The following is a 115,022-nucleotide window of genomic DNA, read 5'->3' as shown; positions in this document are numbered from 1 at the left end:
CCCGCTCGCCCGTGACTTCACCCGCGAGGCGCTGTACGCGTGGGGCTGGCTGCCCTCCGCCACCGCGGACCAGCGGGCCGCCGCCGAGGACGTACTGCTCGTGGTGTCCGAGCTGGTCACCAACGCCTGTCTGCACGCCGAGGGACCGGACGAGCTGCGGATCACCTGTGAGAAGAAGGTGATCCGGGTGGAGGTATCCGACCGCGGTACCGGCCAGCCGGCGCCGCGCACCCCGCACCGGGCCGGAAGGCCCGGCGGACACGGCATGTTCATCGTGCAGCGGCTGTGCCTGGACTGGGGCGTCGTACGGACACCGGGGGTGGCCGGCAAGCGGGTGTGGGCGGAGCTGGGCGCACCGGCCTAGTCCGGGTTCGTTTTTCCCCCGCCGGCGCTCGCCCTGTCCCGGTCCGGGATCGCGACGCCCGCCGGTGCGTCGCTGCGGCCGTAGTGGTGGGTCGTGAACATGTACAGGAGACCCACCGCCAGCACGATGCCGCCGCTGAGCAGCACGATCCAGTTGTCGTACCAGGGCACGTCCGGCGTGCGCGGCCAGGAGATGTTGATGATGGCGAAGAGGCCGTAGGCGAGCGCCCCGACGTTCACCAGCATCCCCCAGCGACCCATCCGGAACTCCCCGCCCGGCCGCCAGCCCTTGAGCCGGGCCCGCAGCGCGGCGAGGACGACCATCTGGAACGCCGCGTAGATGCCGAGGATCGCGAACGAGACGATCTTGGTGAGGGCGTCCTCGGAGATCAGCGAACCCACCGCGATCAGCGCCGGGATGACGGCGGCGAGCAGCAGCGCGTACTCGGGCACCGCGCGCTTCGGTGAGAACGTCCGCAGCAGCTTGTGGCCGATGATCATCTCGTCCCGGGCGTACGAGTAGATCAGCCGCCCCGCCGCGGCCTGGAGGCTGATCGTGCAGGACAGGAACGAGATCAGCACCACGGCCATCACCAGCCGCGCGCCGGCCTCCCCGAGGGCGTCGAACAGCACCCGGACCACCGGGTCGGAGTCCTCGCCCGAGATCACCGCCCGGTAGTCCACGACCGCCAGCAGCAGCGTCAGACAGGTGAACGTCGCCGCCGCCCCGCCGACGTAGATGGTGCGCCGCATCGCCTTGGGGATGACCTTGCCGGGATGCGCCACCTCCTCGGCGACGTCCCCGCACGCCTCGAAACCGTAGTACTGGTAGAAGCCGATGATCGCCGCCCCCAGGAAGACGGGCAGGTAGGAGCCGTCGCCGGCGGCGCCGTAGTCGTCGAAGAGGACGCCGAGCCCGTGGAAGCGGTGCGTGGTGAGCAGGATGATGCCGACGGCGAGCGCGCCGATCAGCTCCGCGCTGAAGCCGATCAGCGCGGCCCACGACAGGGCCTTGGTGCCGGCGTAGTTGATGAGCACGGCGATGACGATCAGGGCGATCGTGCACAGCACCGTGGTGTGCACGGTGGCGTCGTAGCCGAGCAGGATGGCGATGTAGGGCCCGGCACCGTAGGCGACCGAGGTGATCGTGACGAGCAGCGCCCAGAGGTACACCCACCCGGTCATCCACGCCCAGCGCTTGCCCCACAGCCGCCGCGCCCACGGGTAGACGCCGCCCGCGATCGGGTACTGCGCGACGACCTCGCCGAAGACCAGGGCGACGAGGAACTGACCGCAGCCCGCCAGCACGAACGCCCAGATCATCGGCGGGCCGCCGTCGGCGAGGGCCGTGCCGAACAGGGTGTACGTGCTCACGACCGGGGACAGATAGGTGAAGCCGAGGGCGAAGTTCGCCCACGGGCCCATCTCCTTGCGGAACTCCGACTCGCCCTCCTGGGGGCCGGATTCCGCGGCGCCGCCCGGCGTCGCCGGCTGGGTCACCGCTCCTGTCCTTCCGTCGTCAGCGGACGCGGGGCGGGCCGGGCGGTGATGAGGTCCGCCGCGCGCTCGGCGGCCAGCAGCACCGTGATCATCGGGTTGATCGTCGGCATCGTGGGGAAGACGGACGCGTCCACGACCCGCAGCCCGTCGTGCCCGCGCAGCCTGAGCTGCGGATCGAGCACCGCGAGCGGATCGTCGTCGGCGCCCATCCGGCAGGTCCCCGCCGGGTGGTACACGGTGTGCGCGGCGCGGCGCCCGTACTCGGAGAGGTCCGCGTCCGACGTCACGTCCGGGCCGGGGGCCACCTCGCGCAGCAGCCAGTCGCTGAGCGGGGCGGTGGCCGCCACCTCGCGGGCGATCCGCAGACCGTCGACGACGGTGCGCTCGTCGTGTCCGTCCGGGTCGGTGAAGTAGCGGAAGTCCAGCGCCGGTTTGACCTCCGGGTCGGCGCTGGTCAGCCACATGCGGCCGACGGAGCGGGCGCGCGGCACGTTCGGCGTCATGCAGACGCCGTGCTGCGGGGCCGGGTAGCCAAGCCGTTCGGTGTTGACCGTGAACGGCACCTGGTAGAAGTGGAACATCAGGTCCGGGCGGGGGCCGCCCGCCGGGTCGCGGCGTACGAAGAGGCCGGCGTCGGAGTCCATGGCCGAGTTGGGCGGCAGCGGTCCGCGGGTCTCCCACACGATCACCGACTCGGCGTGGTCCAGCAGGTTCTCGCCCACCCCGGGCAGGTCCGCGCGGACCTCGATGCCCAGGTCGCGCAGGTGGTCGGCGGGGCCGATGCCGGAGAGCATGAGCAGCCGCGGCGTGTCGATGGCCCCGGCGCACAGCAGGACCTCCGCCTCGGCCTCCAGGGTCGACAGGGAGCCGTCGGGGTTGCGGACCTGGACGCGGGTGAAGCGGCCCTCGCCGTCGGGCAGCAGCCGGTACGCCCAGGTCTCCAGACGCAGCGTCAGGTTGGGCCGGTTCAGGACGGGGTGCAGGTAGGCGACCGAGGCCGAGGAGCGGATGTTGGTCTCCGGGTCGTACGCCAGGGAGAAGAAGCCGGTGCCGTCGGTGAACGGACGGGCGTTGAAGTCCTCCACGACCGGGACACCGAGCCGCGCGGCGGCGGCGGTGACGAAGTCCTGGGCGATCGGATTGCGGTCGGCGGCGCCGACGGGAACGATCGTGTTCTGCAGCCGCTGCCGGTACGGCAGGATCGTCTCGGGCCCCCAGCCGTCGCAGCCGCGGGCCGCCCACTCGTCGAGGTCCTCGGGGAACGGCAGGAAGCTGATCAGCGTGTTGTGCGAGGAGCAGCCGCCGAGCACGCGGGCGCGGGAGTGCAGGATGTGCGAGTTGCCGCGCGGCTGTTCCACGGTGGTGTAGCCGTAGTCGAACTCGGAGCCGAGCAGGTTGATCCAGTTGCGCAGCCGCAGGATGCGCTCGTCGCCGACGTCGCTGGGACCTCCCTCCACCACGCAGACCCGGCAGGCCGGGTCCTCGCTCAGTCGCGCGGCCAGCACCGAGCCCGCCGTGCCGCCACCGATGATCACGTAGTCGTAGGTCGTCGTCTCGTCGTCCATGCGTCGCCCTCTCTCGCCCTGTCCGGTCAGCCCTTGAACCAGCCGGAAGGGGCCGGCCGCAGGTTCTGGTAGATGTGCTTGGCCTCCTGGTACTCGCGCAGCCCGGTGGGTCCCAGCTCCCGGCCGATGCCGGAGCGGCCGAAGCCGCCCCACTCCGCCTGGGGCAGGTAGGGGTGGAAGTCGTTGATCCAGACGGTGCCGTGCCGCAGCCGTCCGGCGACCCGCTGGGCGCGGGACGCGTCGCTCGTCCAGACGCCGCCGGCCAGCCCGTACCGCGTGTCGTTGGCGAGTTCCACGGCCTCGTCCTCGGTGCGGAAGCGTTCCACCGTGACGACGGGCCCGAAGACCTCCTCCTGCACGATGCGCATGGAGCGGTCGCAGTCGGCGTAGATCGTGGGCAGCAGGAAGAAGCCGCGGGAGAGTTCCGGGTCGTCCGGCCGGGTGCCGCCGCAGACCAGGCGGGCGCCCTCGTCGCGGGCGATCTCCAGGTAGCTCTCCACCTTCGCGCGGTGCTCCGCCGAACTGAGCGGCCCGCTCTCGGTCGCCGGGTCGAGGCCGCTGCCCAGCCGGATGGTCCGCGCGCGGGCGGCCAGCCGCTCCACGAACCGGTCGTGCAGCTCGTCCTGCACGATCAGCCGCGACCCGGCCGAGCAGACCTGCCCCGAGTGCAGGAACGCGGCGTCGAGCGCGTAGTCGAGGGCGGCGTCGAAGTCGCAGTCGGCGAAGACCACGTTGGGGTTCTTGCCGCCCAGCTCCAGCGCGAGGTTCTTCACGCCCGGCGCGCACGCCTCCATGATCCGGCGCCCGGTGGCCAGGCCGCCGGTGAAGGAGACCAGGTCCACGTCCTCGTGGGCGGACATCGCCGCGCCCACGGTGGAGCCCGGGCCGAGCACCAGGTTGGCGACGCCGGGCGGGGCCCCCGCCTCGGCGATCAGGCGGACCATGTGGATGGTGGACAGCGGGGTCGTCTCGCTGGGCTTGAGCACGAAGGTGTTGCCCGCGGCCAGGGCCGGGGCGACCTTCCAGGACGCCTGGAGCATCGGGTAGTTCCACGGCGCGATCAGCGCGCAGACCCCGATGGGCTGGTAGACGACCCGGCTGAGCACGTCGGGGCCCACGTCCACGATCCGGCCGCCGTCCTTGTCGGCGATCTCGGCGAAGTAGCGGAACGCGTTGGAGACGTCCTCCACGTCGATCCGCGCCTCTTTGAGGGTCTTGCCGGTGTCCAGCGACTCGACGTGGGCGATCTCCTCCTGGTCGCGCAGCAGGAACTGCGCCACCCTGAGCAGCACGTCGGCCCGCTCGCGGGTGGGCGCCGACGACCAGTCGCCCCGGTCGAAGGCCCGCCGGGCGGCCCGTACGGCGAGGTCGACGTCGGCCTCGTCCGCCTCGGCGACCTGCTGCACGACGGACGCGTCGAACGGGTTGACCACGTCCCGCCGCGCCCCGCCCACGGCGCCGGTCCACTCTCCGTCGACGAACAGTTCCGACATCGCGGCTCCCTCGCTCTCGTACCCGTCCGGTGCCGCACCGCCAAACCGGCGCGGCACACGCCGCCCACCAACATCGTCCGTACGGCTCACATCGGCCACGTGGACGCACCGGGGGAGGGAGGGGCGGGCGGGGATCAGACCTGGTTGGGCTAGAGAGAGGGGGCCGGGGCGGCCGTCGGGCGCCCGGCCGCGGTCGCCCGGCGAGCGCCTCAGGACCGCGCCGGCACCACCGGCCGGTGCCGCAGGGTCACGACGCCGTCGCGACGGGGTTGGCCTCGCCGCCGGAGACGATGTGGCGCAGGCAGGACAGGTCCAGGGACGTGCCGGACGGCCCGTCGTCGATGATCTTGTTGAGCCGGCCGAGCAGGAAGTCCGGCGTGAACGTCGTCGTCGCCTGGTGGGCGTCGATCAGCTCCAGGAAGCGCAGCGGGGCGGCGAGCAGTCTCCGGCGAGGTCAGCAGCAGGACGGCTCCGACGGAGAGCGGAAGCAGGTGTGCTTCGAGAAGCGCGGCGACGTGGTCGTACGAGATCCAGTTGAGGGTGATGTCCCGCGAGGTCAGCGACTGTGTGCCTCCCGCGAGGTCAGCGACTGCGTGCCGGCCTTCGCGGCCATGGAGGCCAGCAGATTGCCGTGGGTGAGCCGGACGGCCTTGGCGGCGCTGGTGGAACCGGAGGTGAGGACGAGGAGGGCGACGTCGTCGGGGGCGGCCGGGGCGAGCGGAACCGTGCCCGGGCCGGCGTCCGTGGCGGTGCCCGTGTCGTCCGGTGCCAGGTCCTCCAGGGTGACGACCGACAGGTCCCGCACGGCGGGCAGTTCCTCGCGGGTCGGGGCGTCGGTGACGAGGAGCGGCCCGTCGAGCAGGGTGTCGACAAGGCCGAGTCGGGCCGCCCGGCGCTGCGGATCGCTGCGCAGGGGGACCGGCGGACACACCGTGATCCCGCCGAGCAGGCACGCCCACAGGGCCGGGAGGAAGTCCTCGGGCCGCTCGAGGAGCAGCGCGACGGTCCGGTCCCTGGTCACTCCGGACTTCCGCAGCCGGGCGAGCAGCCGCAGCGACTACCGCAACAGCTCCGGATACGTCTGGAGCCGGAAGTCGAGCGGCCGGTCCGCGGAACCGTAGCGCACCCCGTGCTCCGGGAACCGCGCCGCGGCCCCGGTCAGCAGTGCTCCCAGGCCGGTCGTCATCGTGCCCCCTCCAGTGCGGCGACGTTCCGGGTCACCCAGGCGGCGATGGAGCGGGTGGGCGAACCGGGGGTGAAGAGTGCGGCCACGCCCATCTCGCGCAGTGCCGGGATGTCGGCCTCCGGGATGATCCCGCCGCCGAAGACGGTGATGTCCCGCGCGCCGGCCTCGTCGAGGAGCCTGAGGACCTCGGCGAAGAGCGTCATGTGAGCGCCGGAGAGCACCGACAGGCCGATGCCGGCGGCGTCCTCCTGAATGGCGGTGTCCACGATCTGGCGCGGGGTCTGGTGGAGCCCCGTGTAGATGACCTCGACGCCCGCGTCCCGCAAGGCGCGAGCGATGACCTTCGCTCCTCGGTCGTGCCCGTCGAGGCCGGGCTTGGCGATCACGACCCGGATCGGCGTGTCCATCGGATTCCCCCTGTCTTCTGCTGTGCGGTGCGATGCCTCAGGTGGTCGCGGGGCGGTAGGTGCCCCAGATCTCGCGGAGCGCGTTGCAGACCTCGCCCACGGTGGCGCGGGCCCTGAGTGCGTCCTTCATCGGGTAGAGGACGTTGTCGGTGCCTTCCGCGGCCTTCTTCAGCGCGGCCAGCGCCGTATCGACCGCTTCCTGGTCGCGTTCGGCGCGGAGTTTGGCGAGGCGTTCGGCCTGCTGCGCCTCGATGGCCGGGTCGACGCGGAGGGGCTCGTACGGCTCCTCCTCGTCGAGCTGGAAGCGGTTGACGCCGACGACGACGCGCTCGCCGGAGTCGGTCTCCTGGGCGACCCGGTACGCGGAGCGCTCGATCTCGCCCTTCTGGAAGCCGTGCTCGATGGCGTTGACCGCGCCGCCGAGCTCCTCCACCTTGGCCATCAGCTCCAGGACGGCGTCCTCGACGTCGTCGGTCATCTTCTCCACGACGTAGGAGCCGGCGAAGGGGTCCACGGTGGCGGTCACGTCGGTCTCGTAGGCGAGGACCTGCTGGGTGCGCAGGGCCAGGCGCGCCGACTTGTCGGTGGGCAGCGCGATGGCCTCGTCGAAGGAGTTGGTGTGCAGCGACTGCGTACCGCCCAGAACCGCGGCGAGTCCCTGCACGGCGACGCGGACCAGGTTGACCTCGGGCTGCTGGGCGGTCAGCTGCACACCCGCCGTCTGCGTGTGGAAACGCAGCATCAGCGACTTCGGATCACGCGCGCCGAACTCCTCGCGCATCACCCGCGCCCAGATCCGGCGGGCCGCGCGGAACTTGGCGACCTCCTCCAGGATCGTCGTACGCGCCACGAAGAAGAACGACAGACGGGGCGCGAAGTCGTCCACGTCCATCCCGGCCGCGACCGCCGTGCGCACGTACTCGATACCGTCCGCCAGCGTGAACGCGATCTCCTGCGCGGGCGAGGCACCCGCCTCCGCCATGTGGTAGCCGGAGATCGAGATCGTGTTCCACTTCGGGATCTCGGCCCGGCAGTACTTGAAGATGTCCGCGATCAGCCGCAGCGACGGCTTCGGCGGGAAGATGTGCGTCCCCCGCGCGATGTACTCCTTCAGCACGTCGTTCTGGATCGTGCCGGTCAGCCGGTCCGCACTCACCCCCTGCTCCTCCGCCACCAGTTGGTACAGCAGGAGCAGCAGCGCGGCCGGGGCGTTGATCGTCATCGACGTCGACACCCGGTCCAGCGGGATGCCGCCGAACAGCACCCGCATGTCGTCCACCGAGTCGACCGCCACACCGACCTTGCCGACCTCACCGTGCGCGATCGGCGCGTCGGAGTCGTGACCCATCTGGGTGGGCAGATCGAAGGCCACCGACAGACCCATGGTGCCGTTGGCGATCAACTGCTGGTAACGGGCGTTCGACTCCGTCGCCGTACCGAAACCCGCGTACTGACGCATCGTCCACGGCCGGCCCGTGTACATCGACGGGTACACACCCCGGGTGAAGGGGTACCTCCCCGGCTCGCCCAGCCGCTCGGCCGGGTCCCAGCCCTCCTGGGCGTCGGGCCCGTAGACCGGTTCGATGGGCAGTCCGCTCTCGGTGGACCGAGCACTGCCCGACTCGCGCGACATACGTGATTCCCCGTCCGCTACCGACTGTCTGCTGGCCGTGGCCCGGTCAGGACCGGACATCGAGGACGTACTTGCCCGTGGACGCCCGTGTCTCCAGGAGTTCGTGCGCGCGTACCGCGTCGGCCAGCGGCAGCACGGTCACGTCCACGCGGACACTGCCCTGGGCGACCTGAGCCAGAGACTGCTCCAGGTGGGCGCGGAGCAGCTCCGGCGCGCGTCCGGCTACGCCGCCCAGGTTGTATCCGGCGAGGGAACTGTTGGTGTACCAGGGGTGGTTGCCCTCGAAGGTGACGTCCTCCGCCGCCGCGTTGCCGAAGACGACGTGCCGGCCGAAGGCGGCCAGCAGCCCGGTCACGGACGACCGGAACGCGCCACCGACGGAGTCGAGGACCAGGTCCGCGCCCGCGCCGCCGGTGCGCTCGGCGACCTCCTGCTCCAGCTCTTCGTACGACACGACGCTGTCGTAGCCGAAGCCGCGCGCGTACTCCGCCTTCGCGGGGGAGCTCGTCACGCCGATGACCGTGCCCGCGCCGAGCGAGCGGGCCAGTTGAGCCGCGGCCGTACCGACGCCGCCCGCCGCGGCGAGGACGACCACGGTCTCCCCCTTGGCCAGGTGCCCGGCGGAGGTGAGCACACCGAGGGCCGTGGTGACGTTGCACAGGGCGCCGGCCGCGACGGCTCCGTCCAGACCGGCGAGCTGCCCGTCGAGGCGGATCACGTGCTCGGCGCCGACGGCGACCACCTCGGCGTTGCCGCCGCCGCCCAGGGTGAGCGCGGCGACCCGCTCGCCGGGCTCGAAGCCGGTGACGCCCTCGCCCACGGCGCGTACCGTGCCGACCGCCTCGAGGCCGGGGAAGTGCGGCAGGCCGACCGGGAACTGGCCCCGCCGGAACATCACTTCGGCGAAGTTCACGCCCGCGTACTGGACGTCGACGGTGACCTGTCCGGCCTCGGGGGCGGGCGCGTCGACCTCACCGACGGTGAGGACGGACGGGGCGCCGAAGGCGTCGAAGCGGACGGTGCGCATACGGCTGCTGGAGGCCGTGGGGGTCGGGGCGGTGTTCGTCATCGGATTCCCGTCTGGCTGAGGTGGGTGGTGGGGCCGTGGCCGGTGAGCAACCGGGTGTCGTCCGGGCAGAGCCCGGTGACCATGCGGAGGGAGCCCGCCATGCTGGTGGGGCTCGCGGTCGGCGCGTCCGCGCGTCCCGGGCCGTCGGCGAGCAGGGTGTCGCCGGTGGCGAGCAGGGGATCGTCACCGCCGTCGAAGCGGAACATCACCGAGCCGCTGGTGTGGCCCGGGGTGTGCAGCACCGTGACGGTGCCGGCGGAGAAGGTCAGTTCACCGCCCGATTCGGGGAGTTCGCGGACCTCGTCGGGCTCCTGGTCGGGGTGGCCGACGAGCAGCTCGCGGGGGAACGAGTCGGGCAGTCCCTTGGCGGGAGCGCCGAGTTGGTAGCGGTCGGCCGGGTGGATCCAGGCCGGGACGCCGTAGTGCCGGGCGAGTGGCACGGCGTCCCAGGTGTGGTCCATGTGGCCGTGCGTGATCAGGATGGCCTCGGGTTCGAGGCGGTGGGCGCGGACGGCCTCGAGGACCGCCCCGCGGGAGTCGTGTCCGGGGTCGACGACGAGGCAGGGATGTCCCGGTCCCGCGGCGACGATGTGGACGTTCGTTCCGAACTTGCCGGTGGCGGCGGACAGCACGAGCATGCCGAGACTCTGACTGAGTCTTCGGTCATATGTCAATCGTCATAGGTGTCACAGAACTCTGGCTCAAGTCTGCCCTATAGTGGCGACGGCCGCCCGCCGCCCCCACTCGGGGACCGGCGTCGGCCGCCCGTACATCCGTTGTCCCGACAGGGGGTTCGTCCGTGAAGGCCATCGCCGTCCAGCGCTACGGAGGACCGGAGGTCCTGGAACTCATGGACCTCCCCGAACCGCGTCTCGGCCCGGACGTCGTTCTCGTCCGGGTGCGGTACGCGGGCGTGAACCCCGCCGACTGGAAGATCCGCGAGGGCTACATCGACGACTGGTTCGAGTCCCACTTCCCCATGGTGATGGGGTGCGACCTGTCCGGCGTGGTCGAACGGACCGGCCTCGGCGTCACCGAATTCGCCCCCGGCGACGAGGTGGTCGGCTACGTCCGCGCCGACCACATGCAGCGTGGTACCTACGGCGAACTCGTGGCCGCGCCCGTCCGGACCCTCGCGCACGCGCCGCGCTCCCTCGACGCGCGGGAGGCGGCCGGGCTGCCGGCTGCCGGCCTCACCGCGTACCAGGCGCTCCGCCGCCACCTGGAGATCGCCGCCGGCGACGTGCTGCTCGTCCACGCGGCGGCCGGCGGGGTCGGCTCGCTCGCCGTCCAGATCGGCCGCGCCCTCGGAGCCCGCGTCATCGGCACGGCCTCCGAGCGCAATCACGACTTCCTCCGGTCGCTCGGCGCGGAGCCGGTGACCTACGGCCCGGGGCTCGCCGACCGGGTGCGCGCGCTGGCCCCGGAGGGTGTCGACGCCGTCTTCGACCTCATGGGCGGGGACACCCTCGCCGGTTCGCCGGCGCTGCTGCGGCCGGGCGGGCGGCTCGCCTCCATCTCCGGTGACGTGACGGGCCTCGGCGGACGCTACGTCTTCGTCCGCCCCGACCCGCGTGATCTGGCCGAGCTGGTGGCGATGGCGGACCGCGGCGAGGTGCGGGTCCACGTGAGCGCCGAGTTCCCGCTCGCCGACGCGGCCCGGGCCCATGAACTCGTGCAGACCGGTCATGTGCGCGGCAAGGTCGTCCTCGCGGTCGAAACGACCTGAACCGGCGCGCTGCGCCCACCGAAAGAAGGCCGCCCCCGACCGGGGGCGGCCTTCTCGTGTGTCCGGCGGCCTCGCGCCGGTGTCCGGGGACCACGCGGCCGGTCTTCAGCCAATCTTCAGCGGCTCTCAAGCCGACCACACGCGAGACCTCGGTCGGCTGCCCCGTCGTTCGCAGTTGAAACCCCAGAGGCGGCTGTGAAGGTTGATTCATGCCCCCAGGGGCCCGCCGAAACAGACCCACGGACGAACGGAACCGGGCATGACCCTTGCTGAGCAGGAGCCGACGGAAGCGGCCCCGGCCGCGGCCGAATTCGCCTACCAGCGGCCCATGGACCGCGTCCTGGTGCACCGCCGGGCCGTCATGGAGGTCTTCGTCACCGATGCCGTGCGGCGCGGCGACGACGCCTTCGCCGTGGCGGTCCAGGCGCCCCGCGCGCACAGCTACTACAACGACCACACGCAACGGCCGGCGCTGCTCGACCCGCTGTTCCTCCTGGAGGCCGCCCGCCAGGCGGTCACCGTCGTGGCGCACCAGTGGCTGGACGTCACCCATGACACCTCCTTCCTGATCAGCGACTGGACCACCGAGTTCACCGACCTCGAGGCGCTGCGGGCCCGCGGCGACGCTCCGGACGAACTCGTCGTCGAGGTCACCACCCGCGACCTCAAGCGGCGCGGCACCAGGCTGCTGGCCGCCACCCTCGAGTGCGTGTTCCTGGTGGGCGGCCGGCGGGCCGGGACGAGCGTCGTCGTGGCCGGATACCTCAGCCGCGACGGCTACACCGCCCACCGCGCCAAGAGCCGCGGCACCGTCCCGCCGCTCTCCTCCGACATGCCGTCCACCCGCACCGGTACGCCCGTCGAGCCCGCCCTGGTGGGCCGCGAGCGGACGGAGAACGTCGTCCTCACCGACGCGGCACGGCACCCCGACGGCACGACCGCACTGCGCGCCGTACTCGACGTCCCGGTGCGGCACGCGGCCATGTACGACCACCCCCTGGACCACATACCGGCGATGGCCCTGATGGAGGCGGCGCGCCAAGCCGCGGTCCTCGCCACGGGCGGCCCCGGCGAACGGCGCTACGCCCGCGCCTTCGGCGCCACGTTCCACCGCTTCGTGGAGTTGGACAGCCCGGTCACGGTCTCCGTCACGCCCTCCGGCGGCGAGCGCCTCACCGTCGACTTCCGGCAGGACGGGGAATCCGTCTGCACGGCCGGCGTCGAGGTCGCGGCCCTCCCGGTGCCCGACACGGACGGCAGGTGACGGACCGTGCGACTGGACGCACCCCTGGGTCTGTCGGCGACGGCCTGGTACCCGGACGGCATCCAGACGGCCGAGGAGGCCGTGGCCGCGGGTGACATCGACGCCCGGACCGCCCGCGAACTCGGCTACACCTCACTCCCGGTCAGCGAGGACACCGCACCACCGGACATGGCCGTCCAGGCCGCGACCCGGCTCTTCACGCTCTCCGGCGCCCGCCCCGACACGCTCTCCCTGGTGCTGCACGCGAGCGTCCACCATCAGGGCCACGACGCCTGGTCCGCCCCGCACTACATCGCCCGCCGGATCGGCGCCGAACACGCCGTACCGATCGGGCTGCTCCAGCAGTGCAACGGCGGTGCCATCGGCATCGAACTGGCCGCGAGCCGGCTCCAGGGCGACGCGGCCGCCGGTCCCGCCCTGGTCACGACCGCCGACCGGTTCCTGATGCCGAGCTGGCACCGCTGGCTCAGCGACTACGGGATGGCGGCCGGAGACGCGGCCACCGCCGTTCTCGTCCACCGCACCGCCCGCGCGACGGAACCCGGATCGGCCCACGCCTTCGCCCCCGACCTGCTGCTGCACTCGCTGGCCACCCGGACGGCCGCCGAACTGGAGGTGATGCACCGTGGCGACGACGAGCTCAACGCGACGCCGATGGGGCACAGCCCGATGATCGACGTGCGGCGCACCAAGCGCGCCTTCATCAAGGCGTACGGCGTCGAGTTCTTCGTGGAGACGGCCGCCGACCGCATCCGGGCCGTCGTCGGGGAGGCGCTGGCCGACGCCGGACTCACCGGCGACGATTCGCGGCTGCACTACGCCGTCATCCCCCGCCTGGGCACCAAGGCGATGAACGAGGCCTACCTCCCGCCGCTGAAGGACGTCACCTCCGCGGAGGTGCTCGACCTGGGCCGGGCCACCGGGCACGTGGGCGCCGGCGACCTGAACGCGTCCCTCGCCGACCTGGCCCGCTCGGACCTGCTCAGACCCGGTGCATACGCCCTCGTGCTCAACGGCGGTGGCGGATTCACCTTCACCGCGGCCGTGGTCAGCAAGCGCTGACCTCCCGCACCCGTACCGCTCCACTCCGCTCCACTCCACGACATTCCGATATTCCCAAGGAGAACCACCATGTCCGCGTTCCAGGACCGTCTCTTCGCCCTCGTCTCCGAGAAGCTCGGCATGACCCCCGAGGAACTCGACACCACCTCCACCTTCGACCAGCTCGACCTGGACTCGCTCGCGCTGATCGAGCTGAGCGTCATCGTCCAGAAGGAGTTCGGGGTCCAGATCGACGAGACGGCGCTGACCTCGGAGAACACCTTCGCCGACATCCTCGCCGAGATCGACGGCAAGGTCGCGGTGGCCTGATGACCGGCATACCGACCCAGCGCCCGGGCGGGCGCACGAAACGCTTCGACGTGGCGGTCACCGGCGTCGGGCTGGTCACGCCGGCCGGCCTCGGCGTCGAGGCCAACTTCGCGCGGGTCTGGTCGGGTGAGTCCACCGCGGCCACCGACCCCGGCCTCGCCGGTCTGCCCGTCGACTTCGCCTGCCGCGTACCGGACTTCGACGCGGGCGCCCTCCTCGGGCGGCGCAGCGCCGTCCGCATGGACCCGATCAGTCACTTCGGCGTGGTCGCCGCCCGGCAGGCCGTCGAGGACGCCGGGCTGGACCCGGCCGCGTGGGACGGACCCCGCGTCGGTGTGGTGGTCGGCACCTCGCTCGGTGGCTGGTCCACCGTCGAACGCGAGAAGGGCAACCACCTCGCCGACGGACCCGAGTTCGTCTCACCGCTGCTCATGGTGATGGGCCCGGTCAACATGACCGCCGGCTACATCGCCATGGACCTGAAGGCCCTCGGTCCCAACCAGGTCGTGTCGACCGCCTGCGCCTCCGGCAACACGGCGATCGGGTACGCCCGCTCGCTCCTGGAGTCGGGCGTCTGCGACATCGTCCTGGCCGGCGGTGCCGAGGCCGCGATGTCCCCGACCGCCATGGCCAGCCTCGCCCGGGCGGGCGCGCTGTCCACCCGGCGCGACGACCCGGCGTCCGCATCCCGCCCCTTCGACGCCGACCGCGACGGGTTCGTCGCCGGCGAGGGCGCGGCGATGCTCGTCCTGGAGCGGGTCGAGGACGCGCGGGCGCGCGGCGCCCGCACGAGAGCGCTGGTCTCCGGCTTCGGCGCCTCCGCCGACGGCCACCACGCGTCGGCGCCCGACCCGACCGGCGGCGGCGCCGAGCGGGCCATCCGGGCGGCGCTCGCCGACGCCCTGGTCGACACCTCCGAGGTCGACCACGTCAACGCGCACGGCACGTCGACCCCGCTCAACGACATCACCGAGGCCGGGATGCTCCGCCGGGTCTTCGGCGAGAAGCCCGCCGTCACCTCCACCAAGGGGGTCGTCGGCCATCTGCTGGGCGCCGCCGGAGCCGCCGAGGCGGTGTACACGGTGCTCGCCGTGGAGCGGCGCCTCGTTCCGCCGACGGCCAACCTGAGCAGCCTGGACCCGGGCATCGGGGTGGACGTGGTGGCCAAGGAGGCCCGGCCGATGGAGATCGGCGCGGCGGTGAACGACTCGTTCGGCTTCGGCGGTCAGAACGCCGTGATCGTGGTGACGCCGGCATGACGGGTACTCCCGGCCCCTCGGGCCGCTCCGTCCTCGTCACCGGCGGCAACCGCGGCATCGGCCTGGCCGTCGCCCGGTCGCTGGCCGCGCGCGGCGACCGGGTGGCCGTCACCCACCGCACCGGCGAGCCTCCCGAGGGGCTGCTGGGGGTGCGCTGCGACGTCACCGACGAGGCCCAGGTGGAACGCGCCTTCAAGGAGGTCGCGGCCGCCCAGGGCACCGTGGAGGTGCTCGTCGCCAACGCCGGCATCACCCGGGACGGACTGCTGCTCGCCCTCGACGACAACGACGTCGACGCCGTCCTCGACACCAACCTTCGGTCGGTCATCCGGGTCGCCAAGCACGCGGCCCGGGGCATGCTCGGCGGGCGCTGGGGCCGGCTGGTGCTGATCTCCTCGGCCGTGGCGTTCACCGGCTCGCCGGGCCAGACGAACTACACCGCCGCCAAGGCCGGCCTGGTCGGTCTCGCCCGCTCCCTCGCCTGGGAGCTCGGCAGCCGCTCCATCACCGTCAACGTCGTCGCCCCCGGGCTCGTCCAGACGGACATGCTGCGCGACGTACGGCCGGCCCGCATGGACCAGTACCTGGCGATGACGCCGCTGGGCCGGGCCGGCACCGCCGACGAAGTGGCCGCCGCCGTGCGGTTCCTCACCGGCGAGGAGGCGTCGTACATCACCGGCGCCGTGCTGCCGGTCAGCGGTGGGCTCGGCATGGGGCACTGAGGCCCCACGCCGCACGCGTCCACCACCACTCACGTAGCGCAGGAAAGGTGAACCATGCCCGTCGGTGTCCTGTCGATCGGCTCCCACACACCCGACAAGGTGATCGACAACCAGCAGATCAGTGCCTGGACGGGGATGCCCGAGTCCTGGGTGAGCGAACGGACCGGCGTCCTCACGCGGCGGTACGCCGAGCCCGGTACGGCCACGTCCGACCTCGCCCTGCACGCGGCCCGGGAGGCGCTGGACGGTGTCTCGGACGAGGTCCGCGAGCGGCTCGGCGCGCTGGTCGTGGCCACCAGCACCCCGGACGTGCCGCAGCCGTCGACCGCGGCAATCCTCCAGCACAAGCTGGGGCTCTCCATCCTGCCCGCCTTCGACATCAACGCCGTCTGCAGCGGCTTCCTCTACGGCCTCTCGGTCGCCGAGGGACTGCTGAAGGCCGGCCGGCACGGCGAGTACGTGCTCCTGGTCGGCGCCGACATGTTCTCCACGATCATGGACAGGACCGACCGGCGCACCGTGAGCCTCTTCGGCGACGGCGCGGGCGCGGCCCTGCTCGGTGAGGTGCCCGAGGGCTACGGTCTGCAGTCGGTGCGCCTGGTCACCGACGGGGAGTTCCACCACTACGTGGGCGTGGAGGGCGGCGGTACCCGGACACCGCTCGACGCCGAGGCCCGCGAGGCCGGCAAGCACTACTTCCGGATGGACGGCCGCGCGGTGCGTGACTACGCCCTCTCGGTGCTGGCCAAGCTGACCGCCATGACGCTCGACGACTGCGGGCTCGCCCTGGAGGACGTCGACCGGTTCGTCTTCCACCAGGCCAACACCAGGCTTCTGGAGACCTTCGTGGCGGACGCGGGCATCGACCCGGACCGTGTCGCGTACACCGCGCCGCACCTGGGCAACACGGTCGCCGCCTCGGTGCCGCTCACCCTGCACGCCACGCACCGCGAGCGCCCGCTGCGGCGCGGTGAACGGGTCCTGATGGCGTCGGTCGGCGGCGGCATGACCGCGGGCGCGGCCCTCCTGACCTGGTACTGACGGTCCGACCCCCACACGCACACCACACGCAGCATCGGATGGAGAAGCATGAGGCTCGACGGACAGACGGCCGTCATCACCGGCGGCACGCGGGGCCTGGGGCGGGCGATCGCCGAGGCCTTCCTCGCGGAGGGGGCGTCGGTCGTGGTCGCCGCGCGCAACCCGTACGACATCAAGGAACTCGCCGACGACCACGAGGGCCGGCTCCTCTTCCACCACACCGACGTCACCGACGAGACCTCGGTGGCCGAGCTGACCGCCGCCGCGGTCGAGACGTTCGGCGGTGTCGACGTCCTCGTCAACAACGCCGGTGTCAGCCGCGACGGCAAGATCGCCCGGCTGTCGGTGGCGGACTGGAACACCACGCTCGCCACCAACCTGACCGGTGTCTTCCTCTGCACCCGCGCGGTGATCGGCCCCATGGTCGCCCGTCGCGAGGCGACCGGCGTCGGCGGCCGCATCATCAACGTGTCGTCCTGTGTCGCCGGCCGGGCGGCGATCGGTGCCGCCGCCTACAGCGCGAGCAAGGCCGCCGTGGAGATGTTCACCCGGACCTCCGCCGCCGAACTCGCTCCCAAGGGCATCACCGTCAACTGCCTCTCGCCCGGCTACATCGACGAGGGCATGGGCAAGGAGCTGGCCTCCAACGAGCGCGCCTGGGAGAGCTACCGCGGCCGTCTGCTCTCCGGGCGCCTCGGCCGTCCCTCGGAGATCGGGGCCACCGCCGTGTTCCTCGCCTCGCAGGACAGCTCGTACGTCAACGGCAGCGTGGTCGAGGTCAACGGAGGTCTGATGTGGGCGGCCTGACGGACGCGCGGGCCGGCCGGCCCGTCCTCGTCGTCGGCGCCGGCCCCGTCGGCCTGGTCGTCGCCTGCGAACTGCTCCAGCAGGGAATCCCGGTACGCGTCGTGGACGCCGGCCGCGGACGCACCGCGCACTCCCGCGCGAACGTCATCTGGCCGCGCAACCTCGAACTGCTCGACCGGATCGGGGTCACCGAGGAGCTGCTCGACACCGGGCACCGCCTGGCGGGCACCGCCTTCTACTCGCGTGGCCGCCGCCTGGCGACCGCGTGGATGAGCAGACTGCCCGACTCCCCCTACCCGTTCGCGCTCACCCTCTCCCAGAACGACACCGAGGCGGTGCTGCGCCGGCGGCTCGCCGCGCTCGGCGGGCAGGTCGAGCAGGGCGTCCGGCTGACCGCCCTCCACAACGCGGCGGACGGTCCCGCCGTCAAGCTGGAGCACGAGGACGGCCGGACCGAGGAACTGGAGCCGGGCCGGCTCGTCGGCGCGGACGGCGCGCACAGCACCGTCCGCAAGGAGCTGGGTATCGGCTACGACGGGCCGCCGGTCGACGTGTCGTTCGCGATCACCGACGCCCGGCTGACCACCACGCTCTCCGAGGACCTGTCGCACTACTGCTACGCGCCGAGCGGCGCCATGGTGCTCGGCCCGATGGGTGACGGCGTCCACCGCATCGCACTGAGCGTGCCGCACGACGCGTACGACGAGGACAGCCCGCCGCCCCGCGAGATGTTCCAGCAGGTCGTCGACGACCGCGCGGCGGGCCGCAGCCGCGTCGAGGAGCTGCTGTGGAGCGGGTCCTTCAGGGTGCGGGTCCGGATCGCCTCCGCCTTCCGCGACGGCCGTTGCTTCCTCGTGGGCGACGCCGCCCATGTGATCAGCCCGGCGGGCGGGCAGGGCATGAACACCGGCATGCAGGACGCGTTCAACCTGGCGTGGAAGCTGTCCGGCGTCCTCCGGGGGGAGTTCGGGGAGCCGATCCTCGACTCGTACGACTCCGAACGCCGCGCCGTCTCCCACGAGGTGGCCCGTTCGACGGCGCTGCTGACCAAGGCGGGCCTGGTCAACACGCCCGCGAAGGTGGCGCTGCGGGACGCGGCGTTCACGGCCGCCGACCGGACCGGTCTCTTCCAGCGCAAGCTCGCTCCGCAGCTGAGCCAGACGGCCGTCAGCTACGACGGCGGCCGCCATCCCCGACTGCCGCTGAGGGTCTCGTCCGGCCCGCAGGCGGCCCCGCGTCTGGACGGCGGCGGCTGGCCCACGGTCGACCGGGACCGCCACACCGTGCTGCTGTGGCCCGGCACCCGGACCCCGCCGGCGGACTGGCGGGGGACCCGCGACCGGATCCGCCGGGAGCTTCCCGAGGGAACCCCGGTACTCGATCTGACCCGTGCCGTGCCCCGGGGTCTGGCCCGGGCGCTCGGACCGGGGCCCGCCGTGGCGGTCGTGCGCCCCGACGGCCATCTGCTCGCACGGGTGGGCGCCGAAGGAAACCAGGACATCACGCGACTGCTCACCCGAGCGGCACACCTCAGGAGCCGGTCTTGACCACGTCCCCCGCCCTGCCTCCCCTCACCACCGACCCTTCCCGCCCGGTGGTGGCGTTCTTCGATGCCGACGAGACGCTCATCGCCATGAAGACACCGTTCTCGCTGCTGCGGCATCGGATGAAGCGGGAGGGAGACGTCACCGGCGCCGCGTACGAGCGGCTGGTGGAGCCGCTGCGACGGCTGGCGGCGACGGGGGTGACACCGGTCGAGGTGGTGTCGAAGTTCTACGAGCTGTACGCCGGGGTCCCCTGGGACGACGTGGTCTCCGAGGCGCGGGAGTGGTACGCGCACCTGCGCGAGCGCGGGGCGCCGTTCATCGAGCCGACGATCACCCGGCTCCGCCGCCACCAGGAGGCGGGCCACCACATCGTGGTCATCTCGGGCTCCTGGCCGGCGACGCTCCATCCGATCACCGACGATCTGGGCGTCGACCTGGTCCTGTGCACGGAGCCGGAACTGGACGCGGACCGGCGGATGACGGGTGCGATCCGGCACGCGATGTTCGGCCCGGCGAAGGCGGACGCGGTCCGGGAGGCGCTGGCGAAGTTCGGCGCGGACCCCGCCGACTGCCACGCGTACGGCGACGACCCGGGGGACCTGACCATGCTGAGCATGGTGGGCCACCCGGCGGTCGTCGGCGCGCATCCGCGGATGACGGCCCACGCGGCCGAGAAGGGCTGGCCGGTCGTCCCGGCCACCCTGATGGCCGGGACGCGCCGCCAGCCGGTGTAGTCGTCGGGCGGGCACGAAGGGGGCGCCTCGGACGAGGCGCCCCCTTCGGCACTGCGCCGGGGTGGGGGGTCAGCGGGCGCCGACCGCCTCCGGCAGGGCGGCGAGCTCGGCGAGGGCCTCCGGCGGGAGGGCCAGGGAGCCGGCCCGCACGTTGTCCTCCAGGTAGCGGCGGGTCTTGGTGCCGGGGATGACGCCCACGTGCTCGCCCTGGGCCAGCACCCAGGCGATCGCCACCTGCGCGACGGTCGCCCCGAGGCCGTCGGCGACGCGCCGCATCCGGTCGACGATGGCCTGGTTGGCGCTGATGGCCTCGGGCTGGAACCGCGGGATCCGGTGCCGGCCGTCGACCTCCGGCAGGTCCCGCGGGGTGCTGATCCGGCCGGACAGGAAGCCGCGGCCGAGCGGGGCGAACGCGATGAACGCGATGCCTTCGCGCCCGCAGTACTCCACCACGCCGTCCTTCAGGGCCTCCCGGCTCCACAGCGACAGCTCGCTCTGCACGGAGGCGACCGGGTGGACCGCGTGCGCCCGGCCGATCTCCTCCACCGACGCCTCGGAGAGGCCGATCGTGCCGAGCTTGCCCTCCTCGACCAGCTCCGCGAGCGCGCCCCAGCTCTCCTCGACCGGCACCTCCGGGTCGATGCGGTGCAGCTGGTACAGGTCGATGTGGTCCACGCCGAGCCGCCGCAGGCTCGCGTCGACGGCGGCGCGCAGGTACTCCGGCCGGCCGTCCCGGTGGCTCTTGTAGGTGGCCGGGTCGTCCACGACGAGGCCGCCCTTGGTGGCGAGCAGCGCGTCGTCGCGACGGCCCCGCAGCGCCTTGCCGACCAGTGCTTCGTTGGTGAACGGGCCGTACTGGTCGGCCGTGTCGACCAGGTCGGCGCCGAGGTCGAGCGCGTGCCGGATGACCGCGATGGACTCGCTCTCGTCCCGGCCCAGCTCGTCGTACCCCCACGACATGCCCATGCAGCCGATGCCGACGGCCGCGAACGTCCGCTGTGAGCCGCCCAGTTGGATCCTGCGCATGTTCGTGCGCACCTCTCTCCCGTTGTCCCCGTGGAGTCCTGCCCCCGATTTCTGTGACAGGCCCTCGCCTCCATGCAGAACTCTGCCATACGGCATTGACATGTTCTATAGTCAGCCCACTAATCTATGCCAGGGTTCTTACACATGACTGTCAATGACATAGAACAGAACAGGGGTGATTCACCGTGTCCACCGGCAACCCGCGCGCGACACTCGCCGCGGCGTGCGTCGTCGGCCCGCTGATGACCTTGGTCGTGACCGGCCCGTCCGTGGCCGTACCCGACATCGGCGCCGACCTGCACAGCTCCCTCGCCGCTGCCCAGTGGGTGGTCGACGGATACATGCTGACCGCGTCCAGCAGCCTCGCGGCGATGGGCTCGCTCGCGGACCGCGTGGGCCACCGCAGGATGTTCACCTGGGGCATGGCCTTCTTCGCGTTCTGGATGGCCGTCTCCGGCCTCTCCAACAACATCCTGCTGCTCGACGTCTCGCGCGCCGTCTCCGGCTTCGGCAGCGGTGCGGCCCTCGCCTCCATCACCGCGATCGTGGCCCAGGCCTTCGACGGCCCCGCCCGGGCGAAGGCGTTCGGACTGTTCGGCACCTTCCTCGGCGCGGGTCTCGCCTTCGGGCCGATGTTCGGCGGCGTCCTGGTCAACCTGTGGGGCTGGCGCTCGGTGTTCCTCGTGCTCGCCGGGGTCGCCGTCCTCGTCCTGCTGAGCACGCCGATGCTGCCCCGTACGGAACCGAACCGCGGACCCCGCTTCGACTGGGCGGGTACCTTCCTCTTCGGCTTCGGCGTCGCCCTGTTCGTCCTCGCCCTGGTCGAGGGGCCGGGCCGCGGCTGGACCGACGCGATCGTGCTCGCCTCGGCCGCCGGCTGCCTGGTCCTGCTCGCCGCCTTCGTGAGGGTGGAGCGCCGCTCCGAGAACCCGATGTTCGACCTGGCCCTCTTCGCCCGCCCGCAGTTCCTCGCGGTCTGCCTGGTGCCGCTGGTGCTGGCGTTCAGCTTCGTCGCGCTCGTCATCGTGCTGCCGCCGTACCTGACCTCCACGAGCGGCCTGTCGGCCGTCCGGATCGGCCTGGTCCTGCTGCTGCTGACCGGACCCTCCCTGGTGATGCCCGCCGTCACCGGCGTCCTCGCGCAGAAGGTCTCGCAGCGCGCCCTGTTCGTGGTGCTGCTCGCCTTCTCCGCCGTCGGCGCCGCCTGGCTGACCATGGTCGAGCCGGGTGCCTCGGCCGTCGCGCTGGCCGGCCCGCTGCTCTTCCTGGGCGTCGGTTACGGCATCTCGCTGGGCATCCTGGACGGCGCGGCCGTGTCGGCCGTCGAGCCGGAGCGGATGGGCATGGCCGCGGGCATGTTCAACACGGTGCGGCTGACCTCGGACGCGGTCTCCATGGCCGGTCTCGGCGCTCTCGTCACGGCGCTGACCAAGAGCGCCCTCGACACCGACGCGGTCTCCGCCTACGACGGCGGTGCCGAGGCGCTGGCCTCGCGCGCCCTGCAGGGCGGTCTCACCGAGGCCGCCGAGACCCTGCCCGCGGGTGAGGTCCGGGACCGGGCGGTGACCGCGATGGCCGACGCCTACGCCGCCGGCCTGCACACCACCATGTGGATCGTCGCGGCGGCCTGCGCGGTCACCGCCGTGGTCGTCGGCAGCCTGCTGAAGGGCGGCAAGCCGTCGGCCGACACGGCGGACGAAGCCGTCGGCGAGCCGTCCGCGGCGTCGTCGCCCGAGCCCGCTTCCGCGCGCTGAGGGGGCAGGTCATGACACAGACCGCCCTCGGACCCGTCGAGGTCCTGCCCCCCTATGCCGACGAGCAGCTGGTGGAGCGCCTCGGCATCGAGATCGAGGTCTGCGAGCCGGACCTGGTGATCGGCACCATGCCGGTGGCGGGCAACCGCCAGCCGATCGGCCTGCTGCACGGCGGGGCCAACGCCGTGCTGGCCGAGACGCTCGGGTCGCTCGCGGCCTGGACGCACGCGGGCGCCGACCGGATCATCGTCGGGCAGGAGCTGTCCTGCACCCACCACGGAGGGGCGCGGTCGGGCCGGGTCACCGGTGAGTGCCGGCCGCTGCACGTGGGCACGCACACCGCCACCTACGAGATCGTCATCCGTGACGAGCGGGGCCGGCGCACCTGCACCGCCCGGCTGACCTGTGCGATCCCGCCGGCCAGGCGCCGGACGATCCGGTGACCGTACGCGGCCCGGGGCACGACGGTCCGTCGGCCCGGCCGAGGCAACGCACGACTACTGCTTCGTCTTCTGTCGTATGCAAGACTATTGATATGGCGAAGACGACGACGGAGACGGTCGCCGCAGGCAGGCTCGGGCACACGATCAAGCGAGCCGAGCAGGCTCTGATCGGGCGCAAGACCGACGTGCTGCGAGAGTTCGGCCTGACGGTGCCCCAGTACTCGGTCCTGCTGTTGCTGTCGGTCTCGGACGGAATGTCCGCGGCCCAGCTCGCGCGCGAGTGCATGGTCACGCCACAGACGATGGCGACGGTTCTGACCAACCTGGAGAAGGCCGACCTGGTGTTCCGCGAACCTTCGGAGCTGCATCAGAAGGTCGTGGTCAACCGGGCGACCCGGGCGGGCCGTGCCATCGCGAAGCAGGCCGACAAGGCGGCCCTTCGCGTCGAGGCTTCGCTGGGTGCCGAATTCACGCCCGAGGAAAGGGCACGGTTCGAGGAGTACCTGGAACGGACCATCGCCGTTCTTGGTTCACTTAAATAACCCCTCGGGATAAGCCAGTAGTACGGAAAGACCACGTTGATTTCGTTGATCACGAAATTAACGTGGCTTTCTTTTTCCTGCTAGGATGCGATAGCGACCCGTGCCTGGTCACGCCGGTACGGGGGGCAAGGGTGAGAACATCTCGCTGCAGAGTGGGATGGTTGTACCAATAAGGGGGAATGGTGCAGATTCATGTCCTGGGGCCGATGACGATATTCGGCGATGACCTGGAGCCGGTCGTTCTGGCTCCCAAGCCGCGTCGTCTGCTCGCTTTGCTCGCTGTCAATGCCGACAGTGCGGTATCCATCAATGCACTTGTGCAGGAGTTGTGGGGGGACAGCCCGCCGCGCACTGCCACCGCAACGATACAGACATACATCGGGCAGGTCCGTCGCACTCTCGCGGAAGCCCTGAATAAGAGCGCAAACGAAATCGCCGAGGAAATCCTCATCACCGAGGGCGGCAGTTATGTGCTCTCCACTCGCGGGGTCGCGCTCGACATCACCGAGTACGAGATGCTGACCGCCGCCGGAAACGCCGCGGTCCAGCGCGGCGAATTCGTCGAGGGCTCCGACCTGCTCCACCAGGCCGTGGCATTGTGGCGCGGCCCGGCACTCGTCAACGTGGAGGCCGGGGAACTGCTCGGTGCCCGGATCGTCCACCTGGACGAGTCCCTACTGTGCACGCTGGAGCACCGGATCTACGCCGACCTCCAGCGCGGCGCCCATCACACCCTGGTTCCCGAGATCACCGAGCTCACCGCCCGCCACCCGCTCCACGAGAACTTCCACCGGCACCTGATGCTCGCGCTCTACCGCTGTGGCCGGCGAGCGGAGGCGCTCGCGGTGATGCGGCGGCTGCGGGCCCGGCTGGTGGAGGAGCTGGGCCTGGAGCCCTCGCCGTTCCTGGTCCAGATGGAGCAGGACATCCTGCGCGGCGCGCCGTCGCTCGACACGCATCAGCGCAGGTCGGCCAAGCGGACCACCGTCGTACGGCAGCAGGACCGCTGGAGCATGGGCAGCATGATGACAGCCTGACGCCGGGCCCCGGGCGGCTACCGACCCGGGCGGATCACACAGGGCGCCCGGCCGGGAGACCGGCCGGGCGCCCTGCGTGGACGGCCGTCGGGCTCAGGCCCCACTGACCAGCAGGCACGACCAGGTGAACCCGGCACCCGCGCTCACCACCAGCGCGTACTCGCCGGGGCCCAGCATCCGGCCGGCGCACAGCTCCGCCAGGCTGGCCGCGGCATCACCGGCTCCCAGGTGTCCGGTGTCGTCGCCGGGCCGCAGCAGTGGTGCCCCGGTGAGCTTGGTCAGCACCGGCGCGTAGGCCAGGTCGATGGTCTTGCGGCCGAGCCGCGGCGCCACCACGTAACGCAGCGGCGCGTCGCCCGTCGCGGACAGCCCCGCACCCGCGAGGCACGACTCCACCGCCGACCGCAGCGCCGCGGCGCTGGTCCCGGTGAACGCCTCCATGCCCTCCGCCTGGAGGAACGCCTTCTTCGTCCGGCGGATGTCCACCGTCGGCCCGAGCGAGCGGGCGGCCGGGCCGAACGGGTCGTCGCCGCGGTGCATGCGCTCCAGCCGGGGCGCGGCGACCGTGGCGACCGAGTGCAGGATCAGATCGGCCGGCCGGCCGCCCTCGCTCCCCGGCAGGTGGTGCAGGACGAGGGCGGTGGCCCCGTCGCCGTATCCGATGCCGTAGTCCCCGCTCCAGCGGTCGAAGCCGGGCGCCAGGAACGCGTCGGCGGTGGTGATCAGGGCGTGCCCGAGGCCGGGTTCGACGAGGAGCCGGGCGGCGGCCATTTCCACGGCCGCCGCCCCGCCGTTGCACACCTGCTGGACGCCGAGCGGCACGGCGCCGGCGGCGCCCAGCCGGTCGGCGACGAAGTGCGCGGGGGACCACAGGTCGTGCCCCTGGTAGTGGATCCAGGCATGCAGCAGGAGGCCCACGGCGCCGGGGCCGACCCCGGCCGCGGTGAGCGCCCCGCGGCCGGCCTCGACCGCCATCTCCGGTGCGGCCAGGTCGGCCACCGGCAGACCGGCGTAGCCGAGTTCGCCGGCGGTCTCGGCGTCGACCAGCTCACGCGCGACCGCCTCCGCCGCGCTCTGCCGGCCCCGCGGGAGCCAGAGTGTGGGGCCCGAGATGCCCAACGGGTACGGCAGGCGCATTACTTCGCCTCTGCTCTCGGGCTCTTCGGGGCTCCCGCGTCGATGTCGCACCCCGGGTCCGGGGCGGGCGTGCTCGGCGAGGCCGCCGTCGTGGGGATGATGTCGACGACGTACAACTCGACCGGCTCGGTGCCCCTGTTGATGCCCATGTGCACGGTGTTCGGGCCCACGGGCTCCACGAGCGACTCGCCCGGGCCGTACTCCTCCACCGAGCAGTCCGCCCCGTCGATCCGGGTGAACGTACCGGAGTTGATGACGGCGATCTCCTCGCCCACGTGGTAGTGCCAGCCCGTGGAGGCGCCCGGCTGCACGACCGCCTTGCGGTAGAGGACCTTGCGGTCGTCCTGCGCCTTGATCTTGAAGGGCTCCGAGGTGACTCCCTCGGTCAGGGTGACCGAGCTGACCGGGGGGACCTCGGCCGTGGCGTCGGCCTGGGCGACGGGCTGGGTGGCGAATCCGACGCCGAGCGCCACCGCGGCGCCCACGGCGGCGGTTACGAGTCTGTTCTTCTTGACCACGGGAAGTCCTCTGCTCACGGGAAACCGACCGCAGTCATATGTATCAGAGCATTGCCACTGAGTTGAGGTCTGTCTTGACTTCCTGTCCTGGTCTTGTGCGGGGCTTCAGTCGTTCTCTTGCCGGTCCGGGGCGAGCGGGATCCGTGGGCCGCTCAGCCCGCGTCGACCAGCGAGATCCTGCCCTTCCGCTCGTCCCGCCGCAGCAGTTCGGCGACCTTCTCGCGGGTCTCCGTACCGGCCCGCGCCATGTGCAGCATCAGCCGGATCCCGGGCCGGTCCGGGATCTCGAGCACCGAGTGATCGAAGATCAGCAGTCCCGCCCGCGGGTGCTCGATCGCCTTCGTGCCCTGGTTCGTCGCCGTGAGCTCGTACCGCGACCACAGGTCCGCGAACTCCTCGCTCTCCTGTGTCAGCCGGCTCGAGATCGCGGTGAACCGAGGCTCCGCCGGGTAACGGGCGGCGTCCCTGCGGAACTCGGAGACCAGGCCGGGAGCGACCTCCGCCCAGTACCGGTGGCGGGCCCGGAACGCCGGATTGGTGAAGAAGGACACCAGGCAGTTGGTGTCCCGCTCGCCGAACCCGAAGACGATCCCGGCCGCACGGTTGAGCCCCACGATGTCCCAGCACCGGTCGATCACGTACGCCGGGCTCGGCATCCAGCCCTCCACGAGGGTCGTCAACTGCCCGGTGTCCGCGCAGTCGTCGGCCGCGCGCTGCGGCGGGTTCATCCCCACCAGCCGGTACAGATGGTCCCGTTCGACGGCGTCCAGCAGCAGCGCCCGGCTGATCGCGTCCACGACCTGGTCCGACACCTTGATGTCCCGGCCCTGTTCGAGCCACGTGTACCAGGAGGCGCCGATGCCCGCCAGCATCGCGACCTCCTCCCGGCGCAGCCCCGGCGTGCGCCGACGCGCGCCCGGCGGAAACCCCACGTCCTCGGGCCTGAGCCGTTCCCGGCGCGCGCGCAGGAAGTGCCTGAGTTCCTCGCGTCGACGGGGCTCCCGTACTGCGTTGAGGTTCGTGGTGGTCATGGACCCAGGATAGATTCGGGCTCCCCACCGCATGGCGATAATTGCCAGCCTTCTGCCATGACTTCCGACTCCGTCACTCAGCAGACCGGCAAAGTGCCGTTCACCACACGCCAGTGGCTCATCATCGCCCTGCTGTGCGGTACGCAGTTCATGCTCGCCCTCGACTTCTCCATCCTCAGCGTCGCGCTCCCCGTCCTCGGTGAGGACCTCGGCTTCAAGCTGAGCGACCTGCAGTGGGTGGTCACCGCGTTCGCCCTGCCGTCCGGCGGCCTGCTGCTGCTCTTCGGCCGGGCCGCCGACCTCTACGGCCGGCGCAACTGGTTCATCGTGGGCATGGTCCTCTTCACGGTCGCCTCCCTCGCCGGCGGCCTCGCCCCCACCCCCGGCTTCCTGCTCGCGGCCCGCGCCGCCCAGGGCGTCGCGGCCGCCATGCTCACCCCGGCGGCGATGTCCCTGCTCACCACCAGCTTCGCCGAGGGCTCGCAGCGCGACCGCGCGCTCGGCATCAACGGCGCCCTGCTCTCGCTCGGCTTCCTGTCCGGCGTGGTCCTCGGCGGGGTCATCACCGACTTCACCAGCTGGCGCGTGACGCTCTTCATCAGCGTCCCCGTCGGCGTCGTCGCCGCCATCGCCGCCCCGATCCTCATCAAGGAGAGCCGCAACGAGCAGACCCCGAAGCTGGACCTCCTCGGTGCCGTCACCGTCACCGGCGGCCTCCTCTCGGTGATCTTCGGTATCACCTCGGCCGAGCGCAACGGCTGGAGCTCCACCACCACCCTGCTCTCCCTGGCCGCCGGGCTCGTGCTCCTCATCGCCTTCTTCGCCGTCGAGTCGCGGGTCGCCGCGCCCCTCGTCGACCTGAAGGTGCTGCGCCGCCGCACCGTGAGCTGGGGCAACGCCACCGGCCTGGTCACGTTCGCGATGATGACCGGCATGGTGTTCCTGCTGACCCTGTACTTGCAGCAGGTGCGCGGCATGAGCCCGCTCAACGCCGGCTTCACCTTCGCCTCCCTCGGCGTCGCCGCCGTCGTCGGCGGTGCCTTCGCCGCCCGCATCATCGGCGCGATCGGCGTCCACCGGGCCCTCGTCTACGGTCTGCTGCTGCAGGCGGCGAGCACCGCCGCGCTCTACTTCCTCGACGCCGCCGGCAGCATGCCGCTGCTCCTCATCGCCACCGCCACCGGCGGATTCGGCCACCTCCTCGCGGTCGTCGGCTACATGATCACCGCTACCTCGGGCCTGCCGGACCACGAGCAGGGCCTGGCCACCGGCCTCGCGTACACGGGTCAGCAGCTCGGCGTCACCGTCGGCACCCCGGTCCTCGCCACCGTCGCCGCGGCCGGCATCGACTCCGCGGGCGGCAGCGGCTCCGCCGCCGTCCTCAACGGCGTACAGGAAGGGCTGCTGGTCGCCGCCGGCGCGCTGCTCCTCGCCGGCCTCGCCGCCATGGCCTTCCTTCGGCCCGACCGGACCCCGGCGGCCGAGACCCCGGCGGCCGAGACCCCGGCGGCCGAGTCCCCGGCGCCCGGCGACAAGGTCTCCGTCGAGGCGCGCTAGGGACCGAGGAACGCACCGAGACTCTGAGGGGAACGATTCACATGCGCATGCGCTACCTGGGCCGCACCGGCCTCCAGGTCTCCGAGATCTGCCTCGGCACCATGACGTTCGGCGGACGCCACGGATTCCAGCACATGGGCCGGCTCAACACCATCGAGGCCCGGCAACTGGTCCACACGAGCATGGACGCGGGCGTCAACTTCTTCGACACCGCCGACATGTACTCCGCCGGACAGTCCGAGGAAGTCCTCGGCGCCGCCCTCGGCACCCGTCGCGACGACGTGATCATCGCGACGAAGGTGCGCTGGCAGATGCCCGACGGCGGCGGTGGTCCGAACGACCGAGGACTCTCCCGTCACCACATCGTGCGCTCGGTGGAGGCCAGTCTGCGCCGACTGGGCACCGACTACATCGACCTCTACCAGACGCACGGCTGGGACGGCCGCACCCCGTGGGAGGAGACCCTGCGGGCCCTGGACGACCTCGTCCGGGCGGGCAAGGTCCGCTACGTCGGCGCGTCCAACCTGACGTCCTGGCAGCTCACCCGCGCCCTCGCCACCAGCGAGCGGTCCGGCCTCGAGCGATTCGCCTCGCACCAGATCCAGTACAGCCTGGCCGCCCGCGAGGTCGAGTGGGAACTGCTGCCCATGGCCGAGGCCGAAGGCGTGGGCGTCATGGTGTGGAGCCCGCTCGCCGGGGGGCTGCTCAGCGGCCACCAGGAGCGCGGCGCGACGCCGCCCGCGGGAACGCGGCGGGCGGTGGGCTGGTTCGAGCCCGTGGACCCCGAGCGCACCTTCGACACCATCGACGTACTGCGCAAGATCGCACAGGAGCGGGAGGTGAGTCCGGCCCAGGTGGCGCTGCGCTGGGCGCTGGAGGCGAAGGGAGTCACCTCGGTGGTCATCGGTGCCCGCAACGAACGTCAGCTCACCGACAACCTGGCCGCGACGGCCTGGTCGCTGACCCCCGAGGAGCGCGCCGCCCTCGACGAGGTCAGTGCCCCCCGGCTGCCGTACCCGTACTGGCACCAGGAGTACAGCGACGCGGAACGCGTCCGGGAGCCGGACGAGCACTGACGTGCGCGGGAAAGCCGGAAGGGTCACCGCGTCCACCCGGGACGCGGTGACCCTTCCGAGGAGTGCCTGGGCCGGCGAGCCTCAGCGCACGTCGCCCATGAGCTCCTTGACGCGCTTGCGGTACATCCAGATCGCCAGGCCGGCGACGACCGCGAGGGTCGCCTCCGCGGCCACGATGCCCGTCTTGTTCAGGTCGACGCCCGCGATGGAGAGCAGGCCGGTCGTGGCGTCACCGGCGGTGACGGCCAGGAACCAGACGCCCATCATCTGCGAGGCGTACTTCACGGGCGCCATCTTCGTGGTGACCGACAGGCCGACCGGGGAGAGCAGCAGCTCACCGCAGGTCTGGACGAAGTAGATCGCCACCAGCCACAGGGCCGCCGCCTTGTGTCCGCCGTCCGCGATGGCCAGCGGGGCCAGGAAGAGGAAGAAGGACGCGCCGACCAGGACCAGGCCGAACGAGAACTTCACGATGGTGCTCGGCTCCTTGCCGCGGCGGGCGAGCGCCAGCCACAGCATGGCGAAGACCGGGGCCAGGGCCATGATGATGACCGGGTTGACCGACTGGTACCAGGAGACCGGGAAGTCCCAGCCGAGGACGCTGTTCTCGGCCGAGGAGTCGGCGAACAGCGACAGCGTCGAGCCGCCCTGGTCGTAGATCATCCAGAACACGGCCGCGGCGACGAAGAACCAGATGTACGCCGACATCTTGGACTGCTCGGCACGGTCCAGGGACTTGTCGCGCTTGATGTTGGTCAGCACCAGCACCGGGATGATCACGCCGAGCAGGGTCAGCGGGACCAGGATCCAGTTCAGGGTGTAGGCGCCGGAGAAGCCGACGATCGCGTAGAACACGACGGCGAGCGCGGCCCAGAACGCGGCCTTGCGCAGCGTCGAGGCCTTCTCCTCGGCCGACAGCGGCTTGGGGACCACGCTGGAGTGGGGCGCCAGGTGGCGGCTGCCGAGCAGGAACTGGATCACGCCCAGGCCCATGCCGACCGCGGCGAGCGCGAAGCCCAGGTGCCAGTTGACGTTCTCGCCGATGGTGCCGATGACCAGCGGCGCCGCGAAGGCACCGAGGTTGATGCCCATGTAGAAGACGGTGAAGCCACCGTCGCGGCGCGGGTCGTCGGGGCCGTCGTAGAGCTGGCCGACCATCGTCGAGATGTTGGCCTTCAGCAAACCCGAGCCTATGGCGACCAGGCCGAGGCCCGCGTAGAACGTGCCGGAGGACGGCAGCGCCAGGGTGAGGTGGCCGAGCATGATCACGCCGCCGGCGACGGCGACGGTCTTGCGGGGACCCCAGACGCGGTCGCCGAACCAGCCGCCGGGCATGGTCAGCAGGTACACCAGGGAGAGGTACACCGAGTAGATCGCGGTCGCGGTGCCGGCGCCGAGGCCGAGGCCACCCGGGGCGACGAGGTACAGCGGGAGCAGAGCCCTCATGCCGTAGTAGGAGAAACGCTCCCACATCTCGGTCATGAAGAGTGTGGCCAGTCCGCGGGGGTGGCCGAAGAAGGTCTTCTCGGAGCCGGGGGTGCCCGGTGTGACCGAGTCCTTCGTCAGGCTGGACGCCATGGTCGATCCTTGCTGGTCGGGACGCGCTCATGAGGCGATGCGCGCCCGGTGGGGGGCGGCCGGCACCGGCGGCCTTCACTCGCCCACCCCACGCCTGAGGGATTCCGCTCCGGATCACGGAGCGGTGGACGGCGGCCACCGGGATCCACGCCTCCCCGCGCGTCACCGCACGCTTCGAGGCCCGGCCACAGGTCATTCCTTTCGAGGCCGGCCCCTGGGGCCGGCCCGCACACAAAAGAGACCTTCAGCGTCGAACTGTCGCCAAAGGTCCCCTGGGTGCTACAGGCGCTGATTCACCATACGGCAGGACACCGCCCGGTATGGAAGGACTTGAGACACGGATCACAGGTGATTCCGGAACCGCGAACGATCATTCGAAGGTCCATTCCAGGATGGCACCCCGCAGCCGCAGGGCGGAGCCGGGGGTGCGTGGAGCCGCCGCGCACCGGGGTGTCCGGCTTGTCCCTGGGTAAGAGTCCCGGGCGGCGATCACGCCCCGGGCGTTGCTCCGAGCGGTCTACCATCAGCTCATGACCCGTGTACTGCTCGCCGAGGACGACGCGTCCATCTCGGAGCCGCTGGCCCGCGCCCTGCGCCGGGAAGGGTACGAGGTCGAGGTGCGTGAGGACGGACCCACCGCACTCGACGCCGGGCTCCAGGGCGGCGTCGACCTGGTCGTGCTGGACCTGGGCCTGCCGGGCATGGACGGCCTGGAGGTCGCCCGGCGGCTGCGCTCGGAGGGCCACGCCGTACCGATCCTGATCCTGACCGCGCGCGCCGACGAGGTGGACACCGTGGTCGGCCTGGACGCGGGCGCCGACGACTACGTCACCAAGCCCTTCCGCCTCGCCGAGCTGCTCGCCCGGGTCCGGGCCCTGCTGCGGCGCGGCGCCGTCGAGCCCCCGCAGCCGCCCGCCACGCACGGCGTGCGGATCGACGTCGAGTCGCACCGGGCCTGGATGGGCGAGGAGGAGCTCCAGCTCACCGCCAAGGAGTTCGACCTGCTGCGGGTGCTGGTGCGCGACGCCGGCCGGGTCGTCACCCGCGACCAGCTGATGCGCGAGGTCTGGGACACCACCTGGTGGTCGTCGACCAAGACCCTGGACATGCACATCTCCTGGCTGCGTAAGAAGCTGGGCGACGACGCGGCGAACCCCCGTTACATCGCCACCGTGCGCGGTGTGGGTTTCCGTTTCGAGAAGAACTGAGCCCCCGCAGGGCCTGCCCGGGTAAGAGGACATGCGCCGCCGACTGATCCAGTCCACGCTCGCCGTGGTGCTCGTCGTGATCGCCGTCTTCGGCGTCTCCCTCGTGATCGTGGAGACCCGGACGATCAGCAGCACCGCGCAGGAACGCGTCGACCTGGAGGCGGTGCGGCTGGCCAGCATCGTGGACAGCCGGCTGATCGGCACCGGTTCCGTCGACGCGCGGTTCCTGCGGGAGCAGATCCGGGACGCGCGGTACGCCGTGATCCGCATCCCGGGCGAACCGGTCATCGAGGTCGGCAGCAAGCCGACGGGTGAGGTGCTGAGGGGCACGGCCACCGGTGAGGAGGGCGAGACCGTCCTGGTCGAGGAGCCCAGTTCCTCGGTGACCCGGGAGGTCGGCCGCACCCTGCTGATCATCGGCCTGGTGGCGCTGCTCGCCGTGGTCGCCGCCGTCCTGCTGGCGATCCGGCAGGCCAACCGCCTCGCCTCCCCGCTCACCGACCTCGCCGAGACCGCCGAGCGCCTCGGCTCCGGCGATCCGCGCCCGCGGCACAAGCGGTACGGCGTCCCCGAGCTGGACCGGGTCGCGGACGTGCTGGACTCCTCCGCCGAGCGCATCGCCCGGATGCTCACCGCCGAGCGCCGCCTGGCCGCCGACGCCTCCCACCAACTGCGTACGCCGCTGACCGCGCTGTCCATGCGGCTGGAGGAGATCACCCTCACCGACGAGCCGGAGACGGTGAAGGAGGAGGCGACGATCGCGCTGTCGCAGGTGGAGCGGCTGACGGATGTCGTGGACCGGCTGCTGACCAACTCGCGCGACCCGCGCAGCGGCTCCGCCGTCACCTTCGAGCTGGACGACGTCATCCAGCAGCAGATCGCCGAGTGGCGTCCCGCCTACCGCAGCGAGGGCCGGGCGATCGTCAGCTCGGGCAAGCGGCACCTGACGGCCGTGGGCACGCCGGGCGCCGTGGCGCAGGTGCTGGCCGCGCTGATCGAGAACTCCCTGATGCACGGCGGCGGCACGGTGGCCCTGCGGACCCGGGTGACCGGCAACCAGGCGGTCGTGGAGGTCACCGACGAGGGCCCCGGCGTCCCGGGCGACCTGGGGGCGCGGATCTTCGAGCGCGCGATCAGCGGCCGGAACTCGACGGGCATCGGTCTCGCCGTCGCCCGCGACCTGGCCGAGGCGGACGGCGGCCGCCTGGAACTGCTCCAGGGGCGCCCCCCGGTCTTCGGACTGTTCCTGTCCCGCACCCCGCCCCCGAAGAAGTCGTCCGGGGACGCGGGCGCCACGGTGCGCTAGCCGGCGCTCAGCGGTGGGCCGCGGGGGTGCCGTCGGAGGTGGGCACCGGGGCCGGGTGCCCGGGCCCCCGGAAGGTGTCCGCGCGGGTCACCGGCGGACGGGCGGGCAGCGTGCGGAAGACCCAGGTGCGGTACGACCAGAAGCGGAAGAGCGTGCCGAGCCCGATGCCGAGGAACTTGAAGATGTTGCTCTGCAGCGGGCTGTCCCAGCCGAAGCCGTACGTCGCCGTGTAGAGCACACCGTTCTCGATGACCAGTCCCACCGCGCTGAACAGCAGGAACAGCGACATCTCGCGGGTCCGGTGGCCCTTGTCGCGGTCGCGGTAGGTGAAGTAGCGGAAGCCCACGTAGTTGAAGACGATCGCGGCGATCGTCGCCACGATGCTGGCCCGCACCACCTGGAGGTCGGACACGTGCCGCACGAAGTTGAAGACGAGGAGGTTGACCAGCACTCCCGCGCCGCCCACCGCGCCGAACTTCACGACCTCACGCACCAGCCGGTCGATCCGCTCCCGCAGCGCGCCGCGGGGCGCGAGAGGAGCGGGGGGAGCCATGTGAGCACCCGAGGAACCATGTTCCATGGTCGTGCAGGCCCCCGTCCTTCGGTTGGCGTCAATCTGTTCATGCTAACCACCCGGACGCGCGATCTTCCTGCCGAGAGGCGGGCGGGGGTCCGGAACGGGCGGCCGGAGGGGCGGGAAACGGCCGGTAAACAGGTGGGCTCCGCGCGGCCGATACGCTAGGGGCGTGACGTTCCCCGTAGTCGGCATGGTCGGCGGTGGCCAGCTCGCTCGTATGACACACGAGGCGGGCATCCCGTTGGGCATCAGGTTCAAGCTTCTCAGTGACACACCTCAGGACTCTGCGGCGCAGGTCGTGAACGAAGTCGTCATCGGCGACTATCGCGATCTGGACACGCTGCGCGAGTTCGCGCGCGGCTGTGACGTGATCACCTTCGATCACGAGCACGTGCCGACCGAGCACCTCAGGGCCCTGGAGGCGGACGGCATCCCCGTCCGTCCGGGCCCCGACGCGCTCGTGCACGCCCAGGACAAGGGCGTGATGCGCGCGAGGCTCGACGCGATCGGCGTGCCCTGCCCGCGGCACCGGATCGTGCGCGATCCGGACGACGTGGCCGCCTTCGCGGCGGAGGGCGACGGCTTCCCCGTCGTCCTCAAAACGGTGCGCGGCGGATACGACGGCAAGGGTGTGTGGGTCGTGGACTCCGTCGAGGAGGCCGCCGACCCCTTCCGCGCCGGTGTGCCGGTGCTGGCGGAGGAGAAGGTCGACTTCGTCCGCGAGCTGGCCGCCAACGTGGTCCGCTCCCCGCACGGCCAGGCGGTGGCCTATCCGGTCGTCGAGTCCCAGCAGGTCAAGGGCGTCTGCGACACGGTGATCGCGCCCGCCCCCGACCTCGACGAGGCCCTGGCCCTGCACGCCGAGGAGATGGCGCTCAGCATCGCCAAGGAACTCGGCGTCGTCGGCCACCTCGCCGTCGAGCTGTTCCAGACCCGCGACGGCCGCGTCCTCGTCAACGAGCTGGCGATGCGCCCGCACAACTCCGGCCACTGGACGATGGACGGCGCGATCACCTCGCAGTTCGCCAACCACGTCCGCGCCGTCCTCGACCTCCCCCTCGGCGACCCGCGCCCGCGCGCGAAGTGGACCGTGATGGTCAACGTCCTCGGCGGCGACTACCCGGACATGTACTCCGCGTACCTGCACTGCATGGCCCGCGACCCCCAGCTGAAGATCCACATGTACGGCAAGGACGTGAAGCCCGGCCGCAAGGTCGGCCACGTGAACACCTACGGCGACGACCTCGACGACGTGCTGGAGCGCGCCCGTCACGCTGCCGGCTACCTGAGAGGGACGATCACCGAATGAGCCCAGTTGTCGGCATCGTCATGGGGTCGGACTCCGACTGGCCCGTCATGGAGGCCGCCGCGAAGGCCCTCGACGAGTTCGAGATCGCCTACGAGGTCGACGTCGTCTCGGCGCACCGCATGCCGCACGAGATGATCGCGTACGGCGAGCAGGCCGCCGGCCGCGGACTCAAGGCGATCATCGCCGGAGCCGGGGGCGCCGCCCACCTGCCCGGCATGCTCGCCTCCGTCACCCCGCTGCCGGTCATCGGCGTCCCGGTGCCGCTGAAGTACCTGGACGGCATGGACAGCCTCCTGTCCATCGTGCAGATGCCGGCCGGCGTCCCCGTCGCCACCGTCTCCGTGGGCGGCGCCCGCAACGCCGGTCTGCTGGCCGCCCGCATCCTCGCCGCGCACGACGAGGAACTGCAGGGCCGCATGCGCGAGTTCCAGCAGGAACTGAACGACCAGGCCACCGAGAAGGGCAAGCGGCTGCGCAGCAAGGTCGAGGGCGCCGCGGCCGGCTTCGGATTCGGAAAGTGACGGACGGACAGTGACCGAAGGGACGCGGATGACCTCGCCGGACCAGGCCCGGGAACTGCTGCGCGAGTTCCCCGTCGTCGACGGGCACAACGACCTGCCCTGGGCGCTGCGCGAGCAGGTCCGCTACGACCTCGACGCCCGCGACATCGCCTCCGACCAGTCCGCCCACCTGCACACCGACCTGGCCCGGCTGCGGGCCGGCGGCGTCGGCGCGCAGTACTGGTCGGTGTACGTCCGCTCCGACCTGCCGGGCGCGGTGACGGCGACGCTGGAGCAGATCGACTGCGTACGACGGCTGATCGACCGCCACCCCGAGGACCTGCGGGCGGCGCTCACCGCCGCCGACATGGAGGCGGCCCGCGCCGAGGGCCGGATCGCCTCGCTGATGGGCGCCGAGGGCGGCCACTCCATCGACAATTCGCTGGCCACCCTGCGCGCCCTGTACGCGCTCGGGGTGCGTTACATGACGCTCACCCACAACGACAACGTCGCGTGGGCGGACTCGGCGACCGACGAGCCCGGCGTCGGCGGCCTGTCGGCCTTCGGCCGCGAGGTCGTGCGGGAGATGAACCGCGAGGGCATGCTGGTCGACCTCTCGCACGTCGCGGCGACGACGATGCGCGACGCGCTGGACGCCTCGACCGCGCCGGTGATCTTCTCGCACTCCTCGTCCCGCGCCGTCTGCGACCACCCGCGCAACATCCCGGACGACGTCCTGGAGCGGCTGCCCGCCAACGGCGGCATGGCGATGGTGACGTTCGTGCCGAAGTTCGTGCTCCAGGCGGCCGTGGACTGGACCGCCGAGGCCGACGAGAACATGCGCGCGCACGGCTTCCACCACCTCGACTCCAGCCCCGAGGCGATGAAGGTGCACGCCGCCTTCGAGGAGCGCGTCCCGCGTCCCGTCGCGACGGTCTCCACGGTCGCCGACCACCTCGACCACATGCGCGAGGTCGCCGGCGTCGACCACCTCGGCATCGGCGGCGACTACGACGGCACGCCCTTCACCCCGGAGGGCCTCGGCGACGTCGCGGGCTACCCGAACCTCATCGCCGAACTGCTCGACCGCGGCTGGTCCAAGGCCGACCTGTCCAAGGTGACCTGGAAGAACGCGGTCCGGGTGCTGGGCGACGCCGAGGACGTGGCCCGGGGGCTTCAGGCCACCGGGGAGCCGTCCAACGCGTCGCTGGAGGAACTCGACGGCTGAGCCGTCACCTCTCCGAGGGCGGGGTAGTCGGTGTATCCGGTCGCCCCGCCCACGTACATCAGGTACCGGCCCCGTACGGGGTTCAGCGGCGCGCCCAGCCGCAGCCTCGCCACCAGGTCCGGGTTGGCGAGGAAGGGCCGGCCGAGCGCGATCAGGTCGGCCCCGGCGGCCAGCAGCCGGGCGGAGGCCTGCCGTACGGCCTCCGTGGCGGGGGATTCGGGCAGGACCGGGTTGGCGATCAGCACCCCGGGCCACCCGGCGCGGAGCCTGCCGAACAGCGGGGCGTCCGGGTCGGCGTGCACGAGGTGCAGATAGGCGAGACCCAGCCCGCCGAGACGCTCCAGGAGGGCCGGATACAGCGCGTCGGTCTCGCCCTCCGCGATGCCGTTGACGGTGTTGCCGGGGGAGACGCGCAGGCCGACCCGCTCGGCGCCGATCTCGGCGGCCACCGCCTCCACCACCTCGGCCGTGAACCGGATCCGCGCGGCGACGGAGCCGCCGTGGCCGTCGGTGCGCAGGTTGGTGTTGGCGGCCAGGAACTGGTGCAGCAGGTGACCGTTGGCGGAGTGCACCTCCACCCCCTCGAAACCGGCGTCCAGCGCGTTGCGGGCGGCCCGCGCGAAGTCGGCGACGGTGGTCCGGATGTCCTCGGTGGTCATCTCCCTGGGGACGACGGCCGGCCGGTGTCCGTCGGGCGTGAAGACCGTCTCGGGCAGCGGCACGGGCGAGGGCGCGACCGGCGTCAGGCCGCTGGTGGCCGGATGGCCGACCCGGCCGCCGTGCTGGAGCTGGAGGAACATCCGGCCCCCCGCCTCCCGCACGGCGTCGGTGACCAGCCGCCAGCCCGCCACGTGCCGGGCGCTGTGCACGGCGGTGATGTTCGGGTACGTCTGCCCGGCCGCGTTCGGCGTCGCGGCCTCGGCGACGATCAGCCCGGCGGTCGCGCGCTGGGCGTAGTAGGTCGCCATGAGCGGGGTCGGCGTGCCGTCGGCCTCCGCCCGGTTCCGGGTGAGGGGGGCCATCACGAGGCGGTTGGGCAGCGTGAGCGGGCCGAGCGGGGCGGATGCGAAGAGGTCTGTTGTGTTCGTCATGCCCGTACGCTAAAACTTGACACCGGTGTCAGAATCAAGCCCGGAGCGGGAGGTACGGCGGATGCGGATCGGCGAACTGGCCCGGCGTACGGGCGTCAGCGAGCGCTCGCTGCGCTACTACGAGACGCAGGGGCTGCTCGCGGCCGGGCGTACGCCCGGCGGGCACCGCGACTACGCGGAGGCGGCCGTCGACCGGGTCGTCCGCATCCAGGAGCTGTACGCGGCCGGGCTGTGCAGCAGCAAGATCGCGCAGTTGCTGCCGTGCATGCGCGACGGCGACGGCGGCCCCTCGGCCGTGGCGACGCCGAAGCTGGTCGCCGACCTCACCGCCGAGCGCGCCCGCATCGACCGGACCATCGCCGACCTGCTCCGCTCCCGGGACACCCTGGACGAGGTGATCGACGCGGCCGGGGGCTGAGCCGCGTACCCCCGAACGCCCCACCCACCAGGAAGCCCTTTCCGCTCCGTGCGACGGTGGCCGTACCTCACGAACGAGCGTACGGAGCGCGTCATGGCAGACCTCCAGGACGACCTGCACACCGGTACCGAGGCCGGCGGGCTCGGCGACCTGTCCGAGCCGCTCGCCGCGCAGGCCTTCCCGCCGGAGCCCTACACGCCCGTGTCCGACCCCGACGACGAGCCGCTGACCCGGGCGCACGCCGTCCTGGCCACCCACCCCGTCGCCGACGGCTACAGCGGGCTGCCCTGGGCGCTCAAGCACCTGCCCTGGTACGACCTGGAGCTGGGGGAGAGCGCCGTCGACACCGATGTGCCGCGGCTGCGCGAGGGCCACGTGGGCGCGCTGCTGTGGTCGCTGCATCTGCCGGAATCCATCGACGGGGACCGCGCGGTCGGCGCCACGCTGGAGCAGCTGGACCTGGTCAAGATGGTCGTGCGGGCCCACCCCGAGGGGCTGCGCCTGGCCTACGACGCCGGGCAGGCCATCGACGCCCGCAACTGCGGCCGGGTCGCCGTGGTGCCGGGTCCCGCGGGCGCCCCCGCCCTCGGCGACTGCCTCGGCATCCTGCGGTCGCTGCACGCCCTCGGCCTGCGCGTGCTGACGCTGTCCGGGGTGACCTGGGCGAGCGAGGCGGGGCTGACCCGGTTCGGCGAGGAGGTCGTCCGGGAGATGAACCGGCTCGGCGTGCTCGCCGACCTCTCCGGCGCCTCCGCCGAGACCATCCGCCGCACCTTCGCCGTCTCCAAGGCGCCGGCCGTGTGCACCCGCTCCGCCGCCCGCGCCCTGCGCCCGCACCCCGCCAACCTGCCCGACGACCTGCTGGTCGAGCTGGGCGCGGCCGGGGGGCTGTGCATGGTGCCGCTGACCGCCGAGCAGACCGGCCCGACCGTCCGCGACGTCGCCGACCATCTCGACCACGTCCGCACGGTGGCCGGGCCGGAGAGCGTCGGCCTGTCCGGCACCTACGACTCGGGCGCCGCCCACCCGCTGGAGCTGGGCGACGCCTCCTGCTACCCGCGGCTCATCGCCGAGCTGCTGCGCCGTGGCTGGGACGAGGCGGACGTGGCCCTGCTGACCTGGGGCAACGTCCAGCGCGTACTGCGCGGCGCGGCCTTCACCGCCCGTGCGGTGCAGCAGCGCCGGGAGCCGTCGACGGCGACGATCGCCGAACTGGACGGCTGAGCGCCGGGCCGGTCAGGGGTGCTCGATCCGGCACAGGCAGAAGGGGTGCCCGGCCGGGTCGGCGTACACCATGAAGCCCTTCGTCTCCCGGTCCTCCAGGTCCAGCGGCCGGGCACCCAGGGCGAGCACCCGCTCGTGTGCCGCGTCCATCTCGGCCCAGGTCGACCCGCCGATGAAGTCGAGGTGGAACTGCTGGGCGTTGCGGTCGGAGCGCGGCCACTCCGGAGGGGTGAGGCCCGGGGCCCGCTGGAAGGACAGCCGCGGACCGCCGGGCACGTGGAGCACCACCCAGTCCGGGTCCTCCTCGTCGGGCGTCCCGCCGCCGACCTCTGCGTAGAACCGGGCCAGCTCACGCGGCTCGGGGCAGTCGACGACGACGGAGCGGAAGCGTGCGACGGGTGTCGTGGCCATGCGGGGGCCTCCCGGTTCGGTGGGTTCCTTGCTCAGCAGGCGCAGAGGCAGAACGGGTGCCCGGCCGGGTCGGCGTAGACCCGGAAGGTACGGGCGCGGTCCTCCGCGTCCAGCGGGCGCGCGCCCAGCTCCAGCACGGCCTTCTCGGCCGCGTCGAGGTCCTTCACGTCGAGGTCGAGGTGGAACTGCTGGGCGCCGTCGGGCCCGGGCCACTGCGGCGGCACGTAGCCGGGGGAGCCCTGGAAGGCCAGCGTCTGTCCGCCGGGCAGGTTCAGGTCGACCCACTCGTCGTGGTCGTCGCTCTTGTCCTCGACGGTTCCGCCGAGCACGCCGGCGTAGAAGCGGGCCAGTGCGTGCGGGTCGGGACAGTCCAGGACGACGACGCCCAGTTCGGCGACAGCCATGACTTCCTCCTTGAGGTCCGCGGTGGTCGCTGCGGCGGTTACCTGCATAAGCCGGGTAACCGGTAACGGTTACCTCATGCTCCCGCATTGGCGGTAACGTCGCAAGCATGAGTGTGAGATCGCCCGCGCCGGGAGGTCTGGAGCTGGTCCGGGCCCTGGTGAACACGCTGGACGTCGAGACGGGCGCCGACTCGCTGGACACGCCGGAGAACCGGGCGCGGTTCGGCCTGGCGGAGGACGCCGTAGCCGACGCCCGCGAACTGCGCGAGTCCCTGCGCGTGACGCTGCTGGCCCACGCCGGTCATCCGCCGCACCGCGCGGTGACCCCGCTGGGCGAGCTGCTGGCCGCGGCTCCGCTGGTGGTGACGGTCGACGACGCCGACGGCTCCGCCGCCCTCGCCCCGGCCCGGGAGGGCCTGCTGGCCGCACGCGTCGCCGCCGCCGTCGCCGAGGCGCTGGTCGCCGGCACCTGGAGCCGGCTGAAGGCCTGCGAGGCCGTCGACTGCCTCTGGGCGTACTACGACCGCAGCCCGGCCGGACGCGGCCGCTGGTGCTCGATGCAGGTGTGCGGGGCGCGCGCCAAGATGCGCAGGTACCGGGCCAAGGAGGCGTGAACCACACGGGGTTCACCGGCCCCCGGGCCGCGCGATGGGGCAGAATGCGGACGGCGCCGGTTCGGCCGACTGAGCCTCGGCCGAACCGGCGCCGCCCCGCACCAGAGGTGGGTCAGGCCGTGGGGCGGCCCATCGCCCGGTAGGTCCAGCCGGCCTTGCGCCAGATCTGCGGGTCCAGCGCGTTGCGCCCGTCCAGGATCACCCGGGCCGCCGCGGCCTCGCCCAGCGTCCCGGGGTCCAGCTCGCGGAACTCCCGCCACTCCGTCAGGTGCAGCACCACGTCGGCACCCCGCACCGCCTCCAGCGCGGAGTCGGCGTACCCGAGGGTCGGGAAGAGCCGCCGCGCGTTCGCCATGCCCTTGGGGTCGTACACCGTCACCTGGGCGCCCTGGAGGTGGACCTGCCCGGCGACGTTCAGCGCGGGGGAGTCCCGCACGTCGTCCGAGTCGGGCTTGAAGGTGGCGCCGAGCACCGCGATCCGCTTGCCGAGGAACGGGCCGCCGCCCAGCGCCTGCCGGGTCAGCTCCACCATCTGGCCACGCTGGCGCATGTTGATCGAGTCGATCTCGCGCAGGAAGGTGAGCGCCTGGTCCGCGCCCAGCTCACCGGCGCGCGCCATGAACGCCCGGATGTCCTTGGGCAGACAGCCGCCGCCGAAGCCGATGCCGGCCCGCAGGAACTTCCGGCCGATCCGGTCGTCGTACCCGATCGCCTCGGCCAGCTTGGCGACGTCGCCGTCGGCCGCCTCGCACACCTCCGCCATCGCGTTGATGAAGGAGATCTTGGTGGCCAGGAAGGAGTTCGCGGAGGTCTTCACCAGCTCGGCGGTCGGGAAGTCCGTGACGACGAAGGGCGATCCCTCGGCGATCGGTGTGGCGTACACCTCGCGCAGCAGCTTCTCCGCCCGCTCACTGCGGACACCGACCACGAGCCGGTCGGGACGCAGCGTGTCCTGGACGGCGAAGCCCTCGCGCAGGAACTCCGGGTTCCAGGCCAGTTCGGCGTCCCCGCCGGCCGGCGCGTGCTCGGCGAGGTAGGCGGCCAGCCGGTCGGCGGAGCCCACGGGCACCGTCGACTTCCCGACGACCAGCGCCGGGCCCGTCAGATGGGGCGCGAGCGAGGCGATCGCCGAGTCGACGTACGACATGTCGCAGGCGTACTCGCCGTGCTTCTGCGGCGTGTTCACGCACAGGAAGTGCACGTCGCCGAAGGCCGCGACCTCCGCGAAGTCGGTGGTGAAGCGCAGCCGCCCGGTGGCGCCCTCGATCCCGGCGACGTGCTTGCGCAGCAACTCCTCCAGACCGGGCTCGTACATGGGCACCTGGCCCCGCTTGAGCATCTCGATCTTCTCGGGCACCACGTCCAGGCCCAGCACCTCGAAACCGAGCTCGGCCATCGCCGCCGCGTGGGTCGCGCCGAGATAGCCGGTACCGATCACGGTGATCTTGAGGGCCATGGGTGCTCCAGAGGTGTACGGCGGGGTGCGCGCCCGAGCATAACGGGGGTGCGGGGCGGCCTCGTCGGTCGGCTGTCGCCAAGCTCACCTATCCATGACCCCGGCCAGGGCTCTAAAATTTGGGTTACTTAACGGTAGTTAGCGTGCCCAGCATCACAGCGTTTTGGAGCGTGAGACACCTTGGCCGGATCGGCTGACTTCGACCTGTACCGCCCGTCCGAGGAGCACGACATGCTCCGCGACGCCGTCCGTGCGCTGGCCGAGGCGAAGATCGCGCCGCACGCCGCGGCGGTGGACGAGGAGGCCCGCTTCCCGCGCGAGGCCCTCACCGCCCTGACCGCGAACGACCTGCACGCGGTGCACGTCCCCGAGGAGTACGGCGGCGCGGGCGCCGACGCGCTCGCCACGGTGATCGTGATCGAGGAGGTCGCCCGCGTCTGCGCCAGCTCCTCCCTCATCCCGGCGGTGAACAAGCTGGGCTCCCTGCCGGTCATACTCTCCGGCTCCGAGGAGCTGAAGAAGAAGTACATGACCCCGCTCGCCCAGGGCGAGGGCATGTTCTCCTACTGCCTCTCCGAGCCCGACGCGGGCTCGGACGCGGCCGGCATGAAGACCAAGGCCGTCCGCGACGGCGACCACTGGATCCTCAACGGCGTCAAGCGCTGGATCACCAACGCCGGCGAGTCCGAGTACTACACGGTCATGGCGGTCACCGACCCCACCAAGCGCTCCAAGGGCATCTCCGCCTTCGTCGTCGAGAAGTCCGACGAGGGCGTCTCCTTCGGCGCCCCGGAGAAGAAGCTCGGCATCAAGGGCTCGCCCACGCGCGAGGTGTACCTCGACAACGTCCGCATCCCCGCCGACCGCATGATCGGCGAGGAGGGCACCGGCTTCGCCACCGCGATGAAGACGCTGGACCACACCCGCATCACCATCGCCGCCCAGGCCCTCGGCATCGCCCAGGGCGCCCTCGACTACGCCAAGGGCTACGTCAAGGAGCGCAAGCAGTTCGGCAAGCCGATCGCCGACTTCCAGGGCATCCAGTTCATGCTCGCCGACATGGCCATGAAGATCGAGGCCGCCCGGCAGCTGACGTACGCCGCCGCCGCGAAGTCGGAGCGCGGTGACAGCGACCTGACCTTCCAGGGGGCCGCGGCCAAGTGCTTCGCCTCCGACGTCGCGATGGAGGTCACCACCGACGCCGTCCAGCTCCTCGGCGGCTACGGCTACACCCGTGACTACCCGGTGGAGCGCATGATGCGCGACGCCAAGATCACGCAGATCTACGAGGGCACCAACCAGGTCCAGCGCATCGTCATGGCGCGCAACCTGCCGTAACGGACGGGCGCGCGCCCGGGGGCTCAGTCCTGGTACCCCTCCGCCACCCGCCGCTCCCGCAGCTCCATGATGGCGCGGCGGCGGGCCAGGCGGTGGGTGCGGCGGATCTGGGCCTCCTGGTAGCGCCGCTTGTCCTTCTCCGTCTCCGGCAGCACCGGCGGGACCGTGCGCGGCTTGCCGTCCGCGTCGACGGCGGCGAAGACCAGGTACGCCGAGCCGACCTGGGTGGCCGGGGCCGACTCGTTCCAGCGTTCCGCCATGACCCGGACGCCGACCTCCATGGAGCTGCGGCCGGTCCAGTTGACCTGGGCCTTCACATGGACGAGGTCGCCGACGCGGACCGGTTCGAGGAACGCCATCTCGTCCATGGACGCGGTGACCGCCGGCCCGCCGGAGTGCCGTCCCGCCACGGCGCCGGCCGCGTCGTCGACCAGTTTCATGATCACGCCGCCGTGCACGGTGCCCAGAAGGTTGGTGTCGCCGTGCGTCATGATGTGGCTCAGGGTGGTGCGGGAGGCCGAGGTCGGCTTGCCCGGGATCTCCGGTGGCGCGGACCGCGCGGCCGAGGCCTGTTCTGCCTGGTCTGTCATGGCCTCCACCTTATGCCGCGGCGACACCGGCGTATTTTTGTGTCAGCTTCGCAACAGCGCTGACCCTATTTTCCGACGACCCTTGTATGGCCCACAGCGGGTACCTGCACACTGGTGCGCATGAATGATTGGCCCGAGGGATGGTCCGGTGACAACCGCGGCCGGTACGGACGTGGCAGCGGCAGCGCACAGCCCGAGAGCGCACGCGTGATGCGCCAGGTCCGCCGCGGCGCGGCCCCGCCGCCCGGCCCGGGCCCGTCGGCCCCGCCGTACGGCGGCGGGGTGCCGCAGCAGCCGTCCTACGTCGACGGCCAGGGGCACGGCGGCGACGGCTACGACAGCGGTTACAACACCGGCCAGGTCTACGGCAGCCCCGGCGGCCACGGGCCGGGACAGGACCGCGGCGGGGCCGGACGGCCCGCCCCGGACTGGCGCAGACGGATCAAGTGGACCGCGATCACCGTCGTGACCGCACTGGTCGTCACCACCGTCGGCACCTACTTCTGGGCCGACTCCAAGCTCAACCGCGAGGTCGACCTGTCCAAGGTCATCGAGCGGCCCGGGGCCGGCGAGGGCACGAACTACCTGATCGTCGGCTCCGACAGCCGCGAGGGCATGACCGACGACCAGAAGAAGGACCTGCACACCGGCTCCGCCGAGGGCAAGCGCACCGACTCCATGATGATCCTGCACACCGGGGACAACGGGTCGACGCTCATCTCGCTGCCCCGCGACTCGGATGTGGAGATCCCCTCCTTCGTCGGCTCCGACTCCGGCAAGACGTACCCGGGCACCGGCCGGCACACGAAGCTGAACGCCGCGTACGCCGAGGACGGCCCCGAGCTGCTGGTGCGCACCGTCGAGCACAACACCGGGCTGCGCCTGGACCACTACGTGGAGATCGGCTTCGCCGGCTTCGCGAACATCGTGGACGCGGTCGGCGGCGTCGAGATGGACATCCCGCAGGACATCAAGGACAAGAAGTCCGGCGCCGACCTCAAGAAGGGCAAGCAGACCCTGAACGGCGAGGAGGCCCTCGCCTTCGTCCGCACCCGGTACGCGCTGGCCGGCTCCGACCTGGACCGCACGAAGAACCAGCAGAAGTTCCTGTCGGCGCTGGCGAGCCAGGTGGCCACCCCCTCGACGATCCTCAACCCGTTCAAGCTGTACCCGACGATGGGCGCCGGCCTGGACTCCCTCATCGTCGACAAGGACATGGGCCTCTTCGACCTGGCGAGCATGTTCTGGGCGATGAAGAGCGTCAGCGGCGGCGAGGGCACCTCGATGAACATGCCGATCTCCGGCAGCGTCGGCGGGAACCTCAAGTGGGACGACGCCAAGGTGAAGCAGCTCGTCCAGGAGCTGAAGAACGACGAGAAGGTCACCGTCTCCGGCAACTGAGCCGGGGCCGGGCGGCCGGGCCCCTCACTCCTGGCCGCAGACCACCTCGTCGCCCCGCACCACCGTGCCCGACTCCTGCGGCGGATCGGCCGGCCGCACCTTGACGGCCTGCCGGAAGTCGGAGCCCGCGATCACCTTCAGCAGCGCCCCCTGCCCCTTGACGGGCCGCAGCTCGCTGCCGGGCAGGGCGGCGGCCAGCGACTTCGCCGACTGGTCCCAGCGGGGGTCGTAGGCGACCACGGTGCGCTCGACGGCGCGGTCGGTGGCGTTCCGCGGCGCCCGGGTGGTGCGGAACCCGGTCGCGGCCAGCGCGTCGTCCACCCGCCTTCCCAGGCCCGCGGTGCGGGTGCCGTTCTCCACCTGGACCCGGATCTGCTTCGGGTCCACCGGAACCCGCACCGGCGCCGGACCCGTGGGCTTCGGCCGGGGTGCCGCCAGCGGCTTGTCCTCGCGCAGGGCGTCGAAGATCCGCTCGGACTTCACCGGGTCCCACTTCAGCGTCGAACCGACGCCCTTCACGGCGTACCCCATCCTCCCGATGGGCACGGTGGTGAACTCGGAGGAGGACGGCGAGAAGTTCCGCATCGCCCGCCCCAGCGCCAGCAGCTCGTCGGTGCCGAAGCCCTTGTCGGCCCGCACCGACCCCAGCACGGCCCGGGTGACGTCACGGAACTTGAGCGGGTTCAGCAGGATGCCCGAGGACGTCGCCCGGTCGATCAGGGCGGCCAGGAAGCGCTGCTGGCGCTTCATCCGGCTCAGGTCCGAGGCCCCGTCGAGGTGGCGGGCCCGGACGTACTGGAGCGCCTGCCCGCCCATCAGGGTGTGGTCGCCGGCCGCGAGGTCGAGCCCGGTGTAGCTGTCCTTCAGCGGCTGGACGGTGCAGATCTTCACACCGCCGAGGACGTCCACGGTCTTCATGAAGCTGGTGAAGTCGACCTCCAGATAGTGGTCGATCTTCACGTGGGTCATGTTCTCCACGGTGCGGATGGTCAGCTGCGGGCCGCCCTCGGCGTACGCCGCGTTCAGCTTCAGCGGGTGCCCCTTGTGCTGCTCCCCGGTGGTGCGGTCGGTGTGGCCGGGCGTCTCGGCGTACGAGTCGCGCGGCAGGCTCACTACGCTCGCCCGCTCCCGGTCCTCCGAGATGTGCACGATCATGACGGTGTCGGTGCAGTGGCAGGGGGCGCCGCCCAGTCTGTACCTGCGCCGCTCCGCCTCGCTGATCCGGTCCCGGCCGTCGGTGCCGACCATCAGCACGTTCATGCCGTCGCCCGCCTTCGGGCGGTTCTTCATGTCCTTGAAGGGGTCGACGCGCGAGATGTCCGCGTCCAGCCCCGAGAGCACCATGTGACCGATGCCCGCGGAGGCGAGCACCACCACCGACAGCGCGGTCACCGCCCGCATGGCCCAGCGCGGCCTCTTCCGCCTTACGGGGGGCCTCGGCGGGCGCCCGGAGGGGCGGGGGCCGCGGCGCTGCGGCGGAGGACCGCCCCGGGGGGACGAGGCCGGGACCCGGGGGGAGCGGGGCGGCGTGGGCAAGGTGACACCTCCGCGAGGACGGGCCCTTGGCTGCGGACCGTGAGGCCGGACGTGGGATCCGTGAGCACCGTAGGCCCATACGATCTGCTGCTCGCGGCTGTGACCCCCGCGGCGCGCACCCGTGTCCCCCGTTCGCGGTAACGTGAGCACCGATGAACGCCAAGTCCGACGTGCGGCCGCCCGCCGTTTCCGTGATCATGCCCGTCCTCAACGAGGAGCGGCACCTGCGCGGCGCCGTCCGCGCCATCCTCGCCCAGGAGTACGCCGGCGAGATGGAGGTCGTGATCGCCCTCGGTCCCTCGACGGACCGTACGGACGAGATCGCCGCCGCACTCGTCGCCGAGGATCCGCGCGTGCACACCGTGCCGAATCCCACCGGCCGTACGCCCGCCGCGCTGAACGCCGCCATCAAGGCCTCCCGCCATCCCGTCGTCGTCCGCGTCGACGGCCACGGCATCCTGTCGCCCGGCTACATCGCCACGGCCGTACGGCTGCTGGAGGAGACCGGCGCGCACAACGTCGGCGGCATCATGCACGCCGAGGGCGAGAACGCCTGGGAGGACGCCGTCGCCGCCGCGATGACGTCGAAGATCGGCGTGGGCAACGCCGCCTTCCACACCGGCGGCGAGGCCGCCCCCGCCGAGACCGTGTACCTGGGCGTCTTCCGCCGCGAGGCGCTGGAGCGGCAGGGCGGGTACAACGAGGAGTTCATCCGCGCCCAGGACTGGGAGCTGAACTTCCGCATCCGCGAGGCCGGCGGCCTGATCTGGTTCTCGCCCGAGCTGCGGGTCTCCTACCGCCCCCGGCCGAGCGTGCGCGCTCTGGCCAAGCAGTACAAGGACTACGGCCGCTGGCGGCACGTCGTCGCCCGCTACCACTCCGGCTCCATCAACCTGCGCTACCTCGCCCCGCCGACCGCCGTGTGCGCCATCGCGGCCGGTGTCGTGGTGGGCGCCGCGCTGACCCCTTGGGGCTTCGTCGTGCCGGGCGCCTACCTGGCCGCGATCGCCGCGGGCTCGGTCCCGGCGGGCAAGGGGCTGGGGCTGAAGGCGCGGGCCCGGATCCCGGTGGCGCTGGCGACCATGCACATGTCGTGGGGGTGGGGCTTTTTGACCAGCCCCAAGTCGCTGGCCAGGAAGGTCATCGCCTCGCGGCGTCCGGCCGTCCAGGCCGACACCGGGACCGCCGACGCCGCCGGAGCGCGCTGACGTCCGTCAGGGGCTGAACGCCGGGTCCACCTTCATGCAGGCGTTCTTGTCGGCGCCGTTGAGGGCCTCGGCCGACTCCGGGGTGCGGTCGTCGGACTCGGGCTCCCGGTACGCCTTGCCCTCGCGCCAGTCGGCGCCCACGACGAGGGTGACCCCCGAGACGTCGGTCGACCGCTGCACCGAACTCGCCGGTATCCCAAGGGCCTTGGCCACGCGCCGGGCGTCGCCCTCCAGGTCGGCGCTCGGATAGCGGACGAGCGTGCGGTCCTCGCTCGGCAGTACCGAGGGGTCCGCGACGGCCCTGGTGAAGCCCCGCTCCACCAGCAGACCGGCGACCGTGTTCGCGCGTCCGCCGGCCGCGCCGAGGCGGTCCGTGCGGGTGCCGTTGCGGACCTGGACCGCGATCTCGCCGTCGGAGGCGGCGGGGTCGTCCGGCTCCTCCGGCTCCGCCTCGGGCTTCTTCTTCGCGTCCTTGCCGTCCAGCGCGATGTCCTCGCGCACCAGCCGGAAGAGCTGTTCGGCGTCCTCGGTCGGCTCCACGCGCGCGCCCACGTACCGGTTGGGCATCGTGGTCATGGTGATGCGCTCCGGCTTCACCCGGCGCAGCTCGTCGCTGAGGTCGTACAGCTTCTTGACGGTGTCCAGGCCCGGGTCGACGGTGAGCGCCGAGGTGGCCTCCTCGGCCAGCCTGCGCAGCTTGTTCGGGTTGTCGAGGGTCGCGTTCTCGCGCAGCGTCCGGACCATCGAGTTGAGGTACATGTGCTGGGCCTTCGCCCGTGCCAGGTCGCTGCCGTCCTCGAACCCGTAGCGGGTGCGCAGCCACTGCAGGGCCTGCTCGCCCTTGACCGGGTGCGTGCCCTTCTCCAGCTTCAGCCCCGAGCCGTGACCCTCGCTGTCGCGTGAGTGGATGTCGGCGTCCACACACACCGGGACGCCGCCGACGGCGTCCGCCATCGAGACCACGCCCGCGAAGTCCACCATCACGAAGTGGTCGATGTGGATGCCGGTCAGCTCCTGCCAGGTGGCCACCGTGCAGCCGGGGCCGCCGTGCCCGAGGCTCTGGTTGGTCATCATCCGGCCGCCGCTCGCCGGGTACACCTTCCCGTCGTCCGGGTCGGTGCACTTGGGTATCTCGACCAGGGTGTCGCGCGGCATGCTCACCACCGACATGTTGCTGCGGTCGGCGGACAGGTGCACCAGCATCTGCACGTCCGCCAGCGGCGTGGAGCCGAACGTCTCGCGGGCGCCGCCCAGTTGCTGGTTCTCCTCGCTGTCCCGGGCGTCCGAGCCGATCACGAGGATGTTCAGCGGGGTCTGCCCGGCCGCGTTCGGCGTCGGCGCGGCCACCTTGCCGTCCCCCAGGTTCAGGGGGTCCTTCTTGAGGTTGCCGTTGAGGTGCTCGTAGTAGAGGTAACCGGCACCGGCCGTGCCGGCCAGGACCACGGCGAGCACCACCGCGCTCCAGCGCAGCGCCCGGCGGGCACGCCGCGGACGGCGTCCGCCGGTCCCGTCACTCTCCTGGACGTCCGGGACGGTCTCCCGTCTGTCCTCCTCCTGCACACCGCTCCGCGTCACTTGCGCGTCCCTCCCCACCCCCGCGCCACCGCGCGGACCCGTCGCCGCCATGTGAGACGTACGACAGGCCCGTCAGGTCAACTGGCGCACTGCTTCTGGTCGGCCGTGGACTTGTCCAGGTCCGGCGTCTCGATGGACTTGGCGTCGAGCTTCACTCCGGCGCCCTTGAAGTCCTTGCCGAGGGTGAGGGTCATGGTGGGCAGGCCCTGGGAGTTGGTGACGCTCTCGCCGGGTTTCATGGCGGCGCCGGACAGGCCGAGGATCTCGGCGAGGGCGCGGGCCTGGTCGGCCTGGTCGGGGGCGTACTCCAGGGTGGTCTTGGCGACTTCCGCGGGGGCGTTGCCGGCGTTCTCGGACTTGGTGACGCCGGCGTCCGTCTGGAGGTAGGAGAGTTCCTGCTGGGCGCTGCCGGCGGGGGCGCCGCCGTTCATGACGCGGACGCGGACCTCGGAGGGCTCGGACTGCTCGCCCTTGAGCCGGGCGGCGACCGCGGCCGCCTCCTTCTTCTCCTTCTGCTTGACCTCGGTGAAGGAGATGTCGTTCCTGATCATGTCGAAGACCTGGGGGCCCGTGGTCTCGTTCACCACCACCGTCGCCTTGACCTTCTCGGCGGGGTTGTCGATCACCGGCACCGTGGTGAAGGTGATGTTCTTCGGAGGCACCTTCTTCAGCTCCAGGGCCAGGTCCTTGAGCGTGCCCACGTTGCCGATGGCCTTGTCCACGGTCAGGGCATTGGTGGCGGCCTCGGCGAGCTTCACCAGCTTGGTGGGGCTGGTGAGGGTGTCGCTGGAGGACATCTTCCGCATGAGCGAGCCCAGGAACTGCTGCTGCACCTTGATGCGGTCCAGGTCGCCCTCGTTGCCGAAGGCGTGTCGGGTGCGGACGAAGGCCAGCGCCTGCTCGCCCTCCACCTTCGACTCGCCCGCGGGCAGCTTGAGATGGGACTTGGGGTCGTCCACGGCCTTCTCCACGCACACGTCGACGCCGCCGACCGCGGTGGTCAGCGTCTTGACCGCGTTGAAGTCGGCCATCATGAAGTGGTGCGGCTGGATCCCGGTCGCCTCCTTCACCGTGCGCATGGTGCAGCCCGCGTCCCGGCCGCTCTCGCCGAGGCTGGTGTTGAAGCGGACGTTCGAGGTGCCGGGGATGATCTTCTTCGTGCCGTCCTCCTGCACGGTCTCGCAGTCGGGGACGTCGACGATCAGGTCGCGCGGGATGCTGAGGGCGGTGGCGTTGGAGCGGTCCTCGGAGACGTGCAGCAGTATGTTCGTGTCCGCGTGCCCGACGCTGCCCTTGTCGCCGTAGCCCTCGTTGCCCTCACCGGTGCGCTTGTCGGTGCCGATGATGAGGATGTTGAAGGCCTCGTCCTTCTTGAAGCTGCTGCTTCCGGCGCTGCCGACGTCCGTCGTCGAGACGTTGCCCTCGAGGTGCTTGAGGTAGACGTAGCCGCCGACCCCGGCCACGAGGACGACGAAGGCCGTGCTGCCCCCGACCCAGAGCAGGGCGCGCTTGCCCTTCGACTTCTTCTCCGGCCGGCGTCCGCGCCGCCCCGGTACCGGCTCCTCGGTCGCGGGCCTGCGCCGTCGCTGCGGCGGGACCTCGCGGCCGGGCGCGGCCGTACGGCGACGGGCCGTGCCCGCCGTGTTCCCGCCGGCGTCGCCGGAGCGGGGTGCGCCCCGGCGGGGGCCCGGAACGGACGACTGCGGTGCGGAAGGGGACAGTCGCAGTTCGTATTCGCCGGTGCGTGGATTCAGTACCCACTGGTCTGCGGGATCGACATCGTCTGCCCGCCCACGTCCTTGCGCGTCCACGGTCTCCCAATCCTCCGTCGGGGGCCACGCGGCGCCTTCTCAGGAAGGCGCACGATGAAGGGTCAACTAGTGCACGACGCCAGGGCCGGCCTCGCGGCAGGGGCACTGGAGCGCTCACACTATCCGTCCAGTTCAGCGTCGAACGACTCCGGTGTCACATTCGACTCCCCTACAACAGGGCAATCCCTCCTATTTTCGTGAACTCCTACCATCGGTAGGGCTTGTAGACGTCCATGCACTTGCCGGTGTCCGAGCCGTTGAGGGCGTCGCTGTCGTCCGGCAGGTCTCCCGCCTCGGGCGTCTTCTGCTTCGGATAGGACGTGCCCGAGCGCCAGTCAGCTCCCACGGCGAGCGTGATCCCGGACACGTCGGTGGACTTGCGCACCGCGCTCGCCGGGATGCCCAGCGCATCGGCGACGCGTTGTGCGTCGCCGGCCAACTCGTCGCTCGGGTATCGGACCAGCGTCCGCTCCTCGGAGAGGGCGGCGGAGGTGTCGGCCGCCGCCCTGGAGAAGCCCTTCTGCACCAGCGTCCCGGCGACGGCGCCCGCCCGTCCGCTGACCGGGCCGAGCGAGTCGGAGCGGGTGGCGTTCTGGACCAGGACGCCGATGTCGGAGTCGGCGGCGGGCTCGTCGGAGGGCTTCCCGGTGGCGCCCTCGGCGTCCTTCGGGTCCTTCGCGTCCTTGCCGCTCCCGCCGCCCTTGCCGTCCTTGCCGCCCTTGTCGTCGAAGGACACGTCGTCGCGGAGCATCGCCCACATCTGGTCCGCCCCGGCGGCCGGCAGCAGGTGGTTGGCGTCCTGGTCGTCCGCCACGGTGGGGATCGTCGTCATGGTGATGCGGTCCGTGGGCACCGTCTTGAGCTGCATGCCCAGGTCGTACAGCTTCTTGACCGTGCCGATCTCCTCGGAGACGGTCAGGGACTTGGTGGCGGCCTCGGCCAGGTTCATCAGCCGGCCGGTGTCGGTGAAGACGTTCTGCTGCTTCAGCGTGCGGATCATCGAGTTCATGTACATGTGCTGGGCGCGGGCCCGCAGCGGGTCGCTGCCCCAGGCGTGCCGGGTGCGCAGCCACTGGAGCGCCTCCTCGCCCTGCACCTTGGTGCGGCCGGCCTCCATCTTCAGGCCCGAGCCGCCGGGTACGCCGGGCAGCGGCCGGTCCCACACGTTCTGGTTCACACAGACCTCGACGCCGCCGACGGCGTCCGCCATCGAGACCACGCCCGCGAAGTCGATCGTCATCCAGTGGTCGATGTAGACCCCGGTGAGGTTCTCCCAGGCGGCCAGGGTGCAGCCGGCGCCGCCGCGGGCCAGCGTCTCGTTGATGATGGCGTTGGTCGCGGGGAACTTCTCCCCGGTCTCCGCGTTCTCGCACGCGGGGATGTCCACGCGGGTGTCACGGGGGATGCTCACCACCGCCGCGCTCTTGCGGTCCGCGGCCAGGTGGATCAGCATCTGCACGTCGGCCAGCGGCGGGTTGTCGCGGTGGTTCTTGCCGCCGCCCAGCGCCACGTTGGCCTCGGAGGCGCGGCTGTCGGAACCGATCAGCAGGATGTTCAGGGGAGTCTGGCCGGCCGCGTTCGGCTCGGTGCGGTGCGCCTTGGAGTCGCCGTTGCTCCGCGCGCCCTTCTCGATGTTGCCGTTCAGGTGCTGGTAGTAGAGGTATCCGGCGCCCGCCGTGCCGAGTATCAGCACCGCGAGGACCGTCGCCGACCAGCGCAGCGCCCGGCGCCGGCGTCCGGGGCGCCGCCGCCCGGACCGGCGGCGGTTCCCGTCCCTCCGGCCCGGCGGTCCCGCCGTGCCGGTGCCGCCCCCGTCCTCGGCGCCGGTGTCCCCGCCGTGAGCCTGCCGGATCGCGCCCGGTCGCGTTCCCTCCCCGTGCACACTGCCCTGCGTCATGTCCCTCTCCCACCCTCGGGCCCACGAACGTGCCCCTGCGCGCGACCTGTTCGCACAGTTGGACGTACGGAGCCCCTCGTTGGCTGTACGGCGGCCCCGACGGATTGCGGGCGCCCCGCGGGGCCGCTGCCGTCCCGGCCGTCCCCCGGCGTACCGATGGACTGTCGTACTGTCAGACGGGTTTGGAGGCCGTCAGGTCACTTCGCGCACTCGACCTTGTCCGCGGTGGACTTCTGGAGGTCCTCCGGGGCCTTCGCGGAGGTGGCGTCGAGTTTGACTCCGGCGCCCTTGAAGTCCTTGCCGAGGGTGAGGGTCATGGTGGGCAGGCCCTGGGAGTTGGTGACGCTCTCGCCGGGTTTCATGGCGGCGCCGGACAGGCCGAGGATCTCGGCGAGGGCGCGGGCCTGGTCGGCCTGGTCGGGGGCGTACTCCAGGGTGGTCTTGGCGACTTCCGCGGGGGCGTTGCCGGCGTTCTCGGACTTGGTGACGCCGGCGTCCGTCTGGAGGTAGGAGAGTTCCTGCTGGGCGCTGCCGGCGGGGGCGCCGCCGTTCATGACGCGGACGCGGACCTCGGAGGGCTCGGACTGCTCGCCCTTGAGCCGGGCGGCGACCGCGGCCGCCTCCTTCTTCTCCTTCTCCGACTCCTTCTTCTTGACCTCGGTGAAGGAGACGTCGTTCTGCATCATGTCGAAGACCTGCTGGGCGGGCCCCTCCTTCAGCACGACCGTCGCCTTGACCTTCTCGGCCGGGTTGTCGATCACCGGCACCGTGGTGAAGGTCAGGTTCTTGGTGTTGAGCTTGCCCAGCTCCAGGCCGAGGTCCTTCAGCTTGCCGATGCTGTCCAGCTTGGAGTCGACGGTCAGCGCCTCGGTCCCCGCCTCGGCCAGCTTCAGCATCTTCGACGGGCTGGTCAGCGTGTCGTTGGACTTCAGCTTGCGCATCAGCGCGCTGAGGAACTGCTGCTGGATCTCGATACGGCTCAGGTCGCCGCCGAAGCCCACGGAGTGCCGGGTGCGGACGAAGGCCAGTGCCTGCTCGCCCTCCACGGTGTGCTCGCCGGCCGGAAGCTTCAGGTGCGAGTCCGGGTCGTCGATGTCCTTCGCCAGGCACACGTCGACGCCGCCGACGGCCGAGGTCAGCGTCTTGACCGCGTTGAAGTCGGCCACCATGAAGTTGTCCGGCGTCACCCCGGTCAGCTCGGTGACGGTCCGCATGGTGCAGCTCGGGGTTCGGCCGTCCTGGCCGAGGCTGGTGTTGAAGCGGACGCCGCTGGAGCCGGGGATGACCTTCTGCGTCCCGTCCTCCTGCGTGGTGGGGCAGTCGGGGACGTCGACTATCAGGTCGCGGGGGATGCTGAGCGCGGTGGCGTTGGAGCGGTCCTTGGACACGTGCAGCAGGATCGTGGTGTCGGCGTGGCCGGCGCTCCCGGTGTCGCCGTAGCCCTCGTTGCCGCTGCCGGTGCGCTTGTCGGTGCCGATCAGCAGGATGTTGATGGCCTTGTCCTTCTGGAAGCCACCGGTGCTCGCGCCGTCGTCGGAGACGGACTGGATGTTGCCGTTCAGGTGCTGGAGGTAGAGGTACCCGGCGGTGCCGCCGGCGAGGACGACGAACGCCATGGTGCCGCCCGTCCACAGCAGGACGCGCTTGCCCCTCGACTTCTTCTTCGCCGGCCGCCGGCGCCCGGCCCGCCCCGGCGGCGGTTCCTCAGGAGCCGAACGACGTCTGCGCTGCGGGGGGACCTGACGGTCCGGTGCCGGGGCGGGCGCGGCGCCCCGGGGGCCCGGTACCGGTGACTGCGCTGCGGAAGGGGGCAGTCGCAGTTCGTATTCGCCGGTGTCCGGATTGAGTACCCACTGGTCTGCGGGGTCGATGTCGCCCGCCCGTCCACGGCCTTGCGCGTCCACGGTTGTCCGAATCCTCCGTCAGGGCCACGCGGCGCCCTCCCCTCCGGGCGCCCGGTCTCGCTCACTCGGTGCGCGGCCTCGGGCTGAGCCTCGGGGCCGGGCACACCGGATCGCTCACACTAACCGCCCGGTTCGGCTCGGGGCGATGGCAGTGACGCATGCCACGAAACTTACAACTGGGCAATCCAGCGCATTTCTTGGACAATTGTCCGTACTTTCATGCGTGCCTTGCACCCGTCTTGCCGCGACTTTGAACGCGCTTTACTCGCAGACGTCTTCGTCGGCGGTGTTCCCGCTGAACGTCGGCGCCGGAGAATCGGCGTCACCGGGCTCGCCGGGGGCCGGCGCCGCGATCGTCACCGGGTCGTCCGTCCGCAGCCGGGTGAAGAGCTGCTCGGCGTCGGGCTGCACGAGCTGGTCCCGATTGGCGTCGCCCGTGTAGGACTCCCGGGGGACGGTCAGGAACTGCACGCGCTCGGTGGGAATGTCGCGCAGTCCGCGCACGAGGTCGTACAGGCCGCGCAGACTCGCCAGATTCGGGTCCGTGGTCAGTGACGACGTGGCCGCGTCGAGAACCGGGTACAGCTTCACCGGATTCAGCAGTACGCCATTGCTCTGCACCTTGTTCACGAGCGCCCCGAGAAAGCGCTGCTGCCGGTCCATCCGGTCGGTGTCGCTGCCGTCCCCGAGCGACTTGCGGGCGCGGACGTATCCGAGGGCCTCCTCACCGTCGAGCGTCACCCGGCCCGCGGGCAGTCTCAGCTTGGCGTCCTCGTCGTCGACCGGCTTGCGCAGGCACACCTCGACGCCGTCGAGGGCGTCGACCATCTTCTTGAAACCCTGGAAGTCGACGACCACGTGGTGATCGATCCGGATGCCGGTCAGCTTCTCCACGGTCCGGATCGAACACGCCGAACCGCCGGCCGCGAAGGCGTAGTTGAACTGTGTGAACACCGGCGCGGTGCGTGCCCCGTCCGGGCCGTGGCAGCCGGGCACGTTCACCATCAGGTCGCGGGGGAGGGAGACGGCGGTGGCGCTGTCCCGGCCCGCCGCCAGGTGCAGCAGGATCGTGGTGTCCGACCGCTCGGTCCCGGAGTCCCGGCCGTAGCGCGCGTTGCCGTCGCCGGAGCGCGAGTCCGACCCGATCAGCAGCACGTTCTGCGCGCCGCGCACCAGGGCGGTGGGGCGCTCCTTCTCGTACCGGGCGAGTTCGGCGGCCGCCGCCTCGTCCGACGTGATGTTCCCGTTCAGCTTCGCGTACACCGCCCACCCGACGCCCACGGCACCGACGGCAAGCACGCCGACCGCGATCCCCGCCCGGGCCAGCCGCCGCCTCCGACGCCGCCGCCTCAGCCCGTCCCCGGACGCGGACGCCCCCGCCCCCTTGCCGGCGTCATCGCTCACGTCTCCCTCCGTCCCGCACCCATGCGCTCCTACGACCATGCAGCGCGCGCCGCGGGGACGCGGACCGCTGGTGAGCCGAACGGGTCAGCCCACCCGCATAGCTGCGGGCAGTCGCTCCCGCCCCAGCTGCGGGCAGTCGTGCCGCTGGGGCGGGACGGGTGGGCGCAGCGGCACCCGGCCGGCGCCGGCCCGCGTCACCCACCCCCGCCCAGCTCCGACACCGGGCGCCCGGTCAACGCCGGGTCAGTGCCAAGAGCCCGCCGACACCGGGCCCCGTAAACACCTCACGTCACCGAGCCGTCGCCGAAACCCTCTCCGCCTCGATCCGCTGATCCAGCACCCCGTCCCCCGCCCGCTCCAGATGCCGACACAACACCACCGACCCCCCACTCGCCAAAGGCCCGTACAACCCCGCGCTCAACCCCTCCCACGTGTCGTACGGCAGCCCCGACAGAATCCGCGCCCCCGGTCCGGTGAGCCCCAGCCCGGACGCCTCCGCCCGCGCCCGCTCCACGACCTCGGCCCCGCTGAACTCCCGCCCGGCCACGATCAGCGCGGGCGCCTCCGGATCCACCGGCGCGTACGGCACGAACCGGTCCCCCTGCCCCGGCACCTCCACCGCGTAGTCGGCGAAGCCCTCCGGCGCGCGCGGCGCGAACCGCCCCCCGAGCGGCCGCAGCGCCAGCGCGATCCGCGCGCCCGAGCACGCCCGCGCGGCGTCCAGCGACTCGGGCTCCGGCCCGCTGACGACCACGTCGGCCGACGCCGGGTCACCCGCCACGTCGGCGACGACACCCACCGACGCGCACGCCAGCAGCCACACCGCCGTCTGCCAGTGCGCGGGCAGCAGCAGGGCGACCCGGTCGCCGGGTTCGACGGAGAGTTCGTCCTGGAGCAGGTTCGCGGTCTTGGCCACCCAATTGGCGAAGGTGGCGACGGACAGTTCGACGCGTTCGCCGGTGGCGTCGTCGTAGAAGGTCACCAGGGGGCGTCCCGGGTCCGCGGCGAGCGCGGAACTCAGCAGGTCGGCAGGGGTGCGATCGGTCGCGTTCACCCGCGCAAGCGTACGCGGCCCCCAACACCCGCACCGAGCGGACGGCGTACCGCACCACCACCGGTTCGGACGAAGGCACCCTACGGGCCGTCAGATCTCAAATGGACATATTTGTATGACTATGTCCAGTATCAGGGGCATGCGTGGATTCCTTGCTTCCTCGATCGGTGTCACGACCGCGGCGGCCCTGGCCGTCCCGCTCGCCCCACCCGCGGCGGCGGCCACCTCCGCGCCCCCGCCCACGACCCCGAGAGCGGCGCAGGCCGAGGCATACGCCCCCGGCGGCACCCAGTCGCTGCCCCTCACCCCCCTCGCCCGCGACCGCGCCCCCGGCGTCGCCGCACAGGGCCTGCCCCGCCGGGACGTACGGCACTTCTCGCTCGTCGGCGTCGTCTGGGACGACCCGGGCACCGAACTGCACGGCCGCGTCGAGGTCCGTACGCGCGCGGCCGCCACCGGCGCCTGGTCCGGCTGGCAGGAGTTGGAGACCCACAACGCCGACCACGCCGCCGACCCCGGCACCACCGAGAGCACTGCCGACCGGGTCCGCGGCGCCACCGCGCCCCTGTGGGTGGGCGAGTCCGACGGGGTGGAGGTGCGGGTGCGGGCGGACACCGCGCCCGAGGCCGCCGCCCGAGCCGTCCCGGCGGCCACCGCGTCGACGCTCCCCACCGGCATGCGTCTCGAACTCGTCGACCCCGGCAAGGGCGCCCCGCCCCCGGCGGCACCCGGACCGGAGGACGGACCGGAGGGCGAGCCCCGCACCACGGCGGCGTCCGACGCGTCCGCCGAAGCGCTCGCCGCCTCCGCCGTCAACGCCGGCCTCGCCCCGCTCGGCGCCACCGAGATCCCGGCCCTCAGCCAGGCCAGGACCGAGGCCGAACTCGGCACCGGGCAGCAGGCCAAGCCGTACGTCGGCGCCCGCCCGAGCATCACCACGCGCCACGGCTGGGGCGCGGACGAGGGGCTGAGGGAGAAGGGATTCGTGTACACGAAGAAGGTCAAGGCGGCCTTCGTGCACCACTCGGCCACCGGCAACAACTACCGCTGCGCACAGGCGCCGTCGGTCATTCGCAGTATCTACCGCTACCACGTCCACAGCACGGGCTGGCGTGACCTCGGCTACAACTTCCTCGTCGACAAGTGCGGAAACATCTACGAGGGCCGCGCCGGGGGAGTGTCCAAGGCGGTGCTCGGCGCCCACACCCTGGGGTTCAACTCCAACAGCATGGGCATCGCCGTTCTCGGCACGTACAGCGACAGGAAGCCGTCCGCGGCCGCCGTGAAGGCGATCGCGCGGCTCACCGCGTGGAAGCTCGGCATCTACGGCATGAATCCGGACGGGAAGACATACCTGAAGTCCGGTGGTGGCAATCTCTACCGAAAAGGTAAGAACGTACGACTGAACGTCATCTCAGGTCACCGCGACGGCTTCGCGACGAACTGCCCCGGCAGGCTGCTCTACGGCAAGCTCGACACGAGCCGCTCGAAGGCGGCGCGGTACCAGGGCCGCTGAGGGCGGAACACCGCACGGCCGTCGAGGGCGCCGAGGAACGGTCTGCATACACTGGCCGGCCGAAACACAGTTCGGCCGGTCCCGGCAGGAAGCAGAGACGACGGTGACAGAAGCGATCCTCCTGGTCGGCGGCAAGGGCACGCGGCTGCGTCCGCTCACGGTGAACACCCCGAAGCCCATGGTCCGGGCGGCCGGGGTGCCGTTCCTCACGCACCAGCTGGCGCGGGCGAAGGCGGCGGGCGTCGACCACATCGTGCTCGCGACGAGCTACCTGGCCGAGGTCTTCGAACCGTACTTCGGCGACGGCTCGGCGCTGGGGCTGCACCTCGAGTACGTCACCGAGGAGGAGCCGCTCGGCACCGGCGGCGCGATCCGCAACGTGGCGTCCCGGCTGCACTCGGGGCCGGACGAGCCGGTCCTGATCTTCAACGGCGACATCCTGACGGGTCTGGACATCGGCGCGCTGGTCCGCACCCACGAGACGACGGGCGCGGACGTCTCCCTGCACCTGACGAAGGTCACCGACCCGAGGGCGTACGGGCTGGTCCCCACCGACGACACGGGCCGGGTGCTCGCCTTCCTGGAGAAGCCCCAGACCCCGGAGGAGATCGTCACCGACCAGATCAACGCGGGGGCGTACGTCTTCCGCCGCTCGGTCATCGACACGATCCCGGCGGGGCGGCCCGTCTCGGTCGAACGCGAGACCTTCCCGGAACTCCTGGCCACCGGGGCGCACCTCCAGGGCATGGTCGACTCCACGTACTGGCTGGACCTCGGCACCCCGGCGGCCTTCGTGCGCGGCTCGGCCGACCTGGTCCTCGGCCGCGCCCCGTCCCCGGCGATACCGGGGCGCTGCGGCGACCGCCTGGTCCTGCCCACGGCCCAGGTCGCGCCCGACGCGAAGCTGGCCGGCGGGACGGTGATCGGCGAGGGCGCCTTCGTGGCGGAGGGCGCGCGCGTCTTCGGCAGCACCATCCTGCCCGGCGCCGTCATCGAGCCCGGCGCCGTCATCACCGACTCCCTCATCGGCACCCGAGCCCGCGTCGGCACCCGCTCGGTCCTCAGCGACACGGTCATCGGCGACGGCGCGATCATCGGCGCCGACAACGAACTCCGCTCCGGAGCCCGCATCTGGTGCGACGCCCAGATCCCACCGGCATCTCTACGCTTCTCCTCGGACGCGTAGCCCTGGGTGATGTCCGCGGCGGCATCTGGCTGCTTCCCCCCTCAGCTGCGGGCAGTCGTGCCGCTGGGGCGGCACGGGTGGGCGCAGCGGCACCCGGCCATCGCCGGTCCGCGGCACCCACCCCCCGGCCCGCACCCACGCCGGGCGCCCATGAACCCGCCCTCGTCAGATCCGCTCGATACCCCGCGGAGCCATCCGCGGCGCCCGCCGCCCCGGCACCCGCCCACTCAGCAGCACCAGCCGGGCCGCCCGATGCCGCTGCCCGGCATACGGCTCCAGCAGCCGCAGCATCTCCGCGTCGTCCGCGTACCGGTCCCCGCCCAGCGCGAACCCCACGATCCCCGGCAGATGCAGATCGCCCACCGTCACCGCGTCCGGCGCCCCATGACTGCGCTGCACGGTCTCCGCCGACGTCCACGGCCCGATCCCCGGTACGACCTCCAGCCGCGCCTGCGCCGCCGCCGGCTCCATCCCGGCCGCCTCCTCCAGCCGCGCGGCGACCCGCACGGCCCGCAGGATCGTCGAGGCCCGCTTGTTGTCCACCCCGGCCAGGTGCCACTCCCAGGACGGGATCAGCGCCCAGGTCCGCGCCGACGGCATGACACACATCCGCCCGGGCGCGGGCCCCGGCGCCGGCTCCCCGAACTTCCGTACCAGCAGCCGCCACGCCTGGTACGCCTCCAGCGTCGTGACCTTCTGCTCCAGGACCGAGGGGATCAACGACTCCAGCACCAGCCCGGTCCGCGTCAGCCGCAGCCCCGGCCGCCGATGCCGCGTCAGCGCCAGCAGCCGGTGCCTCGGCACGAACGCGGACGGGTCGTCCTCGGCGCCCAGCATCCGCGGCAGCTGATCCAGCAGCCACTCGGCCCCGGGCCCCCAGCTCTCGCCCCGCACCTCGTCACCGCGCGCGGTGACCCGCAGCGTGCCCGGCCCGGCGGGTGTGCGGCTGGTTCGCCACACGGCCCCGTCCGGTGTCGTCCGGAACGTCGGATCGCCCGGCCCGCGCCGCAGCGGCCCGAGCACCAGCCCCAGCTCCAGCGGCCCCTCCGGCACCCACACCCGTACCCGGCCCGGCGCGACCCCCTGCCGGGGTATCCCGCCACGCACAGCGGCACGCGGGGGCCGGGGAGCGAAACGTCCTGCCACGAGTGAGGTCCTTGAACGGAAGGGTATGGAGGGGCCTCTACGAGAGTAGAGGGGTCAGCGCACCTCGATGAACGCCGCCGCGTCCCGCTCCGGCCGCGCGCGCGGTTCCTCGGCCGGATGACCGACCGCCACCGCGCCCATCGGGTCCCAGTCGCCCGGCAGCCCCAGCACCTCCCGCACCACGTCCCGGCAGAACATCGTCGAGGACACCCACGCCGACCCCAGCCGCTCCCCGGCGAGCGCGACGAGCAGGTTCTGCACGCCCGCGCCGGTGGCGACGACGAACATCTCCCGCTCGGCCCCGTCCCGCCGCGCGTCCCCGTACGTGTGCGAACCGTCCATGACCAGGCAGGGGACGACGAGGTAGGGCGCGTTGCGCAGTACGTCCCCGCGCCGGACCCGCTTGGCGATGGACTCCTCGCTCTTGCCGTCCCGCCGCAGGTCCGCGATCCAGGCGTCCCGCATCGCGTCGAGCAGCCTGGTGCGGGACTCCCCGGACTCCAGGAGCACGAACCGCCACGGCGTCGTGTGGTGCGGCGCCGGTGCCGTGACCGCGGCCGCGACCGCCCGGCGCACCGCGCCGGGGTCGACGGGCTCGTCGGTGAAGGCCCGTACGGTGCGGCGCTGGGTGACCGCCTGCCGTACCGCCTCCGACGTGCCCAGCCGGAACATGTCGTCGCGCGCGCCGCGCACCATCGCCCGCGCGCCCTCGCCGGCGTCGTCGGCCACCAGGAGCGGCAGCCCGCGCAGGACGGCGACCGGCAGACCCGCGGCCTTGCCCTTGACCAGGTCGCCCGCCGCGGCCAGCTCGTCGGCGGTGGCGACGACGGTGGAGGCGAGCGGGTTGCCGTGCGCGTCCGTGCCGCCGCGCAGGTCGTCGAGGACCCGCACCCCGGCGGCGCCGATCGCCACGTCCGTGAGCCCGGCCCGCCAGGGGCGGCCGAAGGTGTCGGTGACGACGACTCCCACGTCGACGCCCAGCGTGTCGCGCAGTCCCTCGCGGATGCCGCGCGCGGAGGCGTCCGGGTCCTCGGGGAGCAGCAGGACGGTGCCGGACGGGGTGTTGGACGCGTCGACGCCGGCCGCCGCCATGACCAGCCCCTGCCGGTTCTCGACGATGCGCAGCAGCCCGCGCCGGGCCACCACCCGCACGGTCTCCGCGTCGATCGCGGCCTCCCGGTCGTCGGCCCGTACGACGCGGCCCTCGGCCTTGGACACGATCTTGGAGGTGACGAGCAGCACGTCCCCGTCGGCCAGCCCCGGCTCGGCCGCGGCGATCAGCTTGGCGAGGTCGTCGCCGGGCTGCACCTCGGGCAGGCCGGGCAGGGCCCACACCCGGTAGCCCTCCGGACGGCCGAGGGCGTCCTCGCGCGTGCCGTCGCTCATGCCTCCCGCACCTCCTCGGCGAGCGCCAGCGCCTCCCGGGCCATCTGTGTCGTGGTGTCGAGGTCGGTCATCATCAGCGGTACGGCGCGGCAGAGGATGCCGGCCGCCTTCACGCGGGTGACGGCCTCGGCGTCGACCGTGTCGACCAGCCAGCCGTCGAGCAGCCCCGAGCCGTAGTGCTCGGCGACCGCGGCCGCCGTGGACTCCACGCCGACCGCCGCGAGCACCTTGTCCGCCATCCCGCGCACGGGCGCGTCCCCCACGATCGGGGACAGGCCCACCACGGGCACCCCGGCGTCGGCGATCGCCTCCCGGATGCCGGGCACGGCGAGGATGGTGCCGACGGAGACCACCGGGTTGGACGGCGGGAAGAGGATCACGTCCGCCTCGGCGATGGCCTCCAGGACGCCCGGCGCCGGCTTGGCCTGCTCGGCGCCGACCGGCACGACCGCCTCGGCGGGGACGGAGGCGCGCAGCCGTACCCAGTACTCCTGGAAGTGGACCGCCTTGCGCTCCCCCTCCAGCTCGACCGCGACATGCGTCTCCACGCGGTCGTCGGTCATCGGGATGAGGCGCACCCCGGGCTTCCAGCGGTCGCAGAGGGCCTCGGTCACCGCGCTGAGCGGGAAGCCCGCGGTGATCATCTGCGTCCGCACGATGTGCGTGGCGAAGTCGCGGTCGCCGAGGCCGAACCACTCGGGCCCCACGCCGTACGCCGCCAGCTCCTCCTTGAGGTGGAAGGTCTCGTCGGCCCGCCCCCAGCCCTGCTCCTCGTTGATGCCGCCGCCGAGCGTGTACATCACCGTGTCGAGGTCCGGGCAGACCTTCAGACCGAAGAGGTGGATGTCGTCCCCGGTGTTGCCGATGACGGTGATGTCCGCGTCGGGCGCGGCCTGCTTCAGACCACGCAGGAACCGGGCACCGCCGATGCCGCCTGCCAGAACCACAATGCGCATGGCCCCAGTCTTGCAGGCGGGTACGACACCGCGTCAGGCAGTCGTCACGGCGCCGGTGCCCGCGTCCCGCGACGTGGCGGCCGAGCACTGCGGGGCGTGCATGGGCATCTCGGTGAGGCCCGGGTAGTAGACGTGCAGGCTGACCGCGGGCTCCAGCGCGTCGTTGACGACCTCGTGCACGTGCCCGGGTGCGAACACGCGCTGGGTGCCGGCCCGCAACGCGCGCGTGCCGCGCTCCGTGTGCTCGGTGAGGGTCCCCTCCAGGACGGTCCACACGCCGGAGGAGGGGCCGTGGTCGTGGCGTCCGCTGCCCTGTCCCGGCACCCAGGACAGCAGCCACACCTCGTAGCCCGGGCCGGTGCGCAGCCGGTGGTACCAGCGTGTCGTCGCGTCGTACCGGACGAGGTGCTCCCACTCGGAGCGGTCGTCGGCGAGGGAGCGGGCCAGCCCGGCGAACTCGGCCACGGTGGCCGGGTGCTCGCGGGGTGCCTGGAGAAGGTGGGGGACTTCGAGGATGTCGCCGGCGATCTGGAGGTCGCTGTCGCTGTTCATGGGTGCGGTGGTTCCTCGGCGGAAGTGTGCGGCGGGTGGAACGGATGACCAAGAACGCCCTGGTGGGGCGGGACATGGAGCGTCGAGTCGCGTGGACTCTGGGGACAGCCGGAACGCGGTTGGCTCAACAGCTGGAACAGCGGCAACAGCTACAGCGAGCGCGGGCAGCACCGTGGGACCCGGCGGTGCGGGTCGAGGTGAGCGCCAAGTTCGCGAGCATGCCCACAAGGACACCGGTTCACACCGGCACTGTCAACTCGATGCCCGGTAAGTGGGACATGGTTCACCACTTCCGGTTCACCTTGCAGGGGGAAGGTTTGCACAGGGGGGTCCCGGGACACATGGCGCACAAGCCGGGCGCACAACCTCCGTAGTGCTCCTGTGACCCGAATGTGATCAGGTTCGCTTCGGCGCGTGTATCGGAACGGGATCGAACGCCAGGGCGTCTTCCCCGGTACGAGCGGAGCGCGGGTCGAGTGCCCGGCCGGGCCTCTTCGGGATGTCAAGGTTTATGGCGATTTGAACACTTTCCGCTTTGCCTTGGTTCCGCAGAGTGAATAAGGGGCTCAATAGCAGATCTCGGCTTGACTCGCCCGGAGCAGCACACTTGTAATTTCACTCGTGTCGTTTAGCCGGAATCGGTAACGGCCGGATCACGGGGACGCGAAGACAGACGAGGGGCGCACATGACCGAGCTGGTGCAGCAACTGCTGGTCGACGACGCGGACGAGGAACTCGGCTGGCAGGAGCGCGCACTGTGCGCCCAGACCGACCCCGAGTCCTTCTTCCCCGAGAAGGGCGGCTCCACCCGCGAGGCCAAGAAGGTCTGCCTCGCCTGCGAGGTCCGCTCCGAATGCCTCGAGTACGCCCTCGCCAACGACGAGCGGTTCGGCATCTGGGGCGGCCTGTCCGAGAGGGAGCGCCGCCGGCTGAAGAAGGCCGCCATCTGACGAGGCGCCAGAACCGGCGCGAACGGCGGGACCAGCGGGAACGGCCCCTCGCAGGTGGGTTGTCCACAGGCGGCGGGCCCTCTTGCCGTCCAGCCGATAGTGTGGGCGCTCGTCCGAGACGCCCCGCCACTCCCCACCGGCACGGGCGTCCACCGCAGTCCACCGAACCGGGGCCCGTACCTCGATGTCCGTGCAGAGTCACACGGCAGCCCAGCAAGACCTCGCTGCCACACCTGAGTTCCCGCGCCACGTCGTGACCGCGGTCCTCGTCGCCCACGACGGAGCCCGCTGGCTGCCCGACGCGCTCGCCGGGCTGCTCGGCCAGGAGCGCCCCGTCCAGTACGCCGTGGCCGCCGACACCGGCAGCGCCGACGACTCGGCCCGTCTGGTCGGCGAAGCCCTCGGCGGCGACCACGTGCTGCACCTCGCCCGGCGCACCGGCTTCGGCCAGGCCGTGGAGGAGGCGGCCCGCACCGTCCCCGTCCTCACCCCGGAGGACCTGCCGTACCTGAAGCGGCCCAGCGGCTGGGACCCCGTCACGCGCACCTGGCGCGACGACGCCTACGACCTGCCCGAACTGCCCCACGGCGAGCCGGTCCAGTGGCTGTGGCTGCTGCACGACGACTGCGCCCCCGAACCCGACGCCCTGGCCCAGCTGCTGCGCGTCGTGGACACCGAGTACGAACTCGGCCGCGACGACGTCGCCGTCGTCGGCCCCAAGCTCCGCGGCTGGTACGACCGCCGGCAACTGCTGGAGGTCGGCGTCTCCATCGCCAACTCCGGCCGCCGCTGGACCGGCCTGGACCGCCGCGAACAGGACCAGGGACAGCACGACCACGTCCGGCCCGTCCTGTCGGTCTCCACCGCCGGCATGCTGATCCGGCGTGATGTCTTCGAGCGGCTCGGCGGGTTCGACCGCCGGCTGCCCCTGATGCGCGACGACGTCGACCTGTGCTGGCGTGCGCACGCCGCCGGACTGCGCGTCCTCATCGCCCCCGAGGCGGTCGTCCGCCACGCCGAGGCGGCCTCCCGCGAGCGCCGTGCCGTCGACTGCGCGGGCCGCACCGCGGCCTCCCCGCACAAGGTGGACAAGGCCGGCGCCGTCCACACCCTCCTCGTCAACGTCCGTACGGCCGCTCTGCCCTGGGTGCTGCTGCGCATCGTCCTCGGCACGCTGCTGCGCACCCTCGCCTATCTCGTCGGCAAGGTGCCCGGGCAGGCACTCGACGAGATCCGGGGCCTGCTGGGCGTGCTGCTGCGCCCCGAGCGCATCATCGCCGCCCGGCGTGAACGCGGCCGCCCGCAGGTCGAGAAGGACGAACTGCGCCCCCTGTTCCCGCCCCCCGGCGCGACCATCCGCGTCACCGTCGAACAGGTCGCGGGCAACCTCGTCGGCAGCTCCGAGGCCGAGACCGCCGCGGGCGCCGGACGGCACGGCGGCGGCATCGAGTCCGGACCGGGCGGCGACGACGCCGACTTCCTGGAGATCGAGCAGTTCGCCCGCCTCAAGCGCATCGCCCGCAAGCCCGGCCCGGTGCTCTTCCTGATCCTGCTGCTCGCCTCCCTCGCCGCCTGCCGCGCCCTCGTCGGCGGCGGCGCCCTCGCGGGCGGCGCGCTGCTGCCCGCCCCGGCCGACGCCGGCGAGCTGTGGTCGCGCTACGCGGACGCCTGGCACACGGTCGGTACCGGCGGCACCGCCTCCGCCCCGCCCTATCTCGCGATCCTGGCGGCACTGGCCTCCGCGCTGCTCGGCTCGACCGGCACCGCCGTCACCCTGCTGCTGGTCGGCTCGGTGCCCCTGGCCGGCGCCACCGCGTACTTCGCGTCCCGGCCGCTGGTCATGTCCCGGCTGCTGCGCGCGTGGGCGGCCGTCGCCTACGCCTTCCTGCCCGCCGTCACCGGCGCCCTCGCCGGGGGCCGCATCGGCACCGCCGTCCTCGCCGTGCTGCTGCCGCTCATCGCCCGCGCGGGCGTCGCGGCGGCCGGCCTGACGAGCACGTCCGGCGCCCGCGGCAGCTGGCGCGCCACCTGGGCGTACGCGCTGCTGCTGACGGTCACCACCGCCTTCACGCCCGTCGTGTGGCCACTCGCGCTCCTCCTCGGCCTCGGGGTCCTGGCCCTGCGCCGCGGCGAGATCACCGCGTACGGACTGCGCTTCCTCGCCCAGCTCGGCACCCCCCTGCTGCTGCTCGCGCCCTGGTCGCTGTCGCTGCTGCCCCTCGGCTTCTTCGACGAGGCCGGGCTGGACTACGGCTCGTCGGCCGCCTCCGCCCTCGACCTGCTCGGCGCGAGCCCCGGCGGCCCGGGAACGGTCGGCGGGCTGGTCCTCATCGGCATCGTGCTGGCCGCGCTGGCCGCCCTGCTGCGCTCCGAGCGGCAGGTGGGCATCCGGGCCGCGTGGGCGGTGGCCGTGGCCGGCTTCGTCTTCGCGGTCCTCTCCAACCGCTCCACCTGGGCCGGCCCCGCCACCCTCGTCTACGGCATCGCCCTGCTGGCCGCCGCGACCCTCGGCGCCGACGGAGCCCGCTCCCGCGTCGCCGAGCAGAGCTTCGGCTGGCGCCAGCCCGTCGCCGCGCTGATCGCCCTCGCCTCGGCCGTCGGCCCGCTGATCGCCGCCACCGGGTGGATGATCGGGGGCGCCGACGGCCCCGTCGAGCGACGCGACCCCGCACAGGTGCCCGCGTTCGTCGCCGAGGAGAGCCGCACCCGCGACCAGGCCCGCACCCTCGTCCTCGACAGCGACTCCACCGCCCACGTCGGATACATGCTGGTCCGCGGCTCCGGAGCCCGCCTCGGCGACGGCGAACTGGCCGCCGGGGACGGCGAGAACAGCACCCTCGACAAGATCGTCGCCAACCTGGTGGCCGGCTCCGGCGCGGACCAGGCGGACCAGCTCGGCGGCTTCGCCGTGCGCTACGTGCTCGTGCACAAGGGCGCGCCCCGCGAGGTCACCCGGGTCCTGGACGCCACCCCCGGCCTGAGCAGGCTCAGCCAGCAGGACGGCAGCGGACTGTGGCGGGTGGATCAGGAGGTCGCCCGCGCGACCATCGTGTCGGGCGGCGACTCCGCCACCGACGAACCCCAGCCCGTGGCGGCCGGACCGGTCGACATCCACACCGACATCGAACCGGGCCCCGACGGCCGCGTGCTGCGCCTCGCCGACACCGCGGCCGAGGGCTGGACCGCCACCCTGGACGGCAAGCCGCTCAGCCGCACCACGGTCGACGGCTGGGCCCAGGGCTTCGAACTCCCCGCCTCCGGCGGCAGACTGGACGTCACCTACGACGACCCGTTCACCCACACCGTCTGGCTGTGGGCCCAGGGCCTGCTCGCCGTGGTCCTGGTCGTCCTCGCGCTGCCCGGCAGGCGCCGCGACGTCGACGACGACCTGCCCGAGGAGCCGCTGATCCCCGCCGAGGCCCTGGAGGGCGAGGGACGTCGTGCCCGGCGACTGCGCGCCCAGGCGGAGGCGGAGGCGGAGGCCGGGACGGACACGGAGACGCCGGCCGCACCGGCGGACGGCGCCCCCGAGGTGCCCGAACCCCCCGCGGCGCCACCGGCGCCCCCGGCGCCGGTCCCGCAGCAGCCGGCGTACGGCGAGTGGGACTCGACGGGGTACCAGACCGAGTACGGCACCTACGACGCCTACGGCCAGGAGCAGTACCAGGGCGGCACCCAGCAGCAGTACGACCAGGGCGCCTACGCGCAGCAGCCGTACCAGCAGGGGGACCCGTACCAGCAGGAGCCCTACCCCGCGGGCGCCTACCAGGACGGCCGCGGCGCCCCGTACGAGCCGGACCAGCACGCCCCGTACGCCTACGGCGAGCAGGCGCAGGCCCAGCCCCAGGAGGGCGGTTACGACCCCGCCTACGACCAGGCGTACGGCCAGGGCGGCAACGACCAGGCGTATGGCCAGGGCGGCTACGACGCGCCGTACGACCCCTCCCAGCCCCACCACCCCCACGGCACGGGCAGTGAGCGTCCCGACGGGAGCCAGCAGTGAAGCGCACGACCCTGTCCCTGATCGCCTGCGCGGCCGCGCTCGCCGCCGTCACCGGGTTCGCGGCGGTCGCCACCCCGGACGTCTCCGGTTCCGGCACCGACGCGCCGGCCGCCCGGCTGCCCGTGGAGCGCACCAGCCTGCTCTGCCCCGCGCCCAGCACCTCCGACCTCGCCGAGACCCGGTACACCTCCTTCACGCCCGTCACGAAGGGCGCCGACGAGAAGGGCGAGGCGGCGCTCACCACCGCGGCACGGGGCGACGAGGCCGGGGACGCCAAGGACGGGAAGAAGGACGACGAGAAGGCCGCGAAGCCGCCCGTCGAGCCCAAGGAGCCCGGCACCCCGGCCACCGGCACGACCTCCGGCTCCGACACGCCCGCGCTGATCGGCACCGCCGAGGGCGCTCAGGCCCCCGGCTGGACGGTGCAGCAGACCACGGAGGTCGCCGCCGGGACGGGCCGCGGCCTCCAGGGGGTCAACTGCACGGCCCCGGACACGGAGTTCTGGTTCCCCGGCGCCAGCACGGCGGCCGGCCGCACGGACTACGTCCACCTGACGAACCCCGACGACTCGGCCGCCGTCGTCGACATCGAGCTCTACGGCAAGGACGGAGCCCTCGAGTCCACGGTGGGGGAGGGCGTCACGGTGCCGCCGCACGGCACCGAGTCCCTGCTGCTGTCCACGCTCGCCGACGTGAAGGAGACCGACGTGACCGTCCACGTCGGCGTGCGCAGCGGGCGGGTCGGGGCCGCGGTGCAGGCCCTGGACGACAAGACCGGCGGCGACTGGCTGACCGCGGCCGCGGACCCGGCGGGCGACCTGGTCCTGCCGGGCATCCCGAAGGACGCGACCGCCGTCCGCCTGGTGCTGTTCACCCCCGGCGGCACCGACGCCGACCTGAAGGTGCGGCTCGCCTCGCCGTCGGGGCTGATCACCCCCGCCGGACACGAGACGGTGCACGTCAAGGCCGGCATGACGACGGGCGTGGACCTCGGTGAGGTCACGCGCGGCGAGGCGGGTTCGCTGGTGCTGACGCCGACGGACGGGGCCGTGCCGGTGGTGGCCGCGGTCCGGGTCGTACGGGGCAAGGGCGGCGAGCAGGAGTCGGCGTTCATCCCGGCGACCGACCCGGTCGGCGCGCGCGCGACGGCCGCGGACAACCGCGCCAAGGGCACGACCCTGGCCCTGACCGCCCCGGGCGAGGGCGCCGAGGTGAAGGTGACGGCGTCGGCGGGCACGGAGGGCGGCACGACGGCGACCAAGACGTACACGGTCAAGGCCGGCACCACCCAGAACGTCGAGGCACCCGTCCCCGCCGGCCTCAAGGGCGGCTACGCGCTCACCGTCGAGACCGTCTCCGGAGGGCCGGTCCACGCGTCCCGCACCCTGACCGTCTCGGACGAGGACGTGGCGTCCTTCACCGTCCAGACCCTCCCCGACGACCGGGGGACGGTCTCGGTGCCGAACGCGGAGGAAGACCTCTCGGTGCTGCAGAAGTAGAACGCGCGACCGGGGAGGGGGAAGGCGCCCCGCGCCCTCAGTCCTCCCCGTACCGCGGATCCACCGTCTCCGGCGTCAGCCCCAGCAACTCGGCGACCTGTTCCACGACGACCTCGTGCACCAGTGCCGCCCGTTCGTCCCGGCCCTTGGTCCGGATCTCCACCGGCCGCCGGTACACGACCACCCGTCCCCGCCGGCCCTCACGCGAGGGCACCGTGCCGCCGAGCGGGACCGCCTCGTCGTTCCACATCTCCCCGGGCCCGTCCAGCCGGGGCACGTCGAGGACGAGGAAATCGATGTCGGCGAGTTGCGGCCACCGCCGCTCCAGGCGCTCCACGGAGTCCTGCACCAGGTCCGCGAACACCTCGCCGCGGCTCGCGGCGAGCGGCACCTGCGGGGGCGCCACCGGACCGCGCATGCCCCGGCCGTGGCGATCACGACGGCGGGGCCCTGGGCGACCGGCATCACGGGGCGTCACGGGGTTGTCCATCACTGGTGAAGGGTAGTCCCCGCCGAGGTCGCGCGCCCGGCCGCACACGCGGACCGGACAGCGCCGAGGCCCGAGACGCGGCTTGTCGCCGAATGACCATTCCAGCCAAGGTTGGGCTCGATTCCGTATCTCTCCGCGACCGTGGAACTCAAGGCAAATGTCTCTGTTTGTATCAGGTCGTGACCGCTTCCCAGACGGTCCCGCCGCCCGGAAACCGGCGTCCGTGCAGGTCACCGGGGTGTGTTCCGAGGCGCTCGTAGGGCGTTTCACGCCACGACACGGGGGTGTGACCTGCTGGAGAGTCGTCGCGGCCCGCTCAAGAGTGCGGTACCGTCCAACATCGTGAGCCCTGTACGTCGCTGTTCGCGCACCGCCTGCGGCCGTCCCGCCGTCGCGACGCTGACGTACGTCTACGCCGACTCGACCGCGGTCCTCGGCCCGCTCGCCACCTACGCCGAACCCCACTGCTACGACCTGTGCGCCGAGCACTCCGAGCGCCTCACCGCCCCGCGCGGCTGGGAGGTCGTCCGCCTGCTCGACGGGTCGGCCCCGGCCCGCCCCAGCGGCGACGACCTGGAAGCGCTGGCCAACGCGGTGCGCGAGGCGGCCCGTCCCCAGGAGCGGGCGGCCGGGGGCGGCGGGCGCACGGCCGACCCGATGGAGGTCGCGCGCCGCGGCCATCTCCGCGTGCTGCGCTCGCCGGAGAACTGAGCAGGGGCGTTCGCCCGTCTCGGCATCTCCCGTCACATCCGTTGCTGCACACCCATTGACGTCGCCTTGTCGCGGACACGACCATTCCGGAAGCCGCGAGAAAACGCTTTCGCATTGCGGAATCCGGGGAGGCGCCCGTGTACGTGCAGGAACTGGAACCCGTCGCCGGTTCGCTCGGCCTGTCCGCCCTGGTGGCGGCCCTGCCCCTGGTGATCGTCCTCGTCCTGCTGGGCGGCGTCCGCATGAAGGCGCACCTGGCGGGCCTCACCGGTCTCCTGGCGGCCGTACTCGTGGCGTGGCTGGCGTACGGCATGCCGCTGGACCAGACGGCCTCCAGCGCCGTCCAGGGGGCCGTTTTCGGCCTCTTCCCCATCCTGTGGATCGTCGTGAACGCCCTGTGGGTCTACCGGATGACCGTCCGCACCCGGCACTTCGACATCCTGCGCCGCTCCTTCGGGCGGCTGTCCGACGACCCCCGCATCCAGGCCCTCGTCGTCGCCTTCTGCTTCGGCGCCCTGCTGGAGGCCCTGGCCGGCTTCGGGGCGCCCGTCGCGATCTGCTCGGTCATGCTCGTCGCGCTCGGCTTCGACCCGGTCCGCGCGGCGGTCGTGTCGCTGGTCGCCAACACCGCGCCGGTCGCCTTCGGCGCGATGGGTACCCCCGTGGTGACGCTGGCCCAGGTCACCGGGCTGCCCCTGGACGACGTCGCCTCCGTCGTCGGCCGCCAGACCCCCCTGCTCGCCCTGATCGTCCCGCTGCTGCTGGTCGGCCTGGTGGACGGGCGGCGCGGACTGCGCGAGACCTGGGTCCCCGCGATGGCCTGCGGAGTCGCCTTCGCCGTCGCCCAGTTCGTCGCGTCCAACTACATCTCCGCCCAGCTCGCCGACATCGCCGCCGCCCTGGTCGGGGCCGGCGCCCTGGTCGCCGTACCGCACTCCCGCAGGCCCGCCGCCGAACCCGTCCGGGCGGCCGTCCTGACCGGCGCCCGCAGCGAGGAACTGGACGAGGACGACTCCCGCCGGGAGGTGCTGCGCGCCTACGCCCCCTACGCCCTGATCGTCGCCGTCTTCTCCGTCGCGCAGATCCCGGCGGTCAAGGACTGGCTGGCCCGGGCGACCCAGACCTACGACTGGCCGTTCCTGGACGTGGCCGACCCCGAGGGCAATCCGGTGGGGGGCAACGTCTTCTCCTGGCCGATCGTCTCCACCGGCGGCACGCTCGTCCTGTTCGCCGGGCTGGTCACGGCCGTCGTCCTCGGCGTGCACGCGCGCGTGGCGGCCAAGGAGTGGCTCGCGACCGTCCACGAACTGCGGTTCGCGATCCTCACCGTCACCTCGGTGCTGGCCCTCGCCTACGTCATGAACCTCTCCGGACAGGCCGCCACCATCGGCCACTTCGTCGCCGCGGCGGGCGCCGGGCTCGCCTTCCTCTCCCCGGTCCTCGGCTGGTTCGGCGTGGCCGTCTCCGGCTCCGACACCTCGGCCAACGCGCTCTTCGGCGCCCTCCAGGTGACCGCCGCGCGGGAGTCCGGCCTCTCTCCCGAACTGCTCGCCGCCGCCAACAGCTCCGGCGGTGTGCTCGGCAAGATGATCTCCCCGCAGAACCTCACCATCGCCTGCGCCGCCGTCGGACTCGCGGGCCGCGAGGGCGACCTGCTGCGCAAGGTGCTGCCCTGGAGCCTCGGCCTGCTGCTGGTGATGTGCCTGATCGTGGTCGGCCAGTCCACGGTCGTCCTGGGCTGGATGCTGCCCTGACCTTCGGGAACCGCGCGACGGCCGGGCGGCGGGTGCGGGTACTTTGGGGGCCCCAGAGCACCTCCAGGAAGGCTGGCCGTGGCTGCTGATCTGTCGCAGATCGTGAAGGCGTACGACGTGCGCGGTGTCGTACCCGACCAGTGGGACGAGTCGCTGGCCGAGCTGTTCGGCGCGGCCTTCGTCGAGCTGACCGGAGCGAGCGCCGTCGTCGTCGGGCACGACATGCGGCCCTCGTCGCCCGGCCTGTCCGGTGCCTTCGCGCGCGGGGCCGCGGCCCGGGGCGCCGACGTGACCGAGATCGGCCTGTGCTCGACCGACCAGCTGTACTACGCCTCCGGCGCGCTGGACCTGCCGGGCGCCATGTTCACCGCCTCGCACAATCCGGCCCAGTACAACGGCATCAAGCTCTGCCGCGCGGGCGCCGCACCCGTCGGCCAGGACACCGGCCTCGCCGAGATCCGCGCCCTCGTGGAGCGCTGGAGCGACACCGGCGCCCCGGAACCGGCGTCCCGGCCGGGCACCGTCACCCGGCGCGACACCCTCGCCGACTACGCCGCCCACCTGCGCTCCCTGGTCGACCTCACCGCCATCCGCCCCCTGAAGGTCGTCGTCGACGCGGGCAACGGCATGGGCGGCCACACCGTCCCCTCGGTCTTCGCCGGGCTGCCCCTCGACCTCGTGCCGATGTACTTCGAACTGGACGGCACCTTCCCCAACCACGAGGCCAACCCGCTCGACCCGGCCAACCTCGTCGACCTCCAGAAGCGCGTCCGCGAGGAGGGCGCCGACCTCGGCCTCGCCTTCGACGGCGACGCCGACCGCTGCTTCGTCGTCGACCAGGACGGCAACCCGGTCTCCCCGTCGGCGGTCACCGCACTCGTGGCCGCCCGCGAACTCGCCCGCAACGGCGGCCGGGGCATGGTCATCCACAACCTGATCACCTCCTGGTCCGTCCCGGAGGTCGTCGAGGAGAACGGCGGCACACCGGTACGCACGCGCGTGGGCCACTCCTTCATCAAGGCCGAGATGGCCCGCACCGGCGCCATCTTCGGCGGCGAGCACTCCGCGCACTACTACTTCCGCGACTTCTGGAACGCCGACACGGGCATGCTGGCCGCCCTCCACGTCCTGGCCGCCCTCGGCGGTCAGCAGGGCCCGCTGTCCGCCCTCGTCGCCGAGTACGACCGCTACGCCGGCTCCGGCGAGATCAACTCCACCGTCGCCGACCAGGGGGACCGCCTCGCCGCGATCAGGGCCGCGTACGAGGGCCGCGACGACATCACCCTGGACGACCTCGACGGCCTCACCGTCACGTCGGCCGACTGGTGGTTCAACGTCCGCCCCTCCAACACCGAGCCCCTGCTCCGCCTGAACGCGGAGGCCCGCGACGAGGCGACGATGACGAAGGTGCGGGACGCGGCGCTGTCGATCATCAGAGGGTGAGGTCGGCCGGGGCGTTCTGCCTCGCGGCGAGGGAGCCGGATCTCCAGCCCACCGAGCCGGACGGCGGACGATGGGCCTTTGTCCCCCACGCCCTCACCGGCGGTACCCTGACCAGCACATCCGCACAAGACGAACCGCCCCCCGAAGGGAACCCCCATGCCGCTCGAAGCCGGCCTCCTGGAGATCCTCGCCTGCCCCGCCTGCCACGCCCCCCTCAAGGAGCAGGACGCGGAACTGATCTGCACCGGCCAGGACTGCGGCCTGGCCTACCCGGTGCGCGACGGCATCCCCGTCCTCCTCGTCGACGAGGCCCGCCGCCCCGCCTGACCGACGGCGAAGCGACCCGGCACCCCGGCCACTCGGCGACCCCGCGCAACCGAACGAACGCCCCGGCGATCGGAGACCTGCCGCCATGCTCGACGAATCGCTCCTCGACACCCCGGAGCGCCTCACCGAGGCCGACCACCGCGGACTGCTGCGCGGCGCAGCCGAGGCCGGTGCCCGTGTACGCACCGCCGCCCGGCACGCCGCCGAGGCCGGAGTCGGCAACCTCAAGCCCGACGGCCGCCCCCGCGCCGTCCTGATCGCCGGGCCCGGCGCCGCCGCCACCCAGGCCGCCGACCTCCTCGGCACCCTCGCCGGGGCCGGCAGCCCCGTCACCCGCCTCGCCCCCACCGGCGTCGCCCCCGCCGCGGGCGCCCTGCGCTGGGAACTGCCCGGCTGGGCCGGCTCCGTGGACCTCCTGCTGATCGCCACCCCCGACGGCACCGAGCCGGGCCTCTCCCTGCTCGCCGAACAGGCCTACCGCCGGGGCTGCACGGTCGTCGCCGTCGCCCCCGCCGGCTGCCCGCTCAGCGAGTCGGTGAACGCCGCGCACGGCCTGTTCATCCCGATGGCGACGGCCCCGTACGACCAGGACGAACCCCTGGCCGGTGCCGCCCCCGGAGTCCTGTGGGCGCTGCTCACGCCGCTGCTCGTACTCCTCGACCGCACCGCCCTGCTCGACGCGCCGCCCGAGACCGTCGAGAAGATCGCCGACCGCCTCGACCGCATCGCCGAACGCTGCGGGCCCGCCATCGTGACGTACAGCAACCCCGCCAAGACCCTGGCGGCCGAGCTGGCCGACTCCCTCCCGGTGATCTGGACCGAGGGCACCTCCGCCGGCCCCGCCGGCCGCCGTTTCGCCGCCGCGCTCGCCGAACTGTCCGGCACCCCGGCCGTCGTCGCCGACCTGCCCGAGGCGCTTGCCGCGCACGCCGCCCTGCTCGCCGGGCGCCTCGCCGCCGGCGCCGACCCCGACGACTTCTTCCGCGACCGCGTCGAGGAGGCACCAGCCCTGCACGCGCGCGTGGTACTCCTGCGCGACCGCCCCAGCGGGGGCCTCACCGCCGCCCCCAACGCCCGTGAACTGGCCCTCAGCCACGACACGCCGATGAGCGAACTGGAGCCGGAAGCGGGCGGCGAACTGGAGACCCTCGCCGAACTGATCGCCATCACGGATTTCGCCGCCGTTTACCTGGCGCTCGCCTCGGGCGCCTGATCCCGTACGCACCATCGGGAACGCACCGCACGCACAGGACACGCACCGGCAGAGAGAGCCCATGGACCGCCTCGACAACACCGTCCGCCCCTACGCCTGGGGTTCCACCACCGCGATCCCGACCCTGCTCGGGACCGAGCCGACCGGCGAACCTCAGGCGGAGATGTGGATGGGCGCCCACCCCGGCGCCCCCTCCCGCACCGGCCGGGGCACCCTCGCCGAGGTCGTCGACGCCGCCCCCGAGAAGGAACTGGGCGCCGCCTCCGTGGCGAAGTTCGGCCCCCGGCTGCCCTTCCTCCTCAAGCTCCTCGCCGCCGGCGCCCCGCTCTCCCTCCAGGTCCACCCCGACCTCGCCCAGGCCAGGGCCGGTTACGAGGACGAGGAGCGCCGGGGCATCCCCCTGGACGCCCCGCACCGCAACTACAAGGACGCCAACCACAAGCCCGAACTGATCTGCGCCCTCACCGAGTTCGACGGCCTGTGCGGCTTCCGCCCGCCGACCGAGACGGCCGACCTGCTCGACGGCCTCGGCGTCGCCTCCCTCAAGCCGTACGTCGACCTGCTGCGCGCCCACCCCGAGGACGCCGCCCTGCGCGAGGTCCTCACCGCCGTCCTCACCGCCGACCCCGAGGAGATGCCCCGCACGGTCACCGAGGTCGCGGCCGCCTGCGACCGCCTCGGCGGCGCCTACGCCCCGTACGCCGACATCGCCCACCACTACCCGGGCGACCCCGGCGTCCTCGCCGCGATGCTCCTCAACCACGTCAGGCTCCAGCCCGGCGAGGCCCTGTACCTCGGCGCCGGAATCCCGCACGCCTACCTGAACGGTCTCGGCGTCGAGATCATGGCCAACTCCGACAACGTCCTGCGCTGCGGCCTCACGCCCAAGCACGTCGACGTCCCCGAACTGCTGCGCATCGTCCGCTTCGAGGCCGGCGACCCCGGCGTACTGCGCCCCGAGGCGTCCCCGGACGGCGAAGAGGTCTACGAGACCCCGATCGACGAGTTCCGGCTGTCCCGCCACGTCCTGCCCGAGGGGGCCGGCGCCCACGACCTCACCCGGCCCACCCCGCAGATCCTGCTCTGCACGGCGGGCACCGTGCGGGCCGGCGAGCACGAACTCACCCCGGGGCAGTCGGTGTTCGTCGCGGCGGGCGAAAAGGCCGAAGTGTCCGGAACTGGCACGCTCTTCCGTGCCACCGTGCTCGTCTGACGCACGTCTGAGGGGCGAACGAAGGGGCATCCGGCACGTCGGGGCCCGCGCGGGCTGCAACAATGACGCACCGCAAAGGAGGGGCAAAGCCGGTCACCGGCCGCGCCCCCACCGGCGTACGGACGCAGACGAAGGCGAAGGGACAACGCGACACATGAGCGCGTCAGGCGGAACCAAGGCGATCGTGGCGGCACTGCTCGCCAACCTCTCGATCGCGGTAGCGAAATTCGTGGCGTTCCTCTTCAGTGGATCGTCGTCGATGCTCGCCGAGTCCGTGCACTCCCTGGCCGACTCCGGCAACCAGGGACTCCTGCTCATCGGCGGCAAGCGCGCCCAGCGCGAGGCCACCCCCCAACACCCCTTCGGCTACGGCCGCGAGCGCTACATCTACGCCTTCCTCGTCTCCATCGTGCTCTTCTCCCTCGGCGGCATGTTCGCCCTCTACGAGGGCTACGAGAAGATCAAGCACCCGCACGAGATCGAGCACTGGTACTGGCCGGTCGGCGTGCTGGTCTTCGCGATCATCGCCGAGGCCTTCTCCTTCCGGACCGCCATCAAGGAGTCCAACACCCTGCGCGGGAAGAAGTCCTGGAAGGAGTTCGTCCGCCACGCCAAGGCCCCGGAGCTGCCGGTCGTCCTCCTGGAGGATCTCGGCGCCCTCGTCGGCCTCGTCCTCGCCCTCGGCGGCGTCGGCCTCGCCCTCCTCACCGGCGACGGCGTCTGGGACGGCATCGGCACCCTCTGCATCGGCGTACTGCTCGTCGTGATCGCGCTGGTCCTGGCCGTCGAGACCAAGTCCCTGCTGCTCGGTGAGGCGGCCGGCACCGAGGCGGTCCAGCGGATCGAGGCCGCGATCGTCGCGGGCGACACGGTCACCGGTGTCATCCACATGCGCACGCTGCACCTCGGCCCCGAGGAGCTGCTCGTCGCCGCCAAGATCGCAGTCCGCCACGACGGCACGGCCACCGAGATCGCCTCCGCGATCGACGCCGCCGAGTCCCGCATCCGCGACGCCGTCCCGATCGCCCGCGTCATCTACCTGGAGCCCGACATCTACAGCGAGTCCGAGGCCGCCAAGGGAGCGGACCGCGAGGCGACCCCCGGCGGCCCGGCCACACCGCCCGAGGCCCACTGACGCCCACTGACGCCCACGGACGCCCACGGACGTCCGCGCCGTCATGAACGTCCGGAAGTGTTCGGAGGCGGACTGGGGACCGCGGGCGCCCGCGGTGTAGCTTGGGGTGGAGCCAGACGTCGCTGCTGATGGCGGTCGGGCGGTCCAGGACGGACCGGCCGAGGGAGAGAGGGCCTCCGACGGACTGCGCTGCGCGTACGCGGGCATGCCTGTGTCCTCTTCCGGGGCACCCCTGTGTCCGCCGCCGTGCAGGTCAGCCGTACCCACCTCGACCCAACCCGAGGAGCAGCCCGTAATGACGACTGTCGACAACCGACAGGACTTCAAGGTCGCCGACCTCTCCCTGGCCGCGTTCGGCCGCAAGGAGATCACCCTCGCCGAGCACGAGATGCCGGGCCTGATGGCGATCCGCAAGGAGTACGCCGAGGCCCAGCCCCTCGCCGGCGCCCGCGTCACCGGCTCCCTGCACATGACCGTGCAGACCGCCGTGCTCATCGAGACCCTCGTCGCCCTCGGCGCCGACGTCCGCTGGGCCTCCTGCAACATCTTCTCCACCCAGGACCACGCGGCCGCCGCCATCGCCGTCGGCCCGAACGGCACGCCGGACAACCCCCAGGGCGTCCCGGTCTTCGCCTGGAAGGGCGAAACCCTGGAGGAGTACTGGTGGTGCACGGAGCAGGCGCTGACCTGGCCGAACACCCCCACCGGCGGCCCGAACATGATCCTGGACGACGGCGGTGACGCCACCCTCCTCGTCCACAAGGGCGTCGAGTACGAGAAGGACGGCAAGGTCCCCTCGGTCGAGACCGCCGAGTCCGACGAGCACCGCGTCATCCTCGAGCTCCTCACCCGCACGGTGAGCGAGAGCCCGCAGAAGTGGACCCAGCTGGCGTCCGAGATCCGCGGCGTCACCGAGGAGACCACCACCGGCGTCCACCGCCTGTACGAGATGCACCGAGACGGCACCCTGCTGTTCCCGGCCATCAACGTCAACGACGCCGTGACGAAGTCGAAGTTCGACAACAAGTACGGTTGCCGCCACTCCCTGATCGACGGCATCAACCGCGCCACCGACGTCCTGATCGGCGGCAAGACCGCCGTCGTCTGCGGCTACGGCGACGTGGGCAAGGGCTGCGCGGAGTCCCTGCGCGGCCAGGGCGCCCGCGTGATCATCACGGAGATCGACCCGATCTGCGCCCTGCAGGCGGCGATGGACGGCTACCAGGTCTCGACGCTGGACGACGTGGTCGGCCAGGCCGACATCTTCGTCACGACGACCGGCAACAAGGACATCATCATGGCCGCGGACATGGCCAAGATGAAGCACCAGGCCATCGTCGGCAACATCGGCCACTTCGACAACGAGATCGACATGGCCGGCCTCGCCCGGATCCCGGGCATCGTCAAGGACGAGGTCAAGCCGCAGGTCCACACCTGGACCTTCCCCGACGGCAAGGTCCTCATCGTCCTCTCCGAGGGCCGCCTGCTGAACCTGGGCAACGCGACCGGCCACCCGTCGTTCGTCATGTCCAACTCGTTCGCGGACCAGACGCTGGCCCAGATCGAGCTGTTCACCAAGCCCGACGAGTACCCGACCGACGTCTACGTGCTGCCCAAGCACCTGGACGAGAAGGTCGCCCGCCTCCACCTCGACTCCCTCGGCGTCAAGCTGACCACGCTCCGCCCGGAGCAGGCCGAGTACATCGGCGTCAAGGTCGAGGGCCCCTACAAGGCGGACCACTACCGCTACTGAGCCTTGACGGCTCCTCCGAGACAGGCCCCCGCACCCCCGTGCCGGGGGCCTGCCCCGTTGGCGCCTCAGCGGCCGGAACAGCAGCCCGTCACCCTCCAGGACCACCATGCCCCGCGGCCGTTATTCGCTCCACGACCCGCATGACCACACCCCCCTCGCAGAAGAGCACTTCCAGTGCGCCCCGGGGCCCTCCGGCTGGCGCTACGTCTCCCGGCTGACCACGCCCACCGGAGACCACCACGGCTCCGTCGACCTCGCCCTCGACGAACTCGGCCGCCCCATCCGCCTCGAAGTCCACGCCGCCGACTGGCAGGTACGCGGCGCGGCCATCGACGGCATCACCTGGGTCCGTACCGACCCCACCGGAGTCCACGCCACCGAAGGCAATGTGCGCGCCCACGCCTTCACCGGCAGCTCCCCGGCCTTCCTCGTCGCCGTCACCCGTCTCCTGCGCCTCGCCCCCTCCGGATCAGCCACACGCCTGCGCCTCGTCGCCCTCACCGACCCGGTCCTCGCCCCCCGCACCGTGGACCAGTCCTGGGCCTTGCTGAAGAGAGAAGCACACGCCACTGACAACGGCCCCCTCACCGTGGACGAATACCAGGTCACAGCCCTGGACACCGGCGAGCAGCATGCCGTGCACATCGCCGGCGACGTAGTGCTCGCGGCCCCCGGCATCGAGCTGGAGGACCTGGAGTCACCGCCGTCCGCGTTCCCGTGAAGCTACGCGGGCGGCACGAACCCGGTACCGGAACCGGGGCGCCCGTCCGACGGCGCAGCCGGAGGCGTGGCTGAGGAACCCGGCGGGGGAGGGGCAGGCGTGACCGGAGCTGCGGGAGTTGCAGGAGGAGCCACAGGAGTGACGGGAGGCAGCGGCGATGCCGTCGCCGCCGGATCCGCACCCAAGGCCGCACCCCCGAACGCCCGCCGCGCCTCGCGCGCCTGCCGTTCCTGCAACACGGCCGCGAGATAGGCGGGCGGCGGAACCTCCCGTGGTACCGGGGCACCCGTGCGAGCCGCCACGTCCGCGGCGAGCCGTTCCGCCATGGCCCAGCCGACGCGGGCATCGAGCTGCCCCATCCGCGACAGGTACTGACGGACGGCGAGCCACAGCTCATCGGGTACCGCGGACAGGTCGAGCTCCGAGAAACGACCGGCCAGCCAGGGCGGAGGCGGCGGTATGAACCCCGCGGACGCGACCGGCACCCGCTCCCGTACGACCAGGGTGCCCGCGAACACATCCCCGAGCCGACGCCCCCGCGCCGACACCAGCGAGGCGATACAGGCGACCACCCCGAACGTCATGAGGATCTCGATCACCCCGATCAGGCCCCGCACCAGCGCGTGCCGGAACCGGATCGGCCCGCCGTCGTCCCGCACCACCCGCAGCCCGCACGCCATCTTCCCGAGCGAACGTCCATGGCTGAGCGTCTCGACGGCGATCGGCCCGCCCACCAGGACGAGCACGAAGACGGCGATCGACAGCGCGGTCTGCGCCGCCATGTCCAAGGAGGCGGTGGAGGCCACCAGGGCGATGGTGACCGCTATGTAGACGGCCACGGCCACCGCAAGGTCGAGCAGCACGGCCAACGCCCTGCTGGGCAGCCTCGCGGGGCGCAGCTCCAGCGCCACCGCCTCGCCCGTCACCAGCTCGCTCACGCCCGCCGCCCTTCCCTCGTCTCCCCCTGCCCCCGCCAGTCTGCCAAGCTGAGGACGCACCGCGCCGCGGTACGACAAGCTGATCCACGACGAGCCGCTGACGATAGCCGAGGAGCAGGCACACCGATGGACCTCGACGTCTTCGTCTCCGCCCACCGCGCGGAATGGGATCGCCTCGACGCCCTGCTCCGGCGCCGGCGCCGACTCACCGGTGCCGAGACCGACGAACTCGTCACCCTCTATCAGCGCACCGCCACCCACCTCTCCCTGATCCAGTCCAGCGCGCCCGACCCCCAGCTGACCGGACGCCTGAGCCAATTGGTGGCACGCGCGCGTAGCGCCGTGACCGGCACCCGCCGAGCCTCCTGGCGCGACGTCACACGCTTCCTCACCCGGCAGTTCCCGGCCGCCGTCTACCGGGCCCGGCACTGGTGGGTCCCCACGGCACTCCTGTCAACCGCCGTGGCGGCTCTCCTCGGCTGGTGGATCGGCACGCACCCCGAAGTTCAGTCGACCATCGCGGCGCCCGCCGAACTGCGCGAGATGACCCGCCCGGGCGGTCAGTACGAGACGTACTACTCGAGCCACCCCGCGGCCTCCTTCGCCGCACAGGTCTGGACGAACAACGCGTGGGCCGCCGCGCTCTGCCTGATCCTGGGCGTCTTCCTGGGCCTGCCCGTCATCTGGATCCTGTTCCAGAACATGCTGAACCTCGGAGTCGGATTCGGTCTGATGTCGTCGGCCGGGCGCCTCGACACCTTCTTGGGCCTCGTACTGCCCCACGGCCTGCTCGAACTGACGGCGGTCTTCGTGGCCGCGGGCACCGGACTCCGCCTCGGCTGGACCCTGATCGACCCGGGACCCCGCAGCCGGCGCATCGCCCTGGCGGAAGAGGGCCGAGCCGCCATCGGCATGGCCATCGGACTCGCCCTGGTCCTCTTCATCTCCGGCGCCATCGAAGGCTTCGTCACCCCGTCCGGCCTGCCCACCTGGGCCCGCATCACCATCGGCGTCGTCGCCGAGCTGGCCTTCCTCGCCTACGTCTATGTCCTGGGCCGTCGTGCGGTACGCGAAGGCGACACGGGCGACGTGGAGGAGGCCGAGCGCAGCGCCACGGTGCCCACGGCCGCCTGATGTGCATGGAGCCTTGGTGAACTGCTAGTGTCCTCTTCGTTCCCGCAAGAGCCGTTGACACGGAGCGAGCGGGGAGGTAGATTTGAACAGTTGCCTGTAGACGGGGTTCATCCCCGAGGGCCACAGTGAACATCTGCTTGCTTCCTCCCGAATCTCGAATTCGACGAAGCACTCTCCCGATCAAATCGGAAACGAACGGCCGGCCAGACCGACCCGGAACTTCTGATAAAGTCGGAACCGCCGGAAAGGGAAACGCGAAAGCGTGAACCTGGAAAGCACCGAGGAAATCGGATCGGAAAGATCTGATAGAGTCGGAAACGCAAGACCGAAGGGAAGCGCTCGGAGGAAAGCCCGAGAGGGTGAGTACAAAGGAAGCGTCCGTTCCTTGAGAACTCAACAGCGTGCCAAAAGTCAACGCCAGATATGTTGATACCTCCGGCCTGATCGGTTCATCCGGTTCAGGTTGAGGTTCCTTTGAAATACACACAGCGAGGACGCTGTGGACGGTCGGATTATTCCTTCGACCGTTCCGCTCTCGTGGTGTCACCCGATTACGGGTAAACATTCACGGAGAGTTTGATCCTGGCTCAGGACGAACGCTGGCGGCGTGCTTAACACATGCAAGTCGAACGATGAACCACTTCGGTGGGGATTAGTGGCGAACGGGTGAGTAACACGTGGGCAATCTGCCCTGCACTCTGGGACAAGCCCTGGAAACGGGGTCTAATACCGGATACTGAACCTCGCAGGCATCTGTGAGGGTCGAAAGCTCCGGCGGTGCAGGATGAGCCCGCGGCCTATCAGCTAGTTGGTGAGGTAATGGCTCACCAAGGCGACGACGGGTAGCCGGCCTGAGAGGGCGACCGGCCACACTGGGACTGAGACACGGCCCAGACTCCTACGGGAGGCAGCAGTGGGGAATATTGCACAATGGGCGAAAGCCTGATGCAGCGACGCCGCGTGAGGGATGACGGCCTTCGGGTTGTAAACCTCTTTCAGCAGGGAAGAAGCGAAAGTGACGGTACCTGCAGAAGAAGCGCCGGCTAACTACGTGCCAGCAGCCGCGGTAATACGTAGGGCGCAAGCGTTGTCCGGAATTATTGGGCGTAAAGAGCTCGTAGGCGGCTTGTCACGTCGGTTGTGAAAGCCCGGGGCTTAACCCCGGGTCTGCAGTCGATACGGGCAGGCTAGAGTTCGGTAGGGGAGATCGGAATTCCTGGTGTAGCGGTGAAATGCGCAGATATCAGGAGGAACACCGGTGGCGAAGGCGGATCTCTGGGCCGATACTGACGCTGAGGAGCGAAAGCGTGGGGAGCGAACAGGATTAGATACCCTGGTAGTCCACGCCGTAAACGGTGGGCACTAGGTGTGGGCAACATTCCACGTTGTCCGTGCCGCAGCTAACGCATTAAGTGCCCCGCCTGGGGAGTACGGCCGCAAGGCTAAAACTCAAAGGAATTGACGGGGGCCCGCACAAGCGGCGGAGCATGTGGCTTAATTCGACGCAACGCGAAGAACCTTACCAAGGCTTGACATACACCGGAAACGGCCAGAGATGGTCGCCCCCTTGTGGTCGGTGTACAGGTGGTGCATGGCTGTCGTCAGCTCGTGTCGTGAGATGTTGGGTTAAGTCCCGCAACGAGCGCAACCCTTGTCCCGTGTTGCCAGCAGGCCCTTGTGGTGCTGGGGACTCACGGGAGACCGCCGGGGTCAACTCGGAGGAAGGTGGGGACGACGTCAAGTCATCATGCCCCTTATGTCTTGGGCTGCACACGTGCTACAATGGCCGGTACAATGAGCTGCGATACCGCAAGGTGGAGCGAATCTCAAAAAGCCGGTCTCAGTTCGGATTGGGGTCTGCAACTCGACCCCATGAAGTCGGAGTCGCTAGTAATCGCAGATCAGCATTGCTGCGGTGAATACGTTCCCGGGCCTTGTACACACCGCCCGTCACGTCACGAAAGTCGGTAACACCCGAAGCCGGTGGCCCAACCCCTTGTGGGAGGGAGCTGTCGAAGGTGGGACTGGCGATTGGGACGAAGTCGTAACAAGGTAGCCGTACCGGAAGGTGCGGCTGGATCACCTCCTTTCTAAGGAGCACTTCTTACCAGCCTCTGGCTGGTCAGAGGCCAGCATGCGAGCGAATGTCTCGCACTGGTTGCTCATGGGTGGAACGTTGACTACTCGGCACGGTCGACTTGAAGGATCACTAGTACTGCTTCGGCGTGGAACGTGACTCTGGAGAGGGAACTGTGTCGGGCACGCTGTTGGGTATCTGAGGGCACGGCCGTATGGCTGGGTCTTCGGTGCCGGCCCCAGTGCACTCGGGATTCTTCTCGGGGTGATGGGTGGTTGGTCGTTGTTTGAGAACTGCACAGTGGACGCGAGCATCTGTGGCCAAGTTTTTAAGGGCGCACGGTGGATGCCTTGGCACCAGGAACCGATGAAGGACGTGGGAGGCCACGATAGTCCCCGGGGAGTCGTCAACCAGGCTTTGATCCGGGGGTTTCCGAATGGGGAAACCCGGCAGTCGTCATGGGCTGTCACCCGCTGCTGAACACATAGGCAGTGTGGAGGGAACGCGGGGAAGTGAAACATCTCAGTACCCGCAGGAAGAGAAAACAACCGTGATTCCGGGAGTAGTGGCGAGCGAAACCGGATGAGGCCAAACCGTATACGTGTGAGACCCGGCAGGGGTTGCGTGTGCGGGGTTGTGGGATCTCTCTTCCACGGTCTGCCGGCCGTGGGACGAGTCAGAAACCGTTGATGTAGGCGAAGGACATGCGAAAGGTCCGGCGTAGAGGGTAAGACCCCCGTAGTCGAAACATCAGCGGCTCGTTTGAGAGACACCCAAGTAGCACGGGGCCCGAGAAATCCCGTGTGAATCTGGCGGGACCACCCGCTAAGCCTAAATATTCCCTGGTGACCGATAGCGGATAGTACCGTGAGGGAATGGTGAAAAGTACCGCGGGAGCGGAGTGAAATAGTACCTGAAACCGTGTGCCTACAAGCCGTGGGAGCGTCGGACATCAAGCTTGCTTGGTGTCTCGTGACTGCGTGCCTTTTGAAGAATGAGCCTGCGAGTTTGCGGTGTGTTGCGAGGTTAACCCGAGTGGGGAAGCCGTAGCGAAAGCGAGTCCGAACAGGGCGATTCAGTAGCACGCTCAAGACCCGAAGCGGAGTGATCTAGCCATGGGCAGGTTGAAGCGGAGGTAAGACTTCGTGGAGGACCGAACCCACCAGGGTTGAAAACCTGGGGGATGACCTGTGGTTAGGGGTGAAAGGCCAATCAAACTCCGTGATAGCTGGTTCTCCCCGAAATGCATTTAGGTGCAGCGTCGTGTGTTTCTTGCCGGAGGTAGAGCACTGGATAGGCGATGGGCCCTACCGGGTTACTGACCTTAGCCAAACTCCGAATGCCGGTAAGTGAGAGCGCGGCAGTGAGACTGTGGGGGATAAGCTCCATGGTCGAGAGGGAAACAGCCCAGAGCATCGACTAAGGCCCCTAAGCGTACGCTAAGTGGGAAAGGATGTGGAGTCGCACAGACAACCAGGAGGTTGGCTTAGAAGCAGCCACCCTTGAAAGAGTGCGTAATAGCTCACTGGTCTAGTGATTCCGCGCCGACAATGTAGCGGGGCTCAAGCGTACCGCCGAAGTCGTGTCATTCATACAATAGGGCCAACGCCTGTATGGATGGGTAGGGGAGCGTCGTGTGCCGGGTGAAGCAGCCGCGGAAGCGAGTTGTGGACGGTTCACGAGTGAGAATGCAGGCATGAGTAGCGATACAAACGTGAGAAACGTTTGCGCCGATTGACTAAGGGTTCCTGGGTCAAGCTGATCTGCCCAGGGTAAGTCGGGACCTAAGGCGAGGCCGACAGGCGTAGTCGATGGATAACCGGTTGATATTCCGGTACCCGCTGTGAAGCGTCAAACATCGAGCATCGTGATGCTAAGGCCGTGAAGCCGCCCTGATCTCTTCGGAGTTGAGGGGAGTGGTGGAGCCGCCGAACCAAGCGGTTAGTAGGTGAGTGATGGGGTGACGCAGGAAGGTAGTCCATCCCGGGCGGTGGTTGTCCCGGGGTAAGGGTGTAGGCCGCAAGGTAGGTAAATCCGCCTTGCATACGGCTGAGACCTGATGCCGAGCCGATTGTGGTGAAGTGGATGATCCTATGCTGTCGAGAAAAGCCTCTAGCGAGTTTCATGGCGGCCCGTACCCTAAACCGACTCAGGTGGTCAGGTAGAGAATACCGAGGCGTTCGGGTGAACTATGGTTAAGGAACTCGGCAAAATGCCCCCGTAACTTCGGGAGAAGGGGGGCCACATCCGGTGACGAGTCTTGCACTCCGAGCTGGGGGTGGCCGCAGAGACCAGCGAGAAGCGACTGTTTACTAAAAACACAGGTCCGTGCGAAGCCGTAAGGCGATGTATACGGACTGACGCCTGCCCGGTGCTGGAACGTTAAGGGGACCGGTTAGCTCCATTTCGGTGGGGCGAAGCTGAGAACTTAAGCGCCAGTAAACGGCGGTGGTAACTATAACCATCCTAAGGTAGCGAAATTCCTTGTCGGGTAAGTTCCGACCTGCACGAATGGCGTAACGACTTCTCGACTGTCTCAACCATAGGCCCGGTGAAATTGCACTACGAGTAAAGATGCTCGTTTCGCGCAGCAGGACGGAAAGACCCCGGGACCTTTACTACAGTTTGATATTGGTGTTCGGTTCGGCTTGTGTAGGATAGCTGGGAGACTTTGAAGCTCACACGCCAGTGTGGGTGGAGTCGTCGTTGAAATACCAGTCTGGTCGTGCTGGATGTCTAACCTGGGTCCGTGATCCGGATCAGGGACAGTGTCTGATGGGTAGTTTAACTGGGGCGGTTGCCTCCTAAAGAGTAACGGAGGCGCCCAAAGGTTCCCTCAGCCTGGTTGGCAATCAGGTGTTGAGTGTAAGTGCACAAGGGAGCTTGACTGTGAGACCGACGGGTCGAGCAGGGACGAAAGTCGGGACTAGTGATCCGGCGGTGGCTTGTGGAAGCGCCGTCGCTCAACGGATAAAAGGTACCCCGGGGATAACAGGCTGATCTTCCCCAAGAGTCCATATCGACGGGATGGTTTGGCACCTCGATGTCGGCTCGTCGCATCCTGGGGCTGGAGTCGGTCCCAAGGGTTGGGCTGTTCGCCCATTAAAGCGGTACGCGAGCTGGGTTTAGAACGTCGTGAGACAGTTCGGTCCCTATCCGCTGTGCGCGTAGGAGTCTTGAGAAGGGCTGTCCCTAGTACGAGAGGACCGGGACGGACGAACCTCTGGTGTGCCAGTTGTCCTGCCAAGGGCATGGCTGGTTGGCTACGTTCGGGAGGGATAACCGCTGAAAGCATCTAAGCGGGAAGCCTGCTTCGAGATGAGGACTCCCACCCCCTTGAGGGGTTAAGGCTCCCAGTAGACGACTGGGTTGATAGGCCGGATCTGGAAGCACCGCAAGGTGTGGAGGTGACCGGTACTAATAGGCCGAGGGCTTGTCCTCAGTTGCTCGCGTCCACTGTGTTGGTTCTGAAACCACGAACAACCCGCCCCCGGTCACAGGGGCGGCTGGTTGTCTGTTTCATAGTGTTTCGGTGGTCATAGCGTAGGGGAAACGCCCGGTTACATTCCGAACCCGGAAGCTAAGCCTTACAGCGCCGATGGTACTGCAGGGGGGACCCTGTGGGAGAGTAGGACGCCGCCGAACAATCATTGTATGAAAGCCCCGCACCGGGAACGGTGCGGGGCTTTCTGCGTTTAGGGGGAAATGAAGGCGGAGCCAAAGGGCCCCGCCTCAGCCCTTTACAGGCGTCCGGCCGCCTTCAGTTCCAGATAGGCGTCTGCGAGTGCCGGCGGCAGGTCGTCCGGGGTGGCGTCGACGACCCTGACGCCGTGTCGACGGAGCTGGTCCGCCGTGCGACGGCGTTCGGCCTGGGACTGTGCGGCCGCGGCGGCCTCGTACACGGCGTCCGTGTGGCCGCGGGCCTTCGCCATCCCCGCGACGTGCGGATCTGCCACCGAGGCCAGGAGGACCGTGTGGCGCTGTGTCAGTCGCGGCAGGACCGGGAGGAGCCCTTCCTCGATCGGCGCCGCGTCGAGAGTGGTGAAGAGGACGATCAACGAGCGGCGCGGGGCCGAGCGGAGTGCGGTGGCGGTGAGGCCGCGGGCGTCGGTCTCCACGAGCTCGGGTTCCAGGTTCGCCATGGTGTTGACCAGGGAGGGGAGCACGTCGCCCGCGGTCCGGCCCTGAACGAGGGCGCGCACCCGGCGGTCGTACGCGAGGAGGTCGACCCGGTCCCCGGCGCGGGAGGCCAGGGCCGCCAGGAGCAGAGCGGCGTCCATGGTGGCGTCGAGGCGGGGGGCGTCGCCCACGCGGCCGGCGGAGGTGCGGCCGGTGTCCAGGGCGAGCAGGATGTGGCGGTCGCGTTCGGGGCGCCAGGTGCGTACGGCGACGGTGGACTGCCGGGCTGTCGCTCGCCAGTCGATGGAGCGGGTGTCGTCGCCGGGAACGTACTCGCGCAGGCTGTCGAACTCCGTGCCCTGGCCGCGGGTGAGCACGCTGGTGCGGCCGTCCAGCTCGCGGAGGCGGGACAGCTTGGAGGGGAGGTGCTTGCGGCTGGTGAACGGGGGGAGCACGCGCACGGTCCAGGGGACCCGGTGGGTGCCCTGGCGGGTGAAGAGGCCCAGGGGGCCGTACGACCGGATCGTGACGCGGTCCGCGTGGCGGTCGCCGCGACGGGTGGGCCGTAGGCGGGTGGTAGTGCGTCGGCGTTCACCGGCCGGCACCGTCAGGGTGTGGCGTGAGGCCGCCACCTCGGTGCCGGGTTGCCAGCTGCTCGGCGGCCAGGCGTCGCGGAGTCGGGCTCTGAGCGGGCGCGTGGACGCGTTGGTGACCGTCAACGTGACGTCCGCGGTGTCACCCAGGCGTACGGATGTGTCGCCGGAACGAGTGAGGCGCAGGCGTCGTACGGGGGCGGCCAGCGCGAAGTCGCAGGCGCAGGCGGCGGCGAGCGGCGCGTTGACCGCGAGGATGCCCGTCCAGCTGGGGTCCCAGATGCCGATCGGGACGGAGCCCAGGGCCGCGATGAGCGCGGCGCGTCCGGTGAGTGCCATCAGCGGGGGACGGGGACGTGAGCGAGGATCGCGTTGATGACGGAGTCAGCTGTCACGCCCTCCATCTCGGCCTCCGGGCGGAGCTGGACGCGGTGGCGGAGGGTGGGGAGGGCCAGGGCCTTCACGTCGTCCGGAGTGACGTAGTCGCGGCCGGTGAGCCAGGCCCACGCGCGGGAGGTCGAGAGCAGTGCCGTGGCTCCGCGCGGGGAGACGCCGAGGGTGAGGGACGGCGATTCGCGGGTGGCGCGGCAGATGTCGACGACGTAGGCGGTGATCTCCGGGGAGACGGTCGTCTTGGCGACCTCGGCGCGGGCGGCGTCGAGGTCGGCGGCGTTCGTGACCGGGCGTACGCCCGCGGCGCGCAGGTCGCGCGGGTTGAAGCCGGTGGCGTGCCGGGTGAGGACGTCGATCTCGTCCTGGCGGGAGGGGAGGGGAACGGTGAGCTTGAGGAGGAAGCGGTCCAGCTGGGCTTCCGGGAGGGGGTAGGTGCCCTCGTACTCGACGGGGTTCTGGGTGGCCGCGACGAGGAAGGGCTCGGGGAGCGGTCGGGGGGTGCCGTCGACGGTGACCTGGCGCTCCTCCATGGCTTCGAGGAGGGACGACTGGGTCTTCGGGGGCGTGCGGTTGATCTCGTCGGCGAGGAGCAGGTTGGTGAACGCCGGGCCGGGCTGGAACGAGAACTCGGCGGTGCGGGCGTCGTAGACCAGGGAGCCGGTGACGTCGCTCGGCATCAGGTCGGGGGTGAACTGGACGCGCTTGGTGTCGAGTTCGGTGGCTGCGGCGAGGGCGCGGACGAGGAGGGTCTTGGCGACTCCGGGGACGCCTTCGAGGAGGACGTGGCCGCGGCACAGGAGCGCGACGACGAGACCGGTCACGGCGGCGTCCTGGCCGACCACGGCCTTGGCGATCTCGGCGCGCAGGGCTTCGAGGGCGGTGCGGGCGCTGCCCGGGTCCCCGCTCTGCCCGGCGTTGTCAGTGGTCGGGTCCATCATGGACGGCGTACCTCACTTTCGAGGGCGTCGAGTTGGTCGGCGAGGGCGATCAGGGCCGCGTCGTCGCCGGGCGGCGGGCCGAAGAGGAGGGTGTGCAGGGACTGTCCGTCGCCGTGGAGGTGGGCGGAGAGGGCGGGGAGCAGGGACTCGGGCGTGTGCGCCTGGGAGACGGGGACGCCTACGAGGGGGGCGAGGCGGGTGCGGGTGGCGGAGCGAAGAGCGGCGGCCGCGCGGTCGCGGGCGTTGGCCTTGCGGTAGAGGCGGGCGCGGCCTTCGACGGTCTCGGAGGCGCGGATCGCGACGGGGAGTTTCTCGGGCACCAGGGGGCCGAGCCGGCGTGCCCGCCACAGGGCGGCGAGGGTGGCGGCGATGAACAGTTGCAGGGTGCCCCAGAGCCAGCCGGAGGGGAGCAGGTCGAAGAAGCTGCGTTCGTCGTCCGGGTCGGGGACGTCGGAGAGCGAGGGGAGGTACCAGACCAGATGGTCGCGGGAGCCGAGGAGTTGCAGGGCGAGCGAGGCGTTGCCGTGGTCGTCGAGGCGGTCGTTGACGAGGATGTCGCGGGCGCCGAGGACGACGGTGTCGCCCCGGGTGCCCTCCGCGGAGGCGTCGGGGACGCGCAGCAGCGTGGCCAGGCGTCGGCTGGGGTAGCAGGCGTCGGCTTCGATGTGGGTGCTGTAGCGGAGGCCGCCCGTGTCGGCGGTGCCCGCGCGCCGGGCGGCGGGCAGGTCGCAGGCGGGGGCCAGCGTCGAGTCGAAGCTGAGCGCGGGGTCGGCGGTGACGCCGGGGACGAGACGTTCGACGGCGGGGCCGCCGGGGGCCACGAGGACGGTGCGGCCGCCGGATCCGGTGACCGCGGAGCGCAGGCGCGTCTGTTGACGCTCGGTCAGGAGGTCGGGGGCGGCGACCAGCAGGGTGGTGTCCGGGCCGGTCGCGGCGCGGGCGTCGTCCAGGGTGCTGACCACGCGCGTGGAGACTCCCCGGTCGGCGAGGAGTTCGGCGACCGCGCGGCTGCCGGAGGGGTCGGCGGAGCGCGGGTCGAGTTCGCCGTGGTGGTCGCCGGAGCGGACGACGGCGATCGCCACGGCCCCGGCGAGCAGCAGGACGAGTGCGAGGGCGACGCCCCGGCCGCGCGACCAGATCTGGCGGGCGGTGGGCGAGGCCGAGGTGGTGGGGATCGTGGCCTCGGTGGTCATCCGGCGGCTCCCCGGCGGGTGTCCGTGCCGCTCCCGCTGCTACCGGGCGTGCTGCCCGCCAGGTGCGGCTTGCTGCGGTCCAGGTCGTGGTCGAGTTCGGTGAGGCGCCGGTACGCCTGCTCGGTGCCCAGGCGGCCGCCGTACGTGACGTCGTCGAAGTCCCGGGCGGCGGCCCGCAGTCGGTCGCTTTGGGCGGGCAGGGCGCGGCCGGCCTCGGTGGCCGCCTCGTCGGCGGTGCGGCCGGGCCGGATGTCGAGCAGGGCGCGTTCCTCCAAGGCGCGGACGACGGCCCGCATGCGCTCCTGGACGGCCTGGTTCCAGTGGCCCTGGGCGGCGTGTGCCTGGGCGGCGGCGCGGTGCTCGGCGGCGCTGCGGGGGCGGTCGTCGAACAGGGCGGGGGCGGAGGCCGGCCCGCGGCGTGGGGTGCCCAGGCGCCACCAGAGGGCGCCCAGTACCGCTGCGACGGCCAGGACGACGACGACCAGGCCGAGCGTTCCTCCGGGCGTCGCCGTGGACGCCCTGGCGAACAGCTCGTCGATCCATTCCCAGAAGGTGTCCAGGGCCCGTTGGAACCAGCTGGGGTCGTTCTCGTGGTACATGCCCTTGGACAGCTCGCGCTCAGCGGCCTCCCGCGCGGGGTCGCGCGGAATCGTCACCGGCGGTTCGTCGCCGGAGCGCGACAGCGACCGTACGAGGCTGTCGCCGGTGCGCGACAGCGTGCGTACGGCGATGTGCGACGTCTCTGTGAGAACTCCCCCCGCTGGGCTCACCCCGTCAGCTCCCCGGGACGGCGCCGGGGGCGCCGGAGCCCTGGGTGCCCGCGGCGCGGGCAAGTTCGAGGTCGAGGGCCTCGCGGCGGATGCGCTGGTCGATGTACAGCAGTACGGCGACGCCCGCAGTGATCGGGAAGGTGATCATGGAGCCGATCACCGAGCCGATGCCGCTGACGATGAGGAAGGTCCAGCCGAGGTCCCCGGTGCCCTCCAGGAAGCCGCTGACGCCGTCGCCGCCGAGGGCGGCGGCGAGGAAGGCGAACGGGATGACGATGATCGACGCGACGACGTTGGCGATGATCGTGGCGAGCAGCTGGATGCCGAAGACCCGCCACCAGGAGCCGCGCACCAGTTTCACGGAGCGGCTCATCGCCTTCTTGATGCCCTGCTTCTCCAGCATCAGCGCGGGGGACGCCAGCGAGAAGCGGACCATCAGCCACACCGCGACGACCCCTCCCGCGATGACGCCCAGGACGGTCAGGGCCACGCCGGCCTCGTCGCCCGCGGTGGCCGCCACGAGGAGACCGGGCGCCATGCCGACGACGACGATGCCCGCGACGATGAGCAGCAGCAGGATGATCAGGCCGAACAGCTTGAGCACCTGGGGGCGGGCGTCCCGCCAGGCCTCGCCGGCGGTCACCGGACGGCCGAGCACGGCACGGCTGGTGACGGTCGTCAGCAGCGCGGTGGCCAGGACGGTGCCGATCAGGGAGATCAGGAAGACGACACCCGAGTTGATCGTGGTCTCGGTGAGGGCGTCGCCGAGTTCGCTCAGAGAGGCGTCGGGGTCGTTGAGGGCCTCTGTGCCGGTGTTGTCCAGGACGAGGCCCTGGAGCAGCACGACGATGATCTCCGTGAAGACGGCGACGGTCAGGGAGATGCCGAGGACCGTGCGCCAGTAGGTGCGCATCGTGGAGACCGCGCCGTCGAGGATCTCGCCGACACCGAGCGGGCGGAGCGGGATCACGCCGGGTTTGGCCGCGGGCGGCGGGCCGCCCCAGCCGCCTCCCCAGCCACCGTGTCCACCGGGGGCGCCGTAGCCGCCGCCCTGGCCGCCGTAGCCACCGGGGCCTCCGTAGCCGCCGCCGGGAGGTCCGGGGGGCGGGGCGCCCCAGCCAGGGCCGGGGGGCGGCGGAGGCGGGGTCTGCCCCTGCCCCTGGTCGCCGGGGCCGGTGGGGGCGGACCACTGGCCGGGGGGCGGCTGCTCCTTGGACCACTTCGTGCCGGGACTCGTCGGTTCCGCGCCCGGCTGGTCCGCGGGCTGATCGGGACCGACGGGCCGGTCGGCGGGCTCGGCGGGGCCGGACGCGCCAGGCTCCCGCCCGTCGGACGGGGCGGATCCGGGCGAGGCCCAGCCCGGAGTGTCGTTCATCGTCGCTCCTTCACGGTGCCCGTCCGCGGGCGCGGCGGCAGGTTGGCAGCCATCGTGCCATGGGGTGCCCGGGTGCGGACCGGGCGCGGTATGGGCTGCACACCTTCAATTGTCCGCCGGATAGGGGGCAGACTGACCGCATGGCTGATCAGGACGCGCGAAACGGCGAGGACAAGCGGCCGACCGAGATCCCCGTGCTCCGCTGGGAGGAGCCCCCCGAAGGCCCGGTGCTGGTCCTGCTGGACCAGACCAGGCTGCCGGCCGAGGAGGTCGAGCTGGTCTGCACGGACCCGGCCGGACTCGTCGAGGCGATCAGTTCGCTCGCCGTGCGCGGGGCGCCGCTGCTGGGTGTCGCGGGCGCCTACGGGGTCGCGCTCGCCGCCGTCCGGGGCTTCGAGGTGGAGGAGGCCGCAGCCGCGCTGGCCGGGGCCCGGCCCACCGCGGTGAACCTCGCCGTCGGGGTACGCCGGGCGCAGGACGCTCACCGGGAGGCGCTCGCCAGGACCGGCGACACACGGGAGGCGGCAGCGGCGGCGCTGACGGCGGCACGGGCCCTGCACCAGGAGGACGCCCAGGCCAGCGCGCGGATGGCCGCCCACGGACTGGCCCTGCTGGACGAGTTGCTGCCCGCCGGCGGACACCGCGTTCTCACGCACTGCAACTCCGGCTCGCTGGTGTCGGGCGGGGAGGGCACGGCCTTCGCGGTGGCGCTCGCGGCGCACCGGGAGGGGCGGCTGCGACGCCTGTGGGTGGACGAAACGCGTCCCTTGCTGCAAGGTGCTCGCCTGACGGCATACGAGGCGGCCCGCAACGACATGACGTACACCCTGCTCACCGACAGTGCGGCGGGTTCGCTGTTCGCGGCGGGCGAGGTGGACGCCGTGCTGGTCGGCGCGGACCGTATCGCGGCCGACGGATCGGTGGCGAACAAGGTGGGGAGCTATCCGCTCGCGGTGCTCGCGCGCTACCACCACGTACCGTTCATCGTGGTGGCGCCGGTCACGACGGTGGATCCGCACACGCCGGACGGGGCCGCCATCGAGGTGGAACAGCGTCCCGGACATGAAGTGACCGAGTTCACAGCGCCTCAGGTGCCGGTGACGGGAGCGGGAGGCGGGATTCCGGTGGCACCCCTGGGGACCCAGGCGTACAACCCGGCGTTCGACGTGACTCCGCCCGAGCTGGTGACGGCGATCGTCACCGAGGAAGGCGTGGTTTCGCCCGTGACCGGCGAGGCCCTCGCCGAGCTGTGTGCCAGGTCACGCCAGGTAACGATTAGCTAATGGGATGATGTCGTTTATGAAGGGACGAGTCCTTGTCGTCGACGACGACACCGCACTGGCCGAGATGCTCGGCATTGTGCTGCGTGGTGAGGGTTTTGAGCCATCTTTCGTAGCCGACGGCGACAAGGCGCTGGCCGCCTTCCGGGAGACCAAGCCCGATCTGGTGCTGCTCGACCTGATGCTGCCCGGTCGGGACGGCATCGAGGTGTGCCGCCTGATCAGGGCGGAGTCGGGTGTGCCGATCGTGATGCTGACGGCGAAGAGTGACACCGTCGACGTCGTGGTCGGTCTCGAGTCGGGCGCCGACGACTACATCGTGAAGCCGTTCAAGCCCAAGGAGCTGGTGGCCCGTATCCGGGCGCGGCTCAGGAGGTCGGAGGAACCGGCACCGGAGCAGCTCGCCATAGGCGACCTGGTCATCGACGTGGCCGGTCACTCCGTGAAGCGCGAGGGGCAGTCGATCGCGCTGACGCCGCTGGAGTTCGACCTGCTGGTGGCGCTGGCCCGCAAGCCGTGGCAGGTGTTCACGCGCGAGGTGCTCCTCGAGCAGGTCTGGGGCTACCGGCACGCCGCCGACACCCGGCTGGTCAACGTGCATGTGCAGCGGCTGCGCTCCAAGGTCGAGAAGGACCCGGAGAAGCCGGAGATCGTGGTGACCGTTCGCGGCGTCGGCTACAAGGCCGGGCCGAGCTGACATGACCAGGGACAGTGCCGCTTCGGCGCCCGGGTCCGAGGCCCGCGCCGGACGGCCTGTCGGCCCCCCGCCCGCCGGTTCGCGCTTCGGCCGCCTGCTGAAGGGCGGGCTCCTGCACGGCGGGGTGCAGGGCAGCCCGGTGATCCGGCTGTTCATACGCTGGGTGCGGCGTCCGCTGCTGCCCGTCATGCGGCTGTGGCGGCGCAACATCCAGCTCAAGGTCGTCGTCACCACGCTGCTGATGTCGCTGGGTGTGGTGCTCCTGCTCGGCTTCGTGGTGATCGGACAGGTCCGCAACGGACTGCTGGACGCCAAGGTGAAGGCGTCCCAGAGCCAGGCCACCGGCGGTTTCACGGCGGCCAAGCAGAAGGCGGAGGAGGCGGCGGGCGCCGACGGCGACGACACCAACCCCGCGGACGGCCGGCCCTCGCAGAACGTCATCCAGTGGATGAGTGAACTGGTGAAGTCGCTCTCCAGCGGCGGCCAGGGCGCCTTCGACGTGGTCACGCTCCCCATGGGCGGCGAGAGCGGCAGCGGACGCGGCCCGCGTGCCTCCGGATCGGTCGACTGGGCGGTCAGCGTCCCGGAGGCCCTGCGGGAGCGGATCGACGGCGACACCGCTGCGGCCCAGAGCTACACCCGGATCGTCTACAACTCCGACCAGGGCTCCCAGCCCGGGCTGGTCATCGGCAAGCAGGTCAACGACCCCAACGGCGAGCCGTACCAGCTGTACTACCTCTTCCCGCTCACCCAGGAGGAGAAGTCCCTCAGCCTCGTCAGAGGCACGCTCGCGACGGCCGGGCTCTTCGTCGTCGTACTGCTCGGTGCCATCGCCTGGCTCGTCGTGCGCCAGGTCGTCACACCCGTACGGATGGCCGCCAGCATCGCCGAGCGGTTGTCCGCGGGGCGGCTCCAGGAACGTATGAAGGTCACCGGAGAGGACGACATCGCGCGGCTCGGCGAGGCCTTCAACAAGATGGCGCAGAACCTCCAGCTCAAGATCAGCCAGCTGGAGGACCTGTCGCGGATGCAGCGGCGGTTCGTGTCCGACGTGTCGCACGAGCTGCGTACGCCGCTGACGACCGTACGGATGGCCGCCGACGTCATCCACGACGCGCGCGTGGACTTCGACCCGGTCACCGCGCGGTCGGCGGAACTGCTCGCCGACCAGCTGGACCGGTTCGAGACGCTGCTCGCGGACCTGCTGGAGATCAGCCGCTTCGACGCGGGCGCCGCCGCCCTGGAGGCCGAGCCGATAGACCTCAGGGAGGTCGTACGGCGGGTCGTCAGCGGTGCGGAGCCGCTCGCCGAGCGCAAGGGCACGCCGATCCGCGTGGTCGGCGACCAGCAGCCCGTCGTCGCGGAGGCGGACGCCCGGCGTGTCGAGCGGGTGCTGCGCAACCTCGTCGTCAACGCCGTCGAGCACGGCGAGGGGCGGGACGTCGTCGTCAAGCTCGCCGCGGCCGGCGGCGCGGTCGCCGTCGGAGTGCGCGACTACGGCGTCGGGCTCAAGCCGGGCGAGGCCACGCGGGTGTTCAGCCGCTTCTGGCGGGCCGACCCGGCACGCGCGCGTACCACCGGCGGTACGGGGCTGGGACTGTCGATCGCCCTGGAGGACGCGCGGCTGCACGGCGGCTGGCTCCAGGCCTGGGGCGAACCGGGCGGCGGCTCGCAGTTCCGGCTGACGCTGCCCAGGACCGCGGACGAGCCGTTGCGGGGCTCACCGATACCGCTGGAGCCGGCGGACTCGCGGCGCAACCGCGGACTCCACGACGCCGGTCTCGACGACAACGCCACCCCGCGCGGTGCGGACAACAAGGCGGCGGGTGTCCCGGCGCAGGCGTCGGCCGGACAGACGTCCCAGGTGCCCGCGCGGGGCCCGATACCGTCGAGGTCGGCCATGGCGGCCCCCACGGCCGACCCGACGGCCCTTCCGGGCAACGGGGCGCGCGTGGTGCCGAGGCCCGCGCCGCCGGGCGCCCGGAGACAGGACGGCGGTCCCGCGGAGGCGGACGGCAGTCAGGGCACCCGGTCGGAGGATCCGAGCAGGCAAGGGGAGGCATCTCGTGGGCGCTGACCGCGGGGGAGGCGGTCGGCGCAGGCCGGCACGTGTGGTGGGGTACGCCGTCGGCGGCGTCGTGCTGCTGGCGGGATGCGCGTCCATGCCGGACAGCGGGGATCTGCGCGGGGTGGAGTCCACACCGCGGCAGGACCCGCAGGTGCGGGTGTTCGCGATGCCGCCGCGGGAGGACGCGCCGCCCTCCGACATCGTGCAGGGCTTTCTGGAGGCCCTGACCAGCGACGATCCGCACTATGAGACGGCACGCAAGTATCTGACCGGCGATGCCGCGGAGAACTGGCGGCCGGACGAGTCGGCGACCGTGCTCGCGGGCGGCCCGGGTACCGAGTCGGACCACTCCGGCAGCCGCGAGGAAGCCAACGACTACTCGGTGACCCTGACGGGCGCCAAGGTCGCCACGGTGGACGCCCAGCAGTCGTACTCGCCGGCCGACGGCGCGTACCGGCAGTCGGTGCACCTGACCCGGGACGGCAAGACCAAGCAGTGGCGCATCGACCAGCTGCCGCAGGGCGTCGTCATGGGCAAGTCGGACTTCCAGCGCAACTACATGTCGGTCAACCGGTACTACTTCGCCTCGAACACCGCGGTGCGCTCGGCGGCCGACGAGGGCGCGAGCCCGCAGCCGGCGGCCGTGGCCGACCCGGTGTACCTCCGTCGGCGGGTGGACCCCATGACCCAGGTGGTGAGCTCTCTGATCGGCGGGCCGTCGGGCCTGCTCGGGCCCGTGGTGAGGTCGAGCTTCCCGACCGGGACGGCGCTGGCGAAGAACGCCGGTTCGCTGACGCCCGACGATCGCAGCAAGCTCACCGTCCCGTTGAACGAGAAGGCCGCCGGCGCCGATCAGGACCAGTGCGACGAGATGGCCGCCCAGCTCCTGTTCACGCTGCAGAACCTCACCCCGGCGGTGGAGGAGGTCGAGCTGCGCGCGGGTGGTGAGCAGCTGTGTTCGCTCAGCGAGGACCGCGCGGAGACGGTCGCCGCGCGGGGCTCGGCACAGCGGCCCGACTACCTGTACTTCGTGGACGACGAGGACCGCCTGGTCCGGATCGCCGCGGGCAGCAACGGGACCCGGGCGGAACCCGTGCCCGGCCCGCTCGGCGAGGGTGAGAAGGCGCTGCGGGCGGTGGCGGTGTCGCGCGACGAGCACAGCGCCGCCGGTATCGGCCTCGACAACAAGTCGCTGTACGTCGGCTCCCTGGTGTCGGGCGGTTCGCTCGGCGACCCCGTGCTGCTCAGCAAGGGCAAGGCGGAGGCCGACCGGCTGACCCCGCCCAGCTGGGACGCGCAGGGCGACCTGTGGATCGCCGACCGCGACCCGGCCGACCCGCGGCTGCTGCTGCTGGAGAAGGGCGCCGGTGAGCCGGTGGAGGTGCGCACGCCGGGTCTCGACGGGCGGGTGCAGGCCGTGCGGGCGGCGGCCGACGGGGTGCGGATCGCGCTCATCGTGGAGAAGGACGGCAAGCGGTCGCTGCTCATCGGGCGGATCGAACGGGACGAGAGGGCGGGCGAACGGCCTGCGGTCACCGTCCTCGAACTGCGCTCCGCCACTCCCGAGCTGGAGGAGGTCACGGCCATGTCGTGGGCCGGTGACAGCAGGCTCGTGGTGGTCGGGCGCGAGCGCGGCGGCGTCCAGCAGGTCGGATACGTCCAGGTCGACGGCTCGACGCCGGAGGCCTCCGTGCCCGCCGCCCTGACCGGCGTCAAGGAGATCGCCGCGACCGAGGACGAGCGGCTGCCGCTCGTGGCCTACTCCGAGGACCTGATCGTGCGGCTGCCGTCGGGGCTCCAGTGGCAGAAGGTCACGGAGGGGACGGCTCCCGTCTATCCGGGCTGAGACATCGTCCCCAACGGTTTTCCACAGGGGCCCGGAGACGTTTTCCACAGGCCTGGCCGGGTTTCGCCGGGCTTGGCACAGTGGTGGCCATGTGGAGATTGCGGGACTGGTGGCGAGACCTCACGGACCTGGTGCTGCCGGCCGAGTGCGGCGGCTGCGGCTGGTCCCGGGCGGTGCTGTGCCCAGGGTGCCGCACCGCCCTGAGCGGGTCCGAGCCGCGCCGGGTGCGGCCGGTGCCGGAGCCGTCCGGGCTGCCGTCGGTGCACGCGGCAGCGCCCTACGCGGACGAGGTGCGGGCGGCGCTGCTGGCGCACAAGGAGCGGGGCGTCCTGGCCCTCACACCGCCGCTCGGCGAGGCCCTGGCGGGAGCGGTGCGGGCTGGGCTCCGCGAGGCGTGGACCGGCGTCGGGGGAGCGGACGGCGTACCGGGCCCGGTGCTTCTGGTGCCCGTGCCGTCGGCGCGCCGGGCGGTGCGCAGACGCGGGCACGACCCGGCGCGGCGGATCGCCCTCGCGGCGGCGGGGGAGTTGCGGCGCACCGGGGTGCCCGTCCGGGTGGCCGCACTGCTGCGCCAGCGGCATCCCGTGGCCGACCAGGCGGACCTCGACGCCCGGCAGCGGTTGGACAACCTCGCCGGCGCCCTGGCGGTGGCTCCTGGCGGCGGCCGGCTCCTGTGCGGCGGCGGCCCGGTCGTCCTGGTCGACGACCTGATGACGACGGGGGCGTCCCTGACCGAGGCGGCACGTGCCGTGCGCGCGGCTGAGTCGCGGACGGGGCCCCACACGTACGGGAAGGCGAGATCGGCTGTGTATCCGTCGGTGGCGGGGGAAGGCAGAGAGGAACGGAAGACCGGGCCGCAAATGGCGGGACCCAACGGAGGAGATGGCGCGTTCCGTGAAGCGATCTGCGCGGCAGTGGTCGCAGCTTCACCTGATTCTTTCGAAAATAAACCGGAACTGACTGGGAACTTACGTCGTTGCAGGTAATGAGAGGTCCTATTCACCGGAACGGAGGTACGTCGCGGTAGAGGGTGACGACATCCACCCGGGCGAGATATGTTCGGTTGTGAGGCAAAGCCGCAGGCCACACCTCTCAAATCCGAATGCCGTGCTGCGGGTTTTACCGTCATCACCCGCACCGGGGGAGTGGAGATCTCGCCCGCGGGGGAGGAGGTGGACGTCACCGAGTCCGAGGTTCCGGAGTACACCGGAACCTGGTGCAAAAGGGAGATGCTCCGCCATGGAAGCGGAGCGATCCGGGAACGGAGTTCTGCGTGGACATCGTCGTCAAGGGCCGCAAGACCGAGGTGCCCGAGCGGTTCCGGAAGCACGTGGCCGAGAAGCTGAAGCTGGAGAAGATCCAGAAGCTCGATGGCAAGGTGATCAGCCTCGACGTCGAGGTGTCCAAGGAGCCGAACCCCCGACAGGCCGACCGCTGTGACCGAGTGGAGATCACGCTCCGCTCCCGCGGTCCGGTGATCCGGGCGGAGGCAGCGGCGAGCGACCCGTACGCGGCGCTCGACCTGGCGGCGGAGAAGCTTGGCGCACGACTGCGCAAGCAGCACGACAAGCGCTTCTCGCGCCGCGGCGCACGCCGGATCCCGGCGGCCGAGGTCGCCGACCACGTACCCGGCGCGGCAACACTCAACGGGAACGGCGACGTCGTCCCGACCGAGAAGCAGGACGGCGTCCCCACCAGGAAGATCGGCTCGCTGGAGGTCCAGGGCGACGGGCCGCTCGTCGTCCGCGAGAAGACCCACGTGGCGGCGCCGATGTCCCTCGACCAGGCGCTCTACGAGATGGAACTGGTCGGGCACGACTTCTATCTGTTCGTCGACTCCGAGACGAAGGAACCCAGTGTCGTCTACCGGCGGCACGCCTACGACTACGGCGTGATCCACCTCACCACGGACACGATGGTCACCCAGGCGCACGCCCCCGACGCGGGCGACGCGCTCGGCGGTTGACCACCGCCGGGTGACAGCGGACCGGTGCCCCTGGAGCGCGTGTGCGCCCCCAGGGGCACCGGTGTGCGACGGTGCGCGAGGGTGTGCGACCCCTCCGGGACCCGCGCGGTCACCCCGTTGTCCGTCGGACATGGAATCATGGCGGCAACGGCCCAACCGGTGGGCCGTTGCTCTGGGTTGGCGATGGCGCAGGACCACGGGCCAAAGCCTTCAGGGGGAGGAACGATGGCGGACAGTTTCGGACCGATGCGGGGTGCGGGCGTCGACCACGGGATCGACGACGGGGCCGCCGGCCTGGGGCCGGACGCGGACGTGGGCTCCACACGCGAGGAACCCATCAGGGTCCTGGTCGTGGACGACCACGCCCTCTTCCGCCGGGGCCTCGAGATCGTGCTCGCGGCCGAGGAGGACATCCAGGTCGTCGGCGAGGCCGGTGACGGCGCCGAGGCCGTGGAGAAGGCCGCAGATCTGCTGCCGGACATCATCCTGATGGATGTGCGGATGCCCAAGCGGGGCGGGATCGAGGCCTGCACCTCCATCAAGGAAGTGGCCCCCAGCGCCAAGATCATCATGCTGACGATCAGTGATGAGGAGGCCGACCTCTACGACGCGATCAAGGCGGGCGCGACCGGCTATCTCCTCAAGGAGATCTCCACGGACGAAGTGGCCACCGCCATTCGCGCGGTGGCCGACGGGCAGTCTCAGATCAGTCCGTCCATGGCGTCGAAACTGCTCACCGAGTTCAAGTCGATGATTCAGCGGACCGACGAACGCCGACTGGTGCCGGCGCCGCGGCTCACCGATCGCGAGCTGGAGGTCCTCAAGCTCGTCGCCACCGGAATGAACAACCGGGACATCGCCAAGGAACTCTTCATCTCCGAGAACACCGTGAAGAACCACGTCCGCAACATCCTGGAGAAACTGCAGCTGCACTCCAGGATGGAGGCCGTGGTGTACGCGATGCGGGAGAAGATTCTCGAGATCCGCTGACTCCGGTCAGGCGAGCAGGCGGGCCAGCTCCGCCGCCAGGGCCTCGCGCAGGTGCGGGGCGTCGACCCGTTCCACCCGTACGTCCGTGCAGTCGACCCAGCTCGCCGCCTCGACCAGCGCCTGGGCCACCGCCGGAGCGGCCTTGAGGCCGTCCAGTCTGACCTGCTTGGCGACCAGGGTGCGTCCCTCCCGCGCCGGGTCCACGCGGCCGACGAGCCGTCCGCCGGCCAGCACCGGCATCGCGAAGTAGCCGTGCACCCGCTTGGGCTTGGGCACGTAGGCCTCCAGGCGGTGGGTGAAGCCGAAGATCCGCTCCGTGCGCGCCCGTTCCCAGATCAGGGAGTCGAAGGGCGAGAGCAGCGTGGTGCGGTGACGCCCGCGCGGGACCGTCTCCAGGGCGGCGGGGTCCGCCCAGGCGGGCTTGGACCAGCCCGCCACCGTGACCGGCACCAGACCCGAGTCGGCGATCACGGCGTCGACCTGCTCGGCCTTGAGGCGGTGGTAGTCCGCGATGTCCGCGCGCGTGCCCACGCCCAGGGACTCGCCGGCCAGCCGTACGAGACGGCGCAGGCACTCGGTGTCGTCAAGGTCGTCATGGAGCAGCGCTGCCGGGACCGCGCGCTCCGCGAGGTCGTACACCCGCTTCCAGCCGCGGCGCTCCACGCACACCACCTCGCCGTACATCAGCGCGCGCTCGACGGCGACCTTCGTGCCCGACCAGTCCCACCACTCGCTGGTCCGCTTCGCGCCGCCCAGGTCCGTCGCGGTGAGCGGGCCCTCGGTGCGGAGCTGCTTGACGACCTGGTCGTAGGTGCCGTCCGGGAGGGAGTGGTTCCAGTGCGGGCGGTTGCGGTAGGCGCGGCGGCGGAAGGCGAAGTGGGGCCACTCCTCGATGGGGAGGACGCAGGCGGCGTGCGACCAGTACTCGAAGGCGTGAGTGTCCTTCCAGTAGGCGTCCTCGACCGTCTTGCGGCCGACCGCGCCCAGGCGGGCGTACGGGATGAGCTCGTGGGAGCGGGCGAGGACCGAGATGGTGTCGAGCTGCACCGCGCCCAGGTGCCGGAGGACGCCGCGGACGCCCGCGCGGCGGTCGGGGGCGCCGAGGAAGCCCTGTGCGCGGAGGGCGAGGCGGCGGGCCTCGTCTGCGGACAGTTCCGTGGCGGGGGGCGGGAGGGTCGTCATACGTCCGCACGATAGAGGGTGGGTCTGACAGTGCCGGTCGCCCGCGAGGTGGACGGCGTGGGGGTGGGCCGGGTGGTGCGCAGCCCGGCGTCGCGGGGGTGCCTCCCCCGCTCTCGGCTTCGCTCGAGGGGCCCCATCGCCCACCCGTGCCGCCCCAGCGGCACGACTGCGCGCAGCTGGGCGGCTGAGCGCGCTTACGCGGTCTGCGCCGGCAAGTAGGGCGCCGTCGACGGGAGTGCCAGGTCCGAGGGGAGGAGGGAGGCGATCCAGCAGTCTCGGCGTACGCCCTTGTTGTTGGCCGCGGAGCGCAACGTGCCCTCCATGGTGAAGCCCGCCCGATCGGCCACCGCGCGGGAGGCCGTGTTGCCGACCTCGGCGCGCCACTCCAGGCGGTCGATCGCCAGCTCGGTGAAGGCCCAGCGCGCGACGGCGAGGGATGCCTCCGTGATGTAGCCCCGGCCCCGGAACTCCTTGGCACTCCAGAACCCCAGCTCGCCGACGCCCAGGGAGATCATCGTGATGCCGATCATGCCCGCCAGGTCACCGGCGGGGAGGAAGGCGCCGAAGGTGAACATCGAGGCGTTGGCCCAGCCGTCCGGGACCATCTGCTCCGTGAAGCCCCGCGCGTGCTCGGGGAGGTAGGGCGAGGGGATCGTCGTCCAGCGCTGGACGTCGGGGTCCTGGCAGGCGGCGTACACGGCATCGTTGTCCTGGGGGCCGACCGTGCGCAGGACGAGGCGTTCCGTGGTGAGGGTGACGGGTTCCATCCGCCGATTCTGCGCGGCCTCCGGTGGCGGGCGCCATCTTTTTGCCCTGCGTGAACACGTGGTCACTTTTCGTTCAATTCGCCGGAGGGTGCGGCACCATCGGCGGGGCCCGGACGTTGAACCCGGTGACGGCAGACAGCGAAGCTGGATGCAAGGAGTGGACGGTCCCGCTACGGCGGGCCTCCCGGGGTGCCGGGGTCCTCGCATACGATGGCCGTTGCTCAGTCCGTGACAGGAAACCGACCGTCCCAGGCCCGACCGGCAAGGAGACCAACCCCCGTGTCCGTCCTCTCAAAGATCATGCGTGCAGGCGAAGGCAAGATCCTGCGCAAGCTGCACCGCATCGCGGACCAGGTCAACTCCATCGAAGAGGACTTCGCTGACCTCTCCGACGCCGAGCTGCGGGCCCTCACCGACGAGTACAAGCAGCGCTACGCCGACGGTGAGACCCTGGACGACCTGCTGCCCGAGGCCTTCGCCACCGTCCGCGAGGCCGCCAAGCGCGTCCTGGGCCAGCGCCACTACGACGTGCAGATCATGGGCGGCGCCGCCCTGCACATGGGCTACGTCGCCGAGATGAAGACGGGTGAGGGCAAGACCCTCGTCGGCACCCTGCCCGCCTACCTCAACGCCCTGTCCGGCGAGGGCGTGCACATCGTCACGGTCAACGACTACCTGGCCGAGCGCGACTCCGAGATGATGGGCCGCGTCCACAAGTTCCTCGGTCTGTCGGTCGGCTGCATCCTCGCCAACCAGACGCCGGCCCAGCGCCGCGAGATGTACCGCTGCGACATCACCTACGGCACGAACAACGAGTTCGGCTTCGACTACCTGCGCGACAACATGGCGTGGTCCAAGGACGAACTCGTCCAGCGCGGCCACAACTTCGCCATCGTCGACGAGGTCGACTCCATCCTGGTCGACGAGGCCCGTACGCCGCTGATCATCTCCGGCCCGGCCGACCAGGCCACCAAGTGGTACGGCGACTTCGCCAAGCTGGTCACCCGCCTGAAGAAGGGCGAGGCGGGCAACACCCTCAAGGGCATCGAGGAAACCGGTGACTACGAGGTCGACGAGAAGAAGCGCACCGTCGCCATCCACGAGTCGGGTGTCTCCAAGGTCGAGGACTGGCTGGGCATCGACAATCTCTACGAGTCGGTGAACACCCCGCTGGTCGGCTACCTGAACAACGCCATCAAGGCCAAGGAACTCTTCAAGAAGGACAAGGACTACGTCGTCATCGACGGCGAAGTCATGATCGTCGACGAGCACACCGGCCGTATCCTCGCCGGCCGCCGCTACAACGAGGGCATGCACCAGGCGATCGAGGCGAAGGAAGGGGTGGACATCAAGGACGAGAACCAGACGCTCGCCACGATCACCCTCCAGAACTTCTTCCGCCTCTACAAGCGCCACGACCACAACGAGAAGGAACAGCCCGGTCTCTCCGGCATGACCGGTACGGCCATGACCGAGGCCGCCGAGTTCCATCAGATCTACAAGCTCGGCGTGGTGCCCATCCCGACCAACCGGCCGATGGTGCGCAAGGACCAGTCGGACCTGATCTACCGTACCGAGGTCGCGAAGTTCGAGGCCGTCGTCGACGACATCGAGGAGAAGCACCGCAAGGGGCAGCCGATCCTCGTCGGCACCACCTCCGTCGAGAAGTCCGAGTACCTCTCGCAGCAGCTCAGCAAGCGTGGCGTCCAGCACGAGGTGCTCAACGCCAAGCAGCACGACCGCGAGGCTACGATCGTCGCCCAGGCGGGCCGCAAGGGCTCCGTGACGGTGGCCACGAACATGGCCGGCCGCGGTACGGACATCAAGCTCGGCGGCAACCCCGAGGACCTCGCCGAGGCGGAGCTGCGCCAGCGCGGCCTCGACCCCGAGGAGCACATCGAGGAGTGGGCCGCGGCCCTGCCCGCCGCCCTGGAGCGGGCCGAGCAGGCGGTCAAGGCCGAGTTCGAAGAGGTCAAGGACCTCGGCGGGCTCTACGTGCTGGGCACCGAGCGGCACGAGTCGCGTCGTATCGACAACCAGCTGCGTGGTCGTTCCGGCCGCCAGGGCGACCCCGGTGAGTCCCGCTTCTACCTCTCCCTGGGCGACGACCTGATGCGCCTGTTCAAGGCCCAGATGGTCGAGCGCGTGATGTCCATGGCGAACGTGCCGGACGACGTGCCGATCGAGAACAAGATGGTCACGCGCGCGATCGCGTCCGCCCAGTCGCAGGTCGAGACCCAGAACTTCGAGACGCGTAAGAACGTCCTGAAGTACGACGAGGTCCTCAACCGGCAGCGCGAGGTCATCTACGGCGAGCGGCGCCGCGTCCTGGAGGGCGAGGACCTGCAGGAGCAGATCCAGCACTTCATGAACGACACGATCGACGCCTACGTGCAGGCCGAGACCGCCGAGGGCTTCCCGGAGGACTGGGACCTCGACCGCCTGTGGGGCGCCTTCAAGCAGCTCTACCCGGTGAAGGTCACCGTGGAGGAGCTGGAGGAGGCGGCCGGAGACCGGGCCGGTCTGACGGCGGACTACATCGAGGAGTCCATCAAGGACGACATCCAGGAGCAGTACGAGGCGCGTGAGGCGCAGCTCGGCTCCGAGATCATGCGCGAGCTGGAGCGCCGGGTCGTGCTGTCGGTCCTGGACCGCAAGTGGCGCGAGCACCTCTACGAGATGGACTACCTCCAGGAGGGCATCGGCCTGCGCGCGATGGCGCAGAAGGACCCGCTGGTCGAGTACCAGCGCGAGGGCTTCGACATGTTCCAGGCCATGATGGAGGGCATCAAGGAGGAGTCCGTCGGCTACCTGTTCAACCTGGAGGTCCAGGTCGAGCAGCAGGTCGAGGAGGTTCCGGTCGAGGAAGCGGCGCCGTCCCTGGACAAGGGCGCGCAGGACGCGGTCCCGGCCCAGGCGGGCGCCCGCCCGGAGATCCGGGCCAAGGGCCTCGACGCCCCGCAGCGACGGGACCTGCACTTCTCCGCGCCGACCGTGGACGGCGAGGGAGGTGTCGTCGAGGGCGACTTCTCCACCGACGGCGAGCCCGCGCAGGCCGCGTCGGACGGACTCACGCGCGCGGAGCGCCGCAAGCAGGCCAAGGGCGGGCGACGCCGCAAGAAGTGACGGTGCGGTGCCTCAGGGGGCCGCAGCGGTGGAAGGGCCGGTCACCCGTGGTGGCCGGCCCTTCGGCGTAGGCGCGGGCGGGGCGGCGGGCAGTGGACGGTCGCCTGCGGAGTCGTCGGTTGTCAGTCGTCGTCGGCGTGCGGCCTGCGGGGGCCGCCCAGCTCCACCGCGGTGCAGCGCCAGCGCAGGTCCTGTCCCCGTTCCAGCCGGAAGGCCATCGCGCGCAGCTGGTCCCCCGCGCCGATGCGGGCGAAGACCTCCAGGGCGCCCGGCCGGGGCTCGAAGTAGCCGATGTCCCGGACGACGGGGAGGGCGCCGCGCGTACGCAGGGGGCCGCGCTCGGCGAGGTGGGCCAGGTCGTCGTAGGCGTGGCCGACGGTGTGGCGGAGCATCGAGTGGACGGGGCGCCGGCCGCTGAGCACATGGAGGAGAAGCTCGGCGAAGCGGTCCGTGGGGCGCACCTGCGGGACGGGGCGGCGCGGGGTCTGGGCGGGGACGCGGGGCGCGGCGGACGGTCGGGTGAGGGGCGGGAGCGGCCGTGTCGCGCGAGGCGTCGTGGCATCGGGAGCGAGCCGGTGGGCGCCCGGCTGGAGCGGCGCCGTTCCGGGCGCCCGGCCGGGGCCCTGTCCCGCCGTGGGCGGGCGGGTGTCCGCGGGCCTGGTGCGGCCCCGTGAGGACCGGCCGGGGGAGCCCGGCGGGCGCCCGCCGGAGGGCGCGCTGCGCACGGGCCGCCCGCCGGGCCGGCGGGGCGGGAGGCCACCGGGGGCCCGGGTCGCGGCTCCGGGGTCGGGCAGGGCTTCGGGGGTGGGCGGGGGAGGGCTGCTGGGAGGGAGCTGAGTCCTGGTCATGACCTTGCGCATGGAGGTCCCCGTTCGGCGGTGGCCCGGGTGATACCGGGCAGTAACTTAGTGGTTGAGGATCTTGTACGGGGTCGGGGCACCGCACGGCAAGGAGGCGGGTGGCCGTGCCGCGGGGGTCGCAAGGTTCACCTATCAGAGTGACCGGGCCCGTGCCGAGGCCCGGTGCGGAGCGGGCGGGGCGGGTGAATTCCGGGCCGGGGGTGGACGCCCTGGGCGTCACGGGTGGGAACTCGAAAGGGGACACCCGGCCGTATCCTGAAGACCCCTCCGGGGCTCCACCGGGGCTCCACCGGGGCTCCACCAGGGCTCCGCGGGCCCGAAGTCCCCGACCCGAAAGCGGCGGTCTCATGCGCGTCTACGTCCCCCTGACCCTGTCCGGCCTCGCCGAGGCGCACCGGGCGGGAGAGCTGGGGGCCGGGCCGCTCCCCGCCCACGCCGTCACGCCGGCGCTGCGCGAGTGGTACCGGTCGGACGACGTCGAGGAGCTGGAGTACGCCGCCCTGGGCCGGGCCGCCCAGGCCTCACTGCGACTGCTCGCGGCCGCCCCGGGTGCCCAGTGGCACCGGGTCGTGGTCGCCGTCGACGTACCCGACGGCGCGGTCTCGGCCGACCCGGACCGGGCGCCCGACGGCGCGGTGCGGGTGGCCGGGCCGTTGCCGCTGGCCAAGGTGGCCTCGGTGCACGTCGACTCCGGCGACGCGGAGGCGGACGTGACCGCCGCGGCCCGGGCCCTCGCGGCGGCGGACGCCGGGGACGACGACGCCCGGTCCGTGGTGGAGGGCGCCGAGGACCACGAACTGCTCTGGTACGCCACGCAGGAGATCCCCGCCCTGCTGGAACCCGGGCGCTGACACGGCGGCCTGCCGATTGTCAGTGGCGGCGGGTACTTTTTCGGGCATGGGGATGCAGACAGGGGCGCACATCGTCTGGGACTGGAACGGGACGCTGTTCCACGACAACGACGCGATCATCGGGGCGACGAACGCCGCCTTCGCCGAGCTGGGCATGACGCCGATCACGATGGAGCAGTACCGGGCGCTGTACTGCGTGCCCGTGCCGAAGTTCTACGAGCGGCTGCTGGGCCGCCTGCCCACGGAGGCCGAGTGGGCGGTCATGGACGCCACCTTCCACCGGCACTACACCCGGCACCGGGCGGCGTGCGGGCTCACCGAGGGGGCGGCCGAACTGCTCGCGGGCTGGGGCACGGCGGGGCGGAGCCAGTCGATCCTGAGCATGTACGGCCACGAGGAGCTGGTCCCCCTGGTCCAGGGGCTCGGGATCGAGGCGCACTTCATACGGGTCGACGGGCGGACCGGGCCGTCCGGGGGCAGCAAGGCGGAGCACATGGTGCGGCACCTCGAGGAGCTCGCCGTCTCCGGGGTGAAGCCCGCCCGGACGGTCGTGATCGGGGACGCCGCCGACGACGCGGTCGCCGCGCGGTACGTGGGCGCGGGGGCGGTGCTGTACACCGGGGGATCGCACAGCCGGGCCAGCCTGGAGGGCGTCGGGGTGCCCGTGGTCGACACGCTGGCGGAGGCCGTGGCGGAGGCGGAGCGGCTGGCCGCGTGAGTCCGTGGCCGCCGTCGGGCCCGCGTGCGCAGCTGTGCGGAACGTCCAAGTTTCGGGCATGGTTTTGTACATATGCGGCTCGTGACGAGGCGCCCGTCGGGGGCGATAGCCTGGTGGCGTGATCAGCGCGATAGTTCGCGGGGGCACAGGTGCCCCTGCCCCGCGCCCGGTACGCACGGACCACATCCGTGTCCGGGCGGCGGTCGCTGGTCCTCGCGAGCGGGACGGGGCGCCGCAGGCTCCCCGCACGGCGCCGCGCACACCCCGGACGGTGACGGCGAGAGCGATGTCACACCCGGTCGGTGCGGCGACATTGGCCGATATGCCCCCGCTCCTCTCATCTTGCGGCATAGCGTCGGAGCAGACCGGACACCCCGCGTCTCGACGTCGTGCCGGAAGGCAGGAGACCGTACTTCCTTCTACGTCACGCAACGGCGCGCGACAGGAGCCAGAGGACAATGCAGACCAAGCTGGACGAAGCCAAGGCCGAGCTGCTCGAAAGGGCTGCGCGGGTAGCTGAGAACAGCCCGGTCGGGGGGCACCTACCGACTGGGACGACGGACAAGGGGACCCCGGGCATCCCGGCCCCGGACCACGCATCCGTGTTCGCGTTCCTCCGGCGTTACTACCGGCACACCGCTCCGGAGGACCTGGCCGACCGCGACCCGGTCGACGTCTTCGGCGGCGCCGTCTCGCACTACCGGCTGGCCGAGAACCGCCCGCAGGGCACGGCGAACGTGCGGGTGCACACCCCGACGGTCGAGGAGAACGGCTGGACGTGCAGCCACTCCGTCGTCGAGGTGGTCACCGACGACATGCCCTTCCTCGTCGACTCCGTGACCAACGAGCTGACCCGTCAGGGCCGCGGCATCCACGTCGTCGTCCACCCGCAGATCGTGGTGCGCCGCGATGTCGCCGGCAAGCTCGTGGAGGTGCTCGACGGCCGGCCCACCGCCGACCTCCCGCACGACGCGCACGTCGAGTCCTGGATCCACGTCGAGTTCGACCGCGAGACCGACCGCGGCGACCTCAAGCAGATCACCGCCGACCTGCTGCGCGTCCTCAACGACGTCCGCGAGACCGTCGAGGACTGGGGCAAGATGCGGGACGCGGCCGTCCGCATCGCGGAGGAGCTGCCCGCCGAGCACACCCCCGGCGACCTGCCCCCGCGCGAGGTGGAGGAGGCCCGCGAGCTGCTGCGCTGGCTGGCCGACGACCACTTCACCTTCCTCGGGTACCGCGAGTACGAGCTGCGCGAGGACGACTCCCTCGGCGCCGTCGCCGGTACCGGCCTGGGCATCCTGCGCTCCGACCCGCACCACGAGACCGACGAGAGCCACCCCGTCAGCCCCTCGTTCGAGCGGCTCCCGGCCGACGCCCGGGCCAAGGCGCGCGAGCACCGGCTGCTGGTGCTGACCAAGGCGAACAGCCGGGCCACCGTGCACCGGCCCTCGTACCTGGACTACGTCGGCGTCAAGAAGTTCGACGCGAACGGTGACGTCGTCGGTGAGCGGCGCTTCCTCGGTCTGTTCTCCTCCGCCGCGTACACCGAGTCCGTCCGCCGGGTGCCGGTCGTGCGGCGCAAGGTGGAGGAGGTGCTGGAGCGCGCCGGGTTCTCACCCAACAGCCACGACGGCCGGGACCTGCTCCAGATCCTGGAGACGTACCCGCGCGACGAGATGTTCCAGATGCCCGTCGAGGAGCTGGAGCCGATCGTCACCTCGGTGCTCTACCTCCAGGAGCGCCGCCGCCTGCGGCTCTACCTGCGCCAGGACGAATACGGCCGTTACTACTCGGCGCTCGTCTACCTCCCGCGCGACCGCTACACCACCGGCGTCCGGCTGCGGATCATCGACATCCTCAAGGAGGAGCTGGGCGGCACCAGCGTCGACTTCACCGCCTGGAACACCGAGTCGATCCTGTCCCGGCTGCACTTCGTGGTCCGGGTCCCGCAGGGCACCGAGCTGCCGCAGCTCTCCGACGCCGACAAGGAGCGCATCGAGGCCCGCCTGGTCGAGGCCGCCCGGTCCTGGGCCGACGGATTCGGCGAGGCGCTGACCGCCGAGGTCGGCGAGGAGCGCGCCGCCGAGCTGCTGCGGCACTACGGGGGTGCCTTCCCCGAGGGCTACAAGGCCGACCACGGCCCGCGTTCCGCGGTCGCCGACCTCGGCCACCTGGAGCGCCTCGACGAGCAGAACACCTTCGCGCTGAGCCTCTACGAGCCGGTCGGCGCCGGCCCGGAGGAACGGCGTTTCAAGATCTACCAGAAGGGCGGCACGGTCTCCCTGTCCGCCGTCCTTCCGGTGCTCAGCCGGCTCGGCGTCGAGGTGACCG

The 115,022-nt window shown here is 71.4% G+C and carries 94 protein-coding genes, 3 rRNA genes and 1 pseudogene (2 of these 98 only partly in view); 57 read left to right on the top strand and 41 right to left on the bottom strand.

Annotated features, from left to right (window positions below):
- A protein-coding gene (locus OIE75_RS14935) for an ATP-binding protein (protein ID WP_329471186.1) crosses the window boundary here: on the top strand, positions 1–364 show its 3' portion. 263 nt of this gene lie to the left of the window's left edge; 364 of the gene's 627 nt are visible here — the last part of the coding sequence; the start codon falls outside the window, past its left edge; the stop codon is at positions 362–364.
- On the opposite strand, the gene OIE75_RS14930 is transcribed toward OIE75_RS14935, so the two are convergent.
- The 9 genes from OIE75_RS14930 to OIE75_RS14890 form a co-directional block, all read right to left on the bottom strand.
- Positions 361–1,863: an APC family permease gene (locus tag OIE75_RS14930; RefSeq protein WP_329471185.1), complete on the bottom strand. Its 1,503-nt coding sequence runs from the start codon at positions 1,861–1,863 to the stop codon at positions 361–363. The genes OIE75_RS14935 and OIE75_RS14930 overlap by 4 nt on opposite strands.
- Positions 1,860–3,428, bottom strand: coding sequence for a GMC family oxidoreductase (locus tag OIE75_RS14925; RefSeq protein WP_329471184.1), 1,569 nt, complete (start codon positions 3,426–3,428; stop codon positions 1,860–1,862). The genes OIE75_RS14930 and OIE75_RS14925 overlap by 4 nt, the downstream gene beginning before the upstream one ends.
- A gap of 26 nt (positions 3,429–3,454) precedes the next feature.
- Positions 3,455–4,921 carry an aldehyde dehydrogenase family protein gene (locus tag OIE75_RS14920; protein WP_329471183.1) on the bottom strand — a complete coding sequence of 489 codons (1,467 nt, stop codon included), beginning with the start codon at positions 4,919–4,921 and terminating at the stop codon, positions 3,455–3,457.
- 556 nt (positions 4,922–5,477) lie between these two features.
- A complete protein-coding gene (locus OIE75_RS14915) occupies positions 5,478–5,957 on the bottom strand; it encodes an AMP-binding protein (RefSeq protein ID WP_329473991.1) in 480 nt (159 codons plus the stop codon).
- A 21-nt stretch (positions 5,958–5,978) separates the two neighbouring features.
- Positions 5,979–6,107, bottom strand: a complete 129-nt coding sequence (locus OIE75_RS14910) for a hypothetical protein (RefSeq protein ID WP_329471182.1) — start codon at positions 6,105–6,107, stop codon at positions 5,979–5,981.
- The gene (locus OIE75_RS14905) at positions 6,104–6,514 is read right to left on the bottom strand and encodes a cobalamin B12-binding domain-containing protein (RefSeq protein ID WP_307012750.1); all 411 of its coding nucleotides are present in this window, start codon (positions 6,512–6,514) and stop codon (positions 6,104–6,106) included. The genes OIE75_RS14910 and OIE75_RS14905 overlap by 4 nt, the downstream gene beginning before the upstream one ends.
- Before the next feature lie 37 nt (positions 6,515–6,551).
- Positions 6,552–8,147, bottom strand: coding sequence for an acyl-CoA mutase large subunit family protein (locus tag OIE75_RS14900; RefSeq protein WP_329471181.1), 1,596 nt, complete (start codon positions 8,145–8,147; stop codon positions 6,552–6,554).
- 46 nt (positions 8,148–8,193) lie between these two features.
- Positions 8,194–9,216, bottom strand: coding sequence for a quinone oxidoreductase family protein (locus OIE75_RS14895; protein WP_329471180.1), 1,023 nt, complete (start codon positions 9,214–9,216; stop codon positions 8,194–8,196).
- The gene (locus tag OIE75_RS14890) at positions 9,213–9,854 is read right to left on the bottom strand and encodes an MBL fold metallo-hydrolase (protein ID WP_329471179.1); all 642 of its coding nucleotides are present in this window, start codon (positions 9,852–9,854) and stop codon (positions 9,213–9,215) included. The genes OIE75_RS14895 and OIE75_RS14890 overlap by 4 nt, the downstream gene beginning before the upstream one ends.
- A 161-nt stretch (positions 9,855–10,015) precedes the next feature.
- Between OIE75_RS14890 and OIE75_RS14885 the strand changes: the two genes are divergently transcribed.
- The 10 genes from OIE75_RS14885 (at position 10,016) to OIE75_RS14840 (ending at position 19,690) form a co-directional block, all read left to right on the top strand.
- A complete protein-coding gene (locus OIE75_RS14885; protein ID WP_329471178.1) occupies positions 10,016–10,945 on the top strand; it encodes an NADP-dependent oxidoreductase in 930 nt (309 codons plus the stop codon).
- Positions 10,946–11,204: 259 nt separating this feature from the next.
- Complete coding sequence (locus tag OIE75_RS14880; RefSeq protein WP_307012741.1) at positions 11,205–12,209, top strand: ScbA/BarX family gamma-butyrolactone biosynthesis protein; 1,005 nt, start codon at positions 11,205–11,207, stop codon at positions 12,207–12,209.
- A gap of 6 nt (positions 12,210–12,215) precedes the next feature.
- Positions 12,216–13,271 (top strand): ketoacyl-ACP synthase III family protein, encoded by a 1,056-nt coding sequence (locus OIE75_RS14875; RefSeq protein ID WP_329471177.1) that lies wholly within the window; start codon positions 12,216–12,218, stop codon positions 13,269–13,271.
- Positions 13,272–13,340: 69 nt separating this feature from the next.
- On the top strand, positions 13,341–13,580 hold the full coding sequence (locus OIE75_RS14870; RefSeq protein ID WP_307012737.1) for an acyl carrier protein: 240 nt from the start codon (positions 13,341–13,343) through the stop codon (positions 13,578–13,580).
- Complete coding sequence (locus OIE75_RS14865; RefSeq protein WP_307012736.1) at positions 13,580–14,839, top strand: beta-ketoacyl-[acyl-carrier-protein] synthase family protein; 1,260 nt, start codon at positions 13,580–13,582, stop codon at positions 14,837–14,839. The genes OIE75_RS14870 and OIE75_RS14865 overlap by 1 nt, the downstream gene beginning before the upstream one ends.
- On the top strand, positions 14,836–15,561 hold the full coding sequence (locus tag OIE75_RS14860) for an SDR family oxidoreductase (RefSeq protein ID WP_307012735.1): 726 nt from the start codon (positions 14,836–14,838) through the stop codon (positions 15,559–15,561). Before OIE75_RS14865 ends, OIE75_RS14860 begins: the two co-directional genes overlap by 4 nt.
- Positions 15,562–15,615: 54 nt before the next feature.
- A complete protein-coding gene (locus OIE75_RS14855; protein WP_307012734.1) occupies positions 15,616–16,602 on the top strand; it encodes a 3-oxoacyl-ACP synthase III family protein in 987 nt (328 codons plus the stop codon).
- A gap of 48 nt (positions 16,603–16,650) precedes the next feature.
- Positions 16,651–17,409: an SDR family NAD(P)-dependent oxidoreductase gene (locus OIE75_RS14850; RefSeq protein WP_329471176.1), complete on the top strand. Its 759-nt coding sequence runs from the start codon at positions 16,651–16,653 to the stop codon at positions 17,407–17,409.
- Positions 17,397–18,956: an FAD-dependent monooxygenase gene (locus tag OIE75_RS14845; RefSeq protein WP_329471175.1), complete on the top strand. Its 1,560-nt coding sequence runs from the start codon at positions 17,397–17,399 to the stop codon at positions 18,954–18,956. Before OIE75_RS14850 ends, OIE75_RS14845 begins: the two co-directional genes overlap by 13 nt.
- Entirely contained in the window at positions 18,953–19,690 is a 738-nt protein-coding gene (locus OIE75_RS14840) for an HAD family hydrolase (protein WP_329471174.1), read from the top strand. The genes OIE75_RS14845 and OIE75_RS14840 overlap by 4 nt, the downstream gene beginning before the upstream one ends.
- A gap of 69 nt (positions 19,691–19,759) precedes the next feature.
- Here OIE75_RS14840 and OIE75_RS14835 read toward each other — a convergent pair whose 3' ends face one another.
- Positions 19,760–20,716, bottom strand: a complete 957-nt coding sequence (locus OIE75_RS14835; protein ID WP_307012728.1) for an aldo/keto reductase — start codon at positions 20,714–20,716, stop codon at positions 19,760–19,762.
- Between the two features lie 185 nt (positions 20,717–20,901).
- On the opposite strand from OIE75_RS14835, the gene OIE75_RS14830 reads away from it, so the two are divergent.
- The 4 genes from OIE75_RS14830 to OIE75_RS14815 all read left to right on the top strand — a co-directional run bounded on the left by OIE75_RS14830 (position 20,902) and on the right by OIE75_RS14815 (position 24,492).
- Positions 20,902–22,470: an MFS transporter gene (locus OIE75_RS14830; protein ID WP_329471173.1), complete on the top strand. Its 1,569-nt coding sequence runs from the start codon at positions 20,902–20,904 to the stop codon at positions 22,468–22,470.
- Positions 22,471–22,481: 11 nt separating this feature from the next.
- A complete protein-coding gene (locus OIE75_RS14825; RefSeq protein WP_329471172.1) occupies positions 22,482–22,913 on the top strand; it encodes a hotdog fold thioesterase in 432 nt (143 codons plus the stop codon).
- Positions 22,914–23,005: 92 nt separating this feature from the next.
- On the top strand, positions 23,006–23,455 hold the full coding sequence (locus OIE75_RS14820) for a MarR family winged helix-turn-helix transcriptional regulator (RefSeq protein WP_329471171.1): 450 nt from the start codon (positions 23,006–23,008) through the stop codon (positions 23,453–23,455).
- A 179-nt stretch (positions 23,456–23,634) separates the two neighbouring features.
- A complete protein-coding gene (locus tag OIE75_RS14815) occupies positions 23,635–24,492 on the top strand; it encodes an AfsR/SARP family transcriptional regulator (RefSeq protein WP_329471170.1) in 858 nt (285 codons plus the stop codon).
- Between the two features lie 93 nt (positions 24,493–24,585).
- Here OIE75_RS14815 and OIE75_RS14810 read toward each other — a convergent pair whose 3' ends face one another.
- The 3 genes from OIE75_RS14810 to OIE75_RS14800 form a co-directional block, all read right to left on the bottom strand.
- Positions 24,586–25,629, bottom strand: a complete 1,044-nt coding sequence (locus tag OIE75_RS14810; protein WP_329471169.1) for a 3-oxoacyl-ACP synthase — start codon at positions 25,627–25,629, stop codon at positions 24,586–24,588.
- A complete protein-coding gene (locus OIE75_RS14805) occupies positions 25,629–26,147 on the bottom strand; it encodes a cupin domain-containing protein (protein ID WP_329471168.1) in 519 nt (172 codons plus the stop codon). Before OIE75_RS14805 ends, OIE75_RS14810 begins: the two co-directional genes overlap by 1 nt.
- A gap of 152 nt (positions 26,148–26,299) precedes the next feature.
- Complete coding sequence (locus tag OIE75_RS14800; RefSeq protein WP_329471167.1) at positions 26,300–27,178, bottom strand: helix-turn-helix transcriptional regulator; 879 nt, start codon at positions 27,176–27,178, stop codon at positions 26,300–26,302.
- A gap of 57 nt (positions 27,179–27,235) precedes the next feature.
- Here OIE75_RS14800 and OIE75_RS14795 point away from each other — a divergent pair, with 57 nt between their 5' ends.
- A complete protein-coding gene (locus OIE75_RS14795) occupies positions 27,236–28,735 on the top strand; it encodes an MFS transporter (protein ID WP_329471166.1) in 1,500 nt (499 codons plus the stop codon).
- A gap of 41 nt (positions 28,736–28,776) precedes the next feature.
- Positions 28,777–29,811 carry an aldo/keto reductase gene (locus tag OIE75_RS14790; RefSeq protein WP_329471165.1) on the top strand — a complete coding sequence of 345 codons (1,035 nt, stop codon included), beginning with the start codon at positions 28,777–28,779 and terminating at the stop codon, positions 29,809–29,811.
- 81 nt (positions 29,812–29,892) lie between these two features.
- Here OIE75_RS14790 and OIE75_RS14785 read toward each other — a convergent pair whose 3' ends face one another.
- A complete protein-coding gene (locus tag OIE75_RS14785; protein ID WP_329471164.1) occupies positions 29,893–31,389 on the bottom strand; it encodes an oligopeptide:H+ symporter in 1,497 nt (498 codons plus the stop codon).
- A gap of 530 nt (positions 31,390–31,919) precedes the next feature.
- Between OIE75_RS14785 and OIE75_RS14780 the strand changes: the two genes are divergently transcribed.
- On the top strand, positions 31,920–32,597 hold the full coding sequence (locus OIE75_RS14780; RefSeq protein WP_052842140.1) for a response regulator transcription factor: 678 nt from the start codon (positions 31,920–31,922) through the stop codon (positions 32,595–32,597).
- Positions 32,598–32,628: 31 nt separating this feature from the next.
- Entirely contained in the window at positions 32,629–33,903 is a 1,275-nt protein-coding gene (gene draK, locus OIE75_RS14775; protein ID WP_122617049.1) for a two-component system sensor histidine kinase DraK, read from the top strand.
- A 7-nt stretch (positions 33,904–33,910) separates the two neighbouring features.
- Here the strand turns inward: draK and OIE75_RS14770 are convergent, their stop codons facing one another.
- A complete protein-coding gene (locus OIE75_RS14770) occupies positions 33,911–34,483 on the bottom strand; it encodes a GtrA family protein (RefSeq protein WP_329471163.1) in 573 nt (190 codons plus the stop codon).
- A gap of 166 nt (positions 34,484–34,649) precedes the next feature.
- Here OIE75_RS14770 and OIE75_RS14765 point away from each other — a divergent pair, with 166 nt between their 5' ends.
- The 3 genes from OIE75_RS14765 to OIE75_RS14755 are packed head-to-tail and all read left to right on the top strand — an operon-like array spanning position 34,650 to position 37,517.
- Positions 34,650–35,789, top strand: a complete 1,140-nt coding sequence (locus OIE75_RS14765; protein ID WP_307012706.1) for a 5-(carboxyamino)imidazole ribonucleotide synthase — start codon at positions 34,650–34,652, stop codon at positions 35,787–35,789.
- Entirely contained in the window at positions 35,786–36,310 is a 525-nt protein-coding gene (gene purE, locus OIE75_RS14760; protein WP_122617052.1) for a 5-(carboxyamino)imidazole ribonucleotide mutase, read from the top strand. Before OIE75_RS14765 ends, purE begins: the two co-directional genes overlap by 4 nt.
- Positions 36,311–36,338: 28 nt before the next feature.
- The gene (locus OIE75_RS14755) at positions 36,339–37,517 is read left to right on the top strand and encodes a dipeptidase (protein WP_329471162.1); all 1,179 of its coding nucleotides are present in this window, start codon (positions 36,339–36,341) and stop codon (positions 37,515–37,517) included.
- Here OIE75_RS14755 and OIE75_RS14750 read toward each other — a convergent pair.
- Entirely contained in the window at positions 37,466–38,608 is a 1,143-nt protein-coding gene (locus OIE75_RS14750; protein WP_329471161.1) for an alkene reductase, read from the bottom strand. The two genes, OIE75_RS14755 and OIE75_RS14750, sit on opposite strands and share 52 nt — an antisense overlap.
- A 61-nt stretch (positions 38,609–38,669) precedes the next feature.
- On the opposite strand from OIE75_RS14750, the gene OIE75_RS14745 reads away from it, so the two are divergent.
- Together OIE75_RS14745 and OIE75_RS14740 are read left to right on the top strand one after the other, a co-directional pair.
- A complete protein-coding gene (locus OIE75_RS14745) occupies positions 38,670–39,026 on the top strand; it encodes a MerR family transcriptional regulator (protein ID WP_307017939.1) in 357 nt (118 codons plus the stop codon).
- 93 nt (positions 39,027–39,119) lie between these two features.
- Positions 39,120–40,250, top strand: a complete 1,131-nt coding sequence (locus OIE75_RS14740; RefSeq protein ID WP_329471160.1) for a dipeptidase — start codon at positions 39,120–39,122, stop codon at positions 40,248–40,250.
- A 12-nt stretch (positions 40,251–40,262) separates the two neighbouring features.
- Here OIE75_RS14740 and OIE75_RS14735 read toward each other — a convergent pair whose 3' ends face one another.
- Both OIE75_RS14735 and OIE75_RS14730 read right to left on the bottom strand, forming a co-directional pair.
- On the bottom strand, positions 40,263–40,661 hold the full coding sequence (locus tag OIE75_RS14735) for a VOC family protein (RefSeq protein ID WP_329471159.1): 399 nt from the start codon (positions 40,659–40,661) through the stop codon (positions 40,263–40,265).
- Between the two features lie 32 nt (positions 40,662–40,693).
- Complete coding sequence (locus OIE75_RS14730) at positions 40,694–41,065, bottom strand: VOC family protein (protein WP_329471158.1); 372 nt, start codon at positions 41,063–41,065, stop codon at positions 40,694–40,696.
- Positions 41,066–41,172: 107 nt separating this feature from the next.
- On the opposite strand from OIE75_RS14730, the gene OIE75_RS14725 reads away from it, so the two are divergent.
- The gene (locus tag OIE75_RS14725; protein ID WP_329471157.1) at positions 41,173–41,679 is read left to right on the top strand and encodes a CGNR zinc finger domain-containing protein; all 507 of its coding nucleotides are present in this window, start codon (positions 41,173–41,175) and stop codon (positions 41,677–41,679) included.
- 112 nt (positions 41,680–41,791) lie between these two features.
- Here the strand turns inward: OIE75_RS14725 and OIE75_RS14720 are convergent, their stop codons facing one another.
- Complete coding sequence (locus OIE75_RS14720) at positions 41,792–43,135, bottom strand: UDP-glucose dehydrogenase family protein (protein WP_307012696.1); 1,344 nt, start codon at positions 43,133–43,135, stop codon at positions 41,792–41,794.
- A 180-nt stretch (positions 43,136–43,315) separates the two neighbouring features.
- On the opposite strand from OIE75_RS14720, the gene OIE75_RS14715 reads away from it, so the two are divergent.
- Positions 43,316–44,473: an acyl-CoA dehydrogenase gene (locus tag OIE75_RS14715; protein ID WP_307012694.1), complete on the top strand. Its 1,158-nt coding sequence runs from the start codon at positions 43,316–43,318 to the stop codon at positions 44,471–44,473.
- Between the two features lie 23 nt (positions 44,474–44,496).
- On the opposite strand, the gene OIE75_RS14710 is transcribed toward OIE75_RS14715, so the two are convergent.
- Positions 44,497–45,063 (bottom strand): acyl-CoA thioesterase, encoded by a 567-nt coding sequence (locus tag OIE75_RS14710; RefSeq protein ID WP_307012693.1) that lies wholly within the window; start codon positions 45,061–45,063, stop codon positions 44,497–44,499.
- Positions 45,064–45,183: 120 nt separating this feature from the next.
- Between OIE75_RS14710 and OIE75_RS14705 the strand changes: the two genes are divergently transcribed.
- Positions 45,184–46,464: an LCP family protein gene (locus OIE75_RS14705; protein ID WP_307012691.1), complete on the top strand. Its 1,281-nt coding sequence runs from the start codon at positions 45,184–45,186 to the stop codon at positions 46,462–46,464.
- A 24-nt stretch (positions 46,465–46,488) separates the two neighbouring features.
- On the opposite strand, the gene OIE75_RS14700 is transcribed toward OIE75_RS14705, so the two are convergent.
- The gene (locus OIE75_RS14700; protein ID WP_443078359.1) at positions 46,489–48,000 is read right to left on the bottom strand and encodes an LCP family protein; all 1,512 of its coding nucleotides are present in this window, start codon (positions 47,998–48,000) and stop codon (positions 46,489–46,491) included.
- A gap of 152 nt (positions 48,001–48,152) precedes the next feature.
- On the opposite strand from OIE75_RS14700, the gene OIE75_RS14695 reads away from it, so the two are divergent.
- A complete protein-coding gene (locus OIE75_RS14695) occupies positions 48,153–49,208 on the top strand; it encodes a glycosyltransferase family 2 protein (RefSeq protein WP_307012688.1) in 1,056 nt (351 codons plus the stop codon).
- Between the two features lie 6 nt (positions 49,209–49,214).
- On the opposite strand, the gene OIE75_RS14690 is transcribed toward OIE75_RS14695, so the two are convergent.
- From OIE75_RS14690 to OIE75_RS14665, 6 genes are all read right to left on the bottom strand, one after another.
- Positions 49,215–50,783 (bottom strand): LCP family protein, encoded by a 1,569-nt coding sequence (locus tag OIE75_RS14690; protein WP_329471155.1) that lies wholly within the window; start codon positions 50,781–50,783, stop codon positions 49,215–49,217.
- 77 nt (positions 50,784–50,860) lie between these two features.
- Positions 50,861–52,594, bottom strand: coding sequence for an LCP family protein (locus tag OIE75_RS14685; RefSeq protein WP_329471154.1), 1,734 nt, complete (start codon positions 52,592–52,594; stop codon positions 50,861–50,863).
- Between the two features lie 205 nt (positions 52,595–52,799).
- Positions 52,800–54,491 carry an LCP family protein gene (locus OIE75_RS14680; protein ID WP_329471153.1) on the bottom strand — a complete coding sequence of 564 codons (1,692 nt, stop codon included), beginning with the start codon at positions 54,489–54,491 and terminating at the stop codon, positions 52,800–52,802.
- A gap of 197 nt (positions 54,492–54,688) precedes the next feature.
- Entirely contained in the window at positions 54,689–56,395 is a 1,707-nt protein-coding gene (locus OIE75_RS14675; protein WP_329471152.1) for an LCP family protein, read from the bottom strand.
- Between the two features lie 261 nt (positions 56,396–56,656).
- Entirely contained in the window at positions 56,657–57,838 is a 1,182-nt protein-coding gene (locus OIE75_RS14670) for an LCP family protein (protein ID WP_443078358.1), read from the bottom strand.
- A gap of 250 nt (positions 57,839–58,088) precedes the next feature.
- Complete coding sequence (locus tag OIE75_RS14665; protein ID WP_329471150.1) at positions 58,089–58,853, bottom strand: TIGR03089 family protein; 765 nt, start codon at positions 58,851–58,853, stop codon at positions 58,089–58,091.
- Between the two features lie 139 nt (positions 58,854–58,992).
- Between OIE75_RS14665 and OIE75_RS14660 the strand changes: the two genes are divergently transcribed.
- Complete coding sequence (locus tag OIE75_RS14660; RefSeq protein ID WP_329471149.1) at positions 58,993–60,369, top strand: peptidoglycan recognition protein family protein; 1,377 nt, start codon at positions 58,993–58,995, stop codon at positions 60,367–60,369.
- Positions 60,370–60,472: 103 nt separating this feature from the next.
- Positions 60,473–61,555: a nucleotidyltransferase family protein gene (locus OIE75_RS14655; protein WP_307012673.1), complete on the top strand. Its 1,083-nt coding sequence runs from the start codon at positions 60,473–60,475 to the stop codon at positions 61,553–61,555.
- Positions 61,556–61,720: 165 nt separating this feature from the next.
- Here the strand turns inward: OIE75_RS14655 and OIE75_RS14650 are convergent, their stop codons facing one another.
- From OIE75_RS14650 to OIE75_RS14635, 4 genes are read right to left on the bottom strand one after another with little or no spacing between them, the layout of a single operon-like run.
- Positions 61,721–62,701 (bottom strand): DNA-3-methyladenine glycosylase family protein, encoded by a 981-nt coding sequence (locus tag OIE75_RS14650; RefSeq protein ID WP_329471148.1) that lies wholly within the window; start codon positions 62,699–62,701, stop codon positions 61,721–61,723.
- Positions 62,702–62,755: 54 nt separating this feature from the next.
- Positions 62,756–64,087 carry a coenzyme F420-0:L-glutamate ligase gene (locus tag OIE75_RS14645; RefSeq protein WP_307012669.1) on the bottom strand — a complete coding sequence of 444 codons (1,332 nt, stop codon included), beginning with the start codon at positions 64,085–64,087 and terminating at the stop codon, positions 62,756–62,758.
- A complete protein-coding gene (gene cofD, locus OIE75_RS14640) occupies positions 64,084–65,043 on the bottom strand; it encodes a 2-phospho-L-lactate transferase (RefSeq protein ID WP_307012668.1) in 960 nt (319 codons plus the stop codon). Before cofD ends, OIE75_RS14645 begins: the two co-directional genes overlap by 4 nt.
- A gap of 33 nt (positions 65,044–65,076) precedes the next feature.
- Positions 65,077–65,595, bottom strand: a complete 519-nt coding sequence (locus OIE75_RS14635) for a cysteine dioxygenase (RefSeq protein WP_307012667.1) — start codon at positions 65,593–65,595, stop codon at positions 65,077–65,079.
- Positions 65,596–66,281: 686 nt separating this feature from the next.
- Between OIE75_RS14635 and OIE75_RS14630 the strand changes: the two genes are divergently transcribed.
- From OIE75_RS14630 to OIE75_RS14620, 3 genes are all read left to right on the top strand, one after another.
- Complete coding sequence (locus tag OIE75_RS14630; RefSeq protein ID WP_010986447.1) at positions 66,282–66,545, top strand: WhiB family transcriptional regulator; 264 nt, start codon at positions 66,282–66,284, stop codon at positions 66,543–66,545.
- Positions 66,546–66,729: 184 nt separating this feature from the next.
- Positions 66,730–70,548, top strand: a complete 3,819-nt coding sequence (locus tag OIE75_RS14625) for a glycosyltransferase family 2 protein (protein ID WP_329471147.1) — start codon at positions 66,730–66,732, stop codon at positions 70,546–70,548.
- On the top strand, positions 70,545–72,047 hold the full coding sequence (locus OIE75_RS14620) for a DUF5719 family protein (RefSeq protein WP_307012663.1): 1,503 nt from the start codon (positions 70,545–70,547) through the stop codon (positions 72,045–72,047). Before OIE75_RS14625 ends, OIE75_RS14620 begins: the two co-directional genes overlap by 4 nt.
- A gap of 37 nt (positions 72,048–72,084) precedes the next feature.
- On the opposite strand, the gene OIE75_RS14615 is transcribed toward OIE75_RS14620, so the two are convergent.
- Positions 72,085–72,537 carry a metallopeptidase family protein gene (locus OIE75_RS14615; RefSeq protein WP_163015902.1) on the bottom strand — a complete coding sequence of 151 codons (453 nt, stop codon included), beginning with the start codon at positions 72,535–72,537 and terminating at the stop codon, positions 72,085–72,087.
- Between the two features lie 294 nt (positions 72,538–72,831).
- On the opposite strand from OIE75_RS14615, the gene OIE75_RS14610 reads away from it, so the two are divergent.
- From OIE75_RS14610 to OIE75_RS14570, 9 genes are all read left to right on the top strand, one after another.
- The gene (locus OIE75_RS14610) at positions 72,832–73,248 is read left to right on the top strand and encodes a DUF3499 domain-containing protein (RefSeq protein ID WP_307012660.1); all 417 of its coding nucleotides are present in this window, start codon (positions 72,832–72,834) and stop codon (positions 73,246–73,248) included.
- Between the two features lie 137 nt (positions 73,249–73,385).
- Positions 73,386–75,002, top strand: a complete 1,617-nt coding sequence (locus tag OIE75_RS14605; RefSeq protein ID WP_307012658.1) for an L-lactate permease — start codon at positions 73,386–73,388, stop codon at positions 75,000–75,002.
- A gap of 78 nt (positions 75,003–75,080) precedes the next feature.
- Positions 75,081–76,445 (top strand): phosphomannomutase/phosphoglucomutase, encoded by a 1,365-nt coding sequence (locus OIE75_RS14600; protein ID WP_307012656.1) that lies wholly within the window; start codon positions 75,081–75,083, stop codon positions 76,443–76,445.
- A 156-nt stretch (positions 76,446–76,601) separates the two neighbouring features.
- A complete protein-coding gene (locus OIE75_RS14595) occupies positions 76,602–76,772 on the top strand; it encodes a Trm112 family protein (protein WP_020940431.1) in 171 nt (56 codons plus the stop codon).
- An 85-nt stretch (positions 76,773–76,857) separates the two neighbouring features.
- Positions 76,858–77,985 carry an SIS domain-containing protein gene (locus OIE75_RS14590; protein ID WP_307012653.1) on the top strand — a complete coding sequence of 376 codons (1,128 nt, stop codon included), beginning with the start codon at positions 76,858–76,860 and terminating at the stop codon, positions 77,983–77,985.
- A gap of 61 nt (positions 77,986–78,046) precedes the next feature.
- A complete protein-coding gene (gene manA, locus OIE75_RS14585) occupies positions 78,047–79,198 on the top strand; it encodes a mannose-6-phosphate isomerase, class I (RefSeq protein ID WP_329471146.1) in 1,152 nt (383 codons plus the stop codon).
- Positions 79,199–79,352: 154 nt separating this feature from the next.
- On the top strand, positions 79,353–80,333 hold the full coding sequence (locus OIE75_RS14580) for a cation diffusion facilitator family transporter (RefSeq protein WP_329471145.1): 981 nt from the start codon (positions 79,353–79,355) through the stop codon (positions 80,331–80,333).
- A 295-nt stretch (positions 80,334–80,628) separates the two neighbouring features.
- The gene (gene ahcY / locus OIE75_RS14575; RefSeq protein WP_307012648.1) at positions 80,629–82,086 is read left to right on the top strand and encodes an adenosylhomocysteinase; all 1,458 of its coding nucleotides are present in this window, start codon (positions 80,629–80,631) and stop codon (positions 82,084–82,086) included.
- A gap of 106 nt (positions 82,087–82,192) precedes the next feature.
- Positions 82,193–82,807 (top strand): hypothetical protein, encoded by a 615-nt coding sequence (locus tag OIE75_RS14570; protein WP_307012646.1) that lies wholly within the window; start codon positions 82,193–82,195, stop codon positions 82,805–82,807.
- Positions 82,808–82,809: 2 nt separating this feature from the next.
- Here the strand turns inward: OIE75_RS14570 and OIE75_RS14565 are convergent, their stop codons facing one another.
- Positions 82,810–83,745: an RDD family protein gene (locus OIE75_RS14565; protein WP_329471144.1), complete on the bottom strand. Its 936-nt coding sequence runs from the start codon at positions 83,743–83,745 to the stop codon at positions 82,810–82,812.
- A gap of 126 nt (positions 83,746–83,871) precedes the next feature.
- Between OIE75_RS14565 and OIE75_RS14560 the strand changes: the two genes are divergently transcribed.
- The 4 genes from OIE75_RS14560 (at position 83,872) to rrf (ending at position 90,601) form a co-directional block, all read left to right on the top strand.
- Positions 83,872–84,879: a stage II sporulation protein M gene (locus tag OIE75_RS14560; protein WP_307012643.1), complete on the top strand. Its 1,008-nt coding sequence runs from the start codon at positions 83,872–83,874 to the stop codon at positions 84,877–84,879.
- A gap of 564 nt (positions 84,880–85,443) precedes the next feature.
- Positions 85,444–86,969: ribosomal RNA gene (locus OIE75_RS14555) — 16S ribosomal RNA — on the top strand.
- Between the two features lie 305 nt (positions 86,970–87,274).
- A 23S ribosomal RNA gene (locus OIE75_RS14550) occupies positions 87,275–90,397 on the top strand.
- A gap of 87 nt (positions 90,398–90,484) precedes the next feature.
- Positions 90,485–90,601, top strand: a 5S ribosomal RNA gene (rrf, locus tag OIE75_RS14545).
- Together the 16S, 23S and 5S rRNA genes form the textbook arrangement of a ribosomal RNA operon.
- Positions 90,602–90,696: 95 nt before the next feature.
- Here rrf and OIE75_RS14540 read toward each other — a convergent pair.
- Genes OIE75_RS14540 through OIE75_RS14520 form a run of 5 tightly spaced genes read right to left on the bottom strand, consistent with a single transcriptional unit; the run spans position 90,697 to position 96,337 of the window.
- Entirely contained in the window at positions 90,697–92,007 is a 1,311-nt protein-coding gene (locus OIE75_RS14540) for a DUF58 domain-containing protein (protein ID WP_329471143.1), read from the bottom strand.
- On the bottom strand, positions 92,007–92,996 hold the full coding sequence (locus OIE75_RS14535) for an AAA family ATPase (protein WP_329473990.1): 990 nt from the start codon (positions 92,994–92,996) through the stop codon (positions 92,007–92,009). Before OIE75_RS14535 ends, OIE75_RS14540 begins: the two co-directional genes overlap by 1 nt.
- The gene (locus tag OIE75_RS14530; RefSeq protein WP_329471142.1) at positions 92,996–94,192 is read right to left on the bottom strand and encodes a DUF4350 domain-containing protein; all 1,197 of its coding nucleotides are present in this window, start codon (positions 94,190–94,192) and stop codon (positions 92,996–92,998) included. The genes OIE75_RS14535 and OIE75_RS14530 overlap by 1 nt, the downstream gene beginning before the upstream one ends.
- Positions 94,189–94,962: a DUF4129 domain-containing protein gene (locus tag OIE75_RS14525; RefSeq protein ID WP_373462962.1), complete on the bottom strand. Its 774-nt coding sequence runs from the start codon at positions 94,960–94,962 to the stop codon at positions 94,189–94,191. The genes OIE75_RS14530 and OIE75_RS14525 overlap by 4 nt, the downstream gene beginning before the upstream one ends.
- A 4-nt stretch (positions 94,963–94,966) precedes the next feature.
- Positions 94,967–96,337 carry a glycerophosphoryl diester phosphodiesterase membrane domain-containing protein gene (locus OIE75_RS14520; RefSeq protein ID WP_329471141.1) on the bottom strand — a complete coding sequence of 457 codons (1,371 nt, stop codon included), beginning with the start codon at positions 96,335–96,337 and terminating at the stop codon, positions 94,967–94,969.
- A 140-nt stretch (positions 96,338–96,477) separates the two neighbouring features.
- Between OIE75_RS14520 and mtnA the strand changes: the two genes are divergently transcribed.
- The 7 genes and pseudogenes from mtnA to OIE75_RS14485 all read left to right on the top strand — a co-directional run bounded on the left by mtnA (position 96,478) and on the right by OIE75_RS14485 (position 105,184).
- Positions 96,478–97,620 carry an S-methyl-5-thioribose-1-phosphate isomerase gene (mtnA, locus tag OIE75_RS14515; protein WP_329471140.1) on the top strand — a complete coding sequence of 381 codons (1,143 nt, stop codon included), beginning with the start codon at positions 96,478–96,480 and terminating at the stop codon, positions 97,618–97,620.
- Positions 97,621–97,624: 4 nt separating this feature from the next.
- Complete coding sequence (gene mtrA / locus OIE75_RS14510; RefSeq protein WP_193776289.1) at positions 97,625–98,314, top strand: two-component system response regulator MtrA; 690 nt, start codon at positions 97,625–97,627, stop codon at positions 98,312–98,314.
- Between the two features lies 1 nt (position 98,315).
- Positions 98,316–100,391: an MtrAB system histidine kinase MtrB gene (gene mtrB, locus OIE75_RS14505; RefSeq protein ID WP_329471139.1), complete on the top strand. Its 2,076-nt coding sequence runs from the start codon at positions 98,316–98,318 to the stop codon at positions 100,389–100,391.
- The gene (locus tag OIE75_RS14500; protein ID WP_307012631.1) at positions 100,381–102,228 is read left to right on the top strand and encodes an LpqB family beta-propeller domain-containing protein; all 1,848 of its coding nucleotides are present in this window, start codon (positions 100,381–100,383) and stop codon (positions 102,226–102,228) included. Before mtrB ends, OIE75_RS14500 begins: the two co-directional genes overlap by 11 nt.
- Positions 102,229–102,326: 98 nt before the next feature.
- Positions 102,327–103,188: pseudogene (locus OIE75_RS14495) on the top strand (ComF family protein).
- 313 nt (positions 103,189–103,501) lie between these two features.
- Positions 103,502–104,194, top strand: coding sequence for a ribosome hibernation-promoting factor, HPF/YfiA family (gene hpf, locus OIE75_RS14490; protein ID WP_307012627.1), 693 nt, complete (start codon positions 103,502–103,504; stop codon positions 104,192–104,194).
- Positions 104,195–104,419: 225 nt separating this feature from the next.
- The gene (locus tag OIE75_RS14485; RefSeq protein ID WP_307012625.1) at positions 104,420–105,184 is read left to right on the top strand and encodes a response regulator; all 765 of its coding nucleotides are present in this window, start codon (positions 104,420–104,422) and stop codon (positions 105,182–105,184) included.
- A gap of 6 nt (positions 105,185–105,190) precedes the next feature.
- Here OIE75_RS14485 and OIE75_RS14480 read toward each other — a convergent pair whose 3' ends face one another.
- Positions 105,191–106,366 carry a winged helix-turn-helix domain-containing protein gene (locus tag OIE75_RS14480; RefSeq protein ID WP_307012623.1) on the bottom strand — a complete coding sequence of 392 codons (1,176 nt, stop codon included), beginning with the start codon at positions 106,364–106,366 and terminating at the stop codon, positions 105,191–105,193.
- A 194-nt stretch (positions 106,367–106,560) separates the two neighbouring features.
- Complete coding sequence (locus tag OIE75_RS14475; RefSeq protein WP_307012621.1) at positions 106,561–107,133, bottom strand: GNAT family N-acetyltransferase; 573 nt, start codon at positions 107,131–107,133, stop codon at positions 106,561–106,563.
- Positions 107,134–107,412: 279 nt separating this feature from the next.
- Between OIE75_RS14475 and secA the strand changes: the two genes are divergently transcribed.
- Entirely contained in the window at positions 107,413–110,259 is a 2,847-nt protein-coding gene (gene secA, locus OIE75_RS14470; protein ID WP_307012619.1) for a preprotein translocase subunit SecA, read from the top strand.
- 122 nt (positions 110,260–110,381) lie between these two features.
- Here secA and OIE75_RS14465 read toward each other — a convergent pair whose 3' ends face one another.
- Positions 110,382–111,119, bottom strand: a complete 738-nt coding sequence (locus OIE75_RS14465) for an Rv3235 family protein (RefSeq protein WP_443078356.1) — start codon at positions 111,117–111,119, stop codon at positions 110,382–110,384.
- Between the two features lie 347 nt (positions 111,120–111,466).
- On the opposite strand from OIE75_RS14465, the gene OIE75_RS14460 reads away from it, so the two are divergent.
- The 3 genes from OIE75_RS14460 to OIE75_RS14450 form a co-directional block, all read left to right on the top strand.
- On the top strand, positions 111,467–111,970 hold the full coding sequence (locus tag OIE75_RS14460; RefSeq protein WP_329471136.1) for a DUF6912 family protein: 504 nt from the start codon (positions 111,467–111,469) through the stop codon (positions 111,968–111,970).
- A 46-nt stretch (positions 111,971–112,016) separates the two neighbouring features.
- On the top strand, positions 112,017–112,688 hold the full coding sequence (locus tag OIE75_RS14455; protein WP_307012613.1) for an HAD family hydrolase: 672 nt from the start codon (positions 112,017–112,019) through the stop codon (positions 112,686–112,688).
- Between the two features lie 458 nt (positions 112,689–113,146).
- On the top strand, positions 113,147–115,022 hold the 5' portion of the coding sequence (locus OIE75_RS14450) for an NAD-glutamate dehydrogenase (protein WP_329471135.1). 3,071 nt of this gene lie beyond the right edge of the window; 1,876 of the gene's 4,947 nt are visible here — the first part of the coding sequence; the start codon lies at positions 113,147–113,149; its stop codon lies beyond the right edge, outside the window.

The sequence above is a fragment of the Streptomyces sp. NBC_01723 genome, assembly GCF_036246005.1.
GTDB lineage: Bacteria > Actinomycetota > Actinomycetes > Streptomycetales > Streptomycetaceae > Streptomyces.
Note: the sequence above shows the minus strand (reverse complement) of the source record. Positions and strands in the feature narration are given on the sequence as shown.

Excerpts from the sequence above, each read along its gene's own strand:
- manA (WP_329471146.1), top strand. The coding sequence starts at position 78,047 with ATGGACCGCCTCGACAACACCGTCCGCCCCTACGCCTGGGGTTCCACC.
- OIE75_RS14540 (WP_329471143.1), bottom strand. The coding sequence starts at position 92,007 with ATGGCACTCACCGGACGCGCCGCGCTCATCGCGGCCCTGGGCTCCGTC.
- OIE75_RS14870 (WP_307012737.1), top strand. The coding sequence starts at position 13,341 with ATGTCCGCGTTCCAGGACCGTCTCTTCGCCCTCGTCTCCGAGAAGCTC.
- OIE75_RS14580 (WP_329471145.1), top strand. The coding sequence starts at position 79,353 with ATGAGCGCGTCAGGCGGAACCAAGGCGATCGTGGCGGCACTGCTCGCC.
- OIE75_RS14740 (WP_329471160.1), top strand. The coding sequence starts at position 39,120 with ATGGCAGACCTCCAGGACGACCTGCACACCGGTACCGAGGCCGGCGGG.
- draK (WP_122617049.1), top strand. The coding sequence starts at position 32,629 with ATGCGCCGCCGACTGATCCAGTCCACGCTCGCCGTGGTGCTCGTCGTG.
- OIE75_RS14725 (WP_329471157.1), top strand. The coding sequence starts at position 41,173 with ATGAGTGTGAGATCGCCCGCGCCGGGAGGTCTGGAGCTGGTCCGGGCC.
- mtrB (WP_329471139.1), top strand. The coding sequence starts at position 98,316 with ATGACCAGGGACAGTGCCGCTTCGGCGCCCGGGTCCGAGGCCCGCGCC.
- OIE75_RS14670 (WP_443078358.1), bottom strand. The coding sequence starts at position 57,838 with ATGGTCGTAGGAGCGCATGGGTGCGGGACGGAGGGAGACGTGAGCGAT.
- OIE75_RS14630 (WP_010986447.1), top strand. The coding sequence starts at position 66,282 with ATGACCGAGCTGGTGCAGCAACTGCTGGTCGACGACGCGGACGAGGAA.
- OIE75_RS14680 (WP_329471153.1), bottom strand. The coding sequence starts at position 54,491 with ATGACGCAGGGCAGTGTGCACGGGGAGGGAACGCGACCGGGCGCGATC.
- purE (WP_122617052.1), top strand. The coding sequence starts at position 35,786 with ATGAGCCCAGTTGTCGGCATCGTCATGGGGTCGGACTCCGACTGGCCC.
- OIE75_RS14455 (WP_307012613.1), top strand. The coding sequence starts at position 112,017 with ATGGGGATGCAGACAGGGGCGCACATCGTCTGGGACTGGAACGGGACG.
- OIE75_RS14465 (WP_443078356.1), bottom strand. The coding sequence starts at position 111,119 with ATGCGCAAGGTCATGACCAGGACTCAGCTCCCTCCCAGCAGCCCTCCC.
- OIE75_RS14880 (WP_307012741.1), top strand. The coding sequence starts at position 11,205 with ATGACCCTTGCTGAGCAGGAGCCGACGGAAGCGGCCCCGGCCGCGGCC.
- OIE75_RS14695 (WP_307012688.1), top strand. The coding sequence starts at position 48,153 with ATGAACGCCAAGTCCGACGTGCGGCCGCCCGCCGTTTCCGTGATCATG.
- OIE75_RS14645 (WP_307012669.1), bottom strand. The coding sequence starts at position 64,087 with ATGAGCGACGGCACGCGCGAGGACGCCCTCGGCCGTCCGGAGGGCTAC.
- OIE75_RS14860 (WP_307012735.1), top strand. The coding sequence starts at position 14,836 with ATGACGGGTACTCCCGGCCCCTCGGGCCGCTCCGTCCTCGTCACCGGC.
- OIE75_RS14615 (WP_163015902.1), bottom strand. The coding sequence starts at position 72,537 with ATGGACAACCCCGTGACGCCCCGTGATGCCGGTCGCCCAGGGCCCCGC.
- ahcY (WP_307012648.1), top strand. The coding sequence starts at position 80,629 with ATGACGACTGTCGACAACCGACAGGACTTCAAGGTCGCCGACCTCTCC.
- OIE75_RS14755 (WP_329471162.1), top strand. The coding sequence starts at position 36,339 with ATGACCTCGCCGGACCAGGCCCGGGAACTGCTGCGCGAGTTCCCCGTC.
- OIE75_RS14815 (WP_329471170.1), top strand. The coding sequence starts at position 23,635 with ATGGTGCAGATTCATGTCCTGGGGCCGATGACGATATTCGGCGATGAC.
- OIE75_RS14520 (WP_329471141.1), bottom strand. The coding sequence starts at position 96,337 with ATGAACGACACTCCGGGCTGGGCCTCGCCCGGATCCGCCCCGTCCGAC.
- OIE75_RS14890 (WP_329471179.1), bottom strand. The coding sequence starts at position 9,854 with ATGCTCGTGCTGTCCGCCGCCACCGGCAAGTTCGGAACGAACGTCCAC.
- OIE75_RS14595 (WP_020940431.1), top strand. The coding sequence starts at position 76,602 with ATGCCGCTCGAAGCCGGCCTCCTGGAGATCCTCGCCTGCCCCGCCTGC.
- OIE75_RS14790 (WP_329471165.1), top strand. The coding sequence starts at position 28,777 with ATGCGCATGCGCTACCTGGGCCGCACCGGCCTCCAGGTCTCCGAGATC.
- OIE75_RS14720 (WP_307012696.1), bottom strand. The coding sequence starts at position 43,135 with ATGGCCCTCAAGATCACCGTGATCGGTACCGGCTATCTCGGCGCGACC.
- OIE75_RS14780 (WP_052842140.1), top strand. The coding sequence starts at position 31,920 with ATGACCCGTGTACTGCTCGCCGAGGACGACGCGTCCATCTCGGAGCCG.
- OIE75_RS14905 (WP_307012750.1), bottom strand. The coding sequence starts at position 6,514 with ATGGACACGCCGATCCGGGTCGTGATCGCCAAGCCCGGCCTCGACGGG.
- OIE75_RS14785 (WP_329471164.1), bottom strand. The coding sequence starts at position 31,389 with ATGGCGTCCAGCCTGACGAAGGACTCGGTCACACCGGGCACCCCCGGC.
- OIE75_RS14910 (WP_329471182.1), bottom strand. The coding sequence starts at position 6,107 with ATGACGACCGGCCTGGGAGCACTGCTGACCGGGGCCGCGGCGCGGTTC.
- OIE75_RS14820 (WP_329471171.1), top strand. The coding sequence starts at position 23,006 with ATGGCGAAGACGACGACGGAGACGGTCGCCGCAGGCAGGCTCGGGCAC.
- OIE75_RS14900 (WP_329471181.1), bottom strand. The coding sequence starts at position 8,147 with ATGTCGCGCGAGTCGGGCAGTGCTCGGTCCACCGAGAGCGGACTGCCC.
- OIE75_RS14835 (WP_307012728.1), bottom strand. The coding sequence starts at position 20,716 with ATGCGCAGGATCCAACTGGGCGGCTCACAGCGGACGTTCGCGGCCGTC.
- OIE75_RS14560 (WP_307012643.1), top strand. The coding sequence starts at position 83,872 with ATGGACCTCGACGTCTTCGTCTCCGCCCACCGCGCGGAATGGGATCGC.
- OIE75_RS14710 (WP_307012693.1), bottom strand. The coding sequence starts at position 45,063 with ATGACAGACCAGGCAGAACAGGCCTCGGCCGCGCGGTCCGCGCCACCG.
- OIE75_RS14730 (WP_329471158.1), bottom strand. The coding sequence starts at position 41,065 with ATGGCTGTCGCCGAACTGGGCGTCGTCGTCCTGGACTGTCCCGACCCG.
- OIE75_RS14660 (WP_329471149.1), top strand. The coding sequence starts at position 58,993 with ATGCGTGGATTCCTTGCTTCCTCGATCGGTGTCACGACCGCGGCGGCC.
- OIE75_RS14795 (WP_329471166.1), top strand. The coding sequence starts at position 27,236 with ATGACTTCCGACTCCGTCACTCAGCAGACCGGCAAAGTGCCGTTCACC.
- cofD (WP_307012668.1), bottom strand. The coding sequence starts at position 65,043 with ATGCGCATTGTGGTTCTGGCAGGCGGCATCGGCGGTGCCCGGTTCCTG.
- OIE75_RS14590 (WP_307012653.1), top strand. The coding sequence starts at position 76,858 with ATGCTCGACGAATCGCTCCTCGACACCCCGGAGCGCCTCACCGAGGCC.
- OIE75_RS14475 (WP_307012621.1), bottom strand. The coding sequence starts at position 107,133 with ATGGAACCCGTCACCCTCACCACGGAACGCCTCGTCCTGCGCACGGTC.
- OIE75_RS14855 (WP_307012734.1), top strand. The coding sequence starts at position 15,616 with ATGCCCGTCGGTGTCCTGTCGATCGGCTCCCACACACCCGACAAGGTG.
- OIE75_RS14625 (WP_329471147.1), top strand. The coding sequence starts at position 66,730 with ATGTCCGTGCAGAGTCACACGGCAGCCCAGCAAGACCTCGCTGCCACA.
- OIE75_RS14770 (WP_329471163.1), bottom strand. The coding sequence starts at position 34,483 with ATGGAACATGGTTCCTCGGGTGCTCACATGGCTCCCCCCGCTCCTCTC.
- OIE75_RS14800 (WP_329471167.1), bottom strand. The coding sequence starts at position 27,178 with ATGACCACCACGAACCTCAACGCAGTACGGGAGCCCCGTCGACGCGAG.
- OIE75_RS14485 (WP_307012625.1), top strand. The coding sequence starts at position 104,420 with ATGGCGGACAGTTTCGGACCGATGCGGGGTGCGGGCGTCGACCACGGG.
- OIE75_RS14570 (WP_307012646.1), top strand. The coding sequence starts at position 82,193 with ATGCCCCGCGGCCGTTATTCGCTCCACGACCCGCATGACCACACCCCC.
- OIE75_RS14850 (WP_329471176.1), top strand. The coding sequence starts at position 16,651 with ATGAGGCTCGACGGACAGACGGCCGTCATCACCGGCGGCACGCGGGGC.
- mtrA (WP_193776289.1), top strand. The coding sequence starts at position 97,625 with ATGATGTCGTTTATGAAGGGACGAGTCCTTGTCGTCGACGACGACACC.
- OIE75_RS14705 (WP_307012691.1), top strand. The coding sequence starts at position 45,184 with ATGAATGATTGGCCCGAGGGATGGTCCGGTGACAACCGCGGCCGGTAC.
- OIE75_RS14865 (WP_307012736.1), top strand. The coding sequence starts at position 13,580 with ATGACCGGCATACCGACCCAGCGCCCGGGCGGGCGCACGAAACGCTTC.
- OIE75_RS14530 (WP_329471142.1), bottom strand. The coding sequence starts at position 94,192 with ATGACCACCGAGGCCACGATCCCCACCACCTCGGCCTCGCCCACCGCC.
- OIE75_RS14735 (WP_329471159.1), bottom strand. The coding sequence starts at position 40,661 with ATGGCCACGACACCCGTCGCACGCTTCCGCTCCGTCGTCGTCGACTGC.
- OIE75_RS14745 (WP_307017939.1), top strand. The coding sequence starts at position 38,670 with ATGCGGATCGGCGAACTGGCCCGGCGTACGGGCGTCAGCGAGCGCTCG.
- OIE75_RS14535 (WP_329473990.1), bottom strand. The coding sequence starts at position 92,996 with ATGGACCCGACCACTGACAACGCCGGGCAGAGCGGGGACCCGGGCAGC.
- OIE75_RS14895 (WP_329471180.1), bottom strand. The coding sequence starts at position 9,216 with ATGACGAACACCGCCCCGACCCCCACGGCCTCCAGCAGCCGTATGCGC.
- OIE75_RS14925 (WP_329471184.1), bottom strand. The coding sequence starts at position 3,428 with ATGGACGACGAGACGACGACCTACGACTACGTGATCATCGGTGGCGGC.
- OIE75_RS14635 (WP_307012667.1), bottom strand. The coding sequence starts at position 65,595 with ATGAACAGCGACAGCGACCTCCAGATCGCCGGCGACATCCTCGAAGTC.
- OIE75_RS14460 (WP_329471136.1), top strand. The coding sequence starts at position 111,467 with ATGCGCGTCTACGTCCCCCTGACCCTGTCCGGCCTCGCCGAGGCGCAC.
- OIE75_RS14810 (WP_329471169.1), bottom strand. The coding sequence starts at position 25,629 with ATGCGCCTGCCGTACCCGTTGGGCATCTCGGGCCCCACACTCTGGCTC.
- OIE75_RS14750 (WP_329471161.1), bottom strand. The coding sequence starts at position 38,608 with ATGACGAACACAACAGACCTCTTCGCATCCGCCCCGCTCGGCCCGCTC.
- mtnA (WP_329471140.1), top strand. The coding sequence starts at position 96,478 with ATGGCTGATCAGGACGCGCGAAACGGCGAGGACAAGCGGCCGACCGAG.
- OIE75_RS14825 (WP_329471172.1), top strand. The coding sequence starts at position 22,482 with ATGACACAGACCGCCCTCGGACCCGTCGAGGTCCTGCCCCCCTATGCC.
- OIE75_RS14480 (WP_307012623.1), bottom strand. The coding sequence starts at position 106,366 with ATGACGACCCTCCCGCCCCCCGCCACGGAACTGTCCGCAGACGAGGCC.
- OIE75_RS14920 (WP_329471183.1), bottom strand. The coding sequence starts at position 4,921 with ATGTCGGAACTGTTCGTCGACGGAGAGTGGACCGGCGCCGTGGGCGGG.